Annotated in this window: 97 protein-coding genes (1 of these 97 running past the window's edge); 55 read left to right on the top strand and 42 right to left on the bottom strand. The window is 46.4% G+C overall.

From position 1 onward, the window contains the following. Nucleotides 1-43 carry the final stretch of an efflux RND transporter permease subunit gene (locus tag F8C67_RS00485; RefSeq protein WP_170266302.1) on the top strand. Its footprint begins 2,138 nt before the window's first position, so only the last 43 of its 2,181 coding nucleotides appear in the window; its start codon lies beyond the left edge, outside the window; it ends in the stop codon at nucleotides 41-43. Here the strand turns inward: F8C67_RS00485 and F8C67_RS00480 are convergent, their stop codons facing one another. Continuing rightward, a complete protein-coding gene (locus tag F8C67_RS00480; RefSeq protein WP_170266301.1) occupies nucleotides 44-943 on the bottom strand; it encodes a T9SS type A sorting domain-containing protein in 900 nt (299 codons plus the stop codon). A gap of 150 nt (nucleotides 944-1,093) precedes the next feature. Next, nucleotides 1,094-1,582, bottom strand: coding sequence for a hypothetical protein (locus F8C67_RS00475; RefSeq protein WP_151665818.1), 489 nt, complete (start codon nucleotides 1,580-1,582; stop codon nucleotides 1,094-1,096). Nucleotides 1,583-1,740: 158 nt separating this feature from the next. On the opposite strand from F8C67_RS00475, the gene F8C67_RS00470 reads away from it, so the two are divergent. From F8C67_RS00470 to F8C67_RS00455, 4 genes are all read left to right on the top strand, one after another. Continuing rightward, nucleotides 1,741-2,334: a 30S ribosomal protein S16 gene (locus tag F8C67_RS00470; RefSeq protein ID WP_151665817.1), complete on the top strand. Its 594-nt coding sequence runs from the start codon at nucleotides 1,741-1,743 to the stop codon at nucleotides 2,332-2,334. Between the two features lie 15 nt (nucleotides 2,335-2,349). Next, a complete protein-coding gene (gene rimM, locus F8C67_RS00465; protein WP_151665816.1) occupies nucleotides 2,350-2,871 on the top strand; it encodes a ribosome maturation factor RimM in 522 nt (173 codons plus the stop codon). 74 nt (nucleotides 2,872-2,945) lie between these two features. After that, nucleotides 2,946-3,302: a hypothetical protein gene (locus tag F8C67_RS00460; protein ID WP_151665815.1), complete on the top strand. Its 357-nt coding sequence runs from the start codon at nucleotides 2,946-2,948 to the stop codon at nucleotides 3,300-3,302. Between the two features lie 630 nt (nucleotides 3,303-3,932). Then, on the top strand, nucleotides 3,933-4,637 hold the full coding sequence (locus F8C67_RS00455; RefSeq protein ID WP_151665814.1) for a tRNA1(Val) (adenine(37)-N6)-methyltransferase: 705 nt from the start codon (nucleotides 3,933-3,935) through the stop codon (nucleotides 4,635-4,637). Nucleotides 4,638-4,783: 146 nt separating this feature from the next. On the opposite strand, the gene F8C67_RS00450 is transcribed toward F8C67_RS00455, so the two are convergent. The 4 genes from F8C67_RS00450 to F8C67_RS00435 all read right to left on the bottom strand — a co-directional run bounded on the left by F8C67_RS00450 (nucleotide 4,784) and on the right by F8C67_RS00435 (nucleotide 8,700). Beyond that, nucleotides 4,784-5,587: a hypothetical protein gene (locus F8C67_RS00450; RefSeq protein ID WP_151665813.1), complete on the bottom strand. Its 804-nt coding sequence runs from the start codon at nucleotides 5,585-5,587 to the stop codon at nucleotides 4,784-4,786. A 4-nt stretch (nucleotides 5,588-5,591) separates the two neighbouring features. After that, complete coding sequence (locus F8C67_RS00445) at nucleotides 5,592-6,389, bottom strand: hypothetical protein (RefSeq protein WP_151665812.1); 798 nt, start codon at nucleotides 6,387-6,389, stop codon at nucleotides 5,592-5,594. Nucleotides 6,390-6,814: 425 nt separating this feature from the next. Then, nucleotides 6,815-7,141 carry a hypothetical protein gene (locus tag F8C67_RS00440; RefSeq protein WP_170266300.1) on the bottom strand — a complete coding sequence of 109 codons (327 nt, stop codon included), beginning with the start codon at nucleotides 7,139-7,141 and terminating at the stop codon, nucleotides 6,815-6,817. Nucleotides 7,142-7,353: 212 nt separating this feature from the next. Continuing rightward, nucleotides 7,354-8,700 (bottom strand): saccharopine dehydrogenase family protein, encoded by a 1,347-nt coding sequence (locus F8C67_RS00435; protein ID WP_151665810.1) that lies wholly within the window; start codon nucleotides 8,698-8,700, stop codon nucleotides 7,354-7,356. 103 nt (nucleotides 8,701-8,803) lie between these two features. Between F8C67_RS00435 and F8C67_RS00430 the strand changes: the two genes are divergently transcribed. The 4 genes from F8C67_RS00430 (at nucleotide 8,804) to acs (ending at nucleotide 13,875) form a co-directional block, all read left to right on the top strand. Beyond that, the gene (locus F8C67_RS00430; RefSeq protein ID WP_151665809.1) at nucleotides 8,804-9,562 is read left to right on the top strand and encodes a DUF4476 domain-containing protein; all 759 of its coding nucleotides are present in this window, start codon (nucleotides 8,804-8,806) and stop codon (nucleotides 9,560-9,562) included. Further along, a complete protein-coding gene (locus F8C67_RS00425) occupies nucleotides 9,532-9,930 on the top strand; it encodes a DUF423 domain-containing protein (protein ID WP_223277490.1) in 399 nt (132 codons plus the stop codon). The genes F8C67_RS00430 and F8C67_RS00425 overlap by 31 nt, the downstream gene beginning before the upstream one ends. Before the next feature lie 58 nt (nucleotides 9,931-9,988). After that, nucleotides 9,989-11,602 (top strand): phosphoenolpyruvate carboxykinase (ATP), encoded by a 1,614-nt coding sequence (pckA, locus tag F8C67_RS00420; RefSeq protein WP_151665808.1) that lies wholly within the window; start codon nucleotides 9,989-9,991, stop codon nucleotides 11,600-11,602. Between the two features lie 371 nt (nucleotides 11,603-11,973). Next, on the top strand, nucleotides 11,974-13,875 hold the full coding sequence (gene acs / locus F8C67_RS00415; RefSeq protein ID WP_151665807.1) for an acetate--CoA ligase: 1,902 nt from the start codon (nucleotides 11,974-11,976) through the stop codon (nucleotides 13,873-13,875). A gap of 75 nt (nucleotides 13,876-13,950) precedes the next feature. Here acs and F8C67_RS00410 read toward each other — a convergent pair whose 3' ends face one another. Next, on the bottom strand, nucleotides 13,951-15,069 hold the full coding sequence (locus F8C67_RS00410; RefSeq protein ID WP_151665806.1) for a hypothetical protein: 1,119 nt from the start codon (nucleotides 15,067-15,069) through the stop codon (nucleotides 13,951-13,953). 206 nt (nucleotides 15,070-15,275) lie between these two features. Between F8C67_RS00410 and F8C67_RS00405 the strand changes: the two genes are divergently transcribed. After that, entirely contained in the window at nucleotides 15,276-16,274 is a 999-nt protein-coding gene (locus F8C67_RS00405; RefSeq protein ID WP_151665805.1) for a helix-turn-helix domain-containing protein, read from the top strand. A gap of 135 nt (nucleotides 16,275-16,409) precedes the next feature. On the opposite strand, the gene guaB is transcribed toward F8C67_RS00405, so the two are convergent. After that, nucleotides 16,410-17,882, bottom strand: coding sequence for an IMP dehydrogenase (gene guaB / locus F8C67_RS00400; protein ID WP_151665804.1), 1,473 nt, complete (start codon nucleotides 17,880-17,882; stop codon nucleotides 16,410-16,412). Between the two features lie 111 nt (nucleotides 17,883-17,993). Here guaB and F8C67_RS00395 point away from each other — a divergent pair, with 111 nt between their 5' ends. Together F8C67_RS00395 and F8C67_RS00390 are read left to right on the top strand one after the other, a co-directional pair. Continuing rightward, on the top strand, nucleotides 17,994-19,448 hold the full coding sequence (locus tag F8C67_RS00395; RefSeq protein WP_151665803.1) for an SDR family oxidoreductase: 1,455 nt from the start codon (nucleotides 17,994-17,996) through the stop codon (nucleotides 19,446-19,448). 113 nt (nucleotides 19,449-19,561) lie between these two features. Continuing rightward, on the top strand, nucleotides 19,562-19,918 hold the full coding sequence (locus F8C67_RS00390; RefSeq protein WP_151665802.1) for a hypothetical protein: 357 nt from the start codon (nucleotides 19,562-19,564) through the stop codon (nucleotides 19,916-19,918). A 264-nt stretch (nucleotides 19,919-20,182) separates the two neighbouring features. On the opposite strand, the gene F8C67_RS00385 is transcribed toward F8C67_RS00390, so the two are convergent. Then, nucleotides 20,183-20,749 carry a hypothetical protein gene (locus tag F8C67_RS00385; protein WP_151665801.1) on the bottom strand — a complete coding sequence of 189 codons (567 nt, stop codon included), beginning with the start codon at nucleotides 20,747-20,749 and terminating at the stop codon, nucleotides 20,183-20,185. A 224-nt stretch (nucleotides 20,750-20,973) separates the two neighbouring features. Here F8C67_RS00385 and F8C67_RS00380 point away from each other — a divergent pair, with 224 nt between their 5' ends. Then, nucleotides 20,974-21,198 (top strand): hypothetical protein, encoded by a 225-nt coding sequence (locus tag F8C67_RS00380; protein ID WP_151665800.1) that lies wholly within the window; start codon nucleotides 20,974-20,976, stop codon nucleotides 21,196-21,198. 373 nt (nucleotides 21,199-21,571) lie between these two features. On the opposite strand, the gene ettA is transcribed toward F8C67_RS00380, so the two are convergent. Next, entirely contained in the window at nucleotides 21,572-23,269 is a 1,698-nt protein-coding gene (ettA, locus tag F8C67_RS00375) for an energy-dependent translational throttle protein EttA (RefSeq protein WP_151665799.1), read from the bottom strand. A 122-nt stretch (nucleotides 23,270-23,391) separates the two neighbouring features. On the opposite strand from ettA, the gene F8C67_RS00370 reads away from it, so the two are divergent. The 10 genes from F8C67_RS00370 to F8C67_RS00325 all read left to right on the top strand — a co-directional run bounded on the left by F8C67_RS00370 (nucleotide 23,392) and on the right by F8C67_RS00325 (nucleotide 30,723). Continuing rightward, nucleotides 23,392-24,144, top strand: coding sequence for a hypothetical protein (locus tag F8C67_RS00370; RefSeq protein ID WP_151665798.1), 753 nt, complete (start codon nucleotides 23,392-23,394; stop codon nucleotides 24,142-24,144). Between the two features lie 122 nt (nucleotides 24,145-24,266). Beyond that, the gene (locus tag F8C67_RS00365) at nucleotides 24,267-24,584 is read left to right on the top strand and encodes a hypothetical protein (protein WP_151665797.1); all 318 of its coding nucleotides are present in this window, start codon (nucleotides 24,267-24,269) and stop codon (nucleotides 24,582-24,584) included. A 103-nt stretch (nucleotides 24,585-24,687) separates the two neighbouring features. Continuing rightward, the gene (locus tag F8C67_RS00360; protein WP_151665796.1) at nucleotides 24,688-25,191 is read left to right on the top strand and encodes a hypothetical protein; all 504 of its coding nucleotides are present in this window, start codon (nucleotides 24,688-24,690) and stop codon (nucleotides 25,189-25,191) included. Between the two features lie 2 nt (nucleotides 25,192-25,193). Further along, nucleotides 25,194-25,511 carry a zinc ribbon domain-containing protein gene (locus tag F8C67_RS00355; RefSeq protein WP_151665795.1) on the top strand — a complete coding sequence of 106 codons (318 nt, stop codon included), beginning with the start codon at nucleotides 25,194-25,196 and terminating at the stop codon, nucleotides 25,509-25,511. After that, entirely contained in the window at nucleotides 25,508-26,029 is a 522-nt protein-coding gene (locus F8C67_RS00350) for a DinB family protein (protein WP_151665794.1), read from the top strand. Before F8C67_RS00355 ends, F8C67_RS00350 begins: the two co-directional genes overlap by 4 nt. After that, nucleotides 26,030-27,349 carry an NAD(P)/FAD-dependent oxidoreductase gene (locus F8C67_RS00345; protein WP_151665793.1) on the top strand — a complete coding sequence of 440 codons (1,320 nt, stop codon included), beginning with the start codon at nucleotides 26,030-26,032 and terminating at the stop codon, nucleotides 27,347-27,349. It abuts the gene before it with no gap. After that, the gene (locus tag F8C67_RS00340) at nucleotides 27,321-28,007 is read left to right on the top strand and encodes an NRDE family protein (RefSeq protein ID WP_151665792.1); all 687 of its coding nucleotides are present in this window, start codon (nucleotides 27,321-27,323) and stop codon (nucleotides 28,005-28,007) included. The genes F8C67_RS00345 and F8C67_RS00340 overlap by 29 nt, the downstream gene beginning before the upstream one ends. A 140-nt stretch (nucleotides 28,008-28,147) precedes the next feature. Beyond that, nucleotides 28,148-28,594, top strand: a complete 447-nt coding sequence (locus tag F8C67_RS00335; RefSeq protein WP_151665791.1) for a DUF4252 domain-containing protein — start codon at nucleotides 28,148-28,150, stop codon at nucleotides 28,592-28,594. Between the two features lie 3 nt (nucleotides 28,595-28,597). Further along, on the top strand, nucleotides 28,598-28,936 hold the full coding sequence (locus F8C67_RS00330) for a PadR family transcriptional regulator (RefSeq protein ID WP_151665790.1): 339 nt from the start codon (nucleotides 28,598-28,600) through the stop codon (nucleotides 28,934-28,936). Continuing rightward, the gene (locus F8C67_RS00325) at nucleotides 28,933-30,723 is read left to right on the top strand and encodes a PspC domain-containing protein (protein ID WP_151665789.1); all 1,791 of its coding nucleotides are present in this window, start codon (nucleotides 28,933-28,935) and stop codon (nucleotides 30,721-30,723) included. Before F8C67_RS00330 ends, F8C67_RS00325 begins: the two co-directional genes overlap by 4 nt. Before the next feature lie 60 nt (nucleotides 30,724-30,783). Here the strand turns inward: F8C67_RS00325 and F8C67_RS00320 are convergent, their stop codons facing one another. Next, entirely contained in the window at nucleotides 30,784-31,413 is a 630-nt protein-coding gene (locus tag F8C67_RS00320; protein ID WP_151665788.1) for a carotenoid biosynthesis protein, read from the bottom strand. Then, the gene (gene crtD / locus F8C67_RS00315) at nucleotides 31,410-32,879 is read right to left on the bottom strand and encodes a 1-hydroxycarotenoid 3,4-desaturase CrtD (protein WP_151665787.1); all 1,470 of its coding nucleotides are present in this window, start codon (nucleotides 32,877-32,879) and stop codon (nucleotides 31,410-31,412) included. The genes F8C67_RS00320 and crtD overlap by 4 nt, the downstream gene beginning before the upstream one ends. A gap of 48 nt (nucleotides 32,880-32,927) precedes the next feature. Between crtD and F8C67_RS00310 the strand changes: the two genes are divergently transcribed. Further along, a complete protein-coding gene (locus F8C67_RS00310; RefSeq protein ID WP_170266299.1) occupies nucleotides 32,928-33,485 on the top strand; it encodes a hypothetical protein in 558 nt (185 codons plus the stop codon). Here the strand turns inward: F8C67_RS00310 and F8C67_RS00305 are convergent. Continuing rightward, nucleotides 33,482-34,252 carry a TerC family protein gene (locus tag F8C67_RS00305; RefSeq protein WP_151665785.1) on the bottom strand — a complete coding sequence of 257 codons (771 nt, stop codon included), beginning with the start codon at nucleotides 34,250-34,252 and terminating at the stop codon, nucleotides 33,482-33,484. The genes F8C67_RS00310 and F8C67_RS00305 overlap by 4 nt on opposite strands. Nucleotides 34,253-34,375: 123 nt before the next feature. On the opposite strand from F8C67_RS00305, the gene F8C67_RS00300 reads away from it, so the two are divergent. From F8C67_RS00300 to F8C67_RS00290, 3 genes are all read left to right on the top strand, one after another. Next, nucleotides 34,376-34,762 (top strand): Hpt domain-containing protein, encoded by a 387-nt coding sequence (locus F8C67_RS00300; protein ID WP_151665784.1) that lies wholly within the window; start codon nucleotides 34,376-34,378, stop codon nucleotides 34,760-34,762. After that, nucleotides 34,759-35,454: a LytR/AlgR family response regulator transcription factor gene (locus F8C67_RS00295; protein ID WP_151665783.1), complete on the top strand. Its 696-nt coding sequence runs from the start codon at nucleotides 34,759-34,761 to the stop codon at nucleotides 35,452-35,454. The genes F8C67_RS00300 and F8C67_RS00295 overlap by 4 nt, the downstream gene beginning before the upstream one ends. A gap of 108 nt (nucleotides 35,455-35,562) precedes the next feature. Then, nucleotides 35,563-35,943 (top strand): response regulator, encoded by a 381-nt coding sequence (locus F8C67_RS00290; protein ID WP_151665782.1) that lies wholly within the window; start codon nucleotides 35,563-35,565, stop codon nucleotides 35,941-35,943. A gap of 729 nt (nucleotides 35,944-36,672) precedes the next feature. Here the strand turns inward: F8C67_RS00290 and F8C67_RS00285 are convergent. Continuing rightward, nucleotides 36,673-38,694, bottom strand: coding sequence for a dipeptidyl-peptidase 3 family protein (locus F8C67_RS00285; RefSeq protein WP_151665781.1), 2,022 nt, complete (start codon nucleotides 38,692-38,694; stop codon nucleotides 36,673-36,675). Nucleotides 38,695-38,823: 129 nt separating this feature from the next. Between F8C67_RS00285 and F8C67_RS00280 the strand changes: the two genes are divergently transcribed. Then, a complete protein-coding gene (locus F8C67_RS00280; protein WP_151665780.1) occupies nucleotides 38,824-39,342 on the top strand; it encodes an SRPBCC family protein in 519 nt (172 codons plus the stop codon). Beyond that, complete coding sequence (locus tag F8C67_RS00275; protein WP_151665779.1) at nucleotides 39,339-39,656, top strand: hypothetical protein; 318 nt, start codon at nucleotides 39,339-39,341, stop codon at nucleotides 39,654-39,656. Before F8C67_RS00280 ends, F8C67_RS00275 begins: the two co-directional genes overlap by 4 nt. Before the next feature lie 7 nt (nucleotides 39,657-39,663). On the opposite strand, the gene F8C67_RS00270 is transcribed toward F8C67_RS00275, so the two are convergent. From F8C67_RS00270 to F8C67_RS00250, 5 genes are all read right to left on the bottom strand, one after another. After that, complete coding sequence (locus tag F8C67_RS00270) at nucleotides 39,664-40,362, bottom strand: lycopene cyclase domain-containing protein (RefSeq protein ID WP_151665778.1); 699 nt, start codon at nucleotides 40,360-40,362, stop codon at nucleotides 39,664-39,666. Continuing rightward, nucleotides 40,362-40,847 carry a sterol desaturase family protein gene (locus F8C67_RS00265; RefSeq protein ID WP_151665777.1) on the bottom strand — a complete coding sequence of 162 codons (486 nt, stop codon included), beginning with the start codon at nucleotides 40,845-40,847 and terminating at the stop codon, nucleotides 40,362-40,364. The genes F8C67_RS00270 and F8C67_RS00265 overlap by 1 nt, the downstream gene beginning before the upstream one ends. A 12-nt stretch (nucleotides 40,848-40,859) precedes the next feature. Next, complete coding sequence (locus tag F8C67_RS00260) at nucleotides 40,860-41,378, bottom strand: peroxiredoxin (RefSeq protein ID WP_223277488.1); 519 nt, start codon at nucleotides 41,376-41,378, stop codon at nucleotides 40,860-40,862. A 38-nt stretch (nucleotides 41,379-41,416) separates the two neighbouring features. Beyond that, entirely contained in the window at nucleotides 41,417-42,877 is a 1,461-nt protein-coding gene (locus F8C67_RS00255; RefSeq protein ID WP_151665776.1) for an aminoacyl-histidine dipeptidase, read from the bottom strand. An 82-nt stretch (nucleotides 42,878-42,959) separates the two neighbouring features. Further along, nucleotides 42,960-43,370 (bottom strand): OsmC family protein, encoded by a 411-nt coding sequence (locus tag F8C67_RS00250; RefSeq protein WP_151665775.1) that lies wholly within the window; start codon nucleotides 43,368-43,370, stop codon nucleotides 42,960-42,962. A 115-nt stretch (nucleotides 43,371-43,485) separates the two neighbouring features. Between F8C67_RS00250 and F8C67_RS00245 the strand changes: the two genes are divergently transcribed. Together F8C67_RS00245 and F8C67_RS00240 are read left to right on the top strand one after the other, a co-directional pair. Then, nucleotides 43,486-44,616: a vWA domain-containing protein gene (locus F8C67_RS00245; protein ID WP_151665774.1), complete on the top strand. Its 1,131-nt coding sequence runs from the start codon at nucleotides 43,486-43,488 to the stop codon at nucleotides 44,614-44,616. A 5-nt stretch (nucleotides 44,617-44,621) separates the two neighbouring features. Next, the gene (locus F8C67_RS00240) at nucleotides 44,622-46,103 is read left to right on the top strand and encodes a sigma 54-interacting transcriptional regulator (protein ID WP_151665773.1); all 1,482 of its coding nucleotides are present in this window, start codon (nucleotides 44,622-44,624) and stop codon (nucleotides 46,101-46,103) included. 2 nt (nucleotides 46,104-46,105) lie between these two features. On the opposite strand, the gene pbpC is transcribed toward F8C67_RS00240, so the two are convergent. The 5 genes from pbpC to dinB form a co-directional block, all read right to left on the bottom strand. Beyond that, nucleotides 46,106-48,421: a penicillin-binding protein 1C gene (pbpC, locus tag F8C67_RS00235; RefSeq protein WP_151665772.1), complete on the bottom strand. Its 2,316-nt coding sequence runs from the start codon at nucleotides 48,419-48,421 to the stop codon at nucleotides 46,106-46,108. Beyond that, a complete protein-coding gene (locus tag F8C67_RS00230) occupies nucleotides 48,397-53,880 on the bottom strand; it encodes an alpha-2-macroglobulin family protein (RefSeq protein ID WP_151665771.1) in 5,484 nt (1,827 codons plus the stop codon). Before F8C67_RS00230 ends, pbpC begins: the two co-directional genes overlap by 25 nt. Nucleotides 53,881-53,948: 68 nt before the next feature. Further along, nucleotides 53,949-55,946: an amino acid ABC transporter substrate-binding protein gene (locus F8C67_RS00225; RefSeq protein ID WP_170266298.1), complete on the bottom strand. Its 1,998-nt coding sequence runs from the start codon at nucleotides 55,944-55,946 to the stop codon at nucleotides 53,949-53,951. A 2-nt stretch (nucleotides 55,947-55,948) separates the two neighbouring features. Beyond that, nucleotides 55,949-57,481: a glutamine-hydrolyzing GMP synthase gene (guaA, locus tag F8C67_RS00220; RefSeq protein WP_151665769.1), complete on the bottom strand. Its 1,533-nt coding sequence runs from the start codon at nucleotides 57,479-57,481 to the stop codon at nucleotides 55,949-55,951. Nucleotides 57,482-57,713: 232 nt separating this feature from the next. Continuing rightward, nucleotides 57,714-58,787: a DNA polymerase IV gene (gene dinB / locus F8C67_RS00215; RefSeq protein WP_151665768.1), complete on the bottom strand. Its 1,074-nt coding sequence runs from the start codon at nucleotides 58,785-58,787 to the stop codon at nucleotides 57,714-57,716. Between the two features lie 55 nt (nucleotides 58,788-58,842). Between dinB and F8C67_RS00210 the strand changes: the two genes are divergently transcribed. The 6 genes from F8C67_RS00210 to F8C67_RS00185 are packed head-to-tail and all read left to right on the top strand — an operon-like array spanning nucleotide 58,843 to nucleotide 65,352. Beyond that, a complete protein-coding gene (locus F8C67_RS00210; protein ID WP_151665767.1) occupies nucleotides 58,843-60,120 on the top strand; it encodes an MFS transporter in 1,278 nt (425 codons plus the stop codon). A gap of 51 nt (nucleotides 60,121-60,171) precedes the next feature. Further along, the gene (locus F8C67_RS00205; RefSeq protein ID WP_151665766.1) at nucleotides 60,172-60,534 is read left to right on the top strand and encodes a hypothetical protein; all 363 of its coding nucleotides are present in this window, start codon (nucleotides 60,172-60,174) and stop codon (nucleotides 60,532-60,534) included. 40 nt (nucleotides 60,535-60,574) lie between these two features. Beyond that, nucleotides 60,575-63,250, top strand: coding sequence for a histidine kinase N-terminal 7TM domain-containing protein (locus tag F8C67_RS00200; protein ID WP_151665765.1), 2,676 nt, complete (start codon nucleotides 60,575-60,577; stop codon nucleotides 63,248-63,250). Continuing rightward, on the top strand, nucleotides 63,250-63,987 hold the full coding sequence (locus F8C67_RS00195; protein WP_151665764.1) for an MBL fold metallo-hydrolase: 738 nt from the start codon (nucleotides 63,250-63,252) through the stop codon (nucleotides 63,985-63,987). Before F8C67_RS00200 ends, F8C67_RS00195 begins: the two co-directional genes overlap by 1 nt. Next, nucleotides 63,959-64,564: a class I SAM-dependent methyltransferase gene (locus F8C67_RS00190; protein ID WP_151665763.1), complete on the top strand. Its 606-nt coding sequence runs from the start codon at nucleotides 63,959-63,961 to the stop codon at nucleotides 64,562-64,564. Before F8C67_RS00195 ends, F8C67_RS00190 begins: the two co-directional genes overlap by 29 nt. 2 nt (nucleotides 64,565-64,566) lie before the next feature. Continuing rightward, nucleotides 64,567-65,352 (top strand): class I SAM-dependent methyltransferase, encoded by a 786-nt coding sequence (locus F8C67_RS00185; protein WP_189660803.1) that lies wholly within the window; start codon nucleotides 64,567-64,569, stop codon nucleotides 65,350-65,352. Here the strand turns inward: F8C67_RS00185 and F8C67_RS00180 are convergent. From F8C67_RS00180 to F8C67_RS00160, 5 genes are all read right to left on the bottom strand, one after another. Beyond that, nucleotides 65,332-66,111, bottom strand: coding sequence for a sulfite exporter TauE/SafE family protein (locus F8C67_RS00180; RefSeq protein ID WP_151665762.1), 780 nt, complete (start codon nucleotides 66,109-66,111; stop codon nucleotides 65,332-65,334). The two genes, F8C67_RS00185 and F8C67_RS00180, sit on opposite strands and share 21 nt — an antisense overlap. A gap of 6 nt (nucleotides 66,112-66,117) precedes the next feature. After that, nucleotides 66,118-67,710, bottom strand: a complete 1,593-nt coding sequence (bshC, locus tag F8C67_RS00175) for a bacillithiol biosynthesis cysteine-adding enzyme BshC (protein WP_170266297.1) — start codon at nucleotides 67,708-67,710, stop codon at nucleotides 66,118-66,120. A 37-nt stretch (nucleotides 67,711-67,747) separates the two neighbouring features. Continuing rightward, the gene (locus F8C67_RS00170) at nucleotides 67,748-68,446 is read right to left on the bottom strand and encodes a DUF4294 domain-containing protein (RefSeq protein ID WP_170266296.1); all 699 of its coding nucleotides are present in this window, start codon (nucleotides 68,444-68,446) and stop codon (nucleotides 67,748-67,750) included. Continuing rightward, entirely contained in the window at nucleotides 68,443-69,927 is a 1,485-nt protein-coding gene (accC, locus tag F8C67_RS00165; RefSeq protein ID WP_223277503.1) for an acetyl-CoA carboxylase biotin carboxylase subunit, read from the bottom strand. The genes F8C67_RS00170 and accC overlap by 4 nt, the downstream gene beginning before the upstream one ends. Before the next feature lie 135 nt (nucleotides 69,928-70,062). Beyond that, nucleotides 70,063-75,246 (bottom strand): PKD domain-containing protein, encoded by a 5,184-nt coding sequence (locus tag F8C67_RS00160; RefSeq protein WP_170266295.1) that lies wholly within the window; start codon nucleotides 75,244-75,246, stop codon nucleotides 70,063-70,065. A gap of 128 nt (nucleotides 75,247-75,374) precedes the next feature. Between F8C67_RS00160 and F8C67_RS00155 the strand changes: the two genes are divergently transcribed. The 5 genes from F8C67_RS00155 to F8C67_RS00135 all read left to right on the top strand — a co-directional run bounded on the left by F8C67_RS00155 (nucleotide 75,375) and on the right by F8C67_RS00135 (nucleotide 82,401). Beyond that, entirely contained in the window at nucleotides 75,375-76,058 is a 684-nt protein-coding gene (locus F8C67_RS00155; RefSeq protein WP_151665757.1) for a DUF4159 domain-containing protein, read from the top strand. Then, complete coding sequence (locus F8C67_RS00150) at nucleotides 76,042-77,175, top strand: AI-2E family transporter (protein ID WP_151665756.1); 1,134 nt, start codon at nucleotides 76,042-76,044, stop codon at nucleotides 77,173-77,175. Before F8C67_RS00155 ends, F8C67_RS00150 begins: the two co-directional genes overlap by 17 nt. A 2-nt stretch (nucleotides 77,176-77,177) precedes the next feature. Then, the gene (locus F8C67_RS00145) at nucleotides 77,178-78,329 is read left to right on the top strand and encodes a hypothetical protein (RefSeq protein ID WP_151665755.1); all 1,152 of its coding nucleotides are present in this window, start codon (nucleotides 77,178-77,180) and stop codon (nucleotides 78,327-78,329) included. Nucleotides 78,330-78,399: 70 nt separating this feature from the next. Then, the gene (locus F8C67_RS00140) at nucleotides 78,400-81,714 is read left to right on the top strand and encodes a DUF7948 domain-containing protein (RefSeq protein WP_170266294.1); all 3,315 of its coding nucleotides are present in this window, start codon (nucleotides 78,400-78,402) and stop codon (nucleotides 81,712-81,714) included. 57 nt (nucleotides 81,715-81,771) lie between these two features. Continuing rightward, complete coding sequence (locus F8C67_RS00135; protein ID WP_151665753.1) at nucleotides 81,772-82,401, top strand: carbonic anhydrase; 630 nt, start codon at nucleotides 81,772-81,774, stop codon at nucleotides 82,399-82,401. Nucleotides 82,402-82,404: 3 nt separating this feature from the next. Here the strand turns inward: F8C67_RS00135 and F8C67_RS00130 are convergent, their stop codons facing one another. From F8C67_RS00130 to F8C67_RS00115, 4 genes are read right to left on the bottom strand one after another with little or no spacing between them, the layout of a single operon-like run. Continuing rightward, nucleotides 82,405-83,547, bottom strand: a complete 1,143-nt coding sequence (locus tag F8C67_RS00130) for a cysteine desulfurase family protein (protein WP_151665752.1) — start codon at nucleotides 83,545-83,547, stop codon at nucleotides 82,405-82,407. Then, nucleotides 83,547-85,031, bottom strand: a complete 1,485-nt coding sequence (locus tag F8C67_RS00125) for an aminotransferase class V-fold PLP-dependent enzyme (protein WP_151665751.1) — start codon at nucleotides 85,029-85,031, stop codon at nucleotides 83,547-83,549. Before F8C67_RS00125 ends, F8C67_RS00130 begins: the two co-directional genes overlap by 1 nt. A 42-nt stretch (nucleotides 85,032-85,073) precedes the next feature. Then, complete coding sequence (gene glmM, locus F8C67_RS00120) at nucleotides 85,074-86,468, bottom strand: phosphoglucosamine mutase (RefSeq protein ID WP_151665750.1); 1,395 nt, start codon at nucleotides 86,466-86,468, stop codon at nucleotides 85,074-85,076. A 52-nt stretch (nucleotides 86,469-86,520) separates the two neighbouring features. Beyond that, on the bottom strand, nucleotides 86,521-88,650 hold the full coding sequence (locus tag F8C67_RS00115; RefSeq protein WP_151665749.1) for a Tex family protein: 2,130 nt from the start codon (nucleotides 88,648-88,650) through the stop codon (nucleotides 86,521-86,523). A 146-nt stretch (nucleotides 88,651-88,796) separates the two neighbouring features. On the opposite strand from F8C67_RS00115, the gene F8C67_RS00110 reads away from it, so the two are divergent. From F8C67_RS00110 to F8C67_RS00085, 6 genes are all read left to right on the top strand, one after another. Continuing rightward, nucleotides 88,797-90,188: a tetratricopeptide repeat protein gene (locus F8C67_RS00110; protein WP_151665748.1), complete on the top strand. Its 1,392-nt coding sequence runs from the start codon at nucleotides 88,797-88,799 to the stop codon at nucleotides 90,186-90,188. Between the two features lie 321 nt (nucleotides 90,189-90,509). After that, the gene (locus F8C67_RS00105; protein WP_407675829.1) at nucleotides 90,510-91,502 is read left to right on the top strand and encodes a DUF368 domain-containing protein; all 993 of its coding nucleotides are present in this window, start codon (nucleotides 90,510-90,512) and stop codon (nucleotides 91,500-91,502) included. Next, entirely contained in the window at nucleotides 91,502-92,233 is a 732-nt protein-coding gene (locus F8C67_RS00100) for a shikimate dehydrogenase family protein (RefSeq protein ID WP_151665747.1), read from the top strand. The genes F8C67_RS00105 and F8C67_RS00100 overlap by 1 nt, the downstream gene beginning before the upstream one ends. Nucleotides 92,234-92,538: 305 nt before the next feature. Further along, a complete protein-coding gene (locus F8C67_RS00095; protein ID WP_151665746.1) occupies nucleotides 92,539-94,656 on the top strand; it encodes a DUF349 domain-containing protein in 2,118 nt (705 codons plus the stop codon). Beyond that, nucleotides 94,656-96,665, top strand: coding sequence for an excinuclease ABC subunit UvrB (uvrB, locus tag F8C67_RS00090; RefSeq protein ID WP_151665745.1), 2,010 nt, complete (start codon nucleotides 94,656-94,658; stop codon nucleotides 96,663-96,665). Before F8C67_RS00095 ends, uvrB begins: the two co-directional genes overlap by 1 nt. After that, nucleotides 96,662-97,372, top strand: coding sequence for a hypothetical protein (locus F8C67_RS00085; protein WP_151665744.1), 711 nt, complete (start codon nucleotides 96,662-96,664; stop codon nucleotides 97,370-97,372). The genes uvrB and F8C67_RS00085 overlap by 4 nt, the downstream gene beginning before the upstream one ends. 813 nt (nucleotides 97,373-98,185) lie before the next feature. On the opposite strand, the gene tnpA is transcribed toward F8C67_RS00085, so the two are convergent. Next, complete coding sequence (gene tnpA / locus F8C67_RS00080; RefSeq protein WP_151665743.1) at nucleotides 98,186-98,593, bottom strand: IS200/IS605 family transposase; 408 nt, start codon at nucleotides 98,591-98,593, stop codon at nucleotides 98,186-98,188. Between the two features lie 974 nt (nucleotides 98,594-99,567). Here tnpA and ppk2 (F8C67_RS00075) point away from each other — a divergent pair. Together ppk2 (F8C67_RS00075) and ppk2 (F8C67_RS00070) are read left to right on the top strand one after the other, a co-directional pair. Further along, the gene (gene ppk2, locus F8C67_RS00075) at nucleotides 99,568-100,365 is read left to right on the top strand and encodes a polyphosphate kinase 2 (protein ID WP_223277502.1); all 798 of its coding nucleotides are present in this window, start codon (nucleotides 99,568-99,570) and stop codon (nucleotides 100,363-100,365) included. Beyond that, a complete protein-coding gene (ppk2, locus tag F8C67_RS00070) occupies nucleotides 100,365-101,153 on the top strand; it encodes a polyphosphate kinase 2 (protein WP_151665741.1) in 789 nt (262 codons plus the stop codon). Before ppk2 (F8C67_RS00075) ends, ppk2 (F8C67_RS00070) begins: the two co-directional genes overlap by 1 nt. Nucleotides 101,154-101,157: 4 nt before the next feature. On the opposite strand, the gene F8C67_RS00065 is transcribed toward ppk2 (F8C67_RS00070), so the two are convergent. From F8C67_RS00065 to F8C67_RS00035, 7 genes are all read right to left on the bottom strand, one after another. Beyond that, complete coding sequence (locus F8C67_RS00065; RefSeq protein ID WP_151665740.1) at nucleotides 101,158-102,093, bottom strand: peptidylprolyl isomerase; 936 nt, start codon at nucleotides 102,091-102,093, stop codon at nucleotides 101,158-101,160. Nucleotide 102,094: 1 nt separating this feature from the next. Continuing rightward, nucleotides 102,095-103,381, bottom strand: coding sequence for a peptidylprolyl isomerase (locus F8C67_RS00060; RefSeq protein WP_170266293.1), 1,287 nt, complete (start codon nucleotides 103,379-103,381; stop codon nucleotides 102,095-102,097). Between the two features lie 23 nt (nucleotides 103,382-103,404). Beyond that, nucleotides 103,405-103,929 (bottom strand): FKBP-type peptidyl-prolyl cis-trans isomerase, encoded by a 525-nt coding sequence (locus F8C67_RS00055; RefSeq protein WP_151665739.1) that lies wholly within the window; start codon nucleotides 103,927-103,929, stop codon nucleotides 103,405-103,407. Further along, entirely contained in the window at nucleotides 103,926-104,948 is a 1,023-nt protein-coding gene (locus tag F8C67_RS00050) for a DHH family phosphoesterase (protein ID WP_151665738.1), read from the bottom strand. Before F8C67_RS00050 ends, F8C67_RS00055 begins: the two co-directional genes overlap by 4 nt. Then, nucleotides 104,938-106,476 carry a ribonuclease Y gene (gene rny, locus F8C67_RS00045; protein ID WP_151665737.1) on the bottom strand — a complete coding sequence of 513 codons (1,539 nt, stop codon included), beginning with the start codon at nucleotides 106,474-106,476 and terminating at the stop codon, nucleotides 104,938-104,940. Before rny ends, F8C67_RS00050 begins: the two co-directional genes overlap by 11 nt. A 251-nt stretch (nucleotides 106,477-106,727) precedes the next feature. Continuing rightward, nucleotides 106,728-107,018 carry a cell division protein ZapA gene (locus F8C67_RS00040; RefSeq protein ID WP_151665736.1) on the bottom strand — a complete coding sequence of 97 codons (291 nt, stop codon included), beginning with the start codon at nucleotides 107,016-107,018 and terminating at the stop codon, nucleotides 106,728-106,730. Between the two features lie 10 nt (nucleotides 107,019-107,028). Further along, nucleotides 107,029-107,322 carry a hypothetical protein gene (locus F8C67_RS00035; RefSeq protein WP_151665735.1) on the bottom strand — a complete coding sequence of 98 codons (294 nt, stop codon included), beginning with the start codon at nucleotides 107,320-107,322 and terminating at the stop codon, nucleotides 107,029-107,031. Nucleotides 107,323-107,453: 131 nt separating this feature from the next. On the opposite strand from F8C67_RS00035, the gene F8C67_RS00030 reads away from it, so the two are divergent. From F8C67_RS00030 to F8C67_RS00010, 5 genes are all read left to right on the top strand, one after another. Next, nucleotides 107,454-109,181, top strand: a complete 1,728-nt coding sequence (locus F8C67_RS00030; RefSeq protein ID WP_151665734.1) for a M23 family metallopeptidase — start codon at nucleotides 107,454-107,456, stop codon at nucleotides 109,179-109,181. A gap of 31 nt (nucleotides 109,182-109,212) precedes the next feature. Then, entirely contained in the window at nucleotides 109,213-109,905 is a 693-nt protein-coding gene (locus F8C67_RS00025; RefSeq protein ID WP_151665733.1) for a peptidase associated/transthyretin-like domain-containing protein, read from the top strand. Nucleotides 109,906-109,908: 3 nt separating this feature from the next. Continuing rightward, the gene (locus tag F8C67_RS00020; protein WP_151665732.1) at nucleotides 109,909-112,329 is read left to right on the top strand and encodes a TonB-dependent receptor; all 2,421 of its coding nucleotides are present in this window, start codon (nucleotides 109,909-109,911) and stop codon (nucleotides 112,327-112,329) included. A gap of 2 nt (nucleotides 112,330-112,331) precedes the next feature. After that, on the top strand, nucleotides 112,332-112,577 hold the full coding sequence (locus tag F8C67_RS00015) for a hypothetical protein (protein ID WP_151665731.1): 246 nt from the start codon (nucleotides 112,332-112,334) through the stop codon (nucleotides 112,575-112,577). A gap of 770 nt (nucleotides 112,578-113,347) precedes the next feature. Continuing rightward, complete coding sequence (locus F8C67_RS00010; RefSeq protein WP_151665730.1) at nucleotides 113,348-114,166, top strand: hypothetical protein; 819 nt, start codon at nucleotides 113,348-113,350, stop codon at nucleotides 114,164-114,166. A 237-nt stretch (nucleotides 114,167-114,403) separates the two neighbouring features. Here F8C67_RS00010 and F8C67_RS00005 read toward each other — a convergent pair whose 3' ends face one another. Beyond that, nucleotides 114,404-115,129, bottom strand: coding sequence for a toxin-antitoxin system YwqK family antitoxin (locus F8C67_RS00005; RefSeq protein WP_151665729.1), 726 nt, complete (start codon nucleotides 115,127-115,129; stop codon nucleotides 114,404-114,406). Nucleotides 115,130-115,343 lie beyond the last annotated feature (214 nt).

The following is a 115,343-nucleotide window of genomic DNA, read 5'->3' as shown; positions in this document are numbered from 1 at the left end:
CCTGTTGCCATGGTTGTTATTGAGGTTTTATAGGAAGAGGTGATTATTCTATTACAAATTCAAACGTCTGCACACTTCCTGAAGTTTCACTCTCCAGTGCTATGAAGTACATTCCAGCGGTGAGATTAAGGGAATTCAGATCCACGCTGTCATCTATCAAACTTCCATTGGACACCACTCGTCCGCTTACATCCAAAATAGAGTAGGAATAACTTTCAGAAGCTACTAGCCCGTGAATATGGAGAACATCTGCAGCTGGGTTGGGAAAAATAAAGTTGTTGTGGTTAGTTGTATGGAATTCAGGAGTGGAAATGCTCACATCAGAATCGAGCAACAACCAGTGAATGGCAGAGCTTTGAAAACCGAAGGTATCAACTGCATGTTCGTTGATTCCGATTAATACATCTCCATTTGTGAATCGGTTTACTACAGCATAGGGAGAAAGGTTATTGCCCGTAGAATAGGTCTTCACCCAATTGGTTGTGTTCTGATTTGCATTGTAGTTAATTATTGAAAGACTCGCAGAGTCCGTGAGATAGGCATAGGAAAAAGTCGTTGCAGAAGTATTCACGAAAATCATGATCACACTATCAGCATCAGAATCGTCGGCCATATCTTGCGGTAAGGTATGTACAGAAGAAGTTGGAGGTAATAGGGTGCCCAAAGAGAGAGTATCTGCAAACCCCTTTTCGTTTACTGTATCCGATTCCGAAATAAAAACGGAATATTCATCGGGATAAGGCGGAGTCTGTTGCATGTCCCAATACCTCCCAGTGCCTACCGCAAGAGGAAGTTCATTGTTGTCACGCCTTATTAATTCTTGTACTAGGAAATGCTGCCAAGTGGTAACTGGTCCCCAAAAGGTGTGATACCCCTGTGAAATTACCGAAGCTGAAGAGATCGATACATCGGCGAGGATGAACGCCTGGTCTGTTGTAAGCATCATTGCTCCACTAGTGCCCAAGCTCTTAGCGTCAAAAAAAGCGCTAAACCCTGAAGGCAGTATGTTGGGAAAGTAAAATCTACTACTCCGATCTGCAAGATTCCCTGGAGGGGCAATTACGGCACAGCTTTGACCGTGATACGTTCCACTTCAGTAAACATATAGAGCGGAATTGTGATCAAGGCTACCTAGGATGACAACTCCATTCGTATCATTCAAGGCAATACTGTAATCTGAAACGTTTGTGAGGTCTGCAGTATAATTAAGAAATCCCGATTGAGTCAATCCGTTTGAATTTCTCCAATCGGTGGTAGTGTATGTAAGATGAACATAGCTTGATTGATAGACTTTCATGTCGGAAACATACACCGACACAGAATCTGGTAGACCTAGTTGCTGATTCAAGCTTACTTCATGAATGGTCTCCAACTGACGGTCTGCGCGAACAAGCCATGTTTCAGCTTCTGTGAATTCCGAATCATAGTCCAATCGTACGTAATAAACTTCATCGTTCATGATTTCCATGAATCGCGTTTCGGTAAACTGAGAAGTATGCGTGTATTTGTCCAGGAACTGACCTTGGGAATGGACAAAAGTGAGGACTGAAAAGATGAATAGGAGTATAACCTTTCGAATCATGAGAGAGAATTATGAGAGTTGAACACCTGTTTCTAAAAGTACACACGTGCTTTTATTACAAGTAGTTGGTTGAATATCGGAATATTGTACCGATATTTGCGCCCTCAAATTCATTATTTATTAATCAACCGGGTTTCGGACCCTTAACCGATTAAAACATGGCAACACGAATTCGTTTGCAACGTCACGGCCGTAAGCGCCGCGCCATCTTCACCATCGTAGTAGCAGATCAAAGAGCTAAGCGTGATGGAAAATACATCGAGAAGATCGGCCAGTACAATCCTAACACAAACCCTGCAACTATCGATCTAGACTTTGATCGTGCTGTAGATTGGGTTATGAAAGGTGCTCAACCAAGTGACACTGCTCGTGCTATCTTGTCTTACAAAGGAGTGCTCATGAAGAAGCACCTTCTCGAAGGTGTTAAAAAAGGAGCCCTTACTGAGGAGCAGGTAGAAGAAAAATTCAACGCGTGGTTGGAAGAGAAAGAAAATCGCATCCAATCTAAGCGTGAATCTTTGACTAGCGCTAAAGACGCTGACCGCAAGGCTCGTCTTGAAGCTGAAGCTGAGGTGAACAAGAAGCGTGCTGAGGCTATCGCCGCCAAGAACGCTCCTGAGCCAACCGAAGAGGAAGCTGCTGAAGAGGCTACTGAAGAAGTAGCTGCCGAAGCACCAGCTGAAGAGGCTCCTGCCGCTGAAGCTGAAGCTCCTGCTGAAGAAGCTAGCGAAGAAGAAAAGTCTGCCGAGTAATTCCACATTGACGATATGCGTACCGAAGACTGTTTCGTTCTCGGAACAATTACTCGTCAACATGGCTACAAAGGCGACGTAGTAGCGAAGATCGATACCGATCGTCCCGACTACTACCAAAATTTGGAATCAGTCCTATTGCTGGAAGGCGGAGGACTGATTCCTTTTTTTATTACCCATGCCCAGCTCCTGAAAAAGGACCAACTCCTCCTTCGTTTCGAAGAAGTAAAAAGTGGTCGTGAAGCCGAAGCACTCATGGGCCGGGAGTTGTTCCTCCCACTTTCCTCCCTCCCACCGCTCGAAGGAAAAAACTTTTACTTCCACGAAATCGCAGGTTTTCAAGTCCACGCTAACGGACATCTCATTGGAACTGTGAAAGATGTGATTGACCGTCCAGGTCAACCCGTACTCCAAGTAGAAGAAGGTGAGGCTGAAATTCTTATTCCAATGGTGGATGAGTTCATTGAGAAAATTGACCGTTCCGAAGGTTGTTTGTACCTTCAAGTTCCAGACGGACTGGTCGATTTATATCGATGAATTAACTCATGAAGCAACCTCCACTCGATCCGCGATCACTGCAATCGATATTTTTTCTGCTCCTATTCGCCCAAATGGCATTTCTAGGAGTTGTACTGCTATTCCTTCGTGAAGACAATCAGTTCATTTTCGAATTGTCCAATCTATTTCATTGGGCACTGCCACTTGGAATTTTGGGTCTCGACATCATCGCCTGGAACACTTTCCAAAGTCGCATAAGCACAGAGGGCGAAAACGCGGATATGATTGACCGAGTCAACAACCTGCAAGGCGCCTACATCGTGCTGTGGGTCATGGTTCAAGTGGGCACATTCGTGCTCCTCGTCTTCTCCATCCTAGAACAAAACGATTACTTCATTTTATTAAGCCTAGCACAAATCATTTTCTATGTAACGTTAAGACCGAGGTTGTTTGATTTTCTGACGGAGTGAAAGGATCACCTCGTTCCTCGGTGAAAGGATTCTCCCCGCCGGCTGGCGGGAGAGAAAAGGATCACCCGCCATTCGGCGGATGAAAGGCCTAAGCCGAGGAGAATTGGAAAGTCCAGCCCTCTGACTAAAGTTGCACGGGCTGAAGCCCAGTGCCAATTGAAGGATTTTCGGAAAGCCTATGTTTTACATGCACAACAATCTAACCCTATACGCACGGGCTGAAGCCACGTGCCAATTGAAGATTTTCCGAAGCCTTATGTATTGCATGTCTGACCCTCTAAACCTAGATGCACGGGCTGAAGCCACGTGCCAATCGAAGATCTTCCGAAGCCTTATGTATTGCATGTCTAACCCTCTAAACCCTAGATGCACAAACCGAAGCCACGTGCCAATCGAAGATTTTCCGAAGCCTTATGTATTACATGTCCAACAATCTAACCCTGGATGCACAAACTGAAGCCACGTGCCAATTGAAGATTTTCCGAAGCCTTATGTATTGCATGTCTGACCCTCCAACCCTCCACCCCTCTAACACTCTAACCCTCTAACCCTCTAACCCTCTCCCGAATCAGCTCCGCTTCTCGGGATTCCTCCCTTCGGTCGGAACATCAATCCATAAGTCCACCACCAATGTCCTTCAAATTCAAACAATTCACCGTCCACCACGATAAATGCGCCATGAAAGTGGGCATGGACGGATCGTTGCTAGGCGCATGGGCAGGAACCAATCAGCATACCTTACGTGTATTGGACATTGGAACCGGAACTGGGTTAATCGCCTTGATGATTGCTCAACGGTTTCCAGAGGCTGAGATTATTGGCATTGACATTCAGAGTTCGTGTTTAGGACAGGCGCGGGAGAACGTGGAATCCTCTCCTTTTGCTCAGCGTATCGAAATCGTCGAATCTTCGATTCAAGATTTTGAAGATGAGCCATTTGACTTAATCGTCTGCAATCCTCCATTCTTCAATCGCAGTAGTAAATCGGGAGAAGGAGCGCGCGATACGGCGCGCCACGACGATACCCTTTCTTTCTCGGAACTGGCAACAAATGCATCCCGGCTCTTATCCGACACGGGAACCTTCGCGCTAATCATTCCGGAGGATAGAGCTCGTGAATTCGCGGAGCTAGCTGAGCAGAATAGCCTGCACTTGCACAGAAGCGTACAGGTTCGAGGTCGCGTTGGTGGTCCAGTAAAGCGGAGGTTATATGAATTCGGTAAGCGATATCCTGCCGAAGCGCCGCAATTGGGTGAGATTTCGGTAGAGAATGCTCCGAGAAGTTGGACGGAGGAGTATAAAGAATTGCTGAGGGATTTTTATGTGGTGTTGTAAGGTTGGGGAGTGATGGAGGAGCGGAATGATGGACCTATGGACTAATAGACTTTCGGACTATTGGAACAGGCTTTGTCCCTTGTCCCTTCCTGATTTTGGTTGACAGGTCACACGCCAAGTTAATGTTTACGCCCTACTTCTTTGGATCAATCTTTCTTCGGGATGGTAAATGTGGTGATATAGAGATTATGCACACCTTCATTCCTCAAGTCAAGATTTCTTAAATGTTGAATATTCCCAATATGGAATGCCACCTCGTAATCTCCTGGTGGTAGTTCAGAAAATTGAAAAACATTCTGGGGATTTCTAATCCCTTTGATCGGATAACACTCGAATGGTTTGCCGTTTCTTTTTATTTCGCGTGGAACAACAGTCCAGTTATTCTCACCCAAATTAGCTGCCATTGTGGTGATGTAAACAGCCGCTGAATTACCCTTTACACTAAGAGAATCAATTCCATGCAGGCTAGAGAATCCGCAAGATATCACCCCCACGTCAACATATCGAATCAATTGATCACGCAGGGTGTATGACAGTTCGTATGCTCTATACCTCAACACCTGCTTCAATTCGTAATCATCTAGCCCCTCCAACTCGGAGTCTTCTACCAATTCAATTTGGCAGTCCATTTCACGGCAAACAGAATCCATGTAGTGCTCATACTCTTGATAGATTAAGAGTAGATGGTTCTTTGAAGTCGCTTTACTCCAACTTTGATCAAAGAGGATTTCTCGGTATGATATAGCATTAGAGAGGCGGGCAATCGGCTGTGCTCTCATTTTTTCGGCCCCAGCATGCATCAAGTAATAGTGCAAGGATTGAGAGTTCTCTTTGACTATTGCTGTAGATCGTTCGAGGTTCTCTATTAGGGATTGATTAGCGTCGCTATGGCATCCTCCGATTACCATCAGACCCAACAAATAAACTAGGGTGATTCTTCCTCGAAGCATAATCTTAGAATGTATGGTGTTGATAAATCGAATCGCGTTGATTTTCGTAAGAAAAGTACGCCCTGCTATATATGTCATATTTACCCAGAGCACTCGTACTCACGCTGATATCTATCCTATTAGAATAGGAGTCCACCCATTCAGGGTTATATGCACTTCCATTGAACAAAAGACTATCAATGATGATGGTATCTGCGCGCCATATTTCATGTGAGGATTCCCAACGTTTGGGATAATCCCAGAAGGTGTGCTCTACACTTGAGTAGACACCTTCACTTGTTCTCGTCTCGTGAATGCACAGGGTGGAGCCAGGGTATACTATCGAAATACAGATGTTTTGATTGCTCATTATCGCCTCAACCACAGAAAAACATAAGTCGGTCAAAATAAACTCCTTAAGAACCGCGCTAGAACCTTGAGCATATGCCAACAATGAGTCTTTGAGAACATCCCTGTCTTCTCCATATTGCAGATGTTCATAAAACTCTTCTACTAAGCGTTCGTATTCAGCCTCTAATTCAGGCGTATTACCAGATTCATGGCTCATTTTCGAGTACTGATGTAAGCTCCTTACCGTCTTTTCAGAAAGTTGAACCCAAGGCTTCAGACGTGGATAATTTCTTTCTTGATAGGTTACTTGGAGCTCTCTTCTAAGCAAGTGAATTGATTTATTAATCCGATCAGTAGAAATCTTCAGTATATGTTCTTCAAAAGCCTTCTTATGTTGAGCATCAGTAGTGGGGCTACATGCAGATAACATGAAGGTCGCAACGAGAATTGCGTAGGCTGTAAGACGGTTCATGAGCGCGGCGGTTAGATAAATCTAACGTTGGGACATTTCATATTATTCTGAAACCCGAGTGTCTTCGCGAATAGATGCAGTGGTCTTCTTCATGAATGACTCCTATGAATCAGGGTAGAATTCGGGAATATTCGGACGGTTTGACCATGGGTTTTCATAGGGGGCCTACAAACCCCTCCCCGTTCTCAAGCTACACTTCCCATCGCACACTAGTCGGATGGTAAACGTTTAAAAACGGGTAGTTTTCAACTTCACACAATTGAACAAAATTGTCCCCGTGAAAATTGACTTCTATTCGAAAATGATTTGGAACTTCAGACCGGGAGGGGCTGAATAGCCCCCTTAATTAAACCTCTTCTCAACCTTTCCTCTACCCTGGTACAGTTTAACTCTTTCGCTAGTTCACCCTGTGTCCAATGAGCGATCTAACCCACGAACGGGAAGTAGTAGATATACGCAGCTGCCCCAACCACAATTCCAACGAGCAACCTGTATAAACCGAGTCTCCTCATGGGGCTAGGTGAATCTATGAAGAGGAGAATGAGCACAATCATCACTGTCGAGATCACTAGCCCTATGAGTAAACTGAAATCTCCTCCAGGCAGATGTATTGACGAGAATAAGAGTCCAACGCAAATTTCAGCAAGACCCAATCCACTTAGAATAGCGAGGCTCAAATGCTTGCTTGAAATTACACCTCTTGTTCGAGCATCGGACACTTCCGAGAATTTCAATCCATTCAAAAATGCCATTGAGGTGAGAAAATAAAAGCAAGCCAATAAGGCAAGTCCAAGCATTATCGAGTAAGTAGCAAAGGGGAGTTTCAAAACTTTAAGCATCAAACCAACACCTAAAATAATTATAAACACACGCTCCAATGCTTTCATAATTCTCTATTCACATCTTTTGTACCACTAGACCTTCGCCCTAAGCCTCAAGTCTCTTGCCTCTCGACTGTTGCCTCCTAATATCCCTTATACTCCACTTCCCTCTCCTCAAATGTAATCCCCTCCTCTGCCAACTCAGCCAGAATCGGTTCATAGATTTCCTTAGTGATCGGGAGGTGTACTCCAGGAGTGGTAATCTTCTCTTCGAGAATCATACGAGTTGCAATACCAACCGGCAAGCCAACCGTTTCTGCCATTGCCGTATTCTCGGCGTCTTTTCCTTTGCGAACCATGTGACTCTCAATCATTTTGTTCTCACCGTTAAGAGAGAATCCGAACTTGTGCCACATGACAATCATATCTTGATCTTGAGGGTCCATTCCCCATTTCTTTTCCAAGATATGTTGTAACGCCTGCGCTGGTGTTGCCTTGTCAAGCCCCAAAGGTGTCTCTTCAAACAAATCAAGCCATTCGAGCTTTTCCATCAACTCGGAATCCTGAGGTATTTGCAAATAGTGCATCAACTTGAGTTCTACCGAATCTTGAGGATTATAAGCCAAGAAGGTATTCAGAAAAGAGCGGTGCGTCATATCCTTCACGCCTTCCAATTGATAGCTGTCGTCGGTCATTCCCAACTTAACGAACACATCCCATGCTCGGCAGAAGCCTGGTCTGCGAAGTGTGCCGCGGTAAATGGTCGGAATATTCTCCAATCCATAAACCCCTCTATAGCGAAGTGAATCTCGATTTGCATATCCTTCGAATCGACCGTAGTGCGGAATGTCGATGAATTCGGTTCTGCGGAAAAGTTGATGATAAGGGATGTACTTGTACTTGCCCTCTTGCATGAACTTCACTGCTCCTCCAGCTCCAGCAAGAACGACGTTCCTAGGGTTCCAACTAAACTTATACCCCCACGGGTTATTGTCGCTTTCTGGGGCGACCAGACCACCAGTAAAGGATTCGAAAATCTTCATTTCGCCACCCTTCGCTCGAATTTCATCGAGGACTTTCATGGCAGAAAGATGATCGATACCTGGGTCTACTCCGATCTCATTCATCAAAATAACCCCTGCTTCTACAGCCTTATCGTTGAGCGCTTCCATTTGAGAGCTCACATAACTCGCAGTAACCATGTGCTTCTTCATAGAAATGCAGTCCTCAGCAACAGGCACGTGCATGTGGGCTGGAAGCATACTGATCACCAAATCTGCCTTTTCAATAGCTCCACGGCGCTCCTCTTCATTCGTAATATCGAGAGAGATCGCATTGAAGCGATCGTCGCCAGATGCTCTCTTTTCGGCTAACGCGGTATTCTGATCACAGATGGTCATTGTCCAATCTGCCTTTCCTGCGTGTTTTGCAATATAATCGACTAAACTCTTGGTTGACCTTCCGGCTCCGATGAGAAGAATATGCTTCATGGGTTATTTAAGCGTTGAACGATTCACATTCATGGGGAGTCAAAGTTATAAATCGAACACTTCCCACCTCATCTCTAGCCGTGTTTTTTCTTAGCTTTCGGCCATGTTAGTGAGCGTCAGAATAGTAACCTTCCTGATTTTACTGAGTACGTGGACCGTATCCGCGCAAGTTATTCAAGTGGATCTTCCACAGTCAGCAGATTTGATACTCGATTCTGTCAAAATCGGTGAAAATCTAACTTCTGCAGCGTTTGAAACCGATACGAATCCGCACATTCTCTATGTCATTCGAGATAGCACTCTTGTTACGTCAAAGACTATTAAACTGGGTATCTCTGAGAAGAGAAAGTACATCTTAGAGGATGACGGACTCGGAAGTGAGCGCCTATTCTATCGGTCTGGTCCTGTTACAACCGAAATAACATCGATTTCTGGAAACTCTACTTTCGATGTTGCTTCCGTATCTACCGCATTTATATCGATTGAGGATTCGATTCGCATGGACTCCGCTCTTACTGATTTACCAGAACCAGATGTAATTGCCATAGCGGATCCAGATTCCCTAGAGATTGAGGTGGAAACATTCGATCAGGCACTGGATAGAATTTCGGAGATTGACTTGGAGTTTGACAGATCTCAGGCGATGATTGCTTGGGCTGGGAAGAACGATATGACCGTAGCACAGATTCGAAAGTTTGGCGAATTATCGGCGTTCGACCCTTCACGGTTTATGCTTCTCCAGCGTTTGTATCCGTTCTGTACAGATGCTGAGAATTTCGGATCACTGCGAGACCTCTTCGATTTTAATCAGTATAAAAATCAGTTTTCAGAATGGCTAGCAAAGCAGAGCGAGGTGGAATGATGGCAGGTACCATCTTTATGGTATTAGGAGTGATATTGGGAGCCATGGGTGCTCATGCCTTGGAGAAGTCGTTAACTCCAGCTGCACTCGACAGTTTTGAAACAGCGGTTAGATACCAGATTTATCACGGACTAGCACTCCTAATTTTGGCCCGCTACAAGTCGTTCAACAAGACTATTTTATATCTCTTCATTGGAGGAGTCATTCTCTTCTCTGGATCCATCTATTTGTTAACAACAGATGAGTTGATGAGCGTCTCTCTTTCTGCGCTAGGCCCCGTGACACCTATCGGCGGAATGCTGCTCATCATAGGATGGATAGTGCTGTTTATCAACATTCTCCGCGAAAAGTCCGCAAATAGAGGTTGATTTAAGGTATAAGTGTCTAATTTTGCAGGATAACCCATTGAAAGTCGATTCTGTAATCATGAATAACGAAGCCATCAAACCGGCCAGCGCTGATTTATCAGTTTATGGCATCCGGGATGCGCAAGTGCATTGGAATCTAAGTACAGAAAAGCTCGCTGAGATTAGTGTTGAAAACAACATGGCCGTACGTGCCGACTCAGGAGCCATTTCAGTAAACACAGGAGAATTTACAGGCCGTTCGCCTAAAGACCGATTCATCGTTCGCGATGAGCACACCGAAGACCACGTGTGGTGGGGTGACATCAACATCGGTTTTGACCCAGAGGCATTCGACCGTTTGCACGCTAAGGTGTGTGATTACCTTTCTGGAAAGGAATTGTACGCTCGCGATGTATACGCTTGTGCCGATGACCGCTACAAAATGAACATCCGCGCCATCAACGAATTGCCTTGGAGCAACTTGTTCGTAAGCAACATGTTCATCAATCCTTCTGAAGAGGAGTTGAAAAACTTCGAAGCTGAATGGACCATTATCAATGCGCCAGGATTTAAAGCAGATCCTGCCGTAGACGGGACTCGTCAGCACAACTTTGCCATCATGAGTTTCGCCAAAAAAACCATCCTCATCGGAGGAACAGGGTATACCGGCGAAATGAAGAAAGGCATCTTCTCTGCATTAAACTTCATCCTTCCACATTCTAAGAACACATTGTCTATGCACTGCTCTGCCAACGTTGGCGAAGACGGTGATACGGCAATCTTCTTTGGATTATCAGGTACGGGAAAAACTACGTTGTCTGCAGACCCGAACCGTAAGCTTATTGGTGACGATGAGCACGGTTGGACATCTGACAACGCTATTTTCAACTTCGAAGGTGGCTGTTACGCCAAGGTTATTGACCTAAGTGCAGAAAAAGAGCCAGACATCTTCAACGCTATCAAGCCTGGAGCGCTCTTAGAGAACGTTACATTTATTGATGGCACGAATGAGGTTGACTTCCACGATAAGTCTATCACCGAGAACACTCGCGTGAGCTACCCAATCGAGCACATCCGCAATATCCAGGTTCCTTCTGTTGGTCACAATCCGAAGAACATCTTCTTCTTGACCGCTGATGCGACAGGTGTATTGCCTCCAATTTCTAAATTAACGCCTGGTCAGGCTGCATACTACTTCATCTCTGGCTACACCGCTAAGGTTGCCGGTACTGAAGCGGGCATCACTGAGCCAGTAGCTGCATTTAGTGCATGTTTTGGAGCTCCTTTTATGCCGCTTCACCCAACTAAGTATGCCGAAATGCTCTCTGCAAAAATGCAGGAAGTAGGTGTAAATGTTTGGTTGGTGAACACAGGATGGTCTGGTGGTGCCTACGGCACAGGATCACGTATCAAACTCAAGTTCACTCGTGCAATGATTACAGCTGCACTTACCGGTGATCTTGACGGAGTTGAATACAAGGAGCATTCAGTATTCGGTTTGAGCATGCCAACAGCTTGTCCGAATGTACCTGATGAGATTCTCGATCCAAGGCAAACTTGGGCTGATGGCGACGCATATGACGAAGCTGCCCTTACGCTTGCCGGTAAGTTTGAGAAGAACTTCACCAAATTTGAAAGTAACGCTAGCGAGGAAATCCTTGCCGGCGGACCAAAGGTATCTGCGAAGGTTTAGTACCTGAGTAAGATTCGATATTGAGGAGCCCTCACCGAAAGGTGGGGGTTTCTTTTTTTAATGCGCTTCGCGCAAGAATTGCCCGTTGGCGATAAAGCTCTGCAGCCTAACGGCTGAGAACAAGGCAGCCTTCGGCAGCAAGATAGGAACCCGTCAACCAAAGCTCACTCTTACCTCCAGATGGGATGTCTTATACATTCTAGGATAGCCTTTCCGACGGTAGGAGCTTGCGACCGCAGGGAGCCTTTGCGCCGGCAGGCGCACTTGCGACTGCAAGGAGCATTTTCGCCGAAGGCGTACTTACGACCAAAGGGAGTTTTTTTTTTGAAAAAACTTTACCTTATTCCTCCACAAACCCCAACAACTCTCACATGAGCTATTACCACATTAACTCTCCAGAAAAGTTCGAAAACGCTACAAAAGCAGCGATTGAAAATCCTGATAAATTCTGGGAGGATATTGCCGCAGAGAACTTTACATGGCAAAAGAAATGGGATACGGTTTGTAAATGGAATTTTAAGGAGCCCAGTGTAAGGTGGTTTGTGAATGCGAAGCTCAACATCACCGAGAACTGTTTAGACAGACACTTGGAAGAGCGCGGAAATAAACTGGCGCTAATTTGGGAACCGAATGACCCAAAAGAGCGATTCATACGATATACGTACCGTGAATTGCATGAGAAAGTCTGCCAAATGGCAAATGTTCTCAAAAAGCATGGTATTCAAAAAGGGGATCGAATCGCAATCTATATGCCTATGATTCCCGAATTGACCATCTCCGTTTTGGCATGTGCGCGAATCGGTGCAGTGCACTCTGTTGTTTTTGCTGGATTCTCCGCTCACTCCTTAGCCGATAGAATTAATGACGCAGAAGCTAAGATGGTTCTGACCAGCGATGGTCTTTATCGCGGTGCAAAAGAAATTCCAGTGAAGAGAGTTGTTGATGAAGCGCTTCAGAATTGTCCATCTGTACAGACAGTGCTCGTAGCAGAGCGAACAAAATGGGCTGTCAACATGGTTGATAAGCGCGATTTCTGGCTTCACGAAGAGTTAAAGGATGCGGAGAAAGATTGCCCCGCAGAACCTATGGACAGTGAAGATATGCTCTTCATTCTCTACACCTCAGGTTCAACCGGAAAACCAAAGGGAGTCGTACATACTTGCGGAGGCTACATGGTTTATGCAGGGTACAGCTTTAAGAACGTCTTTCAGTATGAGGAAAGTGACGTGTACTGGTGTACGGCTGACATTGGTTGGATCACTGGACATACCTATATCGTCTACGGACCATTACTAAATGGCGCCACGACACTCATGTTTGAAGGCGTCCCTACTTTTCCAGATCCAGGAAGATTTTGGCAGGTTTGTGACAAGTATGGCGTAAACCAATTTTACACAGCACCGACGGCCATTCGTGCCCTTATGGCTTGCGGCGATGACCACGTTCTTAGCTATAGCCTCGACTCGCTAAAGGTTATTGGAACCGTTGGTGAGCCAATAAATGAAGAGGCTTGGCAATGGTATTATATTCACGTTGGAAAGGAAAGATGTCCAGTAGTAGACACTTGGTGGCAAACCGAAACTGGGGGCATTATGATTTCTGGATTGGGGAGCCACAGTCCTATGAAACCTGCTCACGCCGGCCGCCCGCTACCGGGAATACAACCCGTATTGCTCGATCAAGAAGGGAAAGTAATTGAAGAGAATGAAGTTGAAGGGTACCTCTGCGTAAAGCATCCTTGGCCGAGCATTCTGAGAACGACTTATGGTGACCATGAACGATGTAGAGTAACGTATTTCAGCCATTATGGAGGATACTACTTCACGGGTGACGGAGCCAAGAGAGATGCAAACGGGATGTACCGAATCATCGGGCGGGTGGATGATGTGATTAACGTATCTGGACACCGTTTTGGAACGGCTGAAATTGAGAATGCCATCAATGCGAATGAAAAGGTAGCTGAATCTGCAGTGGTTGGGTATCCGCATGACATCAAAGGCCAGGGAATCTATGCTTATGTGATTACTCGCGACGCCGTTGAGAATGAAGATATTCTCAGAGCTGAAATCGTCGAAACAGTTGTTGAAGAAATTGGAAAGATTGCCAAACCTGAAAAGATTCAGTTTGTGAGCGGCTTACCCAAAACGCGATCGGGGAAAATCATGCGAAGAATTCTTCGAAAGGTGGCTGAAGGAGATACCTCCTCTTTGGGTGACACCTCCACTCTACTCGATCCAGATGTTGTCGAAGAAATAAAAGCTGGGGCGCTATAAAGAGGAAAGTCCCGCCGAAGCGGGACTATTCCGAGTGAAGAGAGAGAAATCGAGCTTGGTTTGGTATGAGGCTCGTTAGTTAGGCGTTTTGCGAACTGGAGAGTTTGCGATGTTGAATCCTACCACTAGTCCTATAATGTTGGATTCAAGCTGTGGGCTCGGTGACCAATACAGGTTCACAGGCACGTTTATATAACTGTTGCGAAATGTTTTGCCTACTGCAACAATCAACCCTGTGTTAAGCTTCACATCGCCACGCGCATCGAAGTTGGTGACTAACTCGTAGTTACTGCCGTCAGGCACCTCGTTTGCGAGGGTCCATCTGTTGTTGTCGTCGAAGTAACCCTGACCAAGTTTCATGACTCTAAAGGCCGGACCGAAGCCCAATTCCCATCCGTCGTAGCGCATGCCATGGAGAATGGTCAGACTAAAGGATGGCGTTCCCGTTTCAATCGCATTGATGGTAGGAATGAACTCGAAAAGCGCTTGGAATTCACCGCGACTGATATATTGGGTTTCCCATTGATACCCGAATACTGAGGTCATCGGCACTGCCATTCCCAATCCGCCGTTTTCGCGGCTATCGCTAACTCGCTCACCTAGACGTCCTTCTAAGAATTGCACGCCGAATCGAGGTCCATCCAGACTCAACGAAGTGCGATCATTGGTAATTGGTCGTTCGAAATTTGCCAACATATCGTACGCCATTTGATCGTACTCAATGTCTAGCAAGTCTTTGATTGTGAGTTCGGTCATAGTTTGAATGTCTTCAATCTGGAAGACGAACTCAATCACGGTAGTCTTTTCAATTCTCTCTTCCTCTACATCAATCAACCTGAGGGTGTAGATAATCTTATCTCCAAATTTCTCCACTGATCCCGTGAGCATATTCTGAGCTTTCAGAATTCCCCCAGCCTCTACGAGCTGATTTTTACCGAAGCACTTGGAGGCATCGATACCTGCCTGTTCCATTTCATGTGCGACGTCATACTTGTCCATCACCTCATAGCGCTGTGTCTTCTCTAATTCCAGACGCACCAGGTTTCCCATGGCTATGTTGTCGATGTTTATGCCTCGGGAATCCATGCTTAATACGGCAATAGTTTCTGTACTCCCTTGCATTGAACTGTTGTCTTGGGCATTCATAGTTGAAAATACCATTGTCAAACCGATAAATAGAGCAATACGTTTCATGGCTCTTTGTTTTTGATTACATGGCAAACCTAGGGCAGTTTATTAGCCCTGCATAACGATATATCGGCATGCTGCGGTAACTACGTAGCGGAAATCCGTAATGAAATAGGAGAAAAGCGAAAAAGACGGTCGTCAGTTGCGAAAAATGCAACTGGGAGCTCTTGATTTGCGAATTTTGCAAATATCAATTGTATCTTTCGCATACTATGAGAAAAGAAAATTCCGAAAACATTCAGGATACCTTCTTGAGTCAGATCAAGGCAGTGCTTCCCTCGAATGTCTCTCTCGCTACGGAACTATCTGATACACTAGGCATTAGCATGGATAGTGCATACCGTCGAGTACGTGGCGAAACACCGATTTCCCTAGAGGAATCTTACATATTATCAGAGAAATACAATGTTTCTCTCGGTGGCCTTACCAAGGAGGCAATAGGTATGGTATCTTTTGGGTATACGCCTATTACAGCGGATATCGAAGGCATGGAGCGTTACTTTCAGCGACTGCTGGATAACCTTCGTATCATCTCTAAGATTCCTGGAGCTTCTATTAAGTACTGCAGTCAGGACATTCCCATCTTCCACAACGTGAGAGCTGGCATGCTTACCAAATTCAAGGTCTTCTATTGGATGCGTTCCATCATGGGTGTAGGCGAACTGATGACGCAAAAACTGGATGAAGATGTTGTTCCCCTCCACATAATCGAACTATGCGAGAAGGTGTACAAGGAGTACTGCAAGGTCGATTGCCAAGAACTGTGGTCCTACTCTACCATAAACAGCACGCTTCGTCAAGTTCAATACTATTGGGAGTCTGGCTTATTCGCAACGCCTGAAGTCGGGTTTTCTATAATCAACGACATCCGTTCGCTTGTGAAAGGAATTGAAGATTTAGCGGTGCGTGGTTACAAGGATGAACAAGACAAACCCGGTAAGTACGATTTATACATCAGTGAAATCGAGCTTACGACGAATGCAGCTACGGTGGACCTCATCGAACGTAAGGCTGTGTTTTTAGGGCACCATACCTTCAATATGCTCGAAACTACGCATGAAGGGTATGCCAATCAGACCGATCAATGGTTTAAGAACATGGTTGGAAAGGCAACTCTCATCAGCCAAATGGGTGAAAAGAGCCGCTTTCAGTTTTTCCAGGATGCGTATAGGAAGATCGATGCTCTCGAGAGCCAGATGTCGGAATCATAGAGTTTCCTACTATTCTCTGCATTGCCATTATCAAGATTAACTTGCTTAAAGATATGTACGTAGTAATCCTACGCACAAAAAAATCCCCTGCCGAACTTTCGTCCAACAGGGGATTATATCTTTTACAACCCTATTTTATGAACGGCTGTAGTTTGGAGCCTCACGTGTAATTGTCACATCGTGTGGGTGCGATTCTGCCACACCTGCAGATGTAATTCTCACGAATTGAGCTTTTTCCTTAATTGTTTCTATATCCTTAGAACCACAGTATCCCATACCGGCTCTTAGACCACCAATAAACTGGTACATCATCTCAGTCACTTCGCCTTTGTAGGCAACGCGACCAACAATTCCTTCTGGAACAAGTTTCTTGATGTCGTCCTCAACATCTTGGAAGTAACGGTCTTTTGAACCTTGCTGCATGGCTTCAACTGACCCCATACCGCGGTATGACTTAAAGCGACGTCCCTCGTAGATGATCGTTTCACCTGGAGATTCTTTGGTACCTGCAAGGAGTGACCCAAGCATCACACAGTCTGCACCACCGGCAATGGCTTTAACGATATCACCCGTAAAACGGATACCACCGTCGGCAATAACTGGCACACCGGTTCCTTTGAGGGCCTTGGCAACTTCCATAACAGCACTGAGCTGCGGAACGCCTACACCTGCAACGACACGAGTTGTACAAATCGAACCTGGACCAATACCTACTTTAACTGCATCGGCACCCGCATCAGCTAGATACTTGGCGGCCTCTGCTGTAGCAACGTTACCCACAACTACATCGAGATTAGGGAACTTCTCCTTAACAGCTTTAAGTGCGTCAACCACCCCTTTAGTATGTCCGTGAGCCGTATCGATGATGACCGCATCAACCTGAGATTCTACGAGTGCAGAAACTCGATCGATAACGTCTGGAGTTACACCAACAGCCGCAGCAACGCGAAGTCTTCCAAACCCATCTTTACATGCATTTGGCTTAATCTTCATTTTGGAGATGTCGCGGTAGGTAATGAGTCCGATAAGCGTTCCATCCTCTTTAACCACGGGCAGCTTCTCAATCTTGTGACGTTGAAGAATGTCCTCAGCCTCCTCCATAGAAGTATTCTCCGAAGTGGTGATGAGGTTTTCCTTGGTCATGATTTCGCTGATCAAACGTGAATTGTCACGCTCAAAACGAAGATCGCGGTTGGTAATAATACCGATGAGTTTGCGCGAAGCATCAACTACAGGAATACCACCAATCTTGTATTCGGCCATCATGTTCTTGGCATCCTGAACCGTAGCTTCACCGTTGAGCGTCACAGGGTCGAGGATCATACCAGATTCTGCGCGCTTCACCTTGCGCACTTCCATGGCCTGCTGCTCGATGGTCATGTTCTTGTGAAGTACCCCGATGCCTCCGTCTTGAGCAATAGCAATAGCCATCGCTGATTCGGTTACCGTATCCATGGCAGCCGAAACAATCGGAGTTTTCAATTCAATGTTGCGTGTAAACTTCGTGCTGATGTCCACATTGCGTGGGAGCACTTCTGAATATGCTGGGACGAGTAGAACGTCGTCGTAGGTGAGATATTCACCAATCACTTTACCGGAATTGGACATAGAACGCTGCAATTTTGGTCTGAAATTGCATGCAAAAATAAGCATTTTAGTTCACATGCATACTACTTGGTGATATGAACTGATTGTTAGATTTCGCGTTAGATTATCAGAATGAAAATCTTACTCACCGGCGCGAACGGATATATCGGTAGAAGGCTGATGCCCGCCTTGTTAGACCAAGGTCACCACATACTATGCGTAGTACGTGATGCATCGCGTCTCTCCCTCCCCGACTCTACCAAGTCACAAGTTGAAATCCTAGAGCACGACTTTAAGCAGCCTGTACCGGCTGATTTTCCGACTGAATTCGACGCCGCCTACTTCCTCATACATTCGATGCGTTCTTCCATCAGCGGATTCAGCAAGTCTGAAGAGGCCACCGCTCGAAACTTTGTGCAATACATCGACAAAACCTCCTGTCAGCAGGTTGTTTACTTAGGGGGAATCGACAATGCCGAAGAGCTTTCCGAGCACCTGAAGAGCCGTCAGCTTGTGGGTGAAATTCTCTCCTCAGGCAAAGTACCCGTAACGCAACTTAAGGCGGGTATCATTGTAGGCTCTGGCAGCGCGTCTTTTGAAATCATTCGCGATTTGGTTGAAAAGCTCCCAATCATGCTTGCACCCAAATGGCTCAAAACAAAATGCCAACCCATTGCCATTCGCAATGTGATTCAATATTTAATTGGAGTGCTTGACGTGCCCGATACCCGAGGGAAGAGTTTCGAAATTGGAGGTCCAGATATCCTCTCGTACAAGGAAATGCTCATGGGTTTTGCGTCTGTGCGGAAACTAAAACGAGTGATTATCAGTATTCCGGTGATGACTCCAAACCTGAGTTCACATAGGTTGTATTTCATGACAAGTACCACCTATCCATTGGCTGTAAATCTTGTTCACAGCATGAAGGTTCCCGTGGTTGTGAAGAATCCAGAAATTCAAAAACACATACCACTAGATCTCATCTCCTACAAGGAAAGTATAGAGTTGGCCTTTTCGAAGATTGCCCAAAATCTAGTTCTATCCTCCTGGAAAGATTCGCGTGTAGCGGGTGCAAAGGATATCCGAACATCAGATTTTATTGAAGTGCCTAAATATGGATGCTTCGTTGATGAAAAGAAAATGACCTTCCCTGCAAACAAAAAGGAGCAAGTCATCACAAACGTCTTCTCTATTGGAGGATCACGAGGCTGGTACTATGGAAATGCTCTGTGGAGGCTTCGAGGTTGGCTAGACAAAGTGGTGGGTGGTGTTGGACTTCGCCGTGGCCGACGTGATGAAACCGAATTGATAGCGGGCGATGCACTCGATTTTTGGAGGGTAATAAAGGCAGATAAGGAAGAAGGAACACTCTTGCTCTTTGCAGAAATGAAATTGCCGGGCGAAGCTTGGCTCTCTTTTCACCTACGAAACGTAGATAAGGATAGGATGGAGATTGAACAAGTCGCCACATTTCGTCCAACCGGCCTAGCAGGCAGACTCTATTGGTTCTCAGTTTTGCCCTTTCACGCTTTCATTTTTAAGGGCATGATCAGGAATATCATTCTTGAAGCAACTGAAAATCAATAAGCAACCCTTTCGGCACGGTTATCGTTATAACTTTTAACTACTAGTAGTGCCTTTAGATAAGGGCCGTAACCTAAATTTGCAGAACTCGAAACTCTCTCTAATTTGTACACTTGATGATTGCATTTATTAGCAAGAACACGTGGAGCAATCCACTAAGCGCTTTACCACTCGCACTTCAGCGCAAGAAACTCAAACAACTCGCTCGCCGTTCACGGGGTTATCGTGGGCTTCAAACCAAATGGACGATTCGCGGAGTATACTTCATGACCCTCTGGAAAACAGATGAGGCATTGAATGACTTCATGAGTCAGCCTGAGGTACAAGCGATATTCGACACACGGATTCGAAACATCGAAGTTCACACTATCCGCATGGCTGCCATCAACTTCATTCCGTGGCGCGAGGTGACGGCTTTGATGACGAGAAACTCAAAAGAGCTCTCGAATACGCAAAAGCTAGTTCACAATTAAAAGAAGTATTGGGAACCATCCCAAGTTGAAAAGGGAGTCCAGAAATGGGCTCCCTTTTTTTATTGATGAAAATGGATAAAACTCACACACATCACCGGTTTCGAGTGGAGTCCACCCTTGGTCGAACAAACAAAAGTTATGACCACGAATTCTTACAGACTCGTACGTCGGTAGAGGGCAACTTTCAAAAATTCCGCTGCAAGCTGAGCCAATTCCAATCAACATCAAAAACAGAAAGACACGCCTTTTCACTTTTTAATAGGTTTAATGAATTAGGTAATACGACAAGGTATCACTCGTGAAGCTCCCCCAATCACCACTCATCTCAACTACAGTGTAGAATTCCAATCGAATGACTTCTCCGCGCTGCGGACGAAAGTTAAATCGGAACTCATTGAACGTCACTGGATGATCCGGATTCGGTAGCAACCCTCTTTGGAAGGATTGAATCCAAATCTCCGAAATGTGTAAATCACTACTTGTGAATGTTTCAAATGGAATTGAGTCGATCTCTTCATGGTACGAGGACTTAAATGCAAAAAGGTGGTTGATATTCGATCCAGGTTGAATTGAATCAAAAATCTGTGAGGCGGAAATAAAATTGAAGGAAACCATCTCTGCTTCTACTCCTCGCCACCCTGCTTGACGACATGGCTCATCAGCATATGCGGCATATCCGCCACTACCTGCAATGGCCCCGTAAGGTCTGGTGTCCACTAGAGCGTGCATTCTGAAGTATGAGCTCTTCGCGGTATCCCCATTCTTCAAGACACCTCGATCTATCGAATAGGTGTAATTCAGCGCCCCTATTACTTTGGTGTATTCTGGCACGATCGGACATTGTTGCAAACACGCTCCGAGAATACCGAGGCAAAAAATCGAGAAAAATAGAAGTCTGAGAGAGGCTTTCATATCGTCCACTAAAAAGGCGTACACCGAATAATCATCCAATGTACGCTGGAAAAACGAAGTAGGTGCTAAGTAGGTGTTAAGTAAGTTTATGAGAATCAGAACTCAACTTCCTATTTGATTATCTTTGATTAAAGCTTTAATCAATGGACATTCAGAGCATCAAAGCGGAACTTGTTAAGGGAATTCTTCAAACGAATAGCAAGGAGCTGCTGGATAAACTGTATTCCACTTTTAAGGCTGAAAGTAAGGGTGTCGACTTCTGGAATGAACTTTCAGATGAACAAAAGTCGGAAATAGAAATCGGATTGAATCAAATTAAAAATGGCGAGTCCATCGAACTCGAGGAGTTCCTGAAGAAGGTTTCATGACGATAAGGCTCTCCCCTCTAGCTGCATTCAAACTCGAACTACTCTTATCTCACTTGGAAGAAAATTGGTCGCTTAGAACCAAGTAGAGCTTCCTAAGCAAGTTTAAAAAAGTTCTCCATCAGGTCGCTAATAACCCTCTAGCATTTCCTCAAAGTTTAGAGTTCCTCGGCATCAGGAAAGTTGTTATTACAAAGCAGACAACTGCTTACTACACCTTCGACCGCAATAGCATCTATGTAATTTCAATCGTAGATGTTCGGCAGTCACCTGCTAAAGTCCACAAAGAAATCAAGCGATATTTTGGTCGATAGTCGATTCTGATTCGCCGCTGGGAAAGAAAAACGGCCATGATTCCAAACCATGGCCGCAAATATTATTGATCCTTCAACAACTTCTTATACTTAAATCGAGTTGGTTCGATTCCAGTTCCAAGTCGCTTCTGTTTGTTCTCTTCATACTCCGAGAACGATCCTTCGAAGTAATACACCTGTGAGTCACCCTCAAAGGCTAGTATGTGCGTACACACACGGTCGAGGAACCACCGGTCGTGACTAATAATCACAGCACAACCCGCGAAGTTCTCCAAGCCTTCTTCCAGAGCTCGAAGCGTATTCACATCGAGGTCGTTTGTAGGCTCATCCAGCAATAGGACGTTTCCACCTTCCTTTAAGGCCATCGCCAAATGAAGTCGGTTTCTTTCACCACCTGAAAGCACGCCGACCTTCTTGCTTTGATCGCCACCTCCAAAGTTGAATCGGCTGAGATAGGCACGAGAGTTCACAACCTGTCCCCCCATCTCGAACTGCTCCTGGCCGTCGGCAACCGTTTCGTAAATCGATTTCTCCGGATGAATCTTCTCATGCGTTTGATCCACATAAGAAATCTTCACAGTCTCCCCAGTTTCAAAGCTGCCTGAATCTGGCTGCTCTTGCCCCATAATCATTCTGAAGATGGTGGTTTTACCGGCGCCGTTCGGACCAATAATTCCGACGATTCCTGCTGGTGGGAGTGAGAAGTTCAAATCTTCATAGAGGAGCTTTTCACCAAAGGCTTTGCTCACGCCCTTCGCTTCGATCACGTTTGATCCGAGGCGTGGGCCTGGTGGGATGAAGATTTCGAGTTTGCTTTCTTTCTCTTTCTGCTCTTCTGAAAGGAGTTTCTCGTAACTACTCAAGCGGGCTTTACTTTTGGCTTGTCGTCCTTTCGGATTCATCCTTACCCACTCCAATTCTCGTTCGAGAGTCTTTCTGCGCTTGCTCGCCTGTTTCTCTTCTTGAGCGAGTCGTTTTGTTTTCTGGTCCAACCAACTCGAATAGTTTCCCTTCCAAGGAATTCCCTCACCTCTATCGAGTTCGAGAATCCATCCGGCTACGTTATCCAAGAAATAACGGTCGTGCGTTACGGCAATGACTGTCCCTTTATACTGCTGCAAGTGATGCTCCAACCAGAGAATGGACTCTGCATCCAAGTGGTTGGTAGGTTCGTCCAAAAGAAGGACATCTGGATTCTGAAGAAGAAGTCGGCACAAGGCAACACGTCTGCGTTCACCTCCAGAAAGCACGCTAATAGGCGTATCCTCGGCTGGACAATTAAGGGCGTCCATCGCGCGCTTCAGCACCGTATCGATTTCCCATGCATTGGTTGAATCAATGCGATCCTGCAGCTCGGCCTGTCGTGCCATGAGTTTTTCCATTTTATCTGGATTCTCATACACCTCTGGAAGTCCGAATTGATCGTTAATCGAATTGTATTCTTGAAGGAGCTCCATAGTTTCGCCGGCACCCTCGCGAACGATATCGATAACGGTCTTCGATTCGTCGAGTTGCGGCTCTTGCTCCAAGTATCCAACGGAGTACCCTTGAGAGAAAACGACGTCTCCTCGGTATTCCTTTTCAACCCCAGCAATAATCTTGAGGAGTGTAGATTTACCGGAACCGTTTAGACCAATGATACCAATCTTGGCTCCATAGAAGAAGCTCAGATAAATATCCTTAATGATGGTTTTATTGTTATGTGGGAGAACCTTGGAGACTCCCGACATAGAAAAGATGATTTTCTTATCGTCTGACATAAGCTCTGATTTGAGTCTAGCTCTAAATTGAATTTAGGGGAACGCGAATATCGTTAAAGTTACGTGTAAGTAAACGCATTCCACACCACAACAAATCATTATTCGTTCATTTGTAAGACCAAATGAAGATTGCACTCCTCTACATATCGCTCACAATCACTACCCTATGTGCAGGTCAGCCTGTCTTTGAAGGCTTCGTACGAGCCGGAGATAATGGCGAACCCGTTCCGCAAGTGTACATTGTGAACTTGAGAACTGAGACCAGCGTACTCACCAATAACCTAGGATTCTTCTCCATGGACATTGAGACGGGCGACTCACTTCTACTCTCTCACCTCGCTTTCAGCTTCACCTATTACGTCATTCCCGATTCAATTCCGGACGATAGACATATCGCTATTATTGATATGGAACCCCGGAACTATTTGATTGACGAGGTTAGCGTGGAGTCGTATAAGCTTACGACCAACAAACCAAGGAGAATGAAACTTGAGGAACCCAATGTTCCCGATGCAGAAGATGTGGAGTATCCCAATGGAGAAAACGTGAAACCTGGATTCAGCTCTCCCGTAGATCTACTCTATTGGTATTTTGGAAGTAGACCAAGGCAGTTACGTGAGCTGAGGAGACTACAACAAGAGGATGCCTACCGCGAGCAACTTCGGTCGGGCAGCAATCGTGAGATTCTCATTGCCATTACGGGACTTACACCAGAGGAGTTGGAAGCATTTGCATACTTCTGTAAGTACGGCGATCAGCCCATTTCCACGCTCAACGACTATGATCTTCTCGTGAGCCTACTTAACTGCTACCAGGAGTATTTAGAGTATCAGGAAAAAGAGCAAGTGCTTGAAGATGCGGAAGCTGGGTGGTAATGTAAAGCCCTCATTCCCAGAACAGCACATTACAATCTGTTTGGATTTTCAGTTCAAATGCGTATACTTGTAGGTGCATTCCTACACGGATACACAACCAACCCAACCCAACGAACTGAATTATGTTGCTCATCAGACCTGACTCAAAACAGATTCGGAATAACGTCTTCAAGAGAATTATGGGAGGCGTCCAAGAATCTAAACCGGTCCACAGAATTGCCAAGCAAGTGGTGGACGAACTTTCCACAGATTTAGTACTTGTAGATGACCCAATTGAAAGGAGACTTCTCATTCACGACATCTACCACCGTATAGAAAACGTACACAAGGTACGCAGGTTCAACTATGGCTACGCATCATCTGCTATGAACCAAAATGTAAGCCTTGCTATCAACGAAATCCTATATCGCTTCAAAACGAAGTATTCGCGATATTTCTAAGACTCATTGGTGTTTCATTGTTCCTCTGAAGGCCTTTTCGTTCCCATACGAAGGCCTTCTTTTTTTGCGCTTTATTAGGGTTGATGTTGTATCTTCGTTTGGTATGTCAAACCAACGACATTGGCTCCTTTTGTTTATGCTTACACTTCCCTTTTTGGGGTGGGCGCAGACAAGGACGTTAGAAGAACTCACAGATGAGATTGTTACTAGCGTTACAACGAGCTATGCGATTAGCGACTCCCTCTTCATCTCACTAGAAGAATATCATCTACTTATTGAAAGACAGCCACTTAGCCGAGATGCTAAATCAGATTTCAAGCAAGAAGTAAATGATATCCACGAAACTCAGACCTCCGAATTCTACGATGGACTGAAGGCCTTACAACGTATTTATGTCAGCGAGATAAACAACGGTGCGACCATGAAGCTGGATAGTATTTGGCTCTTGGAGGTAGATGGAACACGCAATATTTATGAGATCCGGCTAGAGTTTCATTTTGAATATGAAGATGATGAACAGAGTTCGCAACTCTATCTCGACTCGATGGTTGGTGCTGTTCGCAGAAGATTCTCTTTCCTATCACCGTTAGTTGAAGCTTACGAATAAAGATGATATTCCTTTTCGGCATCGGGCAAAAAACGCATTCGGATCACGGTCCTCTCAACGAACAACACTGTCCCTATTGCCACCAGAAGCACTTCCGAATACTTTTGAAAGTTCGCGAGTGGTTCTCCGTCTTTTTCATTCCCATCATTCCAGTTAAATCCTATTGGGTTTCTAGATGCACCTATTGCTCTGGTGAAGTGACCATTCGCGAAAGCGATGTACCCCATTTTCAGAATGAGGCCGAAATCAATCAAAAGGCTATTGCAGAAGATTGGGATGATGAAACCTACCAACGTGAAACACATAAAACACACCTATGAAACCAAAGGCAGACGAATACGCCGACTTCTACAAGAACTACATTGAACTTGTTCCCGAGGTAGACTTCCGTCACGCGCTTGTTGATACCGGAGCCGAACTCGTGAAAATGTTTCGCCACCATGAAACCAACGTGGCCATTTCGGATTATCGATACGCGGAGGGCAAGTGGAGTGTTGCGCAGGTTTTGCTTCATTTAATTGATTCTGAAAACGTATTTGTGAACCGTGCACTGTGGGCCGCTCGCGGCGCTGTAGATGAATTGCCGGGGTTCGACCACAACGCATGGGTGGTAAACAATCCACCTGTAGATGAGACGGTGAGCGATATCATACAGTGGTTCCGAATTCAACGACAGAATACGGTCCTATTCTTCGATCATGTAAATGAAGAAAAGCTCACGAACCGTGTCGTAGCCAATAATGCCGAATTCACCGTTCGAAGCCTCGCATTTATCATTGCGGGGCACACTCGTCATCATGCGAACATACTTCGCGAACGCTACCTAAACGCTCAGTAAATGTCATCACTCAATATCCCCGAATCGAAAAAGGATCGCGTCATAATTGTTGGTGGTGGCTTTGGAGGGCTGCAATTAGCGAAGCAAATTTCATCTCGCGATTTTCAAGTTGTGCTGATAGATAAACACAACTACCACACTTTTCAGCCTCTTCTCTATCAAGTTGCCACCTCCGGATTAGAACCCGATAGCATTGCGTATCCGCTCAGAAAGATCTTCCACAAGAAACGCGACTTCTACTTTAGGGTGGCCAAGGCTGAATCTATCGACGAAGAGAAAGGCGAGCTCATAACAGATCACGGTCCAGTTCGATTCGATCACCTCATTATTGCCACCGGGAGCACCACGAATTACTTCGGAAATGCGAACATTGAGAAGTATAGCATGCCGATGAAGAGCCTGCCAGAAGCGCTTGATCTCCGCTCACTCATCCTACAAAACTTCGAAGCATCGCTGCTCACAGATGACTTAAAACAGCGTGAGCGACTGATGAACTATGTGATTGTCGGCGGTGGTCCGACAGGCGTAGAACTCGCCGGAGCCATCGGAGAACTAAAACTGCATGTCCTACCTCAAGATTATCCCGATCTCGACTTTCGTAGGATGACCATTCACCTTCTGGAAGCAGCACCTCGACTACTCAATGGAATGAGCGATAAGTCAGGAGAACAGGCACAAAAAGGACTTGAAAAACTAGACGTGCAAGTTTGGACCAAGACACTTGTCAAGGATTACGATGGTAAAACAGTGATCACCGAAAATCGCGAGCTTCCCGCCTCCACACTTATTTGGGCAGCCGGAGTGCGTGGGGTTACCATCGAAGGAATTCCAGAAAGCTCGGTTGAAAGAGGTAGGATACTTGTTGATGAACACAGTCGTGTGGAAGGCATGAAATCCGTTTATGCCATTGGTGATGTTGCCCTAATGAAACAAGGAAGCCATCCTAACGGACACCCAATGGTCGCACCAGCGGCGGTTCAGCAAGGCAAGCTTCTGGCTAAGAACTTGCTGCGGACAAAACGAGGCGCACCGCTGAAATCCTTTTCCTATTTTGACAAAGGAAGCATGGCAACTATAGGCCGAAATAAAGCGGTAGTAGACGTTGCCGGACTGCATTTCTCGGGCTTTTTCGCATGGCTCGTTTGGATGTTTGTACACCTCATGGAACTCGTGGGATTCCGAAATAGAATTGTTGCCTTGGTGAACTGGTCGTCATCCTACTTCTCTTATGACAAGGGAATCCGATTGATTGTGAGACCATTTAGCAAGGTTAAAGATGAAGTAGTAGAAAATGTGCACTCTGACGTTCCTGCCGAGTAATACTGGATTCACAGTTACCCAAAACCGCGATGAATCTCCCTTACGTGGAGCGCCTGTATTTCCCTTTCGAGTTGAAGAGAAAAATTGGCTTTACCCGAAGGATCCAGATGGAGACGGAACATGGATGCTCACGGATGGAGAATATGTCATCTGTGTCCTAAACGGCGCATATGAACCGCACGAACGCCATATTCCCTACAGGCATAGTCGTGGGCTTTTACCCGCAATAGCGTTGGAACAAATACCCGTTGGACTTACTAAAAAGGACGCCGAAGGACTAGAGCCATTCTCAGTTTTCATCTTCTCGAAAGACGAAGTGACGCGATACTCATGGGATGCAAGCGAACTCTGGGTAGAGCGATTCGACCCTTCTCAACCGCATATCTTTCAGTCTGCCCCACTTTACTCGCCGCCCATGCAGAGCATGAGAGCTCTCTGGTTTCAAGAGTGGCTTGCAGAGCATGCAGACCCGACTTCGGAGCAAATCCTCGACTTCCATTTTAACGGTGGCGACGGCGCAAATGAAATCAACATTTGCATGTATCGTCCTGGTGTACAGACAACAGCCATCACTCAGGTGAAAGTTGAAGATGGAAAACCTACCTCCTACTTCTTTCACAGCATCCTTTCCGGAAAAAATATAACGGTTCAACTCTAAGTACAGAAATTCATTTTTCTGAGATTTCATGAGGCATACAGTACTACCTCATGAAATGGTACTATCTTTTTCTAGGTACTTTGTATTACATAGTACCATATCTTTTATATCTTTGAACCATCAACAAAAACAAAAACACCATGAAATCAACCATCACACTTCTGCTCATCAGTGCCTTTTCCTGGGTTGCCTCGGGACAAGTAGGTGACAGAATCCACGATCGCCTTTCAGAGGAAAGTGGAAGCCTAAGCCTTTCGATGAACCAATCCTTGGATGATGTTATTGACGGTGACTTCGATTTAGAAGATGCCGGAGTACTCATCCAGGGCGAGGCTCACAAAACCAAAGTTTCAATTGTCTCTGAGGAGAACAACAACCTATCAAGCCTTTATCATCAGATTGTGAACGTGCTGTACAATGCGGGCATGGAGCAAATCTTAGCCGTGAAGGAAGATGACGGTCAGGTGACCCTTTGGGTAGAAGAATTAAATGAAGAAGTAGACGAATTGCATGTTCTCATCTCTGGAGATGACGACGGATTGGTTTACGTGACACTCTACGGTTCATTCACCGTAACAGAAAGATGAATCATGAAAATTGAGAATACAAAAGCCCAAATGCGGAAGGGTGTGCTAGAGATGTGTATCCTGGCAACCTTGAAGCAGAAGGATGCCTACGCTTCCGACATCATCGACACACTCAAAGAGGGAAAGATGATTGTTGTAGAAGGCACCCTCTACCCACTCCTAACTCGTTTGAAGAATGCCGAACTCCTCTCCTATCGCTGGGAAGAGAGTAAAAGCGGACCACCGAGAAAATACTACAGCATTACCGACGAAGGATCTAAGTTCCTGGATGAACTTCAAATCACATGGGACGAACTCGTCAAAGCAGTCAAAGTAACCACAGCCAAGAACTCTGAGTCATGAATAAGACAATCAACATAAATCTAGCAGGAATCATCTTCCACATGGATGAGGAGGCCTACGAACGACTCACATCCTACCTGAGAAAACTCAAAGCCCAATTCCAAAGCCAGGATGGCGGCGATGAAATCCTCATGGACATCGAAGCGAGAATCGCCGAGATCTTCAACTCTCGCATGGATGGAAAACGCGAGGTTGTAAGCATGGCCGACGTTGACGCTGTCATCGAAATTATGGGCCAGCCCGAAGATTACGCCGAAGCTGAAGAGGAAGAAACGCAATCCAAGTCTACCTCAAGCACCTTCGACCGAGAGTATGCTGGTCCAAAGCGACTTTACCGCGACAGCGACGATAACATCCTCGGTGGTGTAGCTGCAGGTCTAGCGCACTACTTCGGCACAGATCCCATTTGGTTCCGTTTGGCCTTTATCGCACTTACACTCATCGGTGCTAGTGCTGGTTTCTGGCTTTACATCATCTTATGGATTGTAGTTCCTGAGGCGAAAACCACCGCTCAAAAGCTTCAAATGCGAGGCGAACGAATCAATATTTCTAATATCGAAAAATCGGTAAAGGAAGAGCTTCGCGGAGTGGGTAAAGCCATGGAGAACATCGGCAAGGATGAAAGAATCCGCAAAGGTGGCAAGCGAATTGGCAAAACCATCGAAGACATTGTAGATGCCATCATCTCAGTGATTGGTTCCATCTTCCGAGTTGTTTTCAAAATAATCGGCGTGGCCCTTCTCTTCGGAGGTGTGATTTTCCTCGTAGTAATGTTCTCAGCGGTAGTTGGATATGGTGTAGACATCAACGGGGCAAACATGGGGTTGTCTGAAGCCACTCAGTATCTTTCGCTCATCCTCCCTACAGGATATGGAGTTAGTTATGTGTGGATTGCATCGACGCTCACCGTGATTTTCCCGCTTGTTGGCCTCGTAGTACTAGGTGGAAGAATCCTCTTCAACTACCGCATGCACAACAAGATGATCATATCCATTGCCGGTGTCACCAGCTTTGTTGGTCTCGTAATGTGGATGGTACTTGGATTCGCCACAGCTCGCGACTTCGATTCTCATGAAACGGTGAGGAATGGATATTCCCTCACTCAGTTCGATAAAGAAACTGCCATCGAAGTAATTACTGCTGATCAAAACTTTGACATCAAATCACACTCTAGATGGGGCATTGATGGTGACAAGATTGTTGTGAAAGCGGTTGAGTTCGACGTGCGTCAGACGCGTACAAGAGAGCAACCCTACATCGAAATCGTGCGAAAGTCGCAAGGCGCTTCTGACGACCAAGCCGAGGAGCTGGCACGAAACATCGAAATCGACGTGGTATCTGAAGGGAACCGTCTAATCATCGACGAGTACATTCAGATTGCTAAAGGCGATAAGTACCGTGCCCAGGAAGTAGACGTGGTTCTTTACCTCCCAGTGGGGTACAGCGTTTACCTTTCACACTCTTCTAAGAAGGTGGTGCATGACATCGACAATGTTCGCAACATTCACGACCGCCACATGATCGATCAAATTTGGATCATGACTGAAGCCGGACTAGCCTGCGCAGATTGCCCAGAAGATTGGGAAGCTCGCGAAATTGAAAGTCAGGATGATTGGGAAGACCAATGGACTGAAGACGCTCAAGAAATGGATAAGCAAGAGCGCAACATTCCGAAGCGCCCTTCTGATGAAGAAGAGCTTCCTTCTCTACCTGAGCGAGGTGCAAACGCTGCCGCTTTTGATTCAGTGGTAATTACGGACTATGGAGCTCGAGAGAAGCTCATTTAAAAATACCAAAGTCAACTAACCTTTGAGAGGGCCAGTTTCTAACGAAGCTGGCCTTTTCGTTTAAAGGAAACTAGCAATAGCTAAGATGATAAAGAAGATAGATTGAACGATGTAAATGACCTTGTCCATTCCACACTTCCATTTTGAAGCTCCTAGGAACGATGCAATAGCATGAATGAAAAACGAGACTACAAACCATCCAAGGTAGTTCTTCATTGGAGCTACACCTCCAACAAATTCCCAATAGTCCAAAGTTGGAGCAACCGGCTCCATCCACAAGTCTAATACAACCATTAGAATCGATGCGATGAAGGTTTGTCCCCATTCATTTTTAACCCAGCGATTTGCCAAGCTTCGCGTCACAAGAATGAGCAAGGCCCAATTCATTCCAATTGCCAATGGAATGTCGAGCCATTTTGGTCCAAGTCCCTCTCCATACTCATAATCGCCAAAGAGATACCCTGTATGAACACCTATCCATTCCGCCCCGAACCCTACAACGAAGGCTAGTGCAAACACAATCCAGAACTTGACATCAAGCTTCTTCTCAACGGACAAGAGCGCAATAACATAGGTGATGATCAAGTTGACAGGCGTCAGTGCCAGGAACCAATCTTTGTATTCGGTTTGTAAACCAACCACACCCACGGTGTGCAGGATGATTAGGATATGCGGGAAGTATTTTTTCATGTTGCTTCGGGCACGAGTTCACCTACAATTTTAGCGGATAATAAGCACAATGGAATTCCTCCACCTGGATGCACGCTTCCTCCAACGAAATATAAATTCTTCAGCTTGCGTGAGAAGTTGGGATGACGAAGAAACGCCGAGAATCGGTCGTTCGAACTCGCCCCATACAATGCTCCCCCAGAAGAAGATGTCTTCGATTCAATCAACTGAGGCGTCAAGAGTTCTTCAACTTCGATGAGCGCATCCATATCTACGTTAAACTGCGCATTCACCCGCTTGACCACGGATTCACGAACTTTGGGAATGAGGTCTTCCCAATTCTGGCCTTGGTCGGATGGAACGTTGACCATCACAAACCAATTCTCGCATCCGTCCGGAGCATCATTGGGTACATCCTTAGAAGTAATATTGATGTAAATCGTTGGATCCGAAGGAGGAACCTGTCGATTAAAAATCTCATCAAACTCTTTCTTGTAATCCGACGAGAAGAGAATGTTGTGCAAATTGAGCTTGTCAAATTCCCTCTTTACTCCCCAATAGAAAATCAATGCACTGCTGCTTCTTTCTTGCATGAGGGTCTTCTCTGGTGCGGGCTCATTCGGAAGGAGTCTTCGATAGGTTGGCACAATATCCATGTTGGAAACAACAAGGTCTGCCGTATGAACTTCCCCATTTTCGAGTCGTACTCCCGTGGCTACCTTATTCTCAACCTGTATCTCCTCCACTTTTTGTCCAAATGAAAACGCTACACCTCGGCGCTTTGCAAGTGAAACTAGTGACTCAGTGATATCATGCATTCCCCCTTTTGGAAGAAAAGTGCCAATGTTGTGCTCTAAATGAGGGATCATGGCAAGTACTCCCGGTGCTTTATATGGACTCGACCCGTTGTAGGTCGCGAAGCGGTCGAACAGCTGGATGAGCTTATCCGAATTAAATCGTTTCGCCGCTACTTCGTGCATGGTCTCCGTGAGGTGTAGTTTATGAACAACGCCTAGTGCGGATAACACTTCAGAGGATAGGTACGTATCCACTTTATGCAGGCTGCGTTCTAGAAAGAGCCCTTTCGTCTTGTTGTAAAGCAAGCGCACATCGTCGAGATGCTCCATTACCTTATACTTCGACTCTCCCAATACCTCCTCCACGCTTTCAGCGAACTTAGCAGGCTCTGCCAGCGCAAATAGTTCGGTCCCGTCCTTCCAAAAGTAATGGCACGCCGTATCTTTCTTGATATATTGAAAGTGATCCTCCGGGTTTTCGCCGGCATCTCGGAAAACATCTTCTACTAAGGTGGGAAGAGTAAAAAGCGATGGACCAGCATCGAAGCGATACCCGTTTTTTTCGAATACGGTAAGCTTTCCGCCTGGATAGCTATTCGCCTCGTAAACAGTAACTTTATATCCCTTCAGGGAAAGTCGGATAGCCGTGGCAATACCAGCGACTCCTGATCCAATAACAATGGCTTGCATGTTCACTAAGGTAAGGCAAGAGAACAAGCATGTAGAACTATTGTTTTGATGAATATGAATGAGGGCAAACTTTTAAAAGGTGTACTGGCTTTTGTGCTAATACTTTTAGCCATTTCCTTCATGTTCCCACATCAGCCAAAACTCAAATCACTGGAGGAATTTAGTTTTGAAACGACATCCGACAGTCGATTACATTTCAACAATATCCGCTCGTTTTGGTACTACCGAACAGAAGAACCTGAACAAGGAATCGTTCGTTATGACTACAAGAAATGGGATGTGGATATCGCTTCGGGACTACGTCCAGAAATCATTACCCTTTGGAAACGAGATGAAGCCATTCTGATGCTTCGTCCGATGGGCACAGACACCACCACAACCCGGTATCTCGTGCTCGGTGCTGACACCCTAAAGATTGACAAGGGTTCAATGGACAGAGATGCATACATAGAAACGGCAATGCGGTGGTATCAGCATTTGGACACCACCGCATCGTATTCAATTTTAAACGAAAGTCGAGAAATGTTGGAAGTGAGCGAGGATGAGGTAAAGGCTGTAAAGGCCGTTCTCACTGACTACTTCACGCTTGTTCGTTTCCTAGATTAAGCGTTTCCCTCTTGATTCAGCGCTGCTTTTTTCGCCTTCTTCTTATCGGCTCGCATGTTCAACAACTCCACTCCCAATGAGTAAGCTACGGCGAAGTAGATGTATCCTTTCGGGACTTCCATGCCGAATCCTTCAGTTACCAAGAGAGTTCCAATTAAGATTAGGAAACTAAGCGCGAGAATCTGAAGTGATACATGCTTCTCAATGAAATTCGCAATTCTCTTCGCGAAAACGAGCATAATCACAAGTGACACGACGATGGCAGCAATCATAATTGCTATTTGCTGGGTCATCCCTATTGCGGTCAGAATTGAGTCGAAACTAAAGACAACATCTAGGATGGCGATTTGAATAATGACACTGCTAAGGCTCAGCTTTTCAGTCTTTTCAACTTGACCTGGCTCATGCTGCTCTTCGGTTCGAACCTTCTTATGTATCTCCCTGGTGCTTTTGGCCAGTAGGAAAAGGCCACCAATAATAAGCACGAGGTCTCGTCCACTTATTTCATTGATAAACATCGGACCAGCTTCCCAAAGTGGATCAGTGAGTTTAACAATCCACGTAATACCTAGCAACATAGCGATGCGGAAAACGAGAGCTAAAATGATACCCAATGTACGCGCTCTTCCTCGTTGCTCTTTGGGAAGTTTGTTGGAAAGAATGGAAATGAAGATGATGTTATCGATTCCCAAAACCACCTCTAAAAAAGCGAGAGTTAAAAAGGCAATGAGAGCGTCGAGTGTAAAAAGAGCTTCAGGATCAAACATAGTTCAGAGATTTTGGTCAAATTTAGGGTCTGAAAAGGACAAGTGTCAATGTGAAGGATATTTAATATGTAGGGTATTTCCTACAAGTTATGAAAGGCCTATATTCGTGGCATCGACCAGCGCATGGAGAAAGAATATTCATTTAAGACGGCACTTGATAGTAGCGTATTAGAAGATTTCTACGAGGGAGATTTGGGCTATGCTTTGAGCATGTTCGAATTGTTCAATGAACAAATCCCACTCGAAATCAGCACGTTGCAAGAGGCATTGTCAAAAGGTGACTTAGAAGGTTGCAGAAGAGTACTTCACAAAATCAAACCGAATTTTGTGATGGTAGGCAATTCACCATTGTCTGAATTTTGCACCAAGATTGAGCGCGACATCAAAGTTGGATTGATTAATTTTGATCAAGCCAAGCCAGAAATTGAAAGCATTATTGAAGAGATACAAGAAACTCTTATATTGCTAAAGGAAGAAACCGCTCAGCTCAAGCAACACCTGAACCAGTGAGTACATTACGAACAATCATTGTTGAGGATGATCCCCTCGCTCAAAGAAACATCGAACATCTTTGCAGTAAAGATGACCGAATAGAGCTCATCGGCTCATTTGGAAACAGTGAGGACGCCGTAGATTTCATGACGTCTAATGATGTCGATCTCATCTTCTTGGATGTTGAACTTCCAGGAGAAAGTGGACTGGACCTGCTTGAAAACTCCCCTGCACTACCGCAAGTAATCTTCGCAACTGCGAATAAGGAATACGCTTTCGATGCCTTTCAGTTTGAGGCTACAGACTTCCTGAAGAAGCCAATTAACACGGGTAAGTTCGAAGCGAGTGTAACCAAAGCCATGAAGCGCGCCTCCGAAACGAAGGTAATGCGCGAAAAACCGAATTACATTTTTGTAAAATCGGATGGCCGTTTGGTAAAGATCATGATTGCCGATATCCTCTTCATTGAAAATGTGGGCGATTACGTGAAAGTGGTTACCAACTCTGGCAACTTCATCACCTACAACACAATGCGCGCCGTGGATGAGAAGCTCTCAACCTACGACTTCTATAAGGTTCACAGATCGTTCATTGTGAATTTGAGCAAGGTGGTAGATATCGAGGACAATTCTTTAGTAATCGATCAGAAGGTCATTCCTATCAGCCGCTCGAACCGTCAAGGTCTGATGGATCGCTTGAACCTCCTATAGGCCTAGCTTCCCATTTATCGAATTATCCCTACCGTTCATCGAAATGAAGTAACGGTGTGCCTGTAAGTTTCAGACATTCGTTAATGAAACTACGAGTATTATACGTTAATGGGCCACATTCTCATCGCAGATGATCACGTCTTTCTTCTAAAGGCAATCTCTATACTTCTCAGTAAAGAGGGCTACACCTTTGAGACTGCAATCAATGGTCAAGAGGCTATTGATTTGTTCGATAAGGGTGGGTTTGACGCGGTCATTACCGACATCGACATGCCTGTCAAAAACGGCATGGAGGTCATCTCACACATTCGAAACGTCTCAGCCAATCCAAGTACTCCGATTATTGTACTGTCGTCGCTCTACAAGGACGAAGACAAATCCATCGCGGAAATCGAACTTGCCGGCGCTTCGACTTACATCAGTAAAATGGACTCCCCTTTGGGAATTGTAGGAGCCCTTCAATCACTCGTACAGGTAAAAGCATCATAGTTCAGGAAACCTAGATAGAAAGAACCCCGCGCATTGAGAAATGTGTGGGGTTTTGTTTTTGGGGTAGTTCTCTCGCAGAGAATATGAGGTTGGCGTGGTGGAGAGAGTTCGCAGAGGAGATTGACTCATGGACTTATAGACTTATGGACTTATGGACTGGCTTCGGGAGAATGAACCATGCTTTAGCAGGTTCATTTTGGATGAAATTTGCTGCAATTGAATTCTGCTTTTAGGTGATCTTGTTTCGAACGGAATGAAGCGAGGGTACTAGGCACAGTGCTTTAGCACGTGCCGTTAGTTGGGCCTTCCAGCTCATAGACTCATGGACTCGCTTCAGGAGAATGAACCATGCTTTAGCTGGTTCATTTTGGATGAAAGATGCTTTGTTTGAATTCTACCTTTAGGTGATCTTGTTTCGAACGGAATGAAGGGAGGACACTAGGCACGGTGCTTTAGCACGTGCCGTTGGTCGGGCCTCCCCGCTCATGGACTCACGGACTGGCTTCGGCAGAATGAACCATGCTTTAGCAGGTTCATTTTGGATGAAAGATGCTTTGTTTGAATTCTACCTTTAGGTGATACTGATACAAGCGGACTTAAGGGAGGGTACTAGGCACAGTGCTTTAGCACGTGCCGTTAGTTGGGCCTCCCCTACCTCACAGCTGCAAAAACAAAAAACCCTGCACACCTCAGCGTACAGGGTTTCTCAATGTTATTTGAGTCAATAGCCTATTTGCTCAAAAAGCCATACTTCTCTGAGTAGTAAAGCATTTGCTCTGTGAAATCGTCCGCATAGTTGAGTTCTACATCAACCATTTGACCATTCTCCATAACCGGAGTTAGGATTGGATTCACAAATCCACTGTAAGGAGCTTGGTCCAAAGCTTCTGCACGACGTAGAACCTCAGCGTGAAGCTCTCTGTCAACCTTCACACCGTATTGCTCTACCAATTCCTGTGCTGCGGCAAAGTCACCTTCAGAGGTGATTCGCTGAATCTCGCGAAGTTGCGCCCCAAACAGCTCACGAAGCTTAGCGTAATCGTTGATTACAAAATAGGTTTTACCATCGACTACCTTCTTCTCAATCACGTTTTCGTCCTTACCCATTTCATACGCCCACAAGGCAACAAGCTGACGGTTTCTCATGTGGTCTTCCTCGATGTCTTCACCCGGGTTCAAACGACGTAGTTGAATCATCAAGCCATTGCGGATGTAGTTGTCATACTCCGCCTTCCCTGCTTCTAGGCTCTCAACCAAGCCCATTTCAATAAGATGCTCATCCATCAAATAATACAAGGCCACCAAGTCGGCTCTCGCCTCTTCAATCGTACTACCGTAGTTCTCGAGTTTGTCTTTGGTAACACCAGGGTTAAGCTGACCACTAGCGTGGCCAATTACTTCGTGAAGTGCAGTGTGAAGCTTACCGGCGATGTCTCCGTATTTGATTGCTCTTTCGCGCTCTTCTGAACTAAATGCGAACTCGTTGACAAAGCCTGTTCCGCTCGCCTTTTCGTACGCATGCTCAATGTTACCCAAGCTTACAGATTTTGACCCGTGCTGTGAACGAATCCAGTTTGCATTGGGAAGGTTAACGCCAATAGGCGTTGAAGGCGAAGCGTCTCCAGCCTCCCCAGCAACCGTCACGATATTGTACGTAATACCTACTACATTGCTCTTCTTATGCTCATCCATGATCGGTGAGTTGTCTTCGAACCATTGCGCCTCTTCGCTCACGCGCGCCATGCGTTTAGATGCTTCGAAGTCACGAATTTGAACGATGGTTTCGTAGCTGCCGCGCATCCCCAATGGGTCGTTGTATACTTCTACAAATCCATTGATGTAATCAATGTCGCCCTCGGTTGCCTCTACCCAAGCCACGTTATACGCATCCCAAGTTTCTAAGTCACCCGTTTTGTAATACTCTACTAATAGACGCAGTGCCTTGGCTTGAGCTTCATTCTCCGCATATTTAGCAGCTTCACTCAAATGATGCGCAACTTGCTCAATAGCTTCAGAATACAATCCTCCAACATGATATACTTGTTCTTCAAGACTCCCATCAGGCAGGCGAACAAGCTTACTGTTTAGGCCCAATGAAATTGGACGAAGCGAGTCGATGGTTTCACCCTTAGCCGCATAGAAAGCTTTCGCTTCGGCAGCGGTAATATCCGGATCATAAAAGTTAACCGCACTAGCAAGTAGCACGTCAGAACCAGGGTCCTTGGAAACTTTCTTCTTGTCATACTCCGGATCGAAGATAGCCTTGAGCGCTTCCTCCGAAAGTGATTGATTTGTGGCCGCTAGCAATTCATCGAGATACTCTCTTGAAAAGCCAGGCTCGAATTTCGCGTTCGAATAGTGGTGATGAATACCGCTTGCAAACCACACGCGCTTAGCATAGGTGTGGAAAGACTCCCACTGCGAAGAATTTCGATCACCTTCGTAATTGCGAATGATTGCCTCTAGGGCGCCGCGAATGGCGAGGTTGTGACGATAATTTGTAGAGTAAATGATGTCTCTACCAGAAAGACCGGCCTCGTTGAGGTGGTACACGAGCATTCTTTGCTTAGGTGTCAGTTTCTCAAAACCCTCTACCTGGTAACGAAGAATGGCGATATCGGCAAATCGTTCAACTTTGTATTCAAAGTTATCTTCACTGCTCATGGTATCTTCAGTATTTGTTTCTGATCCCGAATCGCAGGCCGTTAGCGCACTGGCCATTGCAAGTGGGAGTATCCATTTAAAATTCATAGCAAATTTGTAGTTGAATAAGGAGCACCAAGATAGAGAGAAAATAATCCGAAATGAACATCTCAACCGCTAGTTTCCTTCGTCATCTCAGCCTGAATCACTTACTTTTGCTCTCACAAGACTATAGATATGCGCACGCTTAAAATCGTAATGCTCGTCACTTCGGCGATGATGATTTCATTCCTTATTTGGAATCTCACTCTCACAGGCGGATTTTCTACTTCTGCAGAATTAGAGTTCACACAAAGTCCAAATGAGATTTATGCTGAAATGAACGACCTCTCTACCTGGACAAAATGGTCGCAGAACCTCACGCGTGACACAAATCTTACTATTCACGTTTCCGATCCATCTATAGGCGAGCGTGCTTGGGTGAATTGGAAGATGGTGGAAGGTCCAGGCGGACGCATGGAAATCACCAAATCCCAACCCACAGAAATCGATTTGATGATTTCGCTTCAAGGATTGGATGCGCTCGATAGTCACGTTCAGATTGACAAGATCGAAACCGGCTCTAAAGTAACCTGGAGTATCGAAGGGGAACTTCCATTCTATGCACGATTTATGAAGAGCGGATTTGAAAAGACGGTCCGCGAAGACTTCGAGAAGGGGCTAGCGAACCTAAAGACCTACATGGGAAACAAATGAGTGAAGTCCATTTCCAAAATATTGGTCGAGCTTTAAGCGATGAATTCGACACCACAGCTGGACAAATGTTTGGTAAACCATGTTTCAAAACCCCAGGCAACAAAGCTTTTGCCGCATTCTTCAAGGGTGAAATGGTTTTCAAACTCGGCAAGGTTGAAGTGGACCAGCTCAAGGACAAATACGCTGGTTCGGTCAATTGGGATCCGTCGGGCAAAGGCCGTCCTATGAAGGATTGGATTCAGGTGCCTGAAGAGTTTCAAGAAGATTGGCAAGATCTTGCCAGAAATGCATTCGCCTTTGTGGCGAACGCTTAGCGCGTACTTAGTTACTCCATTTCTCGCGAAAGTACTCGTACCAGGTCACATTCATCAGAATAAGTGCCATTCCGTAGAAGACATCCTCAAACGGGATAGTCAGTATTCTGTAGCCCAAATTGTGGTCATCATTGTACCAAACCACCTCCTCTTCGAGACCAGTGCCTGTCAGAACACCATTCACCATCAAGAATGGAATGAGAATTACCGCATAGGCGCGTAGAAACTTCGGCATCCAATCGACATTCCACACGTAAACATGCATTCCTAATAAGAACCCCAGTACGCCGAAAGCGGAGAACGTGTACCAGTGTCCCCAATTTAGGATGGCTAACGCCAAACTCAACCAAGTGAGGAACTGTACGATTGTGTTCGATTGCTTTTGAGAAATCCAGTCGTTCGGCCAGAAGTAATTCAGCACTCGATATATAAAGATGCAGCTGAACGGCACAAAGATGAAGAACAACCACTCTCCAAGCGGCAAGTGAAATATCTTAATGCCAGATAGGTAAAGGTCATTAAAGCCCCAGTAGCCATTTATCGTGAAAAGAATATCCCACGGTATGAAGACCAGCATGGTAAGCGCAATTCCAGAAAAGAGTGCTTTGAAGGACTTGTAGTATGCTACCCTCGATTCAAAACTTCTGATGAGTGGCACCGCGATGGTAAAAGCCATCAAATACAGATACAGATAGGGAGTTTCCATTATGCAGTTTTGCTGAGCTTGCCAGACGATTTACGTCGTTCCTCTTTAAGGTAGCGCAGAGGAAATATGAGCATGCCGAAGCTCTCGCCATCTTCTTTTGTGAGGTGTTTATGGTGCATTTTGTGTGCGCGACGAACGGCTCGGAAATATATATTATCCGTGTTCCTCAACCACTTGAACCTTTGATGTATAAAAACCTCATGTACAAGGAAATACGCAAATCCATAAGCTAAAATCCCGAAGCCGGCTGAAACGACCAAATCAGCCCCGTAAATCATGCCAAGCATAATGCATAACCAGCTCGGTATAGCGAAGATGAGGAAGAACGCATCGTTCTTTTCAAAGAAGCCCGGCTCCTTGACGTGATGATCTTTGTGCAGCGTCCACAAAAATCCGTGCATCACATATTTGTGCGCAGCCCAAGCCACAAATTCCATGAAGAAGAATGTGGCAATGAAGACAAGAACTATTAAGGCTATTTCCATAGGTTCAAGGTACTACTCGTCTTCCTTAATTCGTTCAATTGCGGCCAAACTTTCGTCGATGTGTCGCTCTGCTCTAGTCTGACTATCAAATACGTGTCGAACTATCCCCTTGCTATCTATAACAAAAGTCACACGCCCAGGAATCAATCCGAAGAGGTCTCCCTTTACACCAAACTGCTTTCTGACCGTATTGCTCGTATCGGAAAGCAGCGCAAACGGAAGGCGGTACTTCTCCGCAAACTCCTTGTGTCGCTGTGGTGAATCTGAGCTCACTCCAAAAACAACGGCTCCCGCATCCGTAAATGCCTCGTAACTGTCTCGAAAAGAGCACGCTTCACGAGTACAACCAGGGGTGTCATCCTTCGGGTAGAAATAAATAACCAAGGGACCTTTGCCTAGGTAGTCTTGAATTGAAACTTGCTCGCCGTTTTGATTAGCAAGAGTGAATGAAGGAATTGTATCTCCAACCTCCAGTTGAGCCATAACAGATGTGCTAATTAAGAGTAATACTAGTGCGATGTATTTACGCATGCTGTCAGAACATCTGGGTTATGGAAAAGTTCATCCGACTATTTAGCCTGTGGGGTTCTCTTCAAAGTTTCGAGTAAGAAGCCCCAGTATTTTTGTACTGAAGACACTTGAACCTTCTCATCCGGCGAGTGCGCGCCGCGAATGTTTGGACCAAAGCTGATCATCTCCATTCCCGGGTATCTGTCACCCAGTAGGCCACATTCCAAACCAGCATGACAAGCGAGAACATTAGGTTGCTCATCAAACATTTCTGTGTAAAGGTTTCTCATGGTTTCCAAAATCGGCGATGTTGGATCTGGCGTCCACCCAGGGTAGCTACCTGTCATTTCAACTTCAGCACTGCAGAGTTGCATCGCCGCACGGATGCCGTACGCCATGTCCATTTTCTCAGAATCTACAGCGCTACGTGTAAGGCAAAGAATTTCAATTTCACCTCCCCCTACGCTCACGCGAGCTAGGTTATTCGAAGTTTGAACGAGATCCGCAATATCCGGACTCATTCTGTGGATACCTGAATGAATCGCGTAAATAGCATTGGTCAAACCTGTCTGTGCCTCTTTCGTCATAATGGAAGAAGGCATATCCGCTTCTTCGAAGGAGATAGCAAGATTTGGATCTGTAGTGGCATACTCGGCCACGATTTCTTCCGTAACAGATTTTAGAGCATTTGCAACGACTTCTTCCTCAGTCGCGATAATCGCTACGTCCGCAAACGACTCACGTGGAATGGCATTGCGGAGCGAGCCACCGTCGATACTCGCCACACGCACATCTGCCACTTCGTTCAAATGAAGCAGAATGCGGTTCATAATCTTATTGGCATTACCCAATCCTTTGTTGATATCCATTCCGGAGTGACCACCGCTCAATCCTCGTACTGAAATCTTACGACCAACCATTCCTGAACCCGTCGCCTCTTCATTGTAGGAAGCCTTTCCGGTGATATCAATACCACCAGCGCAGCCAATGGTTAGCTCATCGTCATCCTCTGTATCGAGGTTCAGAAGCAAATCGCCTTTCAGCCAATTCTGACGAAGCTCTTGGGCTCCTGTCATGCCCGTTTCTTCATCAATAGTAAAAATCGCTTCGATTGGAGGGTGAGGAATATCAGTACTAGAAAGAATGGCCATGATGGATGCAACACCCATTCCGTTATCGGCGCCAAGTGTGGTACCCTTAGCCTTCACCCAATCACCATCGATGTACATATCGATGCCCTCCGTTTCAAAATCGTGGTTGGTGCCGGCGTTTTGCTGACAAACCATATCGAGATGCGATTGCATAACAACCGTTCTGCGATCCTCCATTCCGGCTGATGCTGGCTTTCGTATGAGCACGTTTCCAACTTCGTCCTTTTCAGTTTCAAGTCCGAGGCTCTTACCGAACTCCATCATGAAGGCAATGACCTTCTCTTCTTTCTTTGATGGACGCGGCACGGCGTTGAGATCTGCGAAATGTCCCCATACTGACTTTGGTTCGAGGTTACGGATATCGCTCATGTATGCTGATTTTTACGTGTGTAATCTTGTGAATTCTAGGTTTGCAAAGCTACAAAATGTGATGCCCCTAGCGAAGGAAATACTAGGCTGAAGCCCATTCAAACTCAACCGCCTGGAGCACATCTGGATGAAGGCTCTTAGCCACAGGACAGGCCTTCCCTGCCGCCTCAAGGATGTCCCTATCTCGTGCAGAAACAACAGTAGGCACCTCAATTCTCAAGTGGATTTCAGCCACCCTTCGTGGATTTGAAGCCATGACCTTACCAACGCTTATCGAAGTTCCGGCCAAATCAATATTCATATCTCTCGCCTTTATACCCATGATTGTAATCATACAAAGTCCGAGAGAGGTGGACATTAGATCGGTTGGAGAAAATGCCTCCCCTTTACCGTTGTTATCCGTCGGTGCATCCGTTTCAATCTCCTTACCCGATTTGAGGTGAATGGCGTTACAATGGAGGTTCCCTTCGTAATCTATGCGTGCTATTTCCATTTCATTGATGTTAAGAACACCAAGGTACAACACTCATTCACGCAGAAAGGAATACCTTGGTAATACGTCTGTCAAAACATCAGAAACAAATAGAATAACCGTTTGTTGATTCCACATGCGCACAACGCGATTCAAAGAATACATTCCAGAAAATAAGTCGCCTTTTGAGAAGCTGCTCGACATCTTCAAGGAGTTGATTACTCACACCTCCGGCGATGTAGACGAGGCCATCGATTGGTTGAGAGAACTCGACAAAGAGTATAAGCTCACCGATGACGATTACACCATCGACGATTTCATCGAAGACCTGAAAATGAAAGGTTTTTTGCGACAAGAAATCGACCCAGGTGATATGGGGGAAGGCTCCGGAGAAGGCACCGGATCGGGATTGAGCATAACGGCAAAAACCGAGCGGCTCATTCGTAAAGGTGCACTTGAGCAGATTTTTGGAAAACTGAAGAAATCCGGTTCAGGAAACCACAAGACGTCGTTTAGTGGCAAGGGAGATGAAAAAACTGGCGATCATAGACCGTATCAGTTTGGCGATGATCTATCGAGCATTAGCATGACCGAAAGCCTGCGCAACGCACAGGTGAACCAAGGTGGATTTGATTCATCACTTACCGAGGATGATCTTGTGGTAGAGGACACACATTATCGAGCTCAGATGTCAACCGTATTGATGATTGACATCTCCCACTCCATGATTCTCTACGGTGAGGATAGAATTACGCCCGCCAAGAAGGTGGCCATGGCGCTTAGCGAATTAATTACGACGCGCTATCCTAAAGATACACTCGATATCATCGTTTTTGGTGATGATGCATGGCCAATTGACATCGGTGAACTCCCCTATCTCAAAGTTGGACCGTATCACACGAATACTGTGGCCGGACTGGAGTTGGCGATGGACATACTCCGAAAGAAGAAAAATGCGAACAAGCAGATTTTCATGATTACAGACGGTAAACCGAGTTGTTTAAAGGAGCGTGATGGTTCGTATTACAAGAACAGCTTTGGCTTGGATGATTACATCGTTGGCAAATGCTTGAATATGGCCGCTCAAGCAAGACGGCTCAACATTCCCATCACCACCTTTATGATTGCTCAAGATCCGTATTTGCAACAATTCGTTCAAGACTTTACCCAGGCAAACAAGGGCAAGGCATTTTACACCGGATTGCAAGGACTGGGCTCCTTCATCTTTGAAGACTACGAAAGAAACAGAAAGAAGAACATCAGATAATAGATATGTCAAAACCGACAATCAAAACGCTAGGCGAACTCTTAAAAGCTGGATACAAAAGCAAAAGCATCAAAGATGAGCTTCGCGATAACTTGCTGAATAACATTTCCAATGGCGTACAAGTGTTCGAAGGCATTTGGGGCTATGAGCACACCGTAATTCCTGAGTTGGAGCGCGCCATTCTATCGCGACACAACATCAACCTTTTGGGATTGAGAGGTCAGGCTAAAACCCGACTTGCCCGAATGATGACGCGCTTGCTCGACGAGTGGGTGCCCATTGTAGCGGGAAGCGAAATCAACGACGACCCGTTGAACCCAATTTCAACAAACTCAAGAGAGCTAATAGAAAAAGAAGGGGATAATACTCCGATTGATTGGCTCCATAGGGATGACCGATACAGTGAGAAGCTGGCTACACCAGATGTTTCAGTGGCTGATTTAATTGGTGATGTCGACCCGATAAAAGCAGCCAATTTGAAATTGAGTTATGCGGATGAACGCGTGATTCACTTCGGCATGATTCCGAGAGCAAATCGCAGCATTTTCGTAATCAACGAATTACCTGACCTTCAAGCACGTATACAAGTTGCACTCTTCAACATCCTTCAAGAAGGAGATATTCAAATTCGTGGATTCAAACTGCGCCTTCCACTTGATGTGCAATTCGTCTTCACCGCTAACCCAGAGGACTACACTAACCGAGGTTCTATTGTGACCCCGCTCAAGGATAGAATCGGGAGTCAGATTCTTACTCACTATCCTGAAACCCGTGATATCGCAAAGCAAATTACCGCACAGGAAGCCGGCATCACCGCAACTCAGCGCGAGCATGTTTCCGTTCCGTCAATCGCGATGGATATCCTCGAGCAGATTGCTTTTGAGGCGAGGAAGTCTGAGTACATCGACGCAAAGAGCGGTGTTTCCGCAAGGATGACGCTCACTGCTATGGAGAATTTGATGTCCGCAGCGGAACGCCGAATGGCCCTCAACGGTGAAAAGGAAACCACAATTCGTTTGTCGGACTTCATGGCTACCGTTCCCTCCATCACTGGGAAAGTAGAATTGGTTTATGAAGGCGAGCAAGAAGGAGCCGCAGGTGTGGCAGAAAGTCTGATTGGCAATGCGATCAAAAGCGTCTTCCCTGAAATCTTCCCCGGCATTTCCAAGCTTCGTCGATCTGACGATGACAACCCGTATTTAGGTATTATGAATTGGTTTGGAGAAGGGAAATCGATTGACTTAGGAGATGACGTAAGCAACAAAGAATATGCGTCAACCTTGAATAAGGTAGGTCCACTAGTGCACTTTATTGATGCGAGAATCTCTGATGCTTCGGAGGCCGAGAAGCCGTTTTACATGGAAATGGTGCTGTGGGGATTGGCCGAACATGCAAAGCTCGGCAGAGATCGCCTCCATTCAGGATTCCAGTTTAACGACTTGTTTAACAGCTACTTATCCTCCACTCTTCGCGACGAAGACGAATAGAATCAATCTAACACGGTCACTTTTACGGTGGCCGTGTTTCCGTTTTCATCGGTGATTGTCAGCTCGTGACTCCCCGGTGTAAGCTCAGCCTTTATTCGATGTTCCGAGGAAGTTTCTGCAAGATATACCCCGTCTACTGACCAATAAATTGTAGTTCCAGGGGTTCGATGCCCAGCTTCGAGTATTACCGCACCCACATCACCGTCAAAGTCTCGAGTTCGACGAACCACCTCTCCGCTAGATTCGGGGTAAATCCATTCTAGGGTTTCTTCTTGAACGACGTTACACTCTGGTGCCCAATTGGGAATTGGGGTGTAATCTTGACCGGAATGGACGGCATACCACGCCATTCCAGGCGGTAGAATCATCCAGCTGGTATCAATATAAGAATTAGAGCAAGCGGGATTCACGCGTAGGCCGAGTTCGTTGAGGTAGATATTCTCACAATACGGACAAGGTTTTACGCCCATCGAACCCGTATAAGTTTTCACCTGATTGGCACAATTCGCCTGTGCCTTGTATCCACTCTCGGAGCATATCCAGACTTCCTTGATTTCGTCTAATGGTTCTTCGGGAAACTCTCCCGCTGGTAATTCCGACATAATCCGAAAAAACATCGGTGCCGAGGTTTCCACACCGATCACGCCGGGCCTTCCTTCAGAAGTTGCATTGCCGGTCCAAGCTACCACTATCCACTTTCCATCGGTGCCCACGGCCCATGCATCTCGAAATCCATAGCTTGTTCCTGTCTTCCAGGCAATACGTCGGCCTTGAGCCTCGCCAAATCGTCGCCATGCCGCGGGGCGCGCCACGCCTTCCATCATCTGAAGCGTTTTATAAACGGACTCTGGGTCGGCCTGAAAGTTGAATTCGGAGGCGATCTCTTCATTCCACACATTGCTTTCGGTTCTATTCTGATAGAAATAGTGCATCCATCGTCGATATGACTCCGCTATTTGAACGGGCCGTACTTCTGCACCTCCAAGGATCAACGACAGACCATAGTGATCGGCAGAGTACACAAGATCTGTCATACCCATACTGTACAAGCGCTCTTTAAAGTAGGGCACTCCTACTTCGCGTAGCATCCTCACCGCAGGGATATTCATTGAGGTTTGTAAGGCGGTTGAAACCTTCACTGCGCCTCTGAAGCGGTTGTCAAAATTCTTCGGAGTAAAATCACCAATACGGGTCGGGATATCTGCCAACAACGCGTACGGTGTAATAAGTCCTAATTGCATGGCTTCACTGTACAACAGCGGTTTCAATATGCTTCCTGTACTCCTTGGATGCACAAGCATATCGACTTCATGGGATTCAGATTCATCTGAAGTTGTGTTGCCTACGTAACATACGACCTGTCCGGTTTCAACATCCATGACCAATGCAGCGGCATTATCCACCTTATTTTGCCTCCACGCTCGCGCCTGACGGTCTACAATCTCCTGAACACTCACCTGCCAATCGTAAACGATGGCGGTCTTCACGCGGGTTCCCGGCCGCTCTCTTCGTTGTCTTTCTGTGAGGTGATGCGCATGGTCCGGAAGCGCATAAGGCACATCAGGAAGAGGCTCTCTCAGTGAAAGATGGCAAGTAGTTGAGTCGATGTGTTCGAGTTCTACTAATCGCCACAGCAGTCTATTTCGCTTCGCTAGGTAGGCATCCCTGTTTCGATCAGGTCGAATCTCTGAAGGATCATTGGGAAGAACAGCTAGCGCGGCAGATTCAGCCCATGTGAGCATGTACGCGGGACGATGATAATAGCGCCAACTCGCAGCGTCAAGTCCAACCACGTTACCTCCAAATGGAGCGTGCGAAGCGTACATCGAAAGAATCTCATCTTTGCTGTATTCTGCCTCGAGCCGGGTCGCGCGTAGCATCTCAGTAATTTTCTCCCAATACGTACGCGAAGGGTTTCCTCTACTCAATCGAATGACTTGCATAGAGATGGTTGAGGCTCCGGAAATCACTTTTCCTGAACTGGCGTTCTGATAAATGGCTCGCACAAGGGCGAAAGGGTCCACTCCAGGGTGGTATCTGAAGTTCTCATCCTCAAAGGCGATTATGCATTTGGCAAATTTCTCCGGTATGCTGTCTGGTGGTGGAAATCGCCATTGTCCGTCGAACGCTATTCGTGCACCGAGCAGCTTTCCCTCTACTGACTCGGTGACCGTGGCATACGGTGTATCAAAGAGCGTTTTGGGAATGGAGAAATACCACCAAATAGTTAGCAGTATTCCTCCTCCAAAGATGTACGGTCGGGCGGCGCGGTAAAATCGGCCCCAGCCCTTTTTTATTCGTTCACGACCTCTACCCACCTTCCGGCATTACTCGCCTTAACGGCGTCGTTATACATTGCTTCCAACGTCGTTGGTGGTAAGTACCACTTACCTGGGTATGTAGCGGTTAGATCTACTGTGATTGTAACCGTACTGTTGTAAGAACGGTACATAGAGAAATAGCTCAACACTCTATCGTCACGGATGTCTTGATAATCGAGATTGTTTCCACCTGTGCCCGAGGTGACCATCATTCTCTGATTTGAAATCTCCCAACCACTTGGGAATATCTGGGTTAGGGCTAGGTTGTCGTAATCCCTCGATGAATACTGTCTATTGAGCACAACGACAGCACGGATAGGTGTTCCAATCTTCAATTTGCTCACGTCTAGCGGAGCATTTGTATTCGGATCGATGTAACTGATGGTCATATCAACCCTATCGCTGTAAGGAACCTCTTCTCCGTAATGTGGAACACCGCTCCGCAGAATTCGGGTATAGATTGGGGCATCTCGAAGATTCGTCACTTTGATATTCTGAACGGTTTCGAAATCCTCAATTGGAATTCGAACCACAGCGTTATCTGTGTTCACTTGGTTCAACTCACCATTTATAGTCACGTCTACTTCAAGCTTTGACGAGCTCTCTTTGTAGATCTGCCCTAATGAGAATAGACTGTAGGCGATTGACTGAGTGCTCTGGTATCCTTCATTTAGCTTCTCCGCCAGCTCACGTGAAAGTCGCAGTGCCTCTGAACGGTTACCAATGGCATTCATAGTTTCAAGCTGCATGGCCAAATCACGTGTAGAGCTACCATAGCAGTAGTAATAGTAATTGGCGTCTGGTCTCGACCATTCCTTGGCGAGAATCTCTTTGGCAATGTCGGGTTCGTTTACAAGTGCGAACGCAGCGGCAAGACGGAGTGCGGCTTGACGCGAAACGGTACTCTTGTTGCGAAGACGGTTCATAGCGCCTATTTCTGGCTTGCCGGCAAGGGCAAGAACATACAGTCGGTAGGCTTGATTGAAGTCGTTGTTGTAGGTGTAGTACGACGATGAATTCCATGACTTCGCTTGCTGGCTGGCAAAGCGCAGATATCCATCCTTCATACCTGCAGGTAGATTGTAGCCAACTTTTTCGGCAGCGATAATGAAGTGCCCAGCGTAGGTACTTCCCCAAGGATCGGCACCATTGGAGCTCGGCCAATAGCGGAAACCGCCCGATGGCATCTGCATCCTGCGAAGTTTGGCAATTCCCTCTCGGATAAACCGTTCCGCATCGCCTTTCTGGTCTGTTGTAAGTTCTACCCAATCCGCCAAATACAACTGGGCGAAACACTTCGAAGTCGTTTGCTCCAAACAACCGTGTGGATATCCAATCAGGTAATTCAATCGGTCACCAAGATTGACAGACGGTAGCGAGCTTATTTCAACGACCAAGGAGTTACTTTCCCCCACTCCAAAAGGTGCGGCGGCATGTTCGACCGTTTCATTTTTATCCACATCAATTATGAACTCTTGCGTTTGCATTTGAAGCGGACTGCGCACCGAAATTTCAATCTCATCCGTACTTCTTTCGCGTCCAGAAGTTGCTACCATTGTCACCTTGGCTAGCCCTAGAGCCTCTGGTACATCCGCCTCAAAGTAGATTGTTTTCTGTCCAGTTTCCGTAAACCTCACACGTTGCGTACCATCTGTAAGTCTCAAGTTACCTGTAGTATTGAGCTTAACTTCAACATCTCGGATGTTGTTTTCCATCGCAAACACAGTTACTGGAATGCTCACGTGCTCACCAGGCCCGAGCACTCTTGGTAGTGTGAGTTGCGCCATTAGTGGTTGAACTACACGAATGTTGTCGAATGATTGTCCATAGGCTTCTTCATCACTTCCTGCAACAACCATTACACGGAGCCTTCCGATGTAGTTTGGTAGGGTCACCGTGTGTTTTGCGGTTTGTCGGGCATTCAGCTTAAACGGTCCAAGGTGAATAACCACAGGCTTGAATCGATCGGCATTCTGCTCGTTTTCAGGATTCAACGCAGCATCACCACCTACGGCCAACATGCGCGCAATCTTTCCACTAAAGGAATTCATCACCAAATCGTACATATCCCATGTACGCACACCCAAAGAGCGCTTAGCGTAGAAATACTTCCATGGATCAGGAGTTTGGAAACCTGTTAGGCCAAGCAAACCTTCGTCAACAAGCGCAATAGTGTATTCCATTTCCTTTCCGTCCTTTTCTGAAACGGTAACATCAAAAGTACTTTCAGGTCGAACCTTTTCAGGTGCTTCTATAACCGGCGTAAGATGCGTTGCGGGATCTTCGACCATAATTGGAACGATTCCATAAAGTCGAATGGGCAGGTCGTTAGCCGTTTGGTCATGTGGCTGAATAACCATGGCGTGTGCGAAGACGTTTGGAGCCATCTCCTCGGTAATCTTCAACTCGTAGACGGTCATTCCATCCTTGGTTTGGACGAACTTATCCATGAGTTGATGTGTGCCGTCTTCAATACTCAATACAAGGCGACCTCCGGCAGAAGATGGAACGGAAATCTTCGCTACATCCCCAACGTTGTACTTCTCCTTGTCAGTCTGAACATTCAGAATTGAAACGGACTCTCCACCGCCTCTTCCGGAGCGATCACGACCGTAGCCCCAATCGATATAGGCTAGACTTGTGGTTCGGTGGCCTGAATTCAAATCTTCAACCTCAACGAGCATTCGGCCCCAATAGTTATCGGCTATCTCGAAGGTCATTTGCCCTTTACCACCTTCAACTTCAATTGTTTGAGATTGAATGAGCTCCTTCGAATCGCTGTTGAGATAGGTTGAACGACCTCTGCGAGCACTCCACCACCACGACCAATGAACGCGTGAAATTGTCACTCGAACTCGTCCATCTGTGAGTTCGCCTTTCGGAGTAAGCGTTCGAATTTGCAATGTGTGTTTCTTCTCTGTTTCAAGGTACCCGTAGTCATTTGTCTCTGGCATTTTCACACCGACGAATGAGGTGAAAGGTGCTACTTGAACGCTGGTGCTGTTGATACTGAATCGACCACCTGGTTCGAATACGCGTGTTCCGATGTTCAAACGAAGCATTCCCGGTGCATACCGCAGGTTGCCCAGCTGTGGCAGTACGCGTGCATTCCCCTCCTGATCCAGGCTTCCATCAAAGAACTGATGATTGCTCAGGTTGGGAACGTCTCGGGTTTGATCAAAGAAGGTATAGCCTTCAAACTCACTGAAGGCACCATAGTCTCTCGTCAGTCGTCCCTCCATTGTGACCTTAGCACCAGATGCTTTAGCTCCCGTAAGCCATTCCGCATGAACGTCTAGATAGGATTGGGTTCCAGCCACAACCACCTCGTCTGTCGCCTCGACTTCAATATCATAACGGTTGGGCAGTATCGTCTCAATGGACAAATACTTGGTAAAAGACTTCCCTCCTACGGTTAACTGAGCTCGATACGAACCGGTAAGTGCCTCGCGGCTTGTGACAAATGGAAAGTCAAAGATGGTATTCGTTCCTCTTCTAGCTGTTGTTCTGTAAATCTGTTTCCCTTCCGGATTAAACACGGTTAGAGTGAGCGGATGATTCTCTGGAAGTGGATTCGCTTTGTCATTTAGAATGGCATTGAGGAAAACTGTATCGCCTGGACGCCATACGCCTCTTTCGCCATACATAAAGGCTTGAATTCCGTCTGAAACATCGACACCCGATACATCAAAGTTTGAAACGGACAGTGCGCGTGATGTTTCTAAAGTGAGATACGCTCTTTGACCACCCTTACGAGCTTCGGCACGGAAAGGCACTCCGTCCATATTGATTCGGGCGACTCCATCTCCATTTGTGGTTGCTTTTGCAATTTCTAACCCTTGGTAGTTGAAGAACACAACTTCGGCTCCGCTGATTCCGGTGGCATTCGTTAACGAAGTAACATACGCCTCGTAATCACCGTCATTTCCCTTCACGATTAAGCCTAGGTCTGTCGCCAATACATTCTTGCGAATGATTCGGCTGGAATTGTAGTATGAAACGTGGCAAGGATTATCGCGTTCGCGGTAGTCGTAACCTTGAACGTAGTAGTAATCATTGTAATGGGCGTAGAATTGATCAGGGTTTGGTTCATACCCGCCATCGTCGGACGTCGACATCGCATTTGTTTCATCCTCTGAGCACGGATAAAGGCTGTACGACTTTCTGAAGCTCAGTTCAATTCGATAGATAGCCCCTGGATCGCGTTGAATCATCTTATCCAAATCGATTGCGAAGCTTGTCCATTCTGAATAATTGATACCCTCACCCGTGAGGTCTACTCGCTGTTGATGAATAGGTCGGGCAACACGGCGAAGTTCGTTACTTCCATCTAGGCTATTCACTTGAAGGAACTGATGTACGTTCGAAGTATAGATTTTATACACTCGAACATCTACCGCCTTAAGTCCAACGGCTTGAAAAGGAATGCTCACCTTACCGGTCATAGGAACGATGTTCCCGTCATCTACGAACTTAATTTCCGGCTTTCGTGCTTCGAACTGTACAGTGGTAGTGAAGTCTTTGGGAAACGAATACCCCATCGCATTCTTCACACCTTCACGAATGATGAGCGGCACTTCACCATTCAATCTTGATGAAGGATAAAGTGTAGCGACAGAACCTTCAATGTTCACGCTGGTTACATCCTGTCCATTTAGTGTGAATAATCCTTGCGTAGCTTGACCTGTCTTTAGCGGGTCCGAGAAGGAAACGCGGACTAGTTGTTGCGGACTTTGCTCAACGGACACATTGATGACCGTGAATTCTGCAAGTCCAGGGATCCGCATCGTTTCGAGGATCTCTCCTTTGAAGTCAGCTTCAACTTCATAACCTTCCTCTCTTCGCTCCACGGAGTCAATGGTAAATGTGAATCGGTTCGTTTGATTTGTTGTTTCCCATTTTGCTGTTAGACCATCTAATCCAGAAAACGTGATGCTTTCAGACAGCTCATCGATATTCGAAACATCTGCAGATTGCACCACACCTTCCAACTTGTTGAGTTTGGTGTTGGTGTTAGACATGCTATTGAGCTGGTAGCTTAGTACGCTGAAATCTTGCTCAATTACTTGGATTAGAAATTCAAAAGTTTGCAATGCGGAAGGAACTTCCATGAGTGCACCTAAATGGAACTTTCCTGCATAACTCTCGCCAGATTGAAGTGGCTCAGCCGGTGTAAAAACGATGGTGCTAGCGTCGGCCCAAATCAGGGTACCTTCAATTTCAGGTTCGAACTCAATAAGTTCGGCTTCGATTGCTGTTCCCGGCTCAACACCTGGATTGAAATCCTGCATGAGGTGAAACTGAACACTTGAACTGGAAGAGACCACGCCAGCGGTGTGCGCTGCGATGTAATCGCTAAAACCTGGGTCGTTTTCCGGAATTTCCGGGGTTGAATCACAAGAGATTAGGACGAAGAGAGATAGTAGGATTGAGAGAATCCGGAGAGAATGACGCATGATGAAATTGAGATAATGTTGGACCCATTTAAGTTAATGCGAATCAACCGATTATCTTGTATTCAGGCTCAATAAATTCTCGTCCAGCGGAAATTTTCTAAGTGCAAGAGGAATACGCCGGAATTCACCATCACACTCTCGTCGTTCTGAGTGAATCTATGAATCTTCATGATACCTTGATTCCCACCCCATAGGTCGGTTTCATAGGTCTTATTCAACGTAAACAAAGGCAAGAAGTACATTCCAACATCATACCCGTGATAAGCAAAGCGAGGAGGCTCGGTGCCCATATCTTCACGGTACCTTGCGATGAACGAGTTGGTGTTTGGTGATGAATAGTCGACATATTCCACATCAGAAATGTAAAGATCGACCTTATTCAGCTTCTCAATCTCAATGGTTTTATTGCCGAGCAACCTACTGGTACACAAAACAGTAGCGCTTGAATCATTCAAAGACGCGATGCTGTTTATGAAGCTTGTGAGCAGCACTGGGTCGCTATCTAGAATGACGAACACATCTCTTCTACCGGCGGCCATTTTGTTGCGCACCATAGAGCGAGAGAACAGATCTTCTCCCATTTCTAGGGTTGATAACGTACGAGTTTCTGAGGCCTCAAGGTACTGCATGAAGTGTTGGATGTTCACCTTTTCGGCATCATTGATTCGGCGTACGAAAATGATGTTTGCATCCTTGGCGCTGTCGTTCACCCACTTTGCAAGAGCTAAGTGCTCTTCGCGCATCGGTGTTACAGCTTGTACTAGTTTAGGGGTGTTTGAATTGTTGATGGTTCTAGAAAGCGGCGATACAATCCACGTATCTTCGAGCTCTCTAGCCAAGGTTTCTGCATTTTGAGAATAGAGAGGTCCAATCACTACATCCGGCTTATTCTCTCTAATTTCTCTTGCAATCTCCCTCACTCGAACCTGATCATTGCGCGTGTCGTAGATGTCAATTTCGACATCCAAACCGTACCCTAGAAGTGTATCAATGGCCAACTTCAATCCGGAATAGAAATCGAACGCGAATCTTGAGCGGCTGTAGACTTGAGGCAGCGCCTCGCCCATGTTGTAGCGCATGGCTAGGCTGTCGTTTTCCTCGAGATAAAGCGGCAGTGCTACTGCAATGTGAATCTTTTGTCCCGATAAAAGCTGCATTCCATCAAGCCCCTCCAAACTCTCCAGAAGAGGTGATGAAGCCGTGTCAGCTTTTGGTCGTGGCACGATGATATTTCTATTTGGCTGAACCGTTCCTCCAACCAGCTCGGGATTCAAACGTGTAAGTTCATCAAACGTCACGTTATACTTCTCCATCAGATCGGTAAGATCTTCGTCTCTACCTGTCCGCACCACCATGTACTTCGACACTGGCTCGTCCTCTTCCTCCTCAACTTCTGTGGAGTCGTTCGGAGTAGTATCGACAATCGCCACCTGTTCTATTCCCAATAATGAATCGCGCTTGGTATAAAGTCGACTTACGGCATTGTCTGGAATCCAAACCATGGTGCCTGCCTTCAGGCCTTCTTCAAGCAGGTTTGGATTTGCTTCATAAAGCTCTGCCGCTGGCCAATGTATTGATTTGGTGAGGCTGTAAACGGTCTCCCCTCTTCTCACATTGTGCTGAATGAAGCCCTCTTTTACGGCGGGAACATCCCCGACCGTTTCATCCAGTGTGCCTTTCGGCAGCTTCAATTTCTGATTTACCTTGAGGCCTTCAGACAGTTCAGGATTTAGCTCGAGAAGTCTCTCGTACGTGATTCCCCATTCGCGTGTAAGGGAATAGATTGTTTCTCCGGCTTGAACGGTGTGATAATCGAAACGTGTGGTATCAATGGTGGGAAGAGAAGGTCTGGTTCTAGATACGTCAGACGCAGGAATGACAAGATCTTGTCCTTCCTTCAAACCTTCGGAAAGAAATGGATTCGACTCTATCAATCTTTCGATCGTCACCCCATAGGTTCGAGAGATGCTGTACAGCGTTTCTCCCTTCTCCACATGGTGGGTACGTTCTTGAGCATTGATAACTCCCCCGATAAAAATCAGGAGAAGCAGAATCCATTTACGCATGTTTATTCCCATTCAATCGTTGCAGGTGGCTTAGAGCTGATGTCATAAACCACACGGTTAACTCCTCTTACGCGGTTGATGATCTTGTTGCTGATTTCCGCGAGGAAAGTGTAAGGTAAATGTACCCAATCTGCCGTCATTCCGTCAGTGCTTTCCACAGCTCTTAACGCAACAACCTGTTCATAAGTACGCTCATCGCCCATTACACCTACCGATTGCACAGGTAATAAGATTGCTCCTGCCTGCCAAACATCGTCATACAGACCATGCTCCTTGAGTCCTTCGATAAAGATATGGTCAACTTCCTGGAGGATTTCAACCTTCTCTTGGGTGATATCACCTAAAATACGAATGGCTAGGCCTGGTCCTGGGAAAGGATGTCTGCCCAACAATTCATCAGCAATGCCCAATTCTTTACCCACTCTTCTTACTTCATCTTTGAAGAGTGTATTCATTGGCTCAACAATCTTCAATTTCATGAAGTCAGGCAAACCGCCCACATTGTGGTGGCTTTTGATAGTCGCTGAAGGACCATTCACGCTCACACTCTCGATCACATCTGGATAGATAGTGCCTTGTGCAAGCCAATTTACATCCTTGATGCGCATAGCCTCGTGATCGAATACTTCGATAAACACACGGCCGATGATTTTTCTCTTTTCTTCAGGGTCTTTCTTGCCAGCGAGCTGATCTAGGAATCGATCAGAGGCGTCGACACCCGTTACATTGAGGCCCATTCCTTCATATTGCTTGAGAACGTTTTCGAATTCGTTCTTTCGAAGGAGACCGTTATTCACGAAGATGCAGTGAAGATTGTCGCCGATGGCTTCAGAAAGTAGAACTGCAGTAACGGTACTATCTACACCTCCCGACAAGCCGAGGACAACTTGATCGTCTCCAATCTTGGCTTTCAATTGGGATACAGTATCCTCAATGAAGGATGCGGGTGTCCAATCTGCGGAAGCACCTGCGATGTCAACCACAAAATTGCTTAGGATCGTCTTACCGTCGGTGCTGTGATACACCTCTGGGTGGAACTGAATCCCGTAGGTAGTTTCGCCTTCGATACGGTAACCTGCCACGCGCACATCTTTGGTTGATGCTTCCACGTGATAATTCTCAGGAAGATCCATGATGGTATCACCGTGGCTCATCCAGACTTGCGACCCTTTGAAAACGCCTTTAAAAAGATCGGAACCTTCTTCAATAAAGCTCAAATTGGCGCGCCCGTACTCCCTGTGCTTCGATTTCTCAACTTTACCACCGAAGTTGAGAGCTAGGTACTGTGCACCGTAGCAAACCCCTAGAAGTGGTAGTTTTCCTTTGATTTCTGTCAAATCTGGATGAGGAGCATTGTGATCTAGGGTAGAATGTGGACTACCGCTGAGGATTACCCCTTTGATTTCCGGAGTGAGCTCTGGAATCTTGTTGTAGGGATGGATTTCACAATAAACGTTGAGTTCGCGCACTCGGCGAGCAATAAGCTGTGTGTATTGCGAGCCGAAATCTAGAATGAGAATCGTATCGGGTGTCATGCTGCAAAAGTAGTGTAAATGGGGGAACGGAGAAACGCGAACAGCAATGGAATATCAACAGGATATTGATTTGGTTTGGATAGACGAAAAATGGGAAGCGACGCAAACGCTTACAAACGTTTGTATCCGTTTAAAAACGGCTAATCTGAATCCGCGGGCGTATCTTGTCCCATGGGTGGTGGGGGAAATAAAACCCATTGTATAAGCCTCAAAAATCGCATCAGAATCGCTCCTAAAACCGCAACGTCAACTGCTCACTCACCTCCTTCTCTCCCAAGTTGCCAAGTGTAATTCCTAACAGTCGAACGCTGTACGATGGCATATTTGCCTGCAACAACTGTTGCGCAATCTCCATGATTTCGTGAATGTCATCTATCGGCTCCGAAACAGATTGACTCCTTGTTATCGTTTCGAAATCAGCCGATTTGATCTTAAGCGTGATCGTTCGTCCCTTGATTTTAGCCTTGGAAATTCTGTACTCCAATCGTTCACCGAGTTTCCAAAGTGCCGACATCATCGATTCCGGGCCATCCAAATCCGTCGAGAATGTTTCCTCCACTCCTACACTCTTTCTCTGCCTATCACTTTGGACCTCACTGTGTTGTATTCCCCTTGCAATCTGATAGTAATGCCTACCTGCCTTACCAAATCTCGAAAGCAAAAGAGGAAGCTCCACTAAGCGTAAATCGGCTCCAGTGCGTACACCCAAACGATGGAACTTCTCCGCAGTCTTTGCACCAACCCCAAAAAATCGCTCGATCGGCAATGTGGCTAAAAATGCGTCCACCTCCTCCGGCGGGATGGTCTTTTGTCCATTCGGCTTATTCACATCCGAGGCTACCTTTGCCAAGAATTTGTTTATGCTGATTCCTGCACTTGCTCTCAAATTCGTCGTGTCCCAAATTCGCTCCCTGATTTCCTTGGCAATGAGCGTCGCAGAAGGCAAGCCCTTATGGTTCGTCGTCACATCCAAATACGCTTCATCTAAACTCAAAGGCTCAACCTTATCAGTATACTCAAAGAAGATATCCCTGATTTGATGACTCACCTCGCGATACTTTTCAAAATGAGGTTTGACGAATATCAGGTCCGGACACCTTCGCGCAGCTATGGCACTAGGCATTGCGGACCTCACTCCATATTTCCTAGCTTCGTAACTCGCCGCGGCAACCACGCCTCGTTCGGCAGACCCACCCACTGCAACCGGCAAACCCCGTAAATCGGGATTATCGCGCTGCTCAACGCTCGCGTAGAACGCATCCATGTCCACATGAATGATTTTCCGAATGGGCCTTTCCTCTTCCACAGGACTAAGGTAACACCGCTTTTTGTACCTTCAACAGACATCAACCTACACCGCTATGTCGGCCCAACAACGCGCCCTACTCCCCATCCTCTTCATCGGTTTCATCACCTCCTTCAGCATGAGCACCATTCTACCCTTCCTCATTTATGTTGTGGAGGATTTTCGAGGATCTGAATTCGTATGGGGAGATATTGGGGTCGTTTTCGGAATCCTGGGAGCTACCTACGCCCTGTTCGAAATGATTGGCGCCCCACTTCTCGGTGCCTGGAGCGATAAAATCGGACGAAAAAAGGTCCTCATCATCAGTCATACCGGCTCCTTCATCAGTTGGGGCATCTTTGCATTAGCCTTCTTTGTAAACCCTGAAACCAACACCGTACTCGGACTTTCGCTTCCGCTATTCGTCATATTCTGTGCCCGAGTTTTAGATGGAATCACCGGAGGTAACATTGCCGTGGCCAATTCCTACCTTTCAGATATAACACCAGATGACAAGACATCCGACAGCTTCGGACAAATGGCCGCAGCAGGAGGATTGGGCTTCATTATCGGCCCCGCACTCTCAGGTTTCTTGGGCGAGACTTCCCTTGGCTATCTCCTTCCCGTGTTAGTAGCCATGGGTATATCGGGTATCGGACTCATCTTTTTGTTCTTTATGAAAGATGCAGAATCAGTTCGTAAAGACCTCAACCTTTCCCTAGAGGATTGCCACGGTTACGTGGAGGAACAAAAGTCGACGAAAACCACCTTCACCGAAGCACTCAAAATCAAGTACATTCCTCTATTGCTCCTGCTCTATTTCTTGGTGTATCTCGCGTTTAACTTCTTCTATACTGCATTCCCAGTCCATGCCGAGGGCGGCCTAGAGTGGTCAGTTTCACAAGTCGGTGTGTACTTCGCCACCTTGTCATCATTAATGTTCGTCATTCAACTCTTCGTCCTTCCACGCGTTAGCAAGAGAGTCAAACCGGTGACGCTTATCGTCGGCGGCCTTCTGATTCTTTCTCTTTACTTCTACCTCGCACTGTCCGAGAATACTGCCATACTCTACCTCGGACTTGTTTTCTTCGCGTTGGGAAATGGCACAATGTGGCCTTCTTTTCTCGGATTCATGAGCAAGGTTGCTGGTCCGAAACGACAAGGAACAATACAAGGCTATGGCTCAAGCGCAGGAGCATTTGCCAGTGTAGTGGGCTTACTACTGGGCGGAATACTGTACGACACCATTGGCGTCTACACCTTTCTCTTTACGGCAATCGGACTTGGCGTTGTAGCACTCATCTCGCTTTACCTCAAAAACGCTCCTCAAAACAGTATTTCTAAGGAATCTTAGTGGATTTTGATGACCTTTGTCGCTTAGATAATTGAATGCAAACAAACTTCAATGTCACTACTTCGCACTACACTGCTAAGCGCTGTCCTTCTCTCTGCTATTTCTTGTAATCTCGACGGATTCCCAAACAAAGAAGATCTTGTTGGAACTTGGGTCGAAGCTGAACCATATTCTGACGTCTTAACGTTTCGTGGCAACGGCTCGCTTATTCGCACTATTGATGGGGTTACAGATACAATTATCTACCGCACCGATGGCGATCGAGGAGTTGTAATCTTCACCGACCCATCCAATGCCGGCTTTGGAGAACTCGAGTATCCAGTCCTCATGTTGTCTGAGCAAAAACACATGCTACTCGAGGGGTATAGGTCAACATCTAGCCAATCCGCAGACGGAGAATTTTTCCGCAGATAAAAATTAGTTGCTGGGATTGTCTAAATTTAGTTCCCAGCCTATGGAATCAACTATCCTCCTGTTGCAAGTATCCTTGCTCATAGCCGCTCTGGTGGCCGTGGGACTGTTATTCTATGCATTTAAATTCCGGCAAGCCCCAGGAGGCTGGAACTTCGTGATATTGATGTCTGGAGTTGCTTGGTGGGCCACAATGGACGGAATCTCCCCATTTTTCGATTCACTGGAAACAAAAACATTCCTTGCTCAGGCCGCGTATCTGGGAATTGTATCTACCCCAGTTGCCTGGCTTTCCTTCGTTCTCAGCTATGCCGGCATCCAAATAAAAGATTACGCGCTCCCGCGAAACGGCGTGTTTATCCTCGGAATGGCTGTTTTATTGGGGGCACTCACGAACGATGTGCACCACCTACTCTACAAAGAAGTAGTGTTTACTCCTGGCGACTACGGGCCTGTATTTAGCTATGGTCCTCTGTTTTGGAGTTGGGTCGGATGCACGTATTTGATGCTCGTCCTATCTACCGTAATGCTCATCCGTACCGCGGTAAATTCGAGTCAACTCTTCCGCTCTCAAATCGTACAGCTCATCATCGGAGCTTTTCTCCCTTGGGCAGGAAACGCCGCATATTTATTGAAACTGAATCCCGTGGTGGGCTTCGACCTTACACCCTTGGCCTTCGTTGCTGTAGGAGCAATCAGCATCTCTGTCGTTTTCAAAAAACGCCTCTTCGAGGTTATTCCAGTAGCCTACGCAACTCTTTTCCACTCCATGCGCGATGCTGCATTCCTCATCAGCAGCGATTTCACTGTGATTGACATCAATGCTAGTGGAGAAAAAATGCTGAATGGTCGCGAGTGGCGAGGGACGAACGTAAACAAACTTATGAGTGGGCTGCCAGAGCAGACCGCAGAAAGGTTAATGGAGTTTCTTATAGCTGCTCAGCACGCCAAGCCCACCGATTTAAATACCCTTGAGTTTGATGTTACTCTAGATTCTGGCGACATCGCCTGGCTAGCTGTGTCTGCATCCCCAGTAATTCAGAATGACCGAAACAATGTCAATCTACTAATCACAGCGCGTGAGGTGACCCAGACTAAAGCGAATCAGGAGCGTATTGCTCGAACCGCCGATGAGTTAGAGAAAGTCAATTCTATTGCCAAAGAGTTGCTTCAAGAAGGGACTTGGGAGCGTAAAATGAAGTTCATCACAAAGAGGATTGTGGAGGGCTTCAACGTGGATTACTCCTTTATTTGGTCGATTGAAGATCAAGATATTCATGTCCGCTCGCAGCCTAGTATTCTAGCCTCCGCTGAGATACTCGACATTACGAGTCAGATTGGGTTCGACCGATTCTTGAAACAAAATGAAAAAACACTCCTTGAAGGCGGAGCACTCCAGATTTCAGACAACTCATTGAATGCGTTCTTACTCGCTCATCCATTTACGCGAAAAGGAAAGGTGTGGGGAATTTGGACGCACATTTGGCTTGATGCGATTCCAGACGGTCCTTCTCTGAACGCATTAAGTCTAATCTCTGAACTGCTAAACTCCGCCATCACGAGAGAAGATTACTTCCATGAAACAGTCGTGGCAAAGGAAACCGCAGTAAAAGCGAGTAAGGCGAAAACGGAGTTTCTATCCATGATGTCGCATGAAATCCGTACTCCTCTGAATGCCATCATCGGAATTTCCAACATCCTAGAACAAGATGAGAAAGAGGCCGATTTTGAAGAACACAAGAGCGCACTCATCCACGCCTCTAAACACCTCAAGGGATTAGTTGACGACATCCTCGATTTCAGTAAAATTGAAGGTGGATTCCTCGAACTGACGAAGCGTGAAATTCACATTGAATCCTTCATGAAATCGGTTATTGGCACTTATAAAGAATGGGCGATTGACAAAGGAATTGACTTGAGTTTGGAGCTCGATGTACAGGCTGATAGAATCATCTTGGCCGATCAACTTCGACTCGGACAAGTGATGAACAACCTCATCAATAACGCGATTAAGTATACGGATGGCGGAAAAGTAATCGTCAGTCTCAAAGAAACAGATTCGGGTGGGTTGAAATTCTCCGTCAAAGACTCTGGCATTGGCATTAGTCAGGAGGACCAAAAGAAAATCTTCGAAGAATTTACCCAAGCCTACATGGGCAACGACAGAGAGCATTCTGGCACCGGACTTGGCCTGAGTATTTCAAGAAAACTAATCGAACTTATGAATTCTAAGCTTCTAGTTCAGTCTGAATTAGGAGTAGGCAGCACCTTCTCATTTGAGCTTACCAATGTGCTCACGGACAGTCGCAATGTTCAAAAAGCCGAAACACAAAAGAAGAAAGCTGATTTATCGGGCACCATCTTGATTGTAGAAGACAACAAGGTGAACTACACGATTGTAAATGCCATGCTCACGAAATGGGGTATCACAACACACGCAGCATATAACGGACAAGAAGCGGTAGATTTCTGCAAAGAGAACGAAGTGGATTTAATCCTCATGGACCTTCAAATGCCAATTATGGATGGCTACGAAGCAACCAAGGCACTGCGCTCACTTGGGACTAAAACACCCATCATTGCACTTACTGCTAGTGCTATGATAGATACGATTGACCGCGCAAAAGAGGCGGGAATGAACGACTACATCACCAAGCCATTCCAACCGAATGATCTAAGGGAAAAGTTGCACCTTTATCTGGCCAAAGAAAAAGCATAATGCGTCCGATTTCCATTCTTCTACTATCCGCACCACTCTTCAGTTTCGCTCAATCGACTTCATGCCCTCCTCTTTCCTTCAACCAAATTGACAATAGAACAACGCTCATTGTCGCCTACGACACCATTAACGGCGAGTGTATTCCAGCGAATTATCTCATTCTTGAGGGAGATTCAACATCAATTCTCCTAGATACTCCTTGGAATAATGAGCAGACAGAAGAGCTTCTAGCATGGGCGGATTCCTCCCTAAAAGTGCCCATTAGCACAGCAATCATCTCCCATGCCCACAACGATAGAATGGGCGGTATCGATGCACTGCACAACAGAGGAATCAAAACCTATATCCATTCAAAAGCCCAAGAAGCAAACACCGATTTCTCCCCTGCTAAAGAAGTGCTCACCACTCCTCGAGGATTTGACCTTGGCAATCTCAAGATCAATGTGCTGTATCCTGGCGACGGACATGCACCGGGGAATTTGGTTGTTTTGATTGGTCGACACGGATTTTACGGCGGGTGCTTTTTAAAAAGTGCATACAGCAAGAACTTAGGCTATACGGGAGATGCAGATATTCGCTCTTGGTATTGCGCATTAAATCGACTCACCGACGTCGCGGAGCGGGCCGTTTGGATCATCCCCGGACATGGCTCGGCAGATGACGGTGCCTTTGACAGAACATTGGAACTTGTAGAAGAAGAACTTGGCGATGAATTGGAAGAAGTGGAATGCGATTAGGTACACGTTGTATGCCCCCATTTACAACGTCATACGTCCGGCATTCGGTCCCGCTCGAGCTCGAGCCATTTCCAATTTATCCCTCCCTCCCAACGCCAAAGTTCTAATCGTAGGCGGTGGAACTGGTCTTGACCTGCCGTTTTTCGACTCCCCCGTGAACATCACCTTCACGGATTACACGCCCGAAATGGTGCGCCGCGCCCAGAAAATTGTGTTACGTGATGGCGTTTCCGCAACCTTTCAGGTAGAAGACGGCGCAAACCTATCCTTTACCGATAATACCTTCGATGCAGTTGTACTCCACCTTATCGTCGCAGTCATTCCAGACCCTCAATCCTGTATTGATGAAGCGAATCGCGTTTTGAAGGCGGGAGGAGAAATCTCGGTACTCGATAAATTCAGAGAATCCAATAGACCTAGCATTGTGAGAAGAATCTTAAATCCGATTATTAAGTTCATGTTTACGGACATCAATCGAAAGTTTGAAGAATACATTCCAACAAATTGGGAAGTCTTAAGTGACGACGGTGTTCTTCTCGGACGAACCTTTCGCGTCATTCACCTCAAAAAGCGATAGCTATGGCACGTATACATCTATTTGAATGGGAAGATCAACTCTGGTTTCCATCTTTCCTTCGCAATTACATGACTGACTTCCTCGAGTTTGTGTCACACGCCTCTAAGCTTCACCGCGGTGTGCCATCGAAACTTGCTGAAGTGATGAAGTCTTCCAACAAAAATCACATCCTCGATCTAGGCAGTGGTGGCGGCGGCCCTTGGCGTCAAGTACTTCCCGTACTTACCGATGCAAACCCTAAATCGAAAGTGACCCTTTCCGATTTCTACCCGAATATCAGAGCTTTCGAAAAGCTTGAAAGTCAATTTCCGAACAGCGTGGATTTTATTGCTGAATCGGTGGATGCCCGGCAAGTAAAAACACATGAAAACGCAATTCGAACACAATTTCTTTCTCTCCATCATTTTAAACCCGCCGATGCAACTGCCATCTTGAAAAACGCCGTTGAAGCCAACACACCCATTGTTATCGTCGAAGGTCAATCCCGGAATGTGCCGAGTATGATAGGAATGCTGTTCTCTCCGATCACCACACTTCTCGTTACGCCGTTTATAAAGCCGTTTAAATTATCGCGACTCCTCTTCACATACCTCATCCCTATTCTTCCGCTCCTCATCATGTGGGATGGAATCGTAAGCGTACTTCGAACCTATTCAAAACCTGAATTAGAGGGACTTTCAGAAGCGGCCGACCCCGAAGGAAAGTTCAACTGGGAATATGTGAAATCAGAAAAGTCGCCTGCAACAATGTTCGTTGGAATGCCTATCTCAAATCAAACCGAAGATTAAGGCCAACCCAATAAGAATCATCAGTATTCCGACAACCCACTGAACCGCGCGGAATGTGACTTTCTTCATCATTCTCTTCCCAATATAAGCCCCAATGAACGCCGAAAGCGTTGCAAATGTGAGTTCCTGCCAAACATTTGTCAATACTGCCGTATCCATACTCGATAGATAGACTGGAATACGCGTAAGGTCGATGAGCAAAGCTATAGCCGTTCCCGTGGCCACATACCCTAGGGAGGTCAGCCCCGATTTGAGAAGAAACATTGAACGCAATGCACCTTGGTGTCCTGTCAACCCACCAAAAAATCCGCTTACCACACCACCGGGCAACAGCACGGCAGGTTTGGTTTTGAAGCTAAATCGTCCGAAGAGCAGCTCCTGAAGTGCGAACAGTATCATCAAAATACCAACGGCCACGGAAAACCAAGTAACTTCGCTGTAGCTGCCACCAAATTTCGAGGTATAGGCAATCGATTCATCCAACGAAGTAGCAAGATTGGAACCAAGGAGTGCACCCGCTATTCCAGGCACACCAAACCAAAGCAACACCTTTCCATTTATCGATTTAAAAAGAAGGGAGAACTTGAATATGTTGTTCAACAAATGAACGATGGCCGTCATCATAACAGCCTCAATAGGATCAAAAAAAAGGATGAATGCGGGCAGAAGTAACGTACCCAATCCGAATCCAGATATCAAGGTGAGCCAGCTTGCGCCAAATGCTACGACACACACCAATATCAATTCTGGAGTACTCATACTCGTTTATTCAATAAACCAGCTGAAGTCATGGGCAAAAGGATCAATCTCATCGAATAAGATGTTCATCACCCCGCCTCCAAATCGCTCTACCAAAGTCAGATAGGTATCTCGCCTTTCCTGTAAGCCCCCACTTGGGAACGCCTCCGCATGGATTTCATCAAACATCCGTGAGACTTCCGATTCTCGGCGCTGGATAGCCCGAAGTATCTTCTTTTCGAAGTTCTCAATTAAGTGTGTCTGTCTCGCATTATAGGCTTCAGCCGTTCCTTTGAGCGTAGGGTCAATCTTATCAGCCAGCTCGTGCATCTGTTGGAAGAGAACGGAGGCCTCCGCTTTTAGGCTATCAATTTGACCATTCAATTCGAGTTCTTTCTTGAAGTGATTGCGACGCTGTTCAAATACAGGCTCACAGATGTCTTGCAAACTCAAATTAAGGCTCTCCATTTTATGCACGAACTTTCTTCGCATGAATCCAACAGAATTCCTCAGTCTCAAGATTGGAAAAGGAACCATGTGTCGGTCGAACAGTGGCTTAAGCTGAAGCCAATACGCTAATTCACCTCCGCCGCCAATGTAGGCGAGGTTTGGCAATATCACTTCTTGGTATAGTGGACGGAGAATCACATTAGGGCTAAAGCGCTCTGGGAATTGCTCAAGTTCAGCGGTAATCTCTTCTGCGCTCCATGTGTAGGGACCATCTACTGTTTTGAACACGCCATCTTCAATATCAAGTCTATAGCGAGTTTCATTATTCAGGTAGAAAAGGTTGATTTCCCTGGGGTTCACTTGAGTGAAATAGTACTCATTCAGCACCTGAGAAGCCGGCTCAATGATTTCGCTGCTGCTTCTATTGAGCAACTCATCTTTAAAATAGCCCGTCATTTTCGATTTCAGACGAGCGTCATCAGCATCCAATACAATCAGACCCTTATGTCCGAAAAGCGATGTAGCAAGCTCACGAGTCGCCTGAGCGAGGCTATTCCCCGGTCGGTAACATCGTCGGAACAAGTCGAGTAGTTCATTTGCACTCGGACTTTCACCTACGGCATGCTGCAACTGATCTACAACCTCTTCAACTCCATCTGTATTCATTCTTCCAACACCGCCACCAAATGGTCGCTCCCAGCGATACTTTATGTCGCCGTACCACACATGGTTCACTTCTTCAAAGTCGTGATCCTCTGTAGCCATCCAGAAGATTGGTAGCACGGGCTTCTTCAGAGATTCCGTCAACTCTTCCGCTAGGCGAATAGTGTTGACAATTTTATAGATGAAATAAAGTGGTCCGGTGAACAAACACACTTGATGGCCCGTAGTGACCGTAAAAGACTCTGGCAATGCGAGTTGATCGATAGCTTCGTGAACGAGTGGATATCGCTTAGCTATATCGAGGCTAGCATACTGATCAGTGAGCACTTCGGCTAGAAGCGCTCTATCTACTAAATGCTGTGATTTCTCTTGTAGTTGAGCTTCGTAGGAGCTTCTCTTGTGAGGACGATTGTAAAGCGGACGTAGCTTCGAGTCTTCATTTACATAATCCTCCATGAGTTTGGAGAATCGCCCGGTAGAGAAGATAGGTACAGGTTTATGCTGCATGCCCACAAAGGTAACAGTTTCGATGTTGTAACTACAATTATTCAGAAGGAGGATAGAACGGCACACGTTCTTGAAGTAGTCCTTGTTGAAAAGCGCGCTGAAGAATCTGTTCAATGAGCTGATCCTCATCATCTTCCTCCGGCAGATACGGTTGCTTCAAACTGATGTCGTACCAATTCGCATTCACGTTCCACCAAAAGGCTGTCCACCCACTGCGGTAATCAGAAATCAAATCGTAAACCGACATTCCCGTTTCGCGGTAGATGAGCTTACAGAGAATCTGACCTTCACTTCTGGTAAGTTTTCTAAGCTCTGGCTCGAAGCGTTCCCTGAGAAAATCATTGTATTCTTCGATGTAGTCATCCTTATCGTCATCATCTGAAAGTGTATCCAAACGCAAGTTCAGAGAGTCCAACCGATTCCCTGCCAGCACGGCATATGGGTACACGTGCATCACTTTTCTCTTAAGGATGAAGTAACGACGTCTCGCTTCGTCAGAATCGAACGTTGGCTTATCAATTAGCAGTACTTCGTCGAGCACCATCCATCGGACAGTATCACCTTCAATAATAGTGGCAGTGCGAATTTCCCCATTCTTCACGTATTTAAATACGACAAGGGTATCGTTGTATGTCGGAATGTAGTCTACCTCAATAACTTTACCCTCAGCAGTATCTAATTGTGCAAATACTGATGTTGAAAGAAGGCATGCTATGAGGAGTAACCGTGCTATCACATTGTGCGATTTCGCTTCCATGCATTTCCAACGGAGCTTTGTGCTGTGGATTGTGAAGTGCTTTCTTTTTGATTCTGAAGTAACCATGCTCCCAGGAGTGCTGCAACTTTCTCGCCAGATTCATCACGGCGATCCAACATCTGAGGCTCATAGTGCTTCTGAACGAAGTGCGTATCGAAGTTCCCCGAACGGAAAGCCTCGTGCTCAAGGGTAAATCGGCAGAAAGGGAGCGTTGTCTTCACACCCGCAATTCTGTATTCGTCAATGGCGCGAATCATTCGATCCATTGCTTGCTCACGATCTCCCGCATGCACAATCAGTTTGGCAATCATCGGATCGTAATAAATGGGCACATCCATACCCTCTTCAAGGCCATCGTCTACGCGAATGCCAGGACCTTGCGGACGCTGATACACCTTTAGATTTCCGATATCAGGCACGAAGTTCTCTCTTGGGTCCTCGGCGTAAACACGGACTTCAATAGAGTGACCGTGAATCTGAAGATCCTCTTGCTTGAATGACAATTCGTGACCTTCGGCAATTCGTATTTGCTCACGAACTAAATCAACTCCAGTAATCAATTCTGAAACCGGGTGTTCAACTTGAAGACGCGTATTCATTTCCAAGAAGTAGAATGCGCCGCTAGCATCGTAGATGAATTCTACCGTACCCGCACCTTCATAATTACAAGCTTTGGCCACGTTAACGGCAGCCTCACCCATAGCCTTACGAGTCTCTGGAGTCAATACTGCAGAAGGAGCTTCCTCTACAACTTTCTGATGTCGACGTTGAACACTACACTCGCGCTCAAACAAGTGAACCACGTTGCCGTGTTGGTCGGCTATAAGTTGAATTTCGATGTGACGGGGAGAATCGACATACTTCTCAACGAAGACACTTCCATCGCCAAATGCAGAAGTAGCCTCACTGACGGCGAGTTGCATTTGTTCCTCGAAATCCTTCGTATCGTGTACGATTCTCATCCCCTTACCGCCACCGCCAGCTGCGGCTTTAATCAGTACAGGATACCCAATTTCCTCCGCCAACTTCTTCGCGGCTGGAACGTCTTCGATGGCTTCATCAAGACCTGGAACCAAGGGTACATCGTAGGATTTAACAGCTTGCTTTGCCATGAGCTTATCACCCATGGTAGAAATGGCATCTGGTTTCGGTCCTAGAAACAAGATTCCCGCTTCTCGAACCTTTCTCGAGAACTCTGCATTCTCAGAGAGGAAGCCATAACCTGGGTGGATGGCATCCACGCCTAGGCGAAGTGATTCTTCAATAATCTTATCTGCTAGCAAATAACTCTGGTTGCTCGGTGGCGGGCCAAGAAGCACGGCCTCATCGGCGTAACGCACGTGAAGTGCATTTCTGTCCGCTTCCGAATAAACGGCTACGGTCTTGATTCCCATTTCCTTGGCAGTACGCATTACGCGCAATGCTATTTCACCTCGGTTGGCAACGAGTAGTTTGCTAATCGATTTCATACAGATAATTTAGGTCTTGCGAAGATAGGGAATGCAAGACTATCTAGCTATTCGCAACGCCCTCCTACCCGATGGTTTATCAACCTCGGATTGTGGACACTCAACTACCTAAAAGTCAATGGAAGCCTATCGAATGACGACGTATTCTGTTTGCTGAGTTCCGTTCTCGAACCTGATTCTTACCACATACACTCCAGCATTCAGAGTGGTCTGAATGGCTACTTCGTCTTCCAATGCATCGATTTCGTTCGGATGTTCGTAGACCGTTCTGCCCTGCATATCTTCCAGCGAACAGTGCGTAACATCTTGTTGCACCTCGCTCAAATCAATCACAAACGAACCGTCATTAGGATTTGGATAGACGATTAAAGATGGCGCTTCCTCTTCTTCTAGTCCGATGTTACTCAGCCTATATTGAAGCGTATCATCATCTCCACAATCATTCGAAACGACTAAAGTTACTCGGTAGAACAAGCCTGGCACCGCATACAAGTGGGTAGGGAAATTAGTACCCGTAGCGGTTTGTCCATCGCCGAAATCCCACCAGTAATTGTTGCCAATACTAGCCGTAGCATCGAACTGAACCAGCATACCATTTCCTCCTGATGAAATTACGGTGTACGTCCACTCTGCTTTCGGATCCGAACACAATGCAATAGTCTGCGTATCCGAAATCGTATCGCCACAAGCATTGATGGCATATAGAATGACATCATAGTTCTGGTTGACCGCATAGGTGTTACTGACGTTCACCCCGTTTGCCGTATTCCCATCGTCGAAGTCCCAGAAGAACTGCGTGGCATTCGCCGACGCGCTAGCATCAAAGTCAACCTGGAATCCTGTAACCGTGTAGGTAAATGACGCTACAGGAGCATCACAAACTGTGATTGGCAAAATGAGTGTATCCGTTGTTCCGCATGTGTCTGTCACAAAAAGTGAAAGATTGTAGGTCCCCGCAGTACCGTACGAGTGGGTCAATATCGCCCCTGTTCCATTGTTACCATCGCCAAAGTCCCAGCTGTACGAGTTTCCTATTCCCGCAGATGTTGATGCATCGAGGTTCACATCTAATCCCGATGTACTCCAAATAAGTACCGAAGATGGTGCGCCACATACCACAACCTGTTGAGTTGCCGTATCGGTATCACCACATGCATTTGCCACAATTAGTTGTACGGTGTAGATCCCCGGCGTTGTGTATGTATTCGCCGTATTCTGTGCGAACCCATTGTTTCCATCGCCATAATCCCAAGTATACGTGGTTGCGTTGGCACTCGATGTACTGCCGTCGAAGCTCGCCTGTAGTCCCGTTGTTGTGAACGTAAACGAAGCAGAAGGAGCCGCGCAATTCACCGTTGTGAACGTCACAGGTCCAACCCATCCGCTCAAGAGTCCATTGTCACAAGTGTCCTGAATGTACACGTCGTACGTCGTGTTTGGCGTCAATCCCGTAAGTACTGCCTGCCCAGATGCAATTCCACTTTGATTCGGTGTTCCCGGTGTGAATCCAGCTGTACCCCAGGCGATTTGTGAATCACCCGAAATACTGCTCCAGAAGGCATCGGCACTATTCGGACCAATGTTTTGAATGGTTAATCCGACCGGATCATTACAAACCGGATTACAAACGGCAGTTGTCGTAAACTGGTTACCTGTGGTAAGCGTAAACGACCCAAAGTTCTGATCGTAGAGAAGTACGCCATCTGCATCTCGCAATTCGAAGCCTACCTGGTTTGTTCCAAATCCAGCGCTTCTAAAATTCAAGTCAACCGTGCTACTATCGCATACAGGAACGAAGAACGTTTCCACTCCACCCGTTCTCAATGTGTATAAACGAACTGTTCCGTCGACAACGATATCAACCCAGTGGAAAGATGTTCCTACGCTCCATCCATTTGAGAATTGGTCTTCTAATTTCAATTCGTACAAACACGCATCAGGACATGGATAGGTGATGCCCGTAGCCGGACCTTCCGACCAGGAAACTCCACCGTTGGTACACGAATCCTGAACGTAGAAATCATACGCCGTGTTGGTATTCAATCCTGTAACGATGTACGGATTGTTTAGAACAGAGATAGTAGTTCCCGTGCCCGGTATGAATCCGGCAGGACCATATTCAATAAGCCACGTGGTTCCGCCTCCGGAAGTCCAACTTACTTCTATGGAAGACTCCGAAACTCCGGTTGCCGTCAAATTCGATGGTCCGGGGCAATTTGGTTTTTCATCGACTCGAATGTCATCAATCGCTACATCCGTACCTCCGAAACCGGATTTATTCCCTACAAATCGAATGAACACGGTTTTGTTTGTGTAGGCCGACAAATCTACAATCGACTCCTGCCAAGGTTGGGTTGCGTTGGTTTGCTGCTGACCAGAAATAGTGCGAACAGTGCTCCAGCCAGTGGTGCCTCCTTCTCGAACTTGAACTTGGAGTGACGTGATGTTATTACCGTACATGTAATACCAGAAACGGAGTTCCGGTGTATCCAACGGAGCAAGATCAATTTCTGGAGTGCGGAGACTCGAAATATTGGCCGAGAACCCGATGTCATCTGTGTACGCGTACTTACCGCTACCTGTGGTGTGGTCTACGGTCGGACCAGAATTCGTAGGGAAGGTTTGCTTGTTCTCTACCTTCCAAACGTAATTCACCGTATCCGATCTAAACCAACAGCTCTCAATATCACCTATGCCATTGAATTGAGGTGAAACCACCCATCCCGGGCTTTCGAACGTCTCCGTAAATGGAGCAGGAACTACTCCGCATAGTGTAGTGGCGGATTCTGGACCTTCCTCATCACTTGTTCCGTTCGTGCCACAATCATTGTAGATGTAAACATCGTAAGTGGTAGATGGTAACAATCCGGTAATTGTTGTTGGTGAAGCAGTTGTATTTACTGTTGTTCCCGTTCCTATTGGGAATCCACTAGGACCGTATTCAATAATCCACGCTGATCCTCCCGCGGTATTCCATGAAACATCTAGAGTTGTAAGTGTGGCATTTCCAACGGAAAGCTGTGTTGGCTTTGGGCAAGGTGGTTCTTCGTGAATGTCCACATCATCAATGGCAATTCGCATTTGATTACCTATTGTCGCTGTACGCTTTCCAACAAATCTCAGTTTGATTGTTGACCCCGCATACGAGCTGAGGTTTACAACAGCTTCCTTCCAGGCATCTCCTCCGCCCGTTTGTTGTTGTCCCGTTTTTGACCATTCCAACTGCCAACCTGTACCGTCATCTACATACAAGCGGAGCGATGAAATATTGGCACCGAACATGTGATACCAGAATGTCAATTCTGGAGTGGTAAGCGGTGATAAATCTATGAGCGGTGATTCCGCAAGAGCGGTGTCATTTGACGTCCCAAAGAATCCTCCGTCGGTATACAGATAGTCGCCTACTCCCGTTGTGTGATCTGCCTGTGGACCAGAATTCGCATTGACGAATGCCGGTGGTGATGGCGTCCAGAAATAGTCGTTGGCATCATCGGTTGCTGACCAGCACGGATCTAGCGTTCCTTGGACTCCAAAAGTCCCTGGGGACCAGGTGGATCCATCGAAATTTTCAACATACGGCGCCGATGTCGGTGCACAGTCGGTAGTCACCGGCACAGGGCCAGTCCATTGGCTCACTCCAAAGGTGCCGCATGTATCCCGAATGTAAAAGTCATAACTCGTTTGAGGAGTCAAGCCGGTAATCGTAGCTGGATTAGTCGTTACGGTTACGAGCGTGCCGGAACCTGGAGTGAATCCAGGGGTGCCATATTCGATTTGCCATGGTGATGTTCCTCCCGAAGTAAAGGCAAAGGTCGCTGAGGTTGAAGTAACGGATGACAGGGTAAACGGATTCGGACGTGGACAAGGCGGTGCCTCACGGACACTCACATCATCCAAAGCAATTATAGCATTGAAATTGCTCCCAGAATGATATGCTGTGAAACGGATGAAAATATTGTTATTTGCGAATGATGAGAGTGAAATCACATCCTCTTCCCAAGCCTGAGTTTTACTACTCTGCTGCTGTCCGTTAATTGTACGAACGAGGGTCCAAGGTCCCGTAGCCGATTTAACCTCAATTTCAAGTTTGTTGATGTTCGAACCGTACATGTGGTACCAGAAGCTGAGCTCTGGATTCGTCAATGGGCTTAAGCTGATTTGTGGACTACGGAATGAAGCGCTCGTGTTTGCACCAAATCCCGAACGGTCAGCCTGTATCCACTTAGTACCCGATTTCGCCCCACTCGGACCAGAAAAGTTGGTCGTGAAGGCTCCTGGCCCAGGATAAAACAGGTACCCATTCGAAGATGGCACCCTTATCCAACATGGATTAATTGAACCCGCATCGTTGAAGTTTATTGGGTTTCCAAAAGCTGTCGATTCAAAGCCTTCGGTCCAAGGAGCATTAACCACTCCACAAACTGTAGTTTCGCTGAGAGGTCCAATCCACGGACTTCTTTGTCCTGTTTGGCAACTGTCTCTCACCCAGAATAAATACGTAGTACTCGGATTTAATCCCGTTACTGTAAATGGTCGTACAGAATTTGTGTTGATAATGGTTGCGCTGCTGATGGGCTGGCCAGCTTCTACGTATCGGATCTCAGCTGAAGGTGTACTATTTGAAGTGAACCAGTTGAGAGTAACAGACGTAGCCGTCTTCGATTGAACGTTGAGGTTATTTGGCGGTGCACAAGTGGTAGATTCTGCAATGAGAATATCGTCGATGGCCGTTTGAACGCGCGTTCCGAAACCACTGTTTCGGCTGGCAACGAACCTGAGACGAATGGTATCGCCCGCGTACGCAGCCAAAGACCCTACTCCCTCTGTCCATGCAGAAGTACTCGATGTCTGATTACTGCCGAAAGTTCCAATGTTCGTCCACGAGGTTGACCCGAACTCTTGAACTTGAACGATGAGGTTGGTGATTTGGAACCCAAACATGTGACGCCAGAATCGCACTTCTGGGCTGGTAGCACTGCTCAAGTCGACGTAAGGCGTCAGAGCACTTGTCAGCGTATGCTGTGCAGAAAAATCGGCCTCACAAACGAGGTATTTTCCCGATCCGGTAGTTTTATCTCCGCTTGGTCCGGAGTTAAATGTTCCTGTAGTTCCTTGATCTGGACGCCAATAAAAGCCAGCTGTGTGACTTCTTGTCCAGCACGTAGGTATGCTCCCAGCCGCTGGGTCTGTTGCGGGTACAACAAAGCTCGACGAAGAAAAATCTTCGAAGTAAGGCATGCTCTCAATACATTGCCCAAATCCAGAAACGGCATAGAGTGCAAAAAGTAATAGGGGTAGCGCTCTCTTCACCAGGTGTGTTTTTGTTTTACACAATGTACGCATATTCACACATGAAAGGTTGCCTCAATGAGTTACAGACTTGAATAGTTGATTGAAAATCAATAGAACAGGATAATCGAAACGCTTACCTTTGAAATATGTTCAAAAGACTCTCTACAGCTATTCTTCTGATTACCACTGCGTTTCTCTTCATTTCAAACGCGTCACCTACCTATGAATTGGCGGTTATGAAGTACCGCGGAGGAGGCGATTGGTATGGCAACCCCAGTTCGTTAACGAATTTGATTTCGTTCTGTAATGACAACCTGAACATGGACTTATCACCAGAATATCAGGTGGTTGAAGCTGGGTCTCCCGACCTACTGAATTATCCTTTCGTTCACCTGACGGGGCATGGAAACATAGAATGGAATGAGGCTGAATTGAACAACATTCGAACGTGGCTCAAGGCGGGTGGTTTTTTGCATGTGGACGATAATTACGGCATGGATCCCTATATCCGTCCCCAGCTAGAATCGCTCTTCCCAGAATTCGAACTCACAGAAATCTCCGCCACTCACCCCATCTTTAAAGCTCCCTACCTCCTAGAAGAAGGGTTACCTAAGATTCACGAGCACGACGGTGGAAGTCCCAAAGCATTTGGAATTTTCATTGATGGCAGGCTTGCCGTTTTCTACACCTTTGAAGCGGATCTTGGAGATGGCTGGGAAGATCCTGAAATTCACAACGACCCAGAGTCTGTTCGCCTCAAAGCCCTCCAAATGGGAGCAAATTTGATTAGTTACGCATTTAACGGTTCGGTCTATGTTCAAGATGAATGATTTCGTGAAGAACGCTTTCCAACTCATTGGATGGCTACTGCTTATTTGTGGAATCGCTTGGCTATTGTATACCGTGAAAGCGATGATTGTGTACCTCATTATCGCAGGTATCCTCACGTTCTTAGGCAAACCAATTGTCCGCATTCTGAATCGCATCCAAATCAAAGGCAAACCCATGCCTATTTGGCTACGGTCCATGATTACCATCATCGTTATGTTCGGCACTTTTGCCGGAGCCATTAGTCTTCTAGCACCTGCTGTAGTTCATGAAATTGGCGTCCTTGGTAAAATCGACTACCAACATCTCTTCCACCGATTCGAAAATGAGTTTACCTATCTGCAAGAATTCGCGGGTGATTGGGAAATCTTAGAGGACGTGCTGAATACAGATGGCTCCTCTACTCAAGGGGAGGAAGGACCTCGAACGTTGACTAATATCATCAGTATCGATACGGTTCAATCCACCTTCGGATCACTTGTGTCCGGCATGGGCAACATTGCCATCGCCATTTTCTCCGTCACCTTCATCCTATTCTTCTTCTTGAAGGAAGAGAAACTGGCAGATACCATCATCGATAACTTCATCAATGATAAGTACACCGAGAAAATCCGCCATATCGTTCCAAAAGTGAAGAAAACACTTACCCGGTATATCGTTGGGCTTGTTATCCAACTTTCCTCCATCTTCCTTATGGTTTACCTAGGACTCACCTTGATCGGCTTCGAAAATGCAGTCATCATCGCGCTGTTCGCCGCAACCATGAATGTCATCCCATACATTGGACCAATCGTAGGCATTGCCTTCGGACTTGTGCTGGGCTTAGGTCAGGAGCTTGCAGCCGAACCCGACCTCAACTTCTTGTTGCTGTCAGGTCAGATTCTTGGTGTCTTTACCATAGTGCAACTCATTGATAATGTGGTTTCTCAACCGCTCATCTTCAGTAACAGCATCAATGCTCACCCGCTGGAGATTTTCATCGTCATCTCTATTGCCGGTACGCTTTCAGGCATTGCTGGTATGGTCGTGGCCGTACCATTGTACTCCATTCTCAGAATTGTAGCTAAGGAGTTTGAAGTCAACGTCAAATTCATCCAGACGCTCAGTAAAAACGCGTAGCTATGCTTCCTTTTGCTGAAGATGACATACGTGCCTTTTACGAGGAGCACAAGCATACCCATGCCGCTGATCTCTTGCTGAAAGCCAAGCCTGAGGATAGAGAGAAAGTCAAGTGGATGATCGAGCAGGTTTCGACAAGAAAGAAGCTTGAAACAAAAGTTCCCGAATGGGCTGGTAATTTTGGACTACACCTCCCTCCTGTCGAGAATCTCTCGCAGGCCAGCAGCACAATAACAGCCAAATATAAAGCGACGGAGATGTCCGGAAATGTCCTGGACCTTACGCTCGGCAGTGGAATTGACTCGTGGCAAATTGGACAAAAAAGTACCAAGCTCACCGGTATAGAACCAAACGCAGAACTCGCGGAAAGAACCGTTCACAACTTAAAGTCGCTTGGCGTAGATATCCACCTTCATGTTTCAACGGCTGAGGAATTCATGAAATCGAACTCGGAGAAGTACGATTGGATTTACCTCGATCCTTCAAGGAGAAACGAAGATGGAAAACGAACGGTTGCCCTGCATCGAATGACCCCAAACCTCACGGAACTCTGGCCTTCACTTCTCGAGTATGGTCAGCATATTTGTGTGAAACTATCCCCGTTATTCGACCTTTCAGCCATCATTAATGAACTCTCCAACGTTGTCCGCATCGAGGTTGTAGCCGTGAGAGGTGAAGTGAAGGAAGTGTTGGTTTTTGCGAACAGGCAATCAACTGAAGAAGTAGACATTTCAGCCGTGGAATTGCACGAAGATGGGTGGAAGTTCACATCGACCGAATTCAGAAAACCCGAGCAAGGAGAGTGGGGAGAATTCTTATATGATCCTTCAGCAGCGCTTATAAAAGCCAATCTAGCGGATGAGTGGGCATTCCAAAATGGATTGGTTAAACCGTTGAAGGAGGTAAATCTTTACACATCCGATGAGCCACATGAGGCCTTTCCAGGTAGAGTTTTTCGTATATATGATATCGGTAAACCTTACAAAATGAAGAATTTACCGCAACGTTTGGCCATTGTGTCGCGTTACTATTATGAACGACCAGAAGAAATTCGGAAACGACTTAAAGTTCAGGAGAGCGATTCAGATTTTCTCTTCGCGCTAGGAAAAGGTAAAAAGACCTCCCTTTTCATTCACGCGACGAGAGTGACCTAACACGAGAAAAGATGGCACGATGGTTGACCCACAGGCAACAAAGTCGTTAATCCATCGTATTTTAGATAGTATGCGCAAACTCTATTCTTCGCTTTACATGCTGATAGCCACCCTGCTATCACTTGGCGGCTTTGCTCAAATTGAAGCAGAGCGAATGAGTGTGCACGCCATTTTTGAAGCAAATCAAGGTCAATGGGAAGGTCCATTCGACTATAGCCTGAACCTCAACAACGGCGGTGTTTTCTTCGAGCCAGGTGGCTATTCCGTTCACCTTCTCAATCCAGAACAACTTTCACGCGGCCAACACCAGCACCATGCCCACGACCATGAAGGTCATCATCATGAACCTGTTGTGCCGTTCAATCGCATTCAGAGCATCGCATATACGGTCGAGTATGTCGGCGCAAATAAGATGGCTCCAAGTAGCGGTGGGCATAAAGCCCCGTATCATAGGAATTATTTCAGAGGCAACGACGAAAGCAAATGGGCTTCCGAGGTCCCACTCTACGGCTCTGTCACTTACAACGACTTCTATCCGAACATCGATATCCGGTACTACTCGAAAGACGACCATTTCAAATACGACTTTATCGTAAATCCTGGAGGTAACCCCACTGCAATCCAATGGAGTGTTGTGGGAACCGAAATGGAAATTATCGAAGGTGAACTGCATTACAAGGCCCCTTTTGGCGATGTTGTTGAATGGGCACCTGTCGTTTATCAGATTGTGAATGGCGAAAAAGTAATCATCCCATCTTCCTTTCAGTTGAGCAACGGGGTCGCAAGCTTCGATGTTGGAGCATATGATTCCTCTCTACCGCTCATCATTGATCCAACCGTCGTATTTTCAACATTTTCAGGCTCCACATCAGATAATTGGGGATTTTCTGCTACTTACGATTTGAATGGCGGTCTCTATGGTTCTGGGATTTGCTTTGGCACGGGATATCCGACCACTAACGGTGTCTATGATCCTAACTTCACCGATGGACCTAGTCCGAATCTCACTTATGTAGACGCGACCATTTCCAAATTCAGTCCAGATGGAAAGTCACTTCTCTACGCTACCTACCTCGGTGGCAGTGAGAGCGACCAGCCCCATTCTATGATTGTGAATAGCCAAGGTCAACTCATCGTCTATGGAGTTACAGGGTCATCAAACTTCCCTACCTCGGCCAACTCAGCAGACAACACCTTTGGCGGTGGTCCAAACACAGTGCCTTTCAGCTTCTACCCTCTCAACAATCCATTTTACGGATTCCCTGCAGGGACCGACGCATTCATCGCGGTATTCTCCCAAAACGGTAGCAACCTCGTGGGTTCAACCTATATCGGCGGCTCGGGAAGAGAAGCCATTAACACAGCTATCCAACGCAATTACGGCGATGGTTCTCGTGGAGAAGTAATCGTAGATCCAAACGACAACATTTATGTGGTCACCACCACTTTCAGTAGCGATTATCCTCTAGTAAATTCAAATGTCGGTGGCATTGCGGGCCAGTGTGACGCGGGAATTACGAAGCTGAACTCGAATGCATCAAGCTTCATATGGAGCACGATGTATGGTGGCACTGGCGCCGACCAAGGCTATGGAATTGAGGTGGCAGACAATGGATTCGTTTTCATCACGGGCGGCACCAACAGTCAATCTATTCCGGGAACCACCAATGGGTTCGACCCAACATACAACAACAACACAGACGGATATATCGCACGATTCGACGCCAATGGAGCGCTTACCGTTGCTACCTATCTCGGAACATCAACTTACGACCAAAGCTTTTTGATTGATTCGGATAAGTACAACGCCATTTACGTATTCGGGCAATCTTCAGGTAACTATCCCAAGACTTCAGGAGCTTGGAGCTACGGTTCTAGCCGACAGTTCATTCACAAGTTTAACAACGACCTATCCTCCTCTATCTTCTCCACAGCCTTTGGCAGCTCGGCTAATAATAACATGAACCTCGTACCTACGGCCTTCAATGTAGATGAATGCCTGAATATCCTTTTGAGTGGATGGGGTGGTTCCGTGAATTCACAAGCTGGATTCTTAGGGGGAAATGTACGCGGATTGCCAACCACAAGTGATGCAGAACAGACAAGCACCGACGGAAGTGATTTCTACTTCATGTCACTCAGCGCAAACGGTCAATCCCTATCCTACGCCACGTATTTTGGAGGTAGCGTAAGTGAACACGTTGATGGCGGAACAAGTCGCTTTAGTCCGGATGGACAAATTTACCAGGCTGTTTGCGCAGGTTGCGGAGGAAGTAATTCATTCCCAACCACAGCGGGTGCTTACAGCCAAACGAACCGAAGCAGCAACTGTAATCTGGGATCGGTTAAGTTCAATTTCGACGTGAGCATTGAAGCTGCGGCAGATATTGATTACACAGTGGATGTTGACACGGTTTGTAACACGCTTACTGTTCAGTTTACAAACAACTCACGTAACGCTAACGTGTATGAATGGGAGTTTGGCAACGGGGTCGCTTCCCCTCTTTCCGAGCCTATCGTTAACTACGTGAATTTCGGAACGTATCAAATCCGCCTAGTAGCGATAGACACGATCTGCGACATTTCCGACACCGCATACTTGACAATCGTGCACGACACAGGAATTGCACCTAAAGCAGGCTTTGAGGTTGACTACACCGTTTGTGATGCAACTCGCACAGTGTACCTCACAAATCAAAGTCGGAAATCGACCAACTACACTTGGAACATGGGTAATGGAGACATTCTGACTGGCTTCGAACCCGCATACTCCTACCCTCAAGAAGGACAGTACACCATTACGATGATCGCGGAGGATACCGCTTGCAATAAGTTCGATACGACTAGAGCGGTGGTCAATTTTGTTACCGATATAGAAGCTCCGGTGGTGCACATCACGCCGTCCGATTGCAAGAATGGGCGATTTGACGTGAGGTATGAAAACGATTCCTCTTACTACCGCTATCGCTGGGAATGGGAAGATGGAACGGTTGAGTGGGATAAATTCCCCGACACCAAAGCCCCGCGATCTGGAGTTCAAACCGTAAAACTTACCATTGTTGACGACGTGTGTAATTCGATTTGGAATTACGAATTCGAGCTTGATATCGACAGAATTGACAATAGGATATACATACCAAACGCCTTCTCCCCGAATGGCGATGGTGTAAATGACGTCTTGCTACTCAAGGGCAATACGTGTTTGCGAAATACGCGCTTCGTGATTATGAACAGATGGGGTCAAGAGGTCTTCGTGACCGATACTCCATTCTCAGAATTCTGGGATGGTCGCTTTAAAGATGGAAACATCAAGCAGGATACCTACGTGTATGTATTCTATTCTGAAGACGGCGAGCGCAAGGGCTATGTGACAATTATTCCGTGATATACTGCGGATTCAGGTTGGCGTCTATTATCTTGTACCTTATAAACATTAGACCCTATGTCACATACTCTAGACGCCCTGCTAGAGGGTAACAAGCAGTACATCAAGAACATTAATGAGAACTTTCCCGAGCTTTTTGATGCTCTAGGTAAAGGTCAAAGTCCCGAAGTTCTATGGATTGGCTGCGCCGATAGCCGCGTTCCTGTAAACCAACTTACCGATTCAAAGCCAGGTACAATATTCGTTCACCGAAACATTGCCAACGTGGTGGTTCACACAGATATGAACCTTCTGTCTGTCGTTTTCTACGCCGTTAAAGTACTCAAGGTTAAGCACGTTGTAATTTGCGGACACTACGGATGTGGTGGTGTTGCTGCCGCGCTAAGTGGAGCGTCTCATGGCATTATTGATACTTGGTTAAATCACATTACTGACATCTATCGCATACACAAAGACGAAGTCGATAAATTCTCGGGAGAGGAGAAGAATCGCAAGATGGTTGAAATCAACGTGAAGGAACAAGTGCAAAACATGGCTCGCATTCCATTCTTGCAAGACAGCTGGAAGGAAGGCGAAGGACCTTCCGTTCATGGTTGGGTATACGATGTGGGAACAGGAGAGCTTTCTGTACTCGACAGCATCGTGAAAGGTCAAGAAGACCTTACCGAAATGTACCGTTTTGTATAGTACCTATTGCTGAGTCAATTCAGCAAAAGCTTCCAAGAAACTCTGAATCTCTGCTGTGGTGGTGTACCGCCCGGTAGAGATTCTTAAGTTTTGGGTAGGAACATCAGGTCGAATAGATTCAATCACGTGCGACCCCTTTTGAGCTCCGGAGTTACACGCACTTCCTCCTGAGATGGCAATGCCTTTCATATCGAATTGAAAAAGGAGCATGTCATTCTTTCCATCCTGTGGCAATGCGACGCTGAGAACAGTGTAAAGACTCTTCCCAATGTCGGCACTACGGCCGTTGAACATTGCATCGGATCGAACCTTTCGAATACCTTCTATCAAGTCCTGCTTGAAGCCATTGAGACGAGTCTCTTCCTCTTCTCGATCTGAGCAAACAAGCTCAAAGGCTGCACCTAAACCAGCAATCCCGATGATGTTTTCTGTCCCAGAGCGCATGTTACGCTCCTGACCTCCTCCAAAATTCTGTGGATGGATTTTCACTCCGCCTCTAGCAAACAAAAATCCAACTCCCTTGGGGCCGTTAAACTTGTGGGCAGAGCATGTGATAAAATCAATCTTCGTTACGGCCAAATCGATTTTAAAGTGACCGATGGTTTGCACTGTATCACTGTGAAATAGAGCTTCATGGGTCTTACAGATATCACCAATCGCGTCAATATCCATCAAGTTTCCAATCTCATTATTCCCGTGCATAACGGAAACAAGAGTCTTTTTGCTCGAACTCGTGAGCAACGCTTCAAGTTCATTCAAATCGATATCACCGAACTCATTCACCTTCAGGAAAACGAGCTCAACGCCGAACCTATCCCGCAAGTGTTCAGCAGGATAAACGACTGCGTGGTGTTCCGTAGGAAGGGTAATAATACGCTCTACACCTAAATCGCGTACAGAAGATTGAATGGCCAGGTTATCCGCCTCCGTTCCTCCAGAAGTGAAGAATATCTCACCTGGCTCACAATTGAGCTCTTTGGCAATCTTCTTTCTCGTCTGTTCGATTAATATCCTCGATTCACGCCCGTAGCCATGGGTGGATGACGGATTTCCAAACACCTCCATCGCTTTAATCATTGCCTCCTTTACACTAGGCGCAATGGGTGTTGTAGCGGCATTATCGAGGTAAATCGTATTGGTATTCATTAGCTATTGAACCAGCCGTTTACACGGTCTTGTACGTCGTACTTGTAGGTTTTGTGTACAAACTCGTTGTGCGAAGGATCGTAATCATAGTCCTTCCCCCACTCCACGTGGTTGTCTGCCACACCTTCAATAGCGGTACAGATGTACTCTACGTCTTGATTTGTCATCGTTGGATGCAGACTCACACGAATCCATCCCGGACGGTGTGAAACGTCTCCCGACAAAATCTCATTCTTGATGATATCACTGTGGTCTCGGTCTACACTCAACAAAAGGTGACCGTACGTTCCCGCGCAAGAACAACCGCCACGAACCTGCACGCCAAAGTGGTCATTCATCAATCTCGAACCGAGATTGTAGTGAAGATCTTTAATCACTAGTGAAATCGCTCCAAGTCGCTCTTGGTGTGGCGAAGCAAGAATTTCAATATTCTGATGCGCCGATAAGCGCTCCATCATGTACGATACAAGCTCATGCTCACGCTTCATGATTCTATCCACGCCCATTTCCTCTTTCAACTCGATTGAGAGAGCAGTGCGAATAGCTTGCAAGAAACCCGGGGTTCCACCGTCCTCACGCACTTCAATGTCATCGATATAAATGTGCTCGCCCCATGGATTCGTGTACATCACTGTACCTCCACCGGGGTGGTCTGGCTGCTTATTGTTGTAAAGTGAGTTGTGGAAAATCACAACGCCACTACTACCTGGACCTCCTAAGAACTTGTGTGGAGAAAAGAAGATTGCATCCAAACGCTCGTCGTGGTCTTCTGGATGCATATTGATGTCCACATATGGCGCGCTGCACGCAAAATCAACGAAACACCAACCATCGGCTTTGTGAATCATCTTGGCGATTTCGTGGTACGGTGTTTCTATGCCCGTCACATTTGAAGCCGCCGTTATCGCAGCAATCTTCCACGTTCTGTGAGCGTATTTGTCGATTGTCTCCTGCCACGTATCAAGACAGACCAAGCCGTCGTCTTTACATGGAACCACAACCACATCGGCTATAGTTTCGAGCCATGAAACTTGATTGGAATGGTGCTCCATGTGGGTGACAAACACAATCGGCTTATCATCCTCTTTAATACTTACTTGAGCGCGGAACTTGTCGTTGATTTTGAGACCTAGAATACGTTGGAATTTCAAAACCGCACCCGTCATTCCTGTCCCCACGGTGAGAAGAACATCATCCTTGGAAGCGTTCACATGCTTCTTGATGACCTTTCTCGCCTTGGCGTAGGCCAATGTCATAACCGCACCGGTGTAAGACGTTTCGGTATGTGTATTCGCCACATACGCCCCCATCTCTCGCATTTTATCCTCAATTGGACCGTAAAGCCGTCCACTCGCAATCCAGTCGGCGTAAATCAAAGGCTTTTGGCCAAAAGGAGTGTCAATTGACTCATTGATTCCCAAAATGTTCTCACGAAATTCCGAGAACTCGGTTTCTAATTGCGAAAGCTGTGCGGTTGTACTCATGGCAATTCTGTTAGATAGCAAAGATACAAATGGACTTTGTCTCTATGATTTTGCAAACTCTCCAAGCTCTCCAATGAAGCGTTGAGCCAGTTCGTCTGCTTCTGATTTTGAAGGAGCCTCAGTGTATACTCGGATGATAGGCTCTGTGTTCGATTTTCTCAAGTGAACCCAGCTTTTAGCGAAGTTGATCTTCACCCCATCGATAGTGCTCACATCTTCATTCTGATATGCAGCTGCCGCCTTTTCGAGGATAGCATCTACATCCAATTCTGGCGTGAGTTGAATCTTTTCTTTAGCCATGAAATAATCCGGATACGAAGCTCTGAGCTCTGACACCTTCATTTTTTTGTTGGCTAGGTGAGTGAGAAACAATGCGATTCCAACGAGGCTGTCGCGGCCATAGTGAAGCTTGGGAAAAATGATTCCTCCGTTGCCTTCGCCACCGATTACGGCATCCTTTGCCTTCATCTCTGTAACCACGTTCACCTCCCCAACGGCTGAGGCTGAGTACGTGCTATTGTGCTTGTCGCAAATGTCACGCAGCGCACGCGAAGAGCTCAAGTTGCTCACAGCGTGACCATTTGTACGCTCGAGTAGGTAATCTGCCACAGCGACAAGTGTATACTCTTCGCCGAACATGCTACCATCTTCGGAGATCAGCGCCAGACGATCAACGTCTGGATCTACAACAACACCGAAATCTGCTCCAGATTCAGGAACTGCCTTCATGATATCCTGAAGGTGCTTCTCTAGCGGCTCTGGGTTATGCGGGAAAATACCCGTTGGTTCGCAGTAAAGCTCAACCACATCATTTACACCAAGTGCCTTCAACAGTGGCGGAATAGAAATTCCACCAGTGCTGTTTACTGCATCAATCGCAACTTTAAAATTCGCTGCTTTTATGGCGTCAACGTCAACCTCATCGAGGTCGAGAATCATTTTAATGTGATCCGAAATCGCATGCTCGTAGGTAGTCAACTTCCCCAGTTTCTCTACCTCAGCGAAGTTCATGTCGGCTTCCTCGGCAATTTTGAGGATTTGCGCGCCATCTTCAGCATTTACAAACTCGCCCTTTTCGTTGAGCAGCTTGAGTGCATTCCAGTTGATTGGGTTATGCGAAGCAGTAAGGATGATTCCGCCATCTGCTCCGAACTCGGGAACCATCATTTCGACGGTTGGCGTTGTGCTCAATCCCAAATCAACAACATCGATTCCGAGTCCAACCAAAGTGGATGAAACCAGATTTGAAACCATTTCGCCACTCGGACGAGCATCGCGGCCAATCATCACCTTTAGGTGTGCGCCAGCATTATTTCGACGTTGAAGCCATGTGCCATAGGCAGCAGCAAATTGGACTGCGTCTACTGGGGTGAGTGCGTCACCTGGTGCTCCACCAATGGTTCCTCTGATTCCTGAAATCGACTTTATGAGTGTCATATCTATATTCGGTTTTGGGTGTCCAAATTTCGGAACTACGTACCAGAAATGGTCAAATCCTGTCAATTAATCTCAATCCAATGCGGTTTCGGCGCTCATCAACTTCTTCAACTCGCACCTTTACGTGATTCTGAACTTGCAGCACCTCGCTTGGATGGGCTACGTAGCCGTCTTTTAGTCGAGATATGTGAATAAGCCCATTTTGCTTGATTCCCAGGTCGACAAAAGCTCCAAAATCCGTTAGGTTGGTCACGATACCCGGCAGCTCCATACCAATAGAAAGCTCCGAGATGGAACGGATGTTGGCGAACTCGAACACCTTCACCGAACCTCGAGGATCACGCGCAGGTTGAAGCAGTTCATTTTTTATATCCTCCAACGTTGGCAACCCAACATCGTCGCTCGTAAAGCTGCTCCAATTGATGGAACGAATTGCTTCTGAATTTCGAACAACATCTGCCGGTTTCAACTTCACGGAACGCGCTATTTGAGTCACTAACGCATATCGCTCCGGGTGCACACCTGTTGTATCCAGTATGTTTTCTGAGTTTGAAACGCGAAGAAAACCTGCGGCCTGTTCGTAAGCCTTAGCGCCGAGCCTTGGCACCTTCAAAAGGTCCTTTCTCGATTTAAATGCGCCGTTCTCATTTCTGTAGTTCACAATGGCTGTGCTTAGTGAGGGACCTAATCCCGCCACCTTTTCTAGCAGCGATGCAGAAGCTGAGTTGAGTTCTACTCCGACCGCATTCACGCACTTCTCCACTACTCGGCTCAATCGCTCTTCGAGTCTTTTTGGGTTGAGATCATGCTGATACTGACCAACGCCGATGTGCTGTGGTTCAATCTTTACGAGTTCGGCTAACGGATCTTGAAGGCGTCGACCAATGCTCACCGCACCTCGAACGGTCACGTCCTTATCGGGAAACTCAGCACGAGCGATCTTAGAAGCACTGTATATGGATGCGCCGTCCTCGTTGACAACGTACACTTGAATCTCAGAATCAAATCGAGTATTTCGAACCAATTGTTCGGTCTCTCTGCCAGCAGTTCCGTTTCCTATTGAAATCGCTTGGATTTTATACGCTGAAACTAGAGTGCGCAACTTCTTTTGAGCCTCGGCCCATTCCTTCTGGGGAGGATGCGGATAGATGGTTTCATTGTGAAGAAGCCGACCGTATTCATCGAGGCAGACTACCTTACAACCCGTTCTAAAGCCGGGGTCTATGGCAAGTGTTCGGACGTTTCCAACCGGAGGTTGAAGTAAGAGAGGTTCAAGGTTTAAGGCGAATACGTCGATAGCTGCCTCTTGAGCCTTCGCATCTAGTTCGGTAAACACTTCGGACGACAACGATGGGAGGAGAAGTCTCTTCCAGGCATCTTGTCCTGCGTCAAGCACCGCTGCGGAAAGCTCACCACTTCCTTTTACAATGAAACGATTCAATGCATTTTCGATGGAATGGTCGCTAATTTCGATGGAGAGTGAAAGCACTCCTACTTTTTCGCCACGTCTCATGGCGAGGAACCTGTGTGACGGTACACGTCGAACTGATTCAGAATGAGAATGATAATCGAGGTAGGTCTGCGCTTCTTCTGTTGAGGCGTCTTTCCCTCTCTTTAATTTTGAAACAAGTTGACCTTCGCGTTCAATTGCTTTGCGAAAGTGATTTCTTAGCGCGATTCGTTCGTTGACCCACTCAGCGATAATGTGCTTTGCACCGGCTAACGCTTCTTCATAATCCAAGTGCGAAGGCGCGGTTCGAAGTACCACGGCCTCTAGGTCCGACTGATTCTGGGCCATAATCTGTTTGGCTAAGGGAAGTAACCCCGCCTCAATGGCTACGTCGGCCTTTGTCTTTCTTTTGGATTTATAGGGGAGATAGATATCCTCTAGAGTGGATAGATCCCAGCACGCTTCAATTTGTGCCGATAATTCGGGAGTGAGCTTACCCTGTTCATCGATTGATTTCAGGATAGATTTCTTTCTCTTCTCGAGTTCATTGAGACGATTTAGCTCATCGATGAAACTTCCGAGCTGCACTTCATCCAGTCCGCCGGTCGCTTCTTTCCGGTATCTGGCCATAAATGGCAAGGTTGCACCATCGTCGATCAAACGGATTATCGATTCTGTACGTTTTATAGATATACCTTGCGATTGCGCGAGGATTTCAAGCTTCTTTTCCAAGGGCTGATGATAATTTGAGCTTCAAAATAAAGCATTGTTAGACGGCTTTGAAAGCATGTTGATTACTCTGTTGAAAATCGCTTGAGGCACAGTATCTTTGCAGCGATTGAAAAAGATACCTTGAGATAGGTTCAAAACAATCATTCATGTTTGACGCAGAACAACCCGATACCGAGCTCCTCATACAGCGGTTTGAAAGAATGATGAAGGAAGAGGATGTGAGGTTCTTCGACGTAGAGGAATTCGAGTACATAGCCGAATACTACCTGGAAACAGGTCGCTACCAGAAAGCCCTACATGCTATTGACATCGCTTCTAGCCAGCACCCGCAGGTAGCAGCGTTTCCTTTGAAACGTGCGCAGTACCTCGTGGCGATGGATAAAATCGATTTGGCGGAGCAAGAGCTTGATCGCGCGGAGTCGCTAGACCCGTTCAATGCCGACATGCTCATCGCACGAGCTACCATTGCCTCTAAGCAAGGGTTGCACTCGCAGGCTATCCGTTTGTTTAAATCTGCCATTAAAACAGCTCAAGACGGAGGCGACATCTATCCGATGATTGCCGCAGAATACCAGAGTTTAGGTCGATATGAAGAGGCTGTAAAGTTCCTCAAGCTCTCCATAGATGAATTCCCAGACGACGAGTTGTTGCTCTACAACCTCGCCGTATGTTTTGATATGTTGAACCAAGGCGAGAAGGCCATTGAGTTCTTTACGCAGTACATCGAAAAGAATCCATATCACGAAATTGCTTGGTACCACTTAGGCATTACGTATTCGAAGATGAACAACTTCGAAAAGGCTGTTTGGGCTTTGGATTATGCCTTGGTCATTGACGATTCGTTCACAGCCGCCTACTATGAGAAGGCTCGCGTGCTCGAACGAATGGGACTGTTCCAAGAGGCTGCAGATACGCTTAGAGCATCCTTCGAAAGTGACGAGCCTACAGGCTATAGTTACTACCGAATCGGCAATTGCTACCGTCAAATGGGTCAGCAAGACGAAGCTCTTCGCGCCTTCAAGCATGCCATTCAGTTGGATGAGGAGTTAGACGAAGCGCACTTGGAGTTGGCGTTGATCTACCTCGACCAAGAGAGATACTACGAAAGCATTCACGCGATTAAAAAGGCCGTTTCTCTCGACAAGGAGAATCCGGACTACTATGTCATTGCCGCCGACATCTATAAAAAGGTAGGCATGTTGCTCGAAGCGGAAGAATGTTACAAATCTATTTTGCAATTAGGGTTCCATGAGCCTGATATCTTCATCGATTACGCGGAGCTGTTGCTAGACCTCGATATGGTTGACCAGGCAATGGCGCAGTTGGAAGAAGGTATCAAGTTTAACCCCGACAGTGATGAGCTTCACGCGGTTATGGCTGGATATTTATTCAGTCTGGACGAACGAGATGAAGCCTTTAGCATTCTCACAAAAGGATTGGAAAACGGCTCTACCGTTGGCGAAGCCATCATCAACTACTTCCCACACTTAATGGATGACTTTGAGTTGATGCAGGTTTTGCAGAAGTACAAGCCGTGAGGCGATTCTCGCGCTTTTGTGTGACTTGGTTCTCGCAAAAACGCAAAGTGCAATATTGAAACGTGTGTGTGTTTTCACATTCAAAGCTCCTAACTATCAATTATTCCCTGATTTCAGGCACATCGTTAGTTCAGGCATAATCATCAAAATTCTATAAAAAGTAATCGCGTATTTACTTTTTGCATTTTTTTTGCAGCTTGCCCGCCAGCCGGCGGGGGAACCCCATACAGCTCGCCACCACAAATCGCGTTTTTGCTATTTGCGTTTTTGCGAGAATCACATTAGATAATCACCCTATATTAGCCCTCAAACAACCACCCTGTGAATAGCAAACGTACTTTCCCACAATACGCCATGATCACCCTCAAAGGTCTTGCAATGGGCGCTGCAGATGTAGTACCAGGGGTGTCTGGAGGCACAATTGCCTTTATCACGGGCATTTATGAGGAACTGATTGAAAGTATCAATCGCGTAAATCTCGAGGCACTTAGAACATTGAAAAAGGATGGACTAAAAGCCGCTTGGGATTATATCAATGGCTGGTTTTTCGTTTCACTGTTCGTGGGTATTGGCATTTCAATCGCCTCTCTTGCAAAAGGAATTTCGTGGCTGCTCGTAAATGAGCCCGTATTGTTGTGGAGCTTCTTCTTTGGATTGGTATTCGCCAGTATCTTCTTCGTCGGTAAACAGGTTAAAAAATGGGGCTTACCTCCCGTTGTTTCGTTTATCCTCGGCGCGGTAATCGCCTATTGGATCACCATACTTCCGGCCTCAGGGGCCAACTCAGCCCTCTGGTACATCTTGTTGAGCGGTAGCATTGCTATTTGTGCAATGATTCTACCAGGTATTTCAGGATCCTTTATTCTCGTCCTTCTTGGAAGCTATGCGGTTGTGCTCGAAGCAATTCACGAACGAAACCTTGTCATTATTGCCGTATTTGGAGTTGGAGCTGTAGTAGGACTACTCTCTTTCGCACGCGTTTTAAAGGTGATGTTTGCCAAGTATCACGACTTGACTATTGCACTACTCTCTGGATTCTTACTTGGATCCTTGAATAAGATTTGGCCTTGGAAAAGGGTTGATGAAGTGATGGTAAAGCACGCTGGTGAGGTTGATGAAGAGATTGTAAATGTGGTCGAAAGAACGGTTCTTCCTTCAGACTTTACCACGCCAGAAGTTTTGAATGGCGAGGTGGTTGGACAAGTTACCGCCGATCCTCAACTCTGGATGGCTATCGGCCTAGCTGTTGGCGGAGCAATCCTCATTTTCGCTCTTGAGAAATTTGGCAGCTCAAGCGAAGTAAACCCAGAGTAATGCGCAGATTCGGACTCATCGGCAAGTCACTTTCGCACAGCTTCTCTCCCGATTATTTCAGTACTAAGTTTGAAAAAGAAGGAATAACAGATGCGGAATATGTCACTTGCGAACTGAACGAAATCTCGGACTTCCAATCGCTCAAAGACCAGGACTTCATCGGATGGAACGTCACCGTCCCTTACAAGGAAGCTATCCTCCCTTATTTGGATGAACTTGACGAGGATGCACGCGCCATAGGTGCGGTCAACACCATCGTAAAGCGGGGGAAGACACTTAAGGGATTTAATACAGATCACATCGGTTTTGAGAGAAGCCTACTCCCCTTCCTGGAGCCATCAGATCAGAAAGCCCTAATTCTGGGAACCGGTGGCGCCAGTAAAGCCGTTGCATACGCGTTAAAGCGCAGAGGAATCAACTACGCATTCGTCTCGCGTAACCCACAGGCCGGTCAACTTTCTTATGATCAACTCACGGGCTCGGTGATGCCCTATGTTCAGATGATCATCAACACCACACCGATTGGAATGTATCCAAATGCCGATGCTCATCCTCCTGTCCCCTTCGAACTCATTGAATCGACTCACTTTCTAGTGGATTTGATTTACAATCCAGAGGCGACCATCTTCTTACAAGTTGGAATGGCCCATGGCTCTAGAACCTTGAATGGACTGAGCATGCTTCATCATCAAGCGGATGAAAGCTGGAGGATTTGGAATGAGGGGAAGTGAGGAAACTTTGTCGGGGTTCTATACAATCCATTCACAACTCCAATTCTCATTTTGCTATTTCCGAGCGTAATGGCAGTCGATAATACGCCAGGCACCCCATAAAATCGGCGCTGATTGAAGCTTCAACATTGCGACAACACAGTCAGCAAACGGGCTATTTATCAATCATTTAGCAACTGAACGTTTACTCCGAATGAGAATCACTTCAAGTTAACACCAGTTAAAATCCCCATTAAGCCTAACGATACCTTTTCTCAGCCCACCGAGTTTCCCTATCTTTTCAGCTTAGATTGAAACTGAGACCCATGTTGGAAAACAAGAACGACGAAACGAAAAACGAATCGTCGGAGCAGAACCCCGAAACACCTCAAAATGAGCGTGTAGAGGAACGTGCTGAGGAAACAAATTCAGCCGAGGAAACGAGTAATGTTCCTGACGAAGATTCAAGCGAAAGCGAAGCAGAAACGCCCGAAGTGAAAGCTGAAGAGCCGAACGAAGAGGAAACTCCCCAAGCGGTGCAAGCGGAAACCGAAGCGGAGGCCTCTGAAGAGGATTCTGATGAGGATGACCCTCATACCGATGAGCATGAAGAGGATGATCAATATGCCGATCAGCACGAGGAACTTCCAGACTACGACCATCAAAAGAACGAAGAGCTCCTCACAGCCGCCGAACATTGGTCGAAGCAAGACGACATTCGCAAAGCCAAGAACCACATCGAGGCTATCCGAACGGCCCTACTCAAAAGACTAGATGCCGAGCGCGATGAAAAGAAAGAAGAGTTTCTGGCCAATGGTGGAGTGGAAATCGACTTTCACTACGATCAACCAGATCGCAACAAGTTCCGCCAGTTTTATGGCGAGTTCAGAGATCGTCGTCGCAACTACAGGAAAAAACTCGAAGAAGAGCTACAGCTCAACCTTCAAGTGAAAAAGAATATCATTGAGACCATCAAGGAGATTCCTGGTGCCGAAGGTTCTGCTCAAGACAAATACAAGCAGTTCCGAGACCTCCAAGAACGCTGGAGAAATACGGGCCCAGTTCCAAGAGCGGAGTCTCGTGACCTTTACAATAACTACCACTTCCATGTAGACCAGTTCTACGACTTCCTGCGTATCAGCAATGAACTTCGCGAACTAGATTTCAAGAAGAATCAAACAGCTAAGGAAGAGCTTATTACGAAAGCAGAAGAGCTCGCCAAAACGGAAGTAAGTCCGGAAACATTCACCGAGCTTCAACGCCTCCACAAGTCGTGGAAGGAGATTGGTCCGGTTGAACGTGACATCCGCGATGCGATGTGGGAGAAGTTCTCTGAATCCACCAAGCTCATCCACGAAAAGAGACACGCATACTATGAGGAACTCAAGGCTTCTCGCGAAGAACGCCTCGCCCAGAAGAAGCAGTTTGTGGATGAAATGGAAGCGTTAGACCTGAGTAAATTCAAGACCCACCGCCATTGGCAGTCTGCAATTCAGGCTATGAACCAATTGCGCGATGCCTTCAAAAAGCAGGGCAGAATTAATCTACCTGGTAACGATGAGCTTTGGGTGCGATACAGCGAAATCAATCGCAAGTTCAACAGAACCAAGAATGCCTTTTACAAAGAGTTGAAGCGCGAACAGCGTGAAAATCTAGATAAGAAAAAGGCACTTCTTGCCAGAGCTGAGGAACTGAAGGAAAGCGACAACTGGAGAGATGCGGCAAACGAGTTGAAAAAACTCCAGCGCGAATGGAAAACCATCGGTTTTGCACCGCGCGCCGAAAGCGACAAAGTTTGGAACGAATTCCGAGCAGCATGTAATCACTTCTTTGAAAGATTGAAGTCAAAGAACTCTGAACGCGACAAGGAATTCGAAGGTCATTTTGAATCGAAAGTGAAACTTCTCGAGAAAGTTGAAGCATTTGAGCCTAAGGGCAAGAAAGGTGTGGATACACTCAAAGAGTTCATTGAAGAATGGAAGGCTATTGGTCCGGTTCCAAGAGACAAAAAAGACATCGAGGGCAAGTTCAATACTGTACTTGACAAGCATTTCAAAACGCTCAAAATCGACAAGAAAGAGAGCGCAATGATTCGTTTCGAGAATCGAGTTCAACACATCGCTCAAGATGGAGACGATAGAGCCATGGAGCGCGAACAGGATGCCTTACGTCGTAAAATTGACGAGGCCATGAAAGAACTTCGTCAGCTTGAAAACAACATGGGCTTCTTCGCACACAGCAATCCAGATAACCCACTGGTTAAGGAGGCGCAAAAGAATATCGACCGACAAAAAGAGCAAGTTGAATTGTTGAAAGACAAACTAAAATTGCTCAGAAAGATCGATGAAGCACCAGCGGAGGAAGAGGCACCAGCTGAAGAACCTAAAGCTGATGATTCAGCCACAGAAACTGAGAATAACGCTGAGGAAGGAGAGAAGGAATAATGGACTTTAAAATCGTCAGTGAGTACTCGCCCACAGGCGATCAGCCGCAGGCTATAAAGGAATTGTCGGCTGGAATAAATTCGGGCGACAAGTTTCAGACGCTTCTTGGTGTTACGGGTTCAGGTAAAACATTTACCGTAGCCAACGTGATTCAGGAGGTTCAAAGGCCCACGCTCATACTTAGTCACAACAAGACACTTGCCGCACAGCTTTACGGGGAATTCAAGCAATTCTTTCCAAACAATGCGGTTGAGTATTTTGTGAGTTATTACGACTACTATCAGCCCGAAGCTTACATTCCCACGAGTGGAACGTACATCGAGAAAGACCTGAGCATCAACGACGAAATTGAAAAGCTACGTCTGAGTACCACCTCTTCCCTGCTCTCTGGTCGGCGCGATGTCCTCGTGGTTGCGTCGGTGAGTTGTCTGTACGGTATAGGTAACCCCGAAGAATTCAACAACTCTATTATTGAGATTTCGGTTGGGACAGTAATCCCGCGAAATCAATTCTTACACATGCTCGTTTCATCCTTGTATTCTAGAACTACTGCCGAGTTTAAGCGCGGTAACTTTAGAGTTAAAGGGGATACGGTTGATGTATTTCCGGCGTATGCCGACATCTACTACCGACTTCATTTTTGGGGTGATGAAATCGAGCGAATTGAAAGCTGGGACCCTGATACCAACGAGAGAATTGAGCTATTTGAGCACTTGCGGCTATTTCCTGCGAACATCTTTGTTACGGGAAAGGACAAGCTAAATCAAGCGATACATCAGATTCAAGATGATTTGATGGATCAGATTCAATTTTTCAAGAATGAGCAACGTCCACTTGAGGCAAAACGTCTGCAAGAGCGCACTGAGTTTGACTTAGAGATGATTCGGGAATTGGGCTACTGTTCGGGAATTGAGAACTACTCTCGCTACTTGGATGGTCGCAAGCCCGGTACTCGACCGTTCTGCCTTCTCGATTACTTCCCAGAGGATTTCCTCATGGTGATAGATGAAAGCCACGTTACTGTGCCCCAAGTGCGTGCCATGTATGGCGGAGATAGAAGCAGAAAGGAAAACCTCGTGGAGTATGGATTCCGTTTACCAGCAGCCATGGATAACCGTCCACTCAAGTTCGAGGAGTTTGAAATGCTTCAGAACCAAGTACTCTACGTGAGTGCGACTCCGGCTGAGTACGAAATGGAGAAGACAGGTGGAGTATATACAGAACAACTTATTCGTCCGACTGGCCTACTCGATCCGCGAATAGAAATCCGACCTAGTGAAGGTCAGGTTGACGACCTCATGGAGGAAATCAACAAGCGGGCGGAAATTGACGAACGAGTTCTTGTCACCACACTAACGAAACGAATGGCTGAGGAACTCACGAAGTACCTCACGCGCCATGGCGTGCGTTGTCGCTACATCCACAGTGATGTTGACACGCTTGAACGCGTAGAAATTATGCGTGATTTGCGTTTGGGAATATTTGATGTCCTCATTGGAGTAAACCTACTTCGCGAGGGACTGGATTTCCCAGAGGTTTCACTCGTAGCTATTATGGATGCTGATAAAGAAGGATTCTTGAGGTCGGAACGAAGCCTAGTGCAGACGATTGGTCGTGCCGCTCGTAACGTGAATGGATTGGCAATTATGTATGCGGATAAGATCACCGACAGCATGCGAAAAACCATCGACGAAACAGAGCGCCGTAGAGAGACTCAGGAAGCCTATAATAAAGCACACGGCATTGAACCAAAAGCGCTGAAAAAGAGCGTGGATAGTGTCCTCGCAGGCAGCCGCGTTGCTAAGAGCACTGTCATGGATGAGGTAGAGCGCATTGACTTTAGTGAGAAGCCTATTCAATACGACACTAAGGAAGATCTTCAAAAAGCCATTGACGATACCCGCAAGCGAATGGAAAAAGCGGCAAAGGCATTGGACTTCATTGAGGCTGCGCGGCTTCGCGATATTATGATGGAGTTGGAATCTAAACGTAGTACAGTTAAAGGGTGAGAAAGTCAGGCTACAGGTTTGAGGCCGGATTCGCCACATGGATGATGTTAATTGCGTTCTCCATGTTATCGATTAACGGAAAGGGCCAGGTTGCGATTATCGTAAATCCGACAGCCCTTCGTGCAGCACCTAATGAAGACTCAGAGGTGTTGGACAAGCTGGAAGTGGGCTTTGCCATCTACATCTACGATTGGGATGCAGAGGAGTATGAGGATTGGCATATCGTGGAGTACGACAATGACACCCTCTCTCGAGCTAGAGTTGACACTTCTGTCAAAACCACAACTTACAAAGGCTATATCTCCAAGGAGGACCTATGGTACATTGATGATTTAATGACACCAGATCAGGTCAATTTACTCGAATACACTTCCGATTTTGATTCTTCAGGACACGCGATTGTATCCATCATGAAAAACTGGACGGATTATTCCTATTTGGATGAGCCACATTGGGGCACCGACGGAACTTTGCCACGCTCTCAAGTGGATTCAATCACCCTCGTGTACTTTGGAAACCGCTCTCTCATCCCAACGCACTTATCTTCAGATATTTACGAGACTCATCACGACGAATACTCCACTGCCTACTACCCACCCTACTACATCTTCACAAAACCGTGCAGCGATGGCGCTGGGGGTTATGACCTAACATGGGTTTTCCGTGAGGATGAATTGGTTCAGAGGTTGTTGGTGGTGCCGTTTTGAGAGGGGGCTTCATGGATAATTGTTGTTTGTAGCGGTCAGGGATGAGGCCTGTGAGCTAGGATCCTTCCTCGATGACACGCTTGTGGCTTTAGCCCACGCCGCTCAAACAAACCTGCAACAAAAACCTAAATCAATAGCGGTCAGGGCTAAAGCCCGTGACCTTGGATCCCACCCTTCATGTGATCGATCAGGTTGCCTAGTCAAAGTATAGGGCATTCAATCACCTTCATCCGAAACACACAAGAAATTATAAACAACTACCACCGACCAAATCTCCGATAACAGGCATGTGGCTTTAGCCCATGCCGCTCAAACCAACCTCCAACAAAAACCTAAATCAATAGCGGTCAGGGCTAAAGCCCGTGACCTTGGATCCCACCCTTCATGTGATCGATCAGGTTGCCTAGTCAATGTATAGGGCGTTCAATCACCTTCACCAGAAATACACAAGAAATCATTAATAACTATAACCAACCAAATTACCGATTCCAGGCATGTGGCTTTAGCCCATGCCGCTCAAACCAACCTCCAACAAAAACCTAAATCAATAGCGGTCAGGGCTAAAGCCTGTGACCTTGGATCTACCCTTCATGTAATCAATCAGGTTTCCTAGTCAAAGTATAGGGCATTCCATCACCTTCATCCGAAACACACAAGAAATTATAAACAAATACCACCAACCAAATACCCGATTCCAGGCATGTGGCTTTAGCCCATGCCGCTCAAGCCAACCTGCAACAAAATCCTAAATCACAAGCGGTCAGGGCTAAAGCCCGTGACCTTGGATCCTTCCTCGATAACACGCTTGTGGCTTTAGCCCATGCCGCTCTCACCGGTATCACCATTCCCATGATGATTCCGTTGATTTTTCACATATCGTATGACCGATTTCAGTTCGCCATAGCCAACCGTGCGAATGTAGTATCCATTCTGCCATTTAAACTTCGGTATGGGTTCAAGAATTTTATTGACAAGGAACGCAGATTTCCCTTTAAGCTGACCGATTAAAGAGGAAGGTTGTATTTCAGGCAATACCCTGATAACCACATGCACGTGCTCATTCCATCCGTCACATGCATAGAGATAGCAATGATTCTCGATTGCTATCTGAAAAACTGAATCTTCAATTATCTTGAAGTTGTTCTGATCAATGAACGGTAAACGGTTCTTGGTGCTCCACACAATGTGGTACACCATTTCTGATTTGGAGTTTCTGGACATATGAAAGGTTTGGTAAAGGCAAAACTACCATGTGGAAATTCAAAGTGCCGAATCTCACAGCCAAATAACATGCGTATTTTAATTTAGCCTGAACGGCCATAATTAATAACGGGGCGGTCAGGGCTAAAGCCCGTGACCTTAGATCCCCCCTTCATGTGATTGATCAGGTCGCCTAGTCAAAGCCTAGATCATTCCATCACCTTCTTCCGAAACACACCAGAAATCATAAACAACTACCACCGACCAAATCCCCGATTCCAGGCATGTGGCTTTAGCCCATGCCGCTCAAACCAACCTGCAACAAAATCCTAAATCACAAGCGGTCAGGGCTAAAGCCCGTGACCTTGGATCCCACCCTTCATGTGATCGATCAGGTTGCCTAGTCAAAGTATAGGGCATTCAATCACCTTCACCAGAAATACACAAGAAATCATAAATAACTACCACCGACCAAATCCCCGATTCCAGGCATGTGGCTTTAGCCCATGCCGCTCAAACCAACCTCCAACAAAAACCTAAATCAATAGCGGTCAGGGCTAAAGCCCGTGACCTTAGATCTACCCTTCATGTGATCGTTCAGGTTGCCTAGTCAAAGTATAGGGCATTCCATCACCTTCATCCGAAACACACAAGAAATCATAAATAACTACCACCGACCAAATCCCCGATTTCAGGCATGTGGCTTTAGCCCATGCCGCTCAAACCAACCTGCAACAAAATCCTAAATCAATAGCGGTCAGGGCTAAAGCCCGTGACCTTGGACCCTTCCTCGATGACACGCTTGTGGCTTTAGCCCATGCCGCTATCAAGTTTGTCGCCTCCCACCCCCATCTCCCACATGACGAATATCATCCCCCACCTCCCCTCAATTCCTTATCCTTGTATACACGCGAATCATCAACCATCGATTCTATTTGAAAATGGCAAAATTCACCGCCGAACAGCTGCTCAATGCTTCTTCGCGAAAGGAGTTAATGAGCATTGCTGAAGAAAACGATATCGATATATCAAAAGCCGTTCGGAATATTCGATACGAGAAAGAACTGAATCTGCTGCAAACCGAACTGGTTAACCTTCAAAAGTGGGTGGCCCAAAACAAAATGCGCGTTGCCGTGATTTTTGAAGGTCGAGATGCCGCCGGAAAAGGAGGTTCCATCAAACGATTCAAAGAGCATTTGAACCCCAGAACATCGAGAGTAGTAGCCTTGTCTAAGCCTACAGAAGTAGAAAGCGGGCAATGGTATTTTCGACGATATATCAAAGAGTTACCAAACCCTGGGGAAATCGTCTTCTTTGATCGAAGCTGGTATAACCGCGCTGTTGTAGAACCAGTAATGGGCTTTTGCACCCAAGAGCTGTATCAAAAGTTTATCGAACAGGTTTCCGAGTTCGAACACCTACTCTACGAAGACAATGTGAAGATCATAAAGTTTTGGTTCTCCATTTCGAAGGACGAACAAAAGCGCCGCTTCGAATCCCGACTTGAGAATCCGCTGAAGCGTTGGAAATTTAGTCCGGTTGACATGAAAGGACAGGAGCTTTGGGATAAGTACACACACTTCAAAGAACAGATGTTCAGCAAGTCACACACCAACTTCTGCCCTTGGATGATTGTAAAAACGAACGACAAACGCGAAGCTCGTCTTGAAAGCATGCGCTATGTATTGTCGCAATTCGAATATGACGGAAAGGGTGAATCGGGCATAAACCTACTTCCTGACCCCAACATAATAGTGCGTTACCACAGAGGTGCCGTTCAAATTGATATCTGATGAACACAGCCGAAAAAACACTTACCAAAGAGGATCTGGATATCCTCAACTCCAAAATTGGGAAGTACTTCTTACTCAAATCCAAGCATACGGATGTATGGAAAGCACTCCATGAAGCGCGCTATGAGCTCATTCTTCGTCATCTTCAAGAAGAGCTAATCAAGCTTCAACACTGGGTGATTGAAAATGGAGAAAAGGTTGTTATCCTTTTTGAAGGAAGGGATGCCGCCGGCAAAGGCGGAGCTATTCGCAGGATCACGAAGCATATCAACCCTCGTCACTATCGCATCATCGCTTTAGATAAACCGACAGAGGACGAAAGTCGACAATGGTTCTTCCAGCGGTACATCAATCACCTTCCCAAACCGGGTGAGATTGTATTCTTTGACCGCAGCTGGTACAACCGGGCAGTAGTTGAGCCTGTGAACGGTTTTTGTACCGAGTTGGAGTACGAGAGATTCATGTCGCAAGTGAACGACTTCGAACGGATGTTAATCGAATCAAACACCCACTTGATCAAGTTTTACTTCTCGATCACAAAAGAGGAGCAGGCACGGAGGTTCGATGACATAAAGAGCAACCCGCTCAAACGTTGGAAAATGACACCTGTAGATGAGAAGGCCCAGCATTTATGGGACAAATACACGGTCTACAAGCAACGAATGTTCAAAGAAACGAGCACCGATTTGGCCCCGTGGATACGAATCGAAGCAGATGAAAAAACAAGTGCCCGATTGAAAGCAATCGAGCACGTGTTAAAGACGATTCCGTACAAAACGGAAGATTGATGTTCTAGTGAATCTGAACCAATTCAACCTCAAATACTAAGGTTGCATTTGGCGGAATAACGCCGCCTGCACCACGCGATCCGTATCCAAGTTCACTTGGAATTACAAACTTCGCGCGCTCACCTTCCTTGAGGAGCATGATTCCTTCATCCCACCCGGGGATAACTTGTCCAACTCCAACCGGGAAGCGAATAGGCTGACCTCTTTGATAAGAGCTGTCGAACATGGTTCCATTCTTCAACTTTCCAGTGTAATGCACGGAAACAAGCTGACCTTTGGTTGGAACTTTGCCCGAACCCTCTTTTAGGGTCTTGTAGAACAAACCTGAATCCGTCTGCTTCATTCCTGCCACCAAATCCTTCAAGGCTTCAGCTTCGGCTTTGCGCTTATCTTCTTCAGCCTTCTTTTTAGACTCCATAGCTTCATTAAAAACCTTAGCGGCTTCGAAGCTCTCAGCGTCTGAACCTACGGCGGTAATTACCAATTTATCCATGGTGTCACCTTGAGCGATGGCGTCAACTACATCCTGACCTTCAATTACCTGACCAAAAATCGTATGCTTGTTGTCGAGCCACTCTGTAGCTCCATGTGTGATGAAGAACTGGCTTCCGTTAGTTCCCGGACCTGCATTGGCCATACTCAGTTTCCCAGGTCCATCGTGCTTGAGCTCAGGATGAAACTCATCCCCAAACTGATAACCTGGTCCACCTACTCCTGTTCCTTGTGGATCTCCACCTTGAATCATGAAGTCGGCAATAACACGGTGAAACGTGAGGCCGTCGTAGTACGGCTCTCCCATTTGTTTCACCTTATTCTCTAGCTCCCCTTTTGCGAGTCCAACAAAGTTGGCTACGGTTAGAGGCGTCTTATCGTAAAACAACTCGGCAACGATGTTGCCCTTAGAAGTTTCGAAGGTTACGTATAATCCTGGGTTTGTCATCTTACTCGTGGATGTACATATCAAAAATTACGGTCGAATTTGGTGGAATGGCACCACCAGCAGCTTCACGACTACCCCACGCCAAGTTTGGCGGGATGATTAGGCGAATGTGAGTTCCTTTCTTGAACATGAGCGTAGCTTCAATCCAACCTTGGATAACCTGACCAGTACCTGCAGAAAGTCGCAAAGGCTGATAAGGACGTTGTGGATTGTACACTCCGGCCATCACAGCCATTTCTTCAAGTGAACTGTCAAAGATCTTTCCGTCGGTTGTGTAGCCAACATAATCAATCTCCAAAAGGTCTCCCATGCGTACTTCAGGACCATCGCCTTCATCGAGTACGATATACCCCAAGCCACTTTCCGTTTTCTCCATGTCGTCTTCTCTCCACTCAACGTACTCTTCCTTGAACTCTTCCTGATCAAGAACGCCGTCATCGTACCAGTCAAATGCTCTTGTCCAGTTCTTACCAAGCTCAACACGAAGCATTTCTTTTCTTCTCTTTGCAGCCTCAATTTCAGCGATTCCATCCTCAAGTGCCTCTGCACCGTTGAACTCTTTTGCGTCCTCGCCTATACGGTAAATCTTAACCGACTCCATAACAACAGGTGTGTTTGGACGATCGTTACGACCTCTCGGTACGCGAGCGATTTTAGCGACGATATCCAATCCGCCCATCACTTCTCCAAACACGGTATGTCTGCCGTTCAAGTGTGGCGTCGGCTTATCTGTAATGAAAAACTGCGAGCCGTTCGTGCCAGGACCTGCATTCGCCATAGAAAGAATACCTGCGCGGTCGTGAATCAAAGTATCCACAAACTCGTCAGGGAAGCTATATCCAGGACCACCGCTTCCGTTTCCTTGTGGATCTCCACCTTGAATCATGAAGTCAGGAATAACACGGTGGAAAACGATACCGTCGTAGTAAGGTTGACCCTGCTTTACGTTGGTCATAGTGTTCGTTCCTTCCGCAAGAGAAACAAAGTTTCCAACTGTGAGCGGAGTAGCATTGTGATACAAGCGAACGAGGATTTCTCCTTGGCTTGTTTTGAAGAAAGCGTAAACGCCATTTGGAACGCCTACTTCGGTTCCATTTACCATGAAATTGGTATCAACACGCGTGGTGATGTAACGCTCATACGGCTCATTTGCCTTTTCTTCCACCTGCGTGGTAGCGTCAGCCGACTCATTGTTCGACGCTTCGCTTGAAGCACTCTCACTGTTTCCGTTGCAAGCCGAGCCCATACCTAGAAGGAGGCTCAAGCTAATCAGACGTAGGTAATTCATATTCGTCTTCATTGATGATTATTCTATTTCAAAATTCTCATATAATACAGTACTGAACTCATTGGAGGAACATTGCCCTCTCCAGCAATTCCAAATGCCAAGTGGCTTGGAATTAGAACAATTGCAGAGTCGCCTCGATGCAAGTTCATCAAAGCTTCATGAAGTCCAATTACCGCATTGTTATCCTTATTCGCTCTGACGGTGTATAGTCCGTCCTCTTTACTTGAGGCGAGTTCCGTTCCGTCAAGCAATCGTAAGTTATAATTGAGTTGAACGATGTCCGATTCTGCAATTTGCGCCTCTTCTCCTCTTTCCACAATTACAAAGCGAAGACCGGTTCCGGTTTCTTCCCATGCAATGCCACTTGAATCGATATAGGTTTCAATCTGAGCCTTTTCCTCTTGAACTCTTCCAAGATTCTGCTCAATCAACAATTCTCTTCTTTCGCTTGGAGATAGTTGATCACTTTGATTGCCGGTTCTACCCTTCTCTTGGGTAGACTGACAACTCATCATCAATCCCAAAAATGCGAAGAGAAATAGTCTCATAAATTGTCGGATTCTAATGCTTTCTTTAAATGCTGAATCGCTTGGGTTGCACTTCCATCGAATATGCCACCAGCGGCATTTAAGTGACCGCCTCCATTAAAGTGATTTCTCGCAAAAGTGTTCACGTCAACATCACCTTTACTGCGGAAAGAGCACTTCGTTCTATCGCCATCTTCTCTGAAAAAGACAGAAACGCGTATGCCTTTCAAACTCAAACCATAATTCACAAAGCCTTCGCTGTCACCCTTGGTATAGTTGCATTGTTGCATAATTGGAGCCGTGAGATGCAGAATAGCAATCCCTTTGTCTTCAAGCACTTCCATATTATCCAACATGATACCCAAGAGCTTCAAACGAGAACGTGTGTTGACGTCGTATACTTTGTCATGGATATTGGAAGGATCGGCTCCAGCCTCAAGTAATCGCGCTGCAGCCCTGTGTGTTGCGGGTGTAGTGGAGGGAAATCTAAATGAACCTGAATCGGTTACTATGCCCACATATAGCGAATTGGCGATATCAGAGGACAACTCTTTATCTCCATCCCACCATTGTATGAGATCGAAAACCATCTCGGCCGTACTGCCCTTGGCGGTGTCAGAGTACATATCATCAGGCCACGAATCTGGTTCTCGGTGATGGTCAATCATTACCTTCCTGGCCTTAGATGCTTGAATCCAGTTCTGAATGGCTTCACCTCCTCGGTGAATGGCGTTGTAATCCAGAACGAAAATCACGTCTGCCTCCTCGAAAGCGTTCTGAGCAAGTTCTGCTTGGACATCGGCCATAATCACATCATCATATCCTGGCAGCCATCTCAAGAAGGGAGGCGGTTCATTCGGAGCAACAACGCGTACGTCATGTCCGCGCCCCTTTAAAAAGTGCTGAAGTCCCAATGCACTTCCCATGGCGTCGCCATCGGGATTGATGTGATTGGTAATAACGATGTTCCTCGACCCCGAAAGAAACTCTCGGAGGTCGTTCAGTTGCAAAATGCGTGTATGCTCGATATTACTTGGCAACGTTTACGGCTCTAGTTTCGCGGATTACGGTAACCTTAACCTGACCTGGGTAGGTCATTTCATTCTGAATCTTTTGTGTGATGTCGAATGAAATCTGTGAAGCATCGGCATCTCCAACTTTCTCACTTCCAACAATCACGCGAAGTTCTCTACCCGCGTGGATGGCGTAGGCCTTTTCTACACCGCGGAAGCTCATAGCGAGGTCCTCTAGTTCCTTCAAGCGCTGAATATAAGATTCAGCCACTTGGCGGCGAGCACCTGGACGAGCACCTGAGATTGCATCACAAACTTGAATGATTGGTGAAATGAGGCTCTTCATTTCAATTTCGTCGTGGTGAGCACCGATCGCATTACATACGTCTGGCTTCTCACCATACTTCTCGGCCATTTGCATGCCGAGGATAGCGTGTGGAAGATCCGTTTCTTCGCTAGGCACTTTACCAATATCGTGTAGTAGGCCTGCGCGTTTTGCGAGCTTAGGGTTCAATCCTAATTCGCTTGCCATAACGGCGCACATGTTCGCCACTTCTCTACTGTGTTGTAGGAGGTTCTGTCCGTACGAACTTCTGTATTTCATGCGGCCCACCATTCGGATAAGCTCTGGATGCAGACCGTGAATTCCGAGATCGATAGCTGTGCGCTTGCCAATTTCGGCAATCTCTTCCTCGATTTGTTTTGATGTTTTTGAAACAACCTCTTCAATTCTCGCAGGGTGGATACGCCCGTCAGTTACCAACTTGTGCATCGACAAGCGCGCGATTTCGCGTCGAACTGGATCGAAACACGAAAGGATAATGGCTTCTGGAGTATCGTCAACGATAATCTCCACACCTGTAGCAGCTTCTAGGGCACGAATGTTACGACCTTCGCGACCGATGATACGGCCCTTAACGTCGTCATTCTCAATATTGAACACGGAAACGGCGTTCTCGATTGCCTGTTCTGTAGCAGTGCGTTGAATCGTCTGGATGACAATTTTCTTTGCCTCCTGATTCGCGGTAAGCTTCGCCTCTTCGATGGTGTTGGCGATTGACGCCGCCGCCTCTGTCTTCGCCTCTTCGCGAAGCGCTTCCATAAGTTGTGCTTTTGCGTCCTCACCGCTAAGGCCTGAAATAACCTCAAGTTGTTCTACCTGCTGGCGGTGCATGCGCTCGAGATCTTTCTCTTTACGCTCATTCGCTTCCAACTTGCGCTCGAGCTGTTGCTTGAGGCGATCGACGTCCTTCTCCTTGCGCTTATTTTGCTCAAGCATTTGGGAGGCAGAACGCTCGCGTGACTTAAGCTTATCGTGACGCTCTTGCATCTTTGCTTCGCGCTTTGCGATTTGCGCCTCGTGTTCTGACTTGAGCTCAAGGAACTTCTCCTTGGCTTGAAGAATCTTGTCTTTTTTGATAGACTCGGCCTCCTTCTCGGCCTCTGTTATGATTGCGGAACCCTTTTTCTTGAGTCCAGCTTTGAAGATAACCGTACCAATTCCAACCCCAACTGCGAGGCCGGCGATGGCTGCGATAATCACTGTAATATCCATGATGATGGTAGTATTAAAAAAAAAGCCCGCACTGATGCATAACTGTCTAAACTCCAAAATAGACAGGATCTGAGATGACCAGCTAAGCTCGACCTTCCGTTGTTGTCGGTATGACATTCCCGCGATTGCGGGATACGGCCTGCTCTTACTTATCCGAGTTGCACCTCATATTAGTGTAACTGTTGAGTTTAGCACATTGGGGCATCAGTGCGGGGGTATCGTTAAACCCTTGTTTATGATAAGAACGCTTGCTACTTCAGAGCTGCATCGAGTTGTTCTTCCAACCCTTTCAACGCTTCTTCCAAAGGAGCAATCACGCCTTCTTCGCCTCGCTTCAATCCTAAGTATTGAGTGGCAAATTGAAGGGTACACATCGCCAACACATCCTGTTTATCGGAAACTGCATACCGCTCTTCGAAGCGTTTTACGGCCTCATTTATGGCGGCTACAGCCTTGCGTACCCTCTCTTCTTCATCTCTACGGATGGTAAGCGGGTAAACGCGTTGGGCTATGTTGACTTTTATCTTGAGTGTTTGATCCATGACCTCCGGTCTAAGCATTGAGCAGCGCGATGCACTTGTCGATTTCTCGCACTAACTCGGCAATCGTAGCCTTCGTTTCTTCTGTTGCCTCCGAAGTTTCTCCTCGTAGGGCGCCAGCCATTCTTGCCTGTCGAAGCGACTCTTTCAATCCATCCATCTCCGATTCCATCTCGCTCTTATTTGCCTTGAGCTCATCGACCGCCGACTTTAACGCAGCGTTCTCAGCCTTCAGGGCATCGTATCTCTCCGCAAGTGTCTGTAACTTACGGCGAACATTATCAGCAAGTTGGAGGGTTGGGTTCATGAAATAGTTTAACGCTCCGGTCTAGAGCAAAAGTAACGAAGGAGGCTTATGAACACAATCATTTCCACTAATTTTCGCGCTTCTTCCGTTATTTGAAGAACTTTTACACCCCTTTACTCCCGAGTGACTCTATGATTCAATACCTACGTATTACAGTTTTAACCCTGATATTCAGCAACTTAATTCAAGCTCAATATCCCCAAAACTACTTTCAAAGTCCACTCGACATTCCCTTAATTCTATCGGGCACCTACGGCGAGCTGCGCAGCAATCACTTCCATGCCGGAATCGACATCAAAACACAAGGGGTAGAAGGCTTGAACGTACGCGCCGCCGCATCAGGCGAGGTTGTACGCATCGCTGTTTCGCCCTATGGGTATGGCAATGCGCTATACGTGAGGCACCCCAATGGGTACACCACCGTGTACGCTCACCTACAATCTTTCGATGCCGATATCCAGAAATGGGTTGAAGAGAAGCAATATGCTCAGAAATCCTTTTATGTCAATCTCTTTCCTCCCGCCGGCACTTTTCCGGTTATGCAAGGCGATGTGATCGCAAAGAGCGGTAACTCTGGCGGAAGCGGTGGTCCTCACCTCCATTTTGAGATTCGAGATTCGAGAACAGAAGAACCCATTAACCCGCTGCTCTTTGGGTACGAAATTGACGACCATAGAACACCCGAAGTTCGCGGTGTATATGCATATCCCCTAAACGCTGAATCTCACCTTAACCAACGGCATGCTCGGACTGAGCTGTCTCTCAGAACTATTCGCAATGGAGAATATGCGTTCCGCTGGACGCAACGAGGTGCAGGTCAAATTGGATTTGCCATCGATGTGATTGATCGACTCGACGGAGCCTGGAACTCCAACGGGCCGTTTAAAATCGAGCAATTCGTAAATGGGTCCAAAACAAACGAGTTTCGTGCAGAGCGATTTGCATTTGCTGAAACGAGGTACCTAAATGCACATATCGATTACGACCTATACGATTGCTGTAGCAAGAAAATCAATCGCATGTGGATTCTACCGAGTAACGCATTGCGCATGTACAGCGGAACAGAACAGAACGGCATCCTTACTGTCGAGGCAGATTCCTCATACGACCTTCAGTGGAAAATCTCCGACGTTGCCGGCAATGTGACCCTTCTGAATGGATCCATTCGGTATGAGGCGTTAGCCGATAGCTCTAGCACCTCAAGCGACCTACAGATTCCGCATAACTCTGTCTTCAACATTGATTGGGGCTCCTTTTACGCCAATTTGGGAATTGATGTACTCTATGAATCTGCAGATGTGGATACGACGATTAGAAGCGGACTTGACTTCTGCTACGGGAGTATTTATCAAATCGGTAGAACGGGAATTCCTGTTCACAAGCACTATCGCGTGGGACTTTCATTGGCGGATGTGCCTGTTAAATATCACAGTAAAGCGGTAGTCGTTTCTTTGGATGACAACTTGAACAGCCCTGATTCTTGGGATGGAGATGTACAGATTCACAATAGCCAGCCATTCATCGAGGCTCGTGTAAGAACCATGGGCAACTTCACACTTATGGTGGACTCTGTGCCTCCCGCGGTTCGTGTTCTTTCGGGAATTCGTTCGGGTCAGCAACTGTCTACCGGAAGCGTCATCAAACTCAAAATGACAGACGACCTTTCGGGCATTCAATCGTATGACTGCTATATCGACGGACAATGGCATTTGATGAGCTACGACGCGAAGTACGACTTGCTCGAGGTTGAGTTGTCAAATCGAATACCCAACGGCGAACACGAATTCAAAGTCATTGTTACAGATGACAGAAACAATAAAACCGAAGTTCGCATACCGTTTTCGTATTCGATTCGTTAGACCTTCGCGTTTTGCGTAACTTTGACGCTACATGAAACTAAAACACCTCTTCATTCCGCTTTTGATGCTTGCATCTGTCATGTCTATGGCACAGCAAGAGCAATCGCAGTCGAGAGACACTACCAAAGCTCAGTCTCGGCCTGACGTCATCCAAGTATCTGGAGCGATTATGACGAACGACTCTTTGTCGCAATTCGTTCCGAATGCAGTGGTATATGTTAAAGGTAGAAAAGCGACTCTCGCAGAAAGTGGTGAGGATGGATTCTTCAGCATAGCCGCCCTTCCGAATGATACTATTGTCTTCAGTCATTTTAGTTTCGAATCGCAAAAGCTTTGGGTTCCCGACACTCTTGAGGGAAAGAGTTACCTCTCGATTGTAACCTTGAAATGGAAAGCATACGAGATTGCGGAAATCATACTTTATCCTTGGCCGCGCCCGGAAAACCTTCAACGCGAGCTCTTGGCAATGAATCTTCCGACCACGGAAATGGACATTGCCCAGCGCAATCTCGCCATTCAGCAACTGAAAGAACGTGCCGAAGAAATGGGCTATGACGCTCGGGAAATTGGCAACTACGTTATCAAGTCGCAGAACTACAACTTGTACAACCAGGGAAGATATTATGGCGCCAATGGCGGCGCGGCATTGCTAGGTCGACTTACCGACCCATTCGCTTGGAATGAATTCTTTAAGGCCATTCAGCGAGGCGATTTTAGTGACTAATAGATGCGGTATCTCCTACTCCTGCTCCTCTTTCCTTTCCTCGGCACCGCACAAACTATCGTGGGTACCGTTTCTGATGTCGACGGCGAGCCAGTAGAACAAGTTCTTATTGTCGTTGGCAACCTCTCCACCTATTCAAATGACAATGGTCAATTCAGGATTACGGCGCCGGCCGACTTCCCCGGCTATGCCATTTTGGGACGCGTGGGTTACAAAACCGACACGATTTATATCCCAGAAGTAACAGGAGAATACGAAGTTTCGATAACCATACAACGAAGCGAGTATCTCGAGGAAATCGACGTGCGCAGCGAAGGTGGCGCGCAGACAGGCAACACAGAACTCGATTCGAAAAACCTCCAAGCCATCGCTGGACCTCAGAGTTCAGTAGAAGGATTGATTCGAACACTCCCCGGAGTAATTGGCAGAAGCGAATTCTCCTCGCAATACAACGTACGAGGCGGGAGCTTTGATGAAAACCTGGTCTATCTCAATGGTATCGAAGTATACCGTCCATTCCTAGTTCGAGCAGGCCAGCAAGAAGGTTTGTCTTTCATAAACCCCGATATGGTTGACAACATCTCCTTCTCTGCCGGCGGTTTCAGTGCAATTTATGGGGATAAGATGTCATCGGTTCTCGACATCACCTACAAGGAGCCGGAGGAGTTCGAGGGCACGTTTAGAGGAAGTTTACTTGGAGGGCAGCTTGCACTTGGTGGCCGATCTAAAGATGAACGACTGACGGCAATGGGCGGCATTCGCTATCAAACCAACAGACTTTTGTTGGGCGCGCTAGACACCGACGGTGATTTCACATCAAACTTCTTCGATGCTCAATTACTCTTGGGATACACCATTACGGAAGAATGGAAGCTCAACTTCTTGGGGAACATCGCGCAGAATGACTACCGCGTACAACCAGGAACGAGAAACACTCAATTCGGATCATTCCAAGAAGCATTGCAACTTACGGTGTTCTTCGAAGGTCAAGAGAACTATCAATACAACACCACCTTTGGCGCCTTAAGTACAGAATATGCTCCTCACGACGATCTATCGCTGAGCTTTTACACTTCGGCCTATCAAACTGTAGAAACGGAGTACGTCGATGTAATTGGACTTTACCGTTTGGGCGATCTAAACACCAATTTGGGAAGTGACGATTTCGGTGAAATTGCCTCTGTTCGTGGGGTGGGTGGATTTCACCAGTATGCGCGCAATACCATGGACGCCATCATCTTTAATGTGGGTCACCGAGGCGTGATGCATATGGACAAGGGAAGTCTCTACTGGGGTGGACGCCTTCAAAGGGAAGATATTGTGGATCGCTACAAGGAGTGGGAATACATCGACAGCGCTGGTTATTCGGTTACGCATCAGCCGACGCAAATCGTGATCGCTGGTGGCGACACCATCTACATTCCGGATGAGAACTTAGAGGTCTGGGAGAATTTTGATACACGCGGAGCTGTCACGAGCTGGCGCTCTACTGCTTATGTAGATTATGTCATCCCGTGGGAATCAAACGAACATCAGTACCGACTAAATGCCGGTGTTCGAGGTCAGTATTGGACATGGAGTGGTCAGCTTACCGCTAGCCCGAGAATGCGTTTGAGTTGGCGGCCAGCCAATTTGAATAAGTGGTTATTCACTTTTGCTTCGGGACTTTATCATCAGCCCGCATTCTATCGCGAGATGCGTGACCTACAGGGCGAAATCAACCCAGACATTCGTGCACAATTGGCCGTTCACTACGTAGCCGGCGGAAAATACACCTTTGAAATGTGGGATCGACCTTTCGTTTTGAACACGGAGGCCTACTACAAGGACATGTATAACTTGATTCCGTATGAGATCGACAATGTCAGGATTCGCTATTCGGCCGTGAACGAAGCTCGAGGCAGAGCTTATGGAATTGACACCCGATTGAATGGAGAATTTGTAAAGGGTGTAGAAAGCTGGGCGAGCTTGTCCATTTTTAGGGTTGAAGAAGATATTGAAGGAGATGGAGCGGGATACATTCCACGTCCGACGGATCAGCGCTTCAACTTCTCGTTATTCTTCCAGGATTACTTACCACAAAACCCAACTTTCAGGGTGAATGTCAACCTTGTGGTTACGGGAGGGTTTCCGTTTGGCGCGCCACAAACTCCGAGATTTACACACACCTTTAGAAGTCCGATGTACAGAAGACTGGACTTGGGATTTATTAAGGTATTTCGAGAGAGAGACAAGGAATACAAGAACAGTTTTTACAAGAACATCGACGAATTTTGGGTGAGTTTGGAAGTCTTCAATGTATTTGAATCAAGAAACACGGTGAGTTATTTGTGGGTTCGAGATGTGAGCTCGGCAAATCAATACGCTGTGCCGAACTACCTCACCAGCCGACTCCTAAACTTGAAAGTCCACGTAAGTTTCTAGCCATGAGAATAGCCGAACAGATACCTCATTCCACGTTCAGAATTGTCATTTACGTAACCGACAAGCACTTTATGGTTGAGTTGGAAGCCGGACCTATGCGTCAGAGTTACCGTTATGCGAAAGAGGTCTACCCCAGCGTTGAAAGTGTAAAGGCAACCCTCACGAACGAATGGCTAGACAAGGTACACGATCACTTCAACGCGATGTATGGCGACTGGAAGGGATTGGCGTTGAAGGGGGCTCAATAGGCTTGAGGCAAGAGGCAAGAGGCGACAGGCTGGGACTTGTCATGGGCATTCTGCTCTTACTACCATATGTTGTTTATGGTCAATGTAACGTGAGAGGATATATGCCTCACATGGATGTGCGGACCGCATTAAGTGAATTTTCAAATTTGCCAAGTGAAGAGAATATTGACTTTTCTAACGACAGTTTGGTATTTCTTTTCCAAGATTCAATCGTTCTTCGATACTGTTTCCGAGTCTCGGATTCAGTAGATGTTGGGATACCCCTAACGAACAATCCAAGATTGCTTGTTGAGTGTTACTACAACGGTTCGATATCGTATGTAGAACTGACGCGAGATAGTTTAGAACTGAGGCTCAATTTTTTAAAAAGGTCTGTTCAAGGATTCAATCCTCTCCCAAGCTATTTAATTTCTAAGCTTCTAAACGGAGCATTCCCTTTGGAAACATATCCAGCGTACTATCCCTTGAATCATATGCACGCAAGTCGTCTGGATTCTATGCGTATAGCACTCGTTTTAGATGATGACACGTTATGCGAAGTTCAGATACCAAGACAAAGAAATGAAGAGGGAGGTTATATTAACATGTCTTCACTCATCAATTGCTCCAATATTTCAAAGCTCGAGAAACCTTTCTCAACAGGATACCTTATATTCTACGCTGTCCATGTTCGGGTGATAGGTTCCCGAAATGCATTTCCGTATCACCGAAGGATTGAAGATGTACGTCTCCCAATTCGGTATGAACCAGAGTAGAAGATTATGAATCTAATGGCCTCTGTTTACAGAAAATTCGATGTTGGAAAGAGACTTTCAATGATGACGCTGGTCTTGTTATCAATCACAAACCCTTTAAATGCCCAGTCTTGGTATTACGGCTATTTTCCCTTTGCACCGACCAAAATTCACATTGACAGCATCCCTTGTTTACCGAGTAGGTCCGATATTGACTTTACTACTGATAGCGTGGCCTTCTTCTTTAACGATACTATACCTGTAAGGTATTCTTTCGATCGTAATGACAAAGTTGAACTTGGAGTTCCGCTTTTAGAGGAATATTCACTTTCGTTGCAGTGCTATTACAATGGTGAAACCGCCGAATTTCAGATACTCAGAGATTCCGTAGATATATATCTAAATTATTTTCGGCGATGGCTGCATGCATACGACTCGCTGAACACTATGATTATTGAACGAGACTTTCTGGAAGTGACGCTAGCGGTTTATCCATTTGACGACTTAGAATTTGGACAATTAGATTCAATGCGCGCAGCGATCATACTTGATGGAGATACCGTTTGCGATGAATTTATTGATGGTTCCAATTCTACAGAATCTGGAAAAATCAACTTAGGTCCACTGAGACAATGCCCTCAATTCGGAAAAATATACGGTCCATATCAGGAAGGACAAATCGTCTTTTATAACATTCATGTCCAAATTAGTGAAGGTCGCAATAACCGCTACGGTGCAATTCCATATCACCAAAAAATAAAGAACGTTGTTGTAAACCTTGTCAGACCTAGATTCTCAGATTATAACTTCAGGTACTACGATCAAAAACCGGCAAAGTCAGAGATGCCAGAGTAGGTTGTTAAACGGCACGCGCTAAAGCACCGTGCCTAGCATTCCCCCTTTGTTCGTCAGCTACACGATTACCTACGCATCCGCATGTTCAAAAGCATTCATATACCCAAAATGAACCTGCTAAAGCATGGTTCATTCTCCTCAAGCCAGTCTATAAGTCCAAAAGTCTGATTTTCCATAAGTCTTTTCTCCCTGCGTTCTCTCTTCACCACGCATATTCTTCATTTCTCTGCGAGTGGCTTATTCCCCTCTCTCGTATTGAACTTGCTCAATCACCTCGCCTTCTCGGTCGTACAATTTCCATAGTCCAATCCGACGCGAAATAGTAATCGGACCGGTTGATCTGTTCAAAGTTTGAGGATTCTCGGATAGCTTTTTAGGTTGAAATCGACCTGATAGCCTTATCGTGCCTTTTTCACCATTTAAGTACAAGTAGTATTCTGAATAGGGACCGTCTAGATAACCTTCATCGTTGAAAGTCAACATAGAGGTTACAAATTGGGACTGCCAAACTTCCCATTTACCAACTTGACGTCCATTATTGAAGAATCCATGAGTTATAACATAAGGAGTTCCGAAATAAAGATTCTGATGTGAATATTCAATATACTCACCATCCAGAACGTCCTTAAAACCTGAGTAAATTTCTAGGTCCAGAGTATCTGTTGGGTTATCTGCTGAGAGCACATAAACAGTATCAGCAAAAAAAACTTGACTAACTACAGCCTTACTTTTAATATCTCCAGACGGCCAATACTCGATTCGTAATTTCTTTTGCGTTGTCAGTCTCTCGTAATCAACAATAATGCTATCGGCCCCAAGAAACCTTCGCGCCTCTAAGGTATCATTCCAATGTTCCGAACTGGTAAACCAAGGATTATAGTTGTACGTGGCAGGTAAATCATAATCTTGAGCATAGCCAAAAAATGAAGTTATAAATGCTGATAATAAGATGTAAGACTTCATATCAAGTACATTGAGATTGAGAAATTAAGCGACTAAATATAGACTTAAACGAATCATCAACCCAGGCTATTTGCGATCAATCGGCACGCGCTAAAGCACCGTGCCTAGCATTCCCCCTTTGTTCGTCAGCTACACGATTACCTACGCATCCGCATGTGCGAAAGCATTCATATACCCAAAATGAACCTGCTAAAGCATGGTTCATTCTCTCAAC

The organism is Phaeocystidibacter luteus (assembly GCF_008933115.1).
GTDB classification, from domain to species: Bacteria; Bacteroidota; Bacteroidia; order Flavobacteriales; family Schleiferiaceae; genus Phaeocystidibacter; species Phaeocystidibacter luteus.
The sequence above is the reverse complement of the archived record's forward strand: the minus strand, read 5'-3'. Positions and strand labels throughout refer to the sequence as shown.

Excerpts from the sequence above, each read along its gene's own strand:
- F8C67_RS00360 (WP_151665796.1), top strand. The coding sequence starts at position 24,688 with ATGTCAAACCAACGACATTGGCTCCTTTTGTTTATGCTTACACTTCCC.
- F8C67_RS00210 (WP_151665767.1), top strand. The coding sequence starts at position 58,843 with ATGTCGGCCCAACAACGCGCCCTACTCCCCATCCTCTTCATCGGTTTC.
- ppk2 (WP_223277502.1), top strand. The coding sequence starts at position 99,568 with ATGAGCATTGCTGAAGAAAACGATATCGATATATCAAAAGCCGTTCGG.
- F8C67_RS00475 (WP_151665818.1), bottom strand. The coding sequence starts at position 1,582 with ATGATTCGAAAGGTTATACTCCTATTCATCTTTTCAGTCCTCACTTTT.
- F8C67_RS00190 (WP_151665763.1), top strand. The coding sequence starts at position 63,959 with ATGAATTGGAAGAAGTGGAATGCGATTAGGTACACGTTGTATGCCCCC.
- F8C67_RS00195 (WP_151665764.1), top strand. The coding sequence starts at position 63,250 with ATGCGTCCGATTTCCATTCTTCTACTATCCGCACCACTCTTCAGTTTC.
- F8C67_RS00355 (WP_151665795.1), top strand. The coding sequence starts at position 25,194 with ATGATATTCCTTTTCGGCATCGGGCAAAAAACGCATTCGGATCACGGT.
- bshC (WP_170266297.1), bottom strand. The coding sequence starts at position 67,710 with ATGCAGCATAAACCTGTACCTATCTTCTCTACCGGGCGATTCTCCAAA.
- F8C67_RS00310 (WP_170266299.1), top strand. The coding sequence starts at position 32,928 with ATGAATATGAATGAGGGCAAACTTTTAAAAGGTGTACTGGCTTTTGTG.
- F8C67_RS00030 (WP_151665734.1), top strand. The coding sequence starts at position 107,454 with ATGATTCAATACCTACGTATTACAGTTTTAACCCTGATATTCAGCAAC.
- F8C67_RS00140 (WP_170266294.1), top strand. The coding sequence starts at position 78,400 with ATGCGCAAACTCTATTCTTCGCTTTACATGCTGATAGCCACCCTGCTA.
- F8C67_RS00145 (WP_151665755.1), top strand. The coding sequence starts at position 77,178 with ATGCTTCCTTTTGCTGAAGATGACATACGTGCCTTTTACGAGGAGCAC.
- F8C67_RS00250 (WP_151665775.1), bottom strand. The coding sequence starts at position 43,370 with ATGGAAATAGCACGCATAGATTACGAAGGGAACCTCCATTGTAACGCC.
- crtD (WP_151665787.1), bottom strand. The coding sequence starts at position 32,879 with ATGCAAGCCATTGTTATTGGATCAGGAGTCGCTGGTATTGCCACGGCT.
- F8C67_RS00340 (WP_151665792.1), top strand. The coding sequence starts at position 27,321 with ATGTGCACTCTGACGTTCCTGCCGAGTAATACTGGATTCACAGTTACC.
- ppk2 (WP_151665741.1), top strand. The coding sequence starts at position 100,365 with ATGAACACAGCCGAAAAAACACTTACCAAAGAGGATCTGGATATCCTC.
- F8C67_RS00225 (WP_170266298.1), bottom strand. The coding sequence starts at position 55,946 with ATGCGTAAATGGATTCTGCTTCTCCTGATTTTTATCGGGGGAGTTATC.
- F8C67_RS00335 (WP_151665791.1), top strand. The coding sequence starts at position 28,148 with ATGAAATCAACCATCACACTTCTGCTCATCAGTGCCTTTTCCTGGGTT.
- F8C67_RS00425 (WP_223277490.1), top strand. The coding sequence starts at position 9,532 with ATGGCTAGCAAAGCAGAGCGAGGTGGAATGATGGCAGGTACCATCTTT.
- F8C67_RS00365 (WP_151665797.1), top strand. The coding sequence starts at position 24,267 with ATGTTGCTCATCAGACCTGACTCAAAACAGATTCGGAATAACGTCTTC.
- F8C67_RS00150 (WP_151665756.1), top strand. The coding sequence starts at position 76,042 with ATGTTCAAGATGAATGATTTCGTGAAGAACGCTTTCCAACTCATTGGA.
- F8C67_RS00015 (WP_151665731.1), top strand. The coding sequence starts at position 112,332 with ATGAGAATAGCCGAACAGATACCTCATTCCACGTTCAGAATTGTCATT.
- F8C67_RS00055 (WP_151665739.1), bottom strand. The coding sequence starts at position 103,929 with ATGAGACTATTTCTCTTCGCATTTTTGGGATTGATGATGAGTTGTCAG.
- F8C67_RS00450 (WP_151665813.1), bottom strand. The coding sequence starts at position 5,587 with ATGCTTCGAGGAAGAATCACCCTAGTTTATTTGTTGGGTCTGATGGTA.
- ettA (WP_151665799.1), bottom strand. The coding sequence starts at position 23,269 with ATGTCAGACGATAAGAAAATCATCTTTTCTATGTCGGGAGTCTCCAAG.
- F8C67_RS00285 (WP_151665781.1), bottom strand. The coding sequence starts at position 38,694 with ATGAATTTTAAATGGATACTCCCACTTGCAATGGCCAGTGCGCTAACG.
- F8C67_RS00395 (WP_151665803.1), top strand. The coding sequence starts at position 17,994 with ATGAAAATCTTACTCACCGGCGCGAACGGATATATCGGTAGAAGGCTG.
- F8C67_RS00455 (WP_151665814.1), top strand. The coding sequence starts at position 3,933 with ATGTCCTTCAAATTCAAACAATTCACCGTCCACCACGATAAATGCGCC.
- F8C67_RS00380 (WP_151665800.1), top strand. The coding sequence starts at position 20,974 with ATGGACATTCAGAGCATCAAAGCGGAACTTGTTAAGGGAATTCTTCAA.
- F8C67_RS00330 (WP_151665790.1), top strand. The coding sequence starts at position 28,598 with ATGAAAATTGAGAATACAAAAGCCCAAATGCGGAAGGGTGTGCTAGAG.
- glmM (WP_151665750.1), bottom strand. The coding sequence starts at position 86,468 with ATGACACTCATAAAGTCGATTTCAGGAATCAGAGGAACCATTGGTGGA.
- F8C67_RS00430 (WP_151665809.1), top strand. The coding sequence starts at position 8,804 with ATGTTAGTGAGCGTCAGAATAGTAACCTTCCTGATTTTACTGAGTACG.
- F8C67_RS00155 (WP_151665757.1), top strand. The coding sequence starts at position 75,375 with ATGTTCAAAAGACTCTCTACAGCTATTCTTCTGATTACCACTGCGTTT.
- F8C67_RS00200 (WP_151665765.1), top strand. The coding sequence starts at position 60,575 with ATGGAATCAACTATCCTCCTGTTGCAAGTATCCTTGCTCATAGCCGCT.
- F8C67_RS00320 (WP_151665788.1), bottom strand. The coding sequence starts at position 31,413 with ATGAAAAAATACTTCCCGCATATCCTAATCATCCTGCACACCGTGGGT.
- F8C67_RS00010 (WP_151665730.1), top strand. The coding sequence starts at position 113,348 with ATGGCCTCTGTTTACAGAAAATTCGATGTTGGAAAGAGACTTTCAATG.
- tnpA (WP_151665743.1), bottom strand. The coding sequence starts at position 98,593 with ATGTCCAGAAACTCCAAATCAGAAATGGTGTACCACATTGTGTGGAGC.
- F8C67_RS00290 (WP_151665782.1), top strand. The coding sequence starts at position 35,563 with ATGGGCCACATTCTCATCGCAGATGATCACGTCTTTCTTCTAAAGGCA.
- pckA (WP_151665808.1), top strand. The coding sequence starts at position 9,989 with ATGAATAACGAAGCCATCAAACCGGCCAGCGCTGATTTATCAGTTTAT.
- F8C67_RS00005 (WP_151665729.1), bottom strand. The coding sequence starts at position 115,129 with ATGAAGTCTTACATCTTATTATCAGCATTTATAACTTCATTTTTTGGC.
- F8C67_RS00060 (WP_170266293.1), bottom strand. The coding sequence starts at position 103,381 with ATGAATTACCTACGTCTGATTAGCTTGAGCCTCCTTCTAGGTATGGGC.
- F8C67_RS00230 (WP_151665771.1), bottom strand. The coding sequence starts at position 53,880 with ATGCGTCATTCTCTCCGGATTCTCTCAATCCTACTATCTCTCTTCGTC.
- F8C67_RS00095 (WP_151665746.1), top strand. The coding sequence starts at position 92,539 with ATGTTGGAAAACAAGAACGACGAAACGAAAAACGAATCGTCGGAGCAG.
- F8C67_RS00130 (WP_151665752.1), bottom strand. The coding sequence starts at position 83,547 with ATGAATACCAATACGATTTACCTCGATAATGCCGCTACAACACCCATT.
- F8C67_RS00345 (WP_151665793.1), top strand. The coding sequence starts at position 26,030 with ATGTCATCACTCAATATCCCCGAATCGAAAAAGGATCGCGTCATAATT.
- guaB (WP_151665804.1), bottom strand. The coding sequence starts at position 17,882 with ATGTCCAATTCCGGTAAAGTGATTGGTGAATATCTCACCTACGACGAC.
- F8C67_RS00185 (WP_189660803.1), top strand. The coding sequence starts at position 64,567 with ATGGCACGTATACATCTATTTGAATGGGAAGATCAACTCTGGTTTCCA.
- F8C67_RS00280 (WP_151665780.1), top strand. The coding sequence starts at position 38,824 with ATGCGCACGCTTAAAATCGTAATGCTCGTCACTTCGGCGATGATGATT.
- F8C67_RS00275 (WP_151665779.1), top strand. The coding sequence starts at position 39,339 with ATGAGTGAAGTCCATTTCCAAAATATTGGTCGAGCTTTAAGCGATGAA.
- F8C67_RS00390 (WP_151665802.1), top strand. The coding sequence starts at position 19,562 with ATGATTGCATTTATTAGCAAGAACACGTGGAGCAATCCACTAAGCGCT.
- rny (WP_151665737.1), bottom strand. The coding sequence starts at position 106,476 with ATGGATATTACAGTGATTATCGCAGCCATCGCCGGCCTCGCAGTTGGG.
- guaA (WP_151665769.1), bottom strand. The coding sequence starts at position 57,481 with ATGACACCCGATACGATTCTCATTCTAGATTTCGGCTCGCAATACACA.
- uvrB (WP_151665745.1), top strand. The coding sequence starts at position 94,656 with ATGGACTTTAAAATCGTCAGTGAGTACTCGCCCACAGGCGATCAGCCG.
- acs (WP_151665807.1), top strand. The coding sequence starts at position 11,974 with ATGAGCTATTACCACATTAACTCTCCAGAAAAGTTCGAAAACGCTACA.
- F8C67_RS00040 (WP_151665736.1), bottom strand. The coding sequence starts at position 107,018 with ATGGATCAAACACTCAAGATAAAAGTCAACATAGCCCAACGCGTTTAC.
- F8C67_RS00300 (WP_151665784.1), top strand. The coding sequence starts at position 34,376 with ATGGAGAAAGAATATTCATTTAAGACGGCACTTGATAGTAGCGTATTA.
- F8C67_RS00245 (WP_151665774.1), top strand. The coding sequence starts at position 43,486 with ATGCGCACAACGCGATTCAAAGAATACATTCCAGAAAATAAGTCGCCT.
- F8C67_RS00480 (WP_170266301.1), bottom strand. The coding sequence starts at position 943 with ATGCTTACAACAGACCAGGCGTTCATCCTCGCCGATGTATCGATCTCT.
- F8C67_RS00405 (WP_151665805.1), top strand. The coding sequence starts at position 15,276 with ATGAGAAAAGAAAATTCCGAAAACATTCAGGATACCTTCTTGAGTCAG.
- F8C67_RS00370 (WP_151665798.1), top strand. The coding sequence starts at position 23,392 with ATGAAGATTGCACTCCTCTACATATCGCTCACAATCACTACCCTATGT.
- F8C67_RS00270 (WP_151665778.1), bottom strand. The coding sequence starts at position 40,362 with ATGGAAACTCCCTATCTGTATCTGTATTTGATGGCTTTTACCATCGCG.
- F8C67_RS00125 (WP_151665751.1), bottom strand. The coding sequence starts at position 85,031 with ATGAGTACAACCGCACAGCTTTCGCAATTAGAAACCGAGTTCTCGGAA.
- F8C67_RS00445 (WP_151665812.1), bottom strand. The coding sequence starts at position 6,389 with ATGAACCGTCTTACAGCCTACGCAATTCTCGTTGCGACCTTCATGTTA.
- F8C67_RS00180 (WP_151665762.1), bottom strand. The coding sequence starts at position 66,111 with ATGAGTACTCCAGAATTGATATTGGTGTGTGTCGTAGCATTTGGCGCA.
- F8C67_RS00020 (WP_151665732.1), top strand. The coding sequence starts at position 109,909 with ATGCGGTATCTCCTACTCCTGCTCCTCTTTCCTTTCCTCGGCACCGCA.
- F8C67_RS00035 (WP_151665735.1), bottom strand. The coding sequence starts at position 107,322 with ATGAACCCAACCCTCCAACTTGCTGATAATGTTCGCCGTAAGTTACAG.
- F8C67_RS00350 (WP_151665794.1), top strand. The coding sequence starts at position 25,508 with ATGAAACCAAAGGCAGACGAATACGCCGACTTCTACAAGAACTACATT.
- F8C67_RS00260 (WP_223277488.1), bottom strand. The coding sequence starts at position 41,378 with ATGCGTAAATACATCGCACTAGTATTACTCTTAATTAGCACATCTGTT.
- F8C67_RS00205 (WP_151665766.1), top strand. The coding sequence starts at position 60,172 with ATGTCACTACTTCGCACTACACTGCTAAGCGCTGTCCTTCTCTCTGCT.
- F8C67_RS00065 (WP_151665740.1), bottom strand. The coding sequence starts at position 102,093 with ATGACAAACCCAGGATTATACGTAACCTTCGAAACTTCTAAGGGCAAC.
- F8C67_RS00325 (WP_151665789.1), top strand. The coding sequence starts at position 28,933 with ATGAATAAGACAATCAACATAAATCTAGCAGGAATCATCTTCCACATG.
- F8C67_RS00440 (WP_170266300.1), bottom strand. The coding sequence starts at position 7,141 with ATGGCATTTTTGAATGGATTGAAATTCTCGGAAGTGTCCGATGCTCGA.
- F8C67_RS00435 (WP_151665810.1), bottom strand. The coding sequence starts at position 8,700 with ATGAAGCATATTCTTCTCATCGGAGCCGGAAGGTCAACCAAGAGTTTA.
- F8C67_RS00460 (WP_151665815.1), top strand. The coding sequence starts at position 2,946 with ATGGCATTTCTAGGAGTTGTACTGCTATTCCTTCGTGAAGACAATCAG.
- F8C67_RS00110 (WP_151665748.1), top strand. The coding sequence starts at position 88,797 with ATGTTTGACGCAGAACAACCCGATACCGAGCTCCTCATACAGCGGTTT.
- F8C67_RS00025 (WP_151665733.1), top strand. The coding sequence starts at position 109,213 with ATGAAACTAAAACACCTCTTCATTCCGCTTTTGATGCTTGCATCTGTC.
- F8C67_RS00255 (WP_151665776.1), bottom strand. The coding sequence starts at position 42,877 with ATGAGCGATATCCGTAACCTCGAACCAAAGTCAGTATGGGGACATTTC.
- F8C67_RS00305 (WP_151665785.1), bottom strand. The coding sequence starts at position 34,252 with ATGTTTGATCCTGAAGCTCTTTTTACACTCGACGCTCTCATTGCCTTT.
- F8C67_RS00100 (WP_151665747.1), top strand. The coding sequence starts at position 91,502 with ATGCGCAGATTCGGACTCATCGGCAAGTCACTTTCGCACAGCTTCTCT.
- F8C67_RS00470 (WP_151665817.1), top strand. The coding sequence starts at position 1,741 with ATGGCAACACGAATTCGTTTGCAACGTCACGGCCGTAAGCGCCGCGCC.
- rimM (WP_151665816.1), top strand. The coding sequence starts at position 2,350 with ATGCGTACCGAAGACTGTTTCGTTCTCGGAACAATTACTCGTCAACAT.
- F8C67_RS00410 (WP_151665806.1), bottom strand. The coding sequence starts at position 15,069 with ATGAAACGTATTGCTCTATTTATCGGTTTGACAATGGTATTTTCAACT.
- F8C67_RS00265 (WP_151665777.1), bottom strand. The coding sequence starts at position 40,847 with ATGGAAATAGCCTTAATAGTTCTTGTCTTCATTGCCACATTCTTCTTC.
- F8C67_RS00240 (WP_151665773.1), top strand. The coding sequence starts at position 44,622 with ATGTCAAAACCGACAATCAAAACGCTAGGCGAACTCTTAAAAGCTGGA.
- F8C67_RS00135 (WP_151665753.1), top strand. The coding sequence starts at position 81,772 with ATGTCACATACTCTAGACGCCCTGCTAGAGGGTAACAAGCAGTACATC.